Annotated in this window: 90 protein-coding genes, 1 tRNA gene and 1 riboswitch (1 of these 92 only partly in view); of the genes, 50 read left to right on the top strand and 41 right to left on the bottom strand. The window is 72.7% G+C overall.

All coding sequences use genetic code 11. The features are described 5' to 3' along the window. Positions 1–163: 163 nt before the first annotated feature. The 4 genes from AB0O53_RS20895 to AB0O53_RS20880 form a co-directional block, all read right to left on the bottom strand. Positions 164–1,060 (bottom strand): amino acid ABC transporter permease, encoded by an 897-nt coding sequence (locus AB0O53_RS20895; protein WP_351000870.1) that lies wholly within the window; start codon positions 1,058–1,060, stop codon positions 164–166. Next, positions 1,057–1,731, bottom strand: coding sequence for an amino acid ABC transporter permease (locus tag AB0O53_RS20890; protein ID WP_351000867.1), 675 nt, complete (start codon positions 1,729–1,731; stop codon positions 1,057–1,059). The genes AB0O53_RS20895 and AB0O53_RS20890 overlap by 4 nt, the downstream gene beginning before the upstream one ends. An 83-nt stretch (positions 1,732–1,814) precedes the next feature. After that, positions 1,815–2,666 carry a glutamate ABC transporter substrate-binding protein gene (locus AB0O53_RS20885; protein ID WP_351000865.1) on the bottom strand — a complete coding sequence of 284 codons (852 nt, stop codon included), beginning with the start codon at positions 2,664–2,666 and terminating at the stop codon, positions 1,815–1,817. Between the two features lie 118 nt (positions 2,667–2,784). Beyond that, entirely contained in the window at positions 2,785–3,570 is a 786-nt protein-coding gene (locus AB0O53_RS20880; RefSeq protein WP_351000862.1) for an amino acid ABC transporter ATP-binding protein, read from the bottom strand. 300 nt (positions 3,571–3,870) lie between these two features. Here AB0O53_RS20880 and AB0O53_RS20875 point away from each other — a divergent pair, with 300 nt between their 5' ends. Both AB0O53_RS20875 and AB0O53_RS20870 read left to right on the top strand, forming a co-directional pair. Then, positions 3,871–4,575, top strand: a complete 705-nt coding sequence (locus AB0O53_RS20875) for a response regulator transcription factor (RefSeq protein WP_351000859.1) — start codon at positions 3,871–3,873, stop codon at positions 4,573–4,575. A gap of 12 nt (positions 4,576–4,587) precedes the next feature. Next, positions 4,588–6,000: a sensor histidine kinase gene (locus AB0O53_RS20870; protein WP_351000856.1), complete on the top strand. Its 1,413-nt coding sequence runs from the start codon at positions 4,588–4,590 to the stop codon at positions 5,998–6,000. Positions 6,001–6,038: 38 nt separating this feature from the next. Here the strand turns inward: AB0O53_RS20870 and AB0O53_RS20865 are convergent, their stop codons facing one another. Then, the gene (locus tag AB0O53_RS20865) at positions 6,039–8,192 is read right to left on the bottom strand and encodes an endo-beta-N-acetylglucosaminidase (protein WP_365197353.1); all 2,154 of its coding nucleotides are present in this window, start codon (positions 8,190–8,192) and stop codon (positions 6,039–6,041) included. Between the two features lie 100 nt (positions 8,193–8,292). Further along, complete coding sequence (locus tag AB0O53_RS20860; protein ID WP_351000854.1) at positions 8,293–9,546, bottom strand: glycoside hydrolase 5 family protein; 1,254 nt, start codon at positions 9,544–9,546, stop codon at positions 8,293–8,295. Positions 9,547–9,938: 392 nt separating this feature from the next. Between AB0O53_RS20860 and AB0O53_RS20855 the strand changes: the two genes are divergently transcribed. Then, positions 9,939–11,015 (top strand): LacI family DNA-binding transcriptional regulator, encoded by a 1,077-nt coding sequence (locus AB0O53_RS20855; protein WP_351000851.1) that lies wholly within the window; start codon positions 9,939–9,941, stop codon positions 11,013–11,015. Positions 11,016–11,102: 87 nt separating this feature from the next. After that, positions 11,103–12,092, top strand: a complete 990-nt coding sequence (locus AB0O53_RS20850) for an ROK family protein (protein ID WP_365197350.1) — start codon at positions 11,103–11,105, stop codon at positions 12,090–12,092. Between the two features lie 3 nt (positions 12,093–12,095). Here AB0O53_RS20850 and AB0O53_RS20845 read toward each other — a convergent pair whose 3' ends face one another. Then, a complete protein-coding gene (locus AB0O53_RS20845) occupies positions 12,096–13,091 on the bottom strand; it encodes a TAXI family TRAP transporter solute-binding subunit (protein WP_351000848.1) in 996 nt (331 codons plus the stop codon). 175 nt (positions 13,092–13,266) lie between these two features. Here AB0O53_RS20845 and miaB point away from each other — a divergent pair, with 175 nt between their 5' ends. Together miaB and AB0O53_RS20835 are read left to right on the top strand one after the other, a co-directional pair. After that, positions 13,267–14,790 carry a tRNA (N6-isopentenyl adenosine(37)-C2)-methylthiotransferase MiaB gene (gene miaB, locus AB0O53_RS20840; protein WP_351000846.1) on the top strand — a complete coding sequence of 508 codons (1,524 nt, stop codon included), beginning with the start codon at positions 13,267–13,269 and terminating at the stop codon, positions 14,788–14,790. Positions 14,791–14,855: 65 nt separating this feature from the next. Then, positions 14,856–15,578 (top strand): class III extradiol ring-cleavage dioxygenase family protein, encoded by a 723-nt coding sequence (locus AB0O53_RS20835; protein ID WP_351000843.1) that lies wholly within the window; start codon positions 14,856–14,858, stop codon positions 15,576–15,578. 102 nt (positions 15,579–15,680) lie between these two features. Here AB0O53_RS20835 and AB0O53_RS20830 read toward each other — a convergent pair whose 3' ends face one another. After that, positions 15,681–15,926: an antitoxin gene (locus AB0O53_RS20830; protein ID WP_351000840.1), complete on the bottom strand. Its 246-nt coding sequence runs from the start codon at positions 15,924–15,926 to the stop codon at positions 15,681–15,683. 23 nt (positions 15,927–15,949) lie between these two features. Further along, a complete protein-coding gene (locus AB0O53_RS20825; protein WP_403141336.1) occupies positions 15,950–16,120 on the bottom strand; it encodes a gliding motility protein in 171 nt (56 codons plus the stop codon). Between the two features lie 228 nt (positions 16,121–16,348). Between AB0O53_RS20825 and miaA the strand changes: the two genes are divergently transcribed. From miaA to hflX, 6 genes are all read left to right on the top strand, one after another. Continuing rightward, positions 16,349–17,287: a tRNA (adenosine(37)-N6)-dimethylallyltransferase MiaA gene (miaA, locus tag AB0O53_RS20820; protein WP_351000834.1), complete on the top strand. Its 939-nt coding sequence runs from the start codon at positions 16,349–16,351 to the stop codon at positions 17,285–17,287. Between the two features lie 132 nt (positions 17,288–17,419). Continuing rightward, positions 17,420–17,932, top strand: a complete 513-nt coding sequence (locus tag AB0O53_RS20815) for a hypothetical protein (protein ID WP_351000946.1) — start codon at positions 17,420–17,422, stop codon at positions 17,930–17,932. A gap of 137 nt (positions 17,933–18,069) precedes the next feature. Beyond that, positions 18,070–18,945 (top strand): diaminopimelate epimerase, encoded by an 876-nt coding sequence (dapF, locus tag AB0O53_RS20810; RefSeq protein ID WP_351000832.1) that lies wholly within the window; start codon positions 18,070–18,072, stop codon positions 18,943–18,945. Between the two features lie 140 nt (positions 18,946–19,085). Continuing rightward, the gene (locus tag AB0O53_RS20805; RefSeq protein WP_351000830.1) at positions 19,086–21,167 is read left to right on the top strand and encodes a RelA/SpoT family protein; all 2,082 of its coding nucleotides are present in this window, start codon (positions 19,086–19,088) and stop codon (positions 21,165–21,167) included. A gap of 87 nt (positions 21,168–21,254) precedes the next feature. Continuing rightward, positions 21,255–22,793 carry a M1 family metallopeptidase gene (locus AB0O53_RS20800; protein ID WP_365197324.1) on the top strand — a complete coding sequence of 513 codons (1,539 nt, stop codon included), beginning with the start codon at positions 21,255–21,257 and terminating at the stop codon, positions 22,791–22,793. A 133-nt stretch (positions 22,794–22,926) separates the two neighbouring features. Further along, a complete protein-coding gene (gene hflX, locus AB0O53_RS20795; protein WP_359125164.1) occupies positions 22,927–24,432 on the top strand; it encodes a GTPase HflX in 1,506 nt (501 codons plus the stop codon). Positions 24,433–24,535: 103 nt separating this feature from the next. Here the strand turns inward: hflX and AB0O53_RS20790 are convergent, their stop codons facing one another. Further along, on the bottom strand, positions 24,536–25,705 hold the full coding sequence (locus AB0O53_RS20790; RefSeq protein ID WP_351000821.1) for a trypsin-like serine peptidase: 1,170 nt from the start codon (positions 25,703–25,705) through the stop codon (positions 24,536–24,538). Between the two features lie 299 nt (positions 25,706–26,004). Here AB0O53_RS20790 and AB0O53_RS20785 point away from each other — a divergent pair, with 299 nt between their 5' ends. The 5 genes from AB0O53_RS20785 to AB0O53_RS20765 all read left to right on the top strand — a co-directional run bounded on the left by AB0O53_RS20785 (position 26,005) and on the right by AB0O53_RS20765 (position 34,444). Further along, positions 26,005–27,321: a diaminobutyrate--2-oxoglutarate transaminase family protein gene (locus AB0O53_RS20785; RefSeq protein ID WP_365197348.1), complete on the top strand. Its 1,317-nt coding sequence runs from the start codon at positions 26,005–26,007 to the stop codon at positions 27,319–27,321. 20 nt (positions 27,322–27,341) lie between these two features. Then, positions 27,342–29,702: an IucA/IucC family protein gene (locus tag AB0O53_RS20780; RefSeq protein ID WP_365197320.1), complete on the top strand. Its 2,361-nt coding sequence runs from the start codon at positions 27,342–27,344 to the stop codon at positions 29,700–29,702. Between the two features lie 33 nt (positions 29,703–29,735). Beyond that, positions 29,736–30,449: a GNAT family N-acetyltransferase gene (locus AB0O53_RS20775; protein ID WP_351000815.1), complete on the top strand. Its 714-nt coding sequence runs from the start codon at positions 29,736–29,738 to the stop codon at positions 30,447–30,449. Between the two features lie 98 nt (positions 30,450–30,547). Then, positions 30,548–32,419 (top strand): IucA/IucC family protein, encoded by a 1,872-nt coding sequence (locus AB0O53_RS20770; RefSeq protein WP_365197317.1) that lies wholly within the window; start codon positions 30,548–30,550, stop codon positions 32,417–32,419. Between the two features lie 54 nt (positions 32,420–32,473). Then, positions 32,474–34,444, top strand: a complete 1,971-nt coding sequence (locus AB0O53_RS20765) for an ATP-dependent DNA helicase (protein ID WP_351000813.1) — start codon at positions 32,474–32,476, stop codon at positions 34,442–34,444. A 97-nt stretch (positions 34,445–34,541) separates the two neighbouring features. Here AB0O53_RS20765 and lexA read toward each other — a convergent pair whose 3' ends face one another. Beyond that, positions 34,542–35,336: a transcriptional repressor LexA gene (lexA, locus tag AB0O53_RS20760; protein ID WP_030838117.1), complete on the bottom strand. Its 795-nt coding sequence runs from the start codon at positions 35,334–35,336 to the stop codon at positions 34,542–34,544. Between the two features lie 469 nt (positions 35,337–35,805). Here lexA and nrdR point away from each other — a divergent pair, with 469 nt between their 5' ends. Together nrdR and AB0O53_RS20750 are read left to right on the top strand one after the other, a co-directional pair. After that, positions 35,806–36,318 (top strand): transcriptional regulator NrdR, encoded by a 513-nt coding sequence (gene nrdR / locus AB0O53_RS20755; RefSeq protein WP_351000809.1) that lies wholly within the window; start codon positions 35,806–35,808, stop codon positions 36,316–36,318. A 145-nt stretch (positions 36,319–36,463) separates the two neighbouring features. Beyond that, complete coding sequence (locus tag AB0O53_RS20750) at positions 36,464–39,355, top strand: vitamin B12-dependent ribonucleotide reductase (protein WP_351000806.1); 2,892 nt, start codon at positions 36,464–36,466, stop codon at positions 39,353–39,355. 162 nt (positions 39,356–39,517) lie between these two features. Here the strand turns inward: AB0O53_RS20750 and AB0O53_RS20745 are convergent, their stop codons facing one another. Continuing rightward, positions 39,518–39,913: a winged helix-turn-helix transcriptional regulator gene (locus AB0O53_RS20745; protein ID WP_351000803.1), complete on the bottom strand. Its 396-nt coding sequence runs from the start codon at positions 39,911–39,913 to the stop codon at positions 39,518–39,520. Positions 39,914–39,981: 68 nt separating this feature from the next. Here AB0O53_RS20745 and AB0O53_RS20740 point away from each other — a divergent pair, with 68 nt between their 5' ends. Beyond that, on the top strand, positions 39,982–40,680 hold the full coding sequence (locus tag AB0O53_RS20740; protein WP_365197312.1) for a nitroreductase family protein: 699 nt from the start codon (positions 39,982–39,984) through the stop codon (positions 40,678–40,680). 58 nt (positions 40,681–40,738) lie between these two features. Here the strand turns inward: AB0O53_RS20740 and AB0O53_RS20735 are convergent, their stop codons facing one another. Then, complete coding sequence (locus AB0O53_RS20735; RefSeq protein WP_365197309.1) at positions 40,739–41,698, bottom strand: DUF1152 domain-containing protein; 960 nt, start codon at positions 41,696–41,698, stop codon at positions 40,739–40,741. A 95-nt stretch (positions 41,699–41,793) separates the two neighbouring features. Here AB0O53_RS20735 and AB0O53_RS20730 point away from each other — a divergent pair, with 95 nt between their 5' ends. From AB0O53_RS20730 to AB0O53_RS20710, 5 genes are all read left to right on the top strand, one after another. Beyond that, positions 41,794–42,633, top strand: a complete 840-nt coding sequence (locus AB0O53_RS20730; protein ID WP_365197306.1) for an arylamine N-acetyltransferase family protein — start codon at positions 41,794–41,796, stop codon at positions 42,631–42,633. 32 nt (positions 42,634–42,665) lie between these two features. Beyond that, entirely contained in the window at positions 42,666–43,271 is a 606-nt protein-coding gene (locus tag AB0O53_RS20725) for a YdbC family protein (RefSeq protein WP_351000791.1), read from the top strand. Between the two features lie 72 nt (positions 43,272–43,343). Next, on the top strand, positions 43,344–44,003 hold the full coding sequence (locus AB0O53_RS20720; protein ID WP_365197303.1) for a histidine phosphatase family protein: 660 nt from the start codon (positions 43,344–43,346) through the stop codon (positions 44,001–44,003). 11 nt (positions 44,004–44,014) lie between these two features. Beyond that, positions 44,015–44,929, top strand: coding sequence for an ADP-ribosylglycohydrolase family protein (locus AB0O53_RS20715; protein ID WP_365197301.1), 915 nt, complete (start codon positions 44,015–44,017; stop codon positions 44,927–44,929). Between the two features lie 252 nt (positions 44,930–45,181). Next, entirely contained in the window at positions 45,182–46,894 is a 1,713-nt protein-coding gene (locus tag AB0O53_RS20710; protein WP_351000782.1) for a DUF4153 domain-containing protein, read from the top strand. Positions 46,895–47,026: 132 nt separating this feature from the next. On the opposite strand, the gene AB0O53_RS20705 is transcribed toward AB0O53_RS20710, so the two are convergent. Continuing rightward, on the bottom strand, positions 47,027–48,580 hold the full coding sequence (locus tag AB0O53_RS20705; protein WP_365197297.1) for an MFS transporter: 1,554 nt from the start codon (positions 48,578–48,580) through the stop codon (positions 47,027–47,029). A gap of 143 nt (positions 48,581–48,723) precedes the next feature. On the opposite strand from AB0O53_RS20705, the gene AB0O53_RS20700 reads away from it, so the two are divergent. The 3 genes from AB0O53_RS20700 to AB0O53_RS20690 all read left to right on the top strand — a co-directional run bounded on the left by AB0O53_RS20700 (position 48,724) and on the right by AB0O53_RS20690 (position 50,844). Then, positions 48,724–49,326 (top strand): TetR/AcrR family transcriptional regulator, encoded by a 603-nt coding sequence (locus AB0O53_RS20700; protein WP_365197294.1) that lies wholly within the window; start codon positions 48,724–48,726, stop codon positions 49,324–49,326. Between the two features lie 115 nt (positions 49,327–49,441). Continuing rightward, a complete protein-coding gene (rnhB, locus tag AB0O53_RS20695) occupies positions 49,442–50,152 on the top strand; it encodes a ribonuclease HII (protein WP_351000773.1) in 711 nt (236 codons plus the stop codon). 59 nt (positions 50,153–50,211) lie between these two features. Further along, positions 50,212–50,844 carry a hypothetical protein gene (locus tag AB0O53_RS20690; RefSeq protein ID WP_365197291.1) on the top strand — a complete coding sequence of 211 codons (633 nt, stop codon included), beginning with the start codon at positions 50,212–50,214 and terminating at the stop codon, positions 50,842–50,844. A 235-nt stretch (positions 50,845–51,079) separates the two neighbouring features. On the opposite strand, the gene AB0O53_RS20685 is transcribed toward AB0O53_RS20690, so the two are convergent. Together AB0O53_RS20685 and AB0O53_RS20680 are read right to left on the bottom strand one after the other, a co-directional pair. After that, positions 51,080–51,709: a hypothetical protein gene (locus AB0O53_RS20685; protein ID WP_365197288.1), complete on the bottom strand. Its 630-nt coding sequence runs from the start codon at positions 51,707–51,709 to the stop codon at positions 51,080–51,082. A gap of 215 nt (positions 51,710–51,924) precedes the next feature. Further along, on the bottom strand, positions 51,925–54,084 hold the full coding sequence (locus tag AB0O53_RS20680) for a RecQ family ATP-dependent DNA helicase (RefSeq protein ID WP_365197285.1): 2,160 nt from the start codon (positions 54,082–54,084) through the stop codon (positions 51,925–51,927). Between the two features lie 122 nt (positions 54,085–54,206). Between AB0O53_RS20680 and AB0O53_RS20675 the strand changes: the two genes are divergently transcribed. The 7 genes from AB0O53_RS20675 to AB0O53_RS20645 all read left to right on the top strand — a co-directional run bounded on the left by AB0O53_RS20675 (position 54,207) and on the right by AB0O53_RS20645 (position 64,642). Next, a complete protein-coding gene (locus AB0O53_RS20675) occupies positions 54,207–55,472 on the top strand; it encodes a DUF4192 domain-containing protein (RefSeq protein ID WP_351000761.1) in 1,266 nt (421 codons plus the stop codon). 209 nt (positions 55,473–55,681) lie between these two features. Then, on the top strand, positions 55,682–57,670 hold the full coding sequence (locus tag AB0O53_RS20670) for an amylo-alpha-1,6-glucosidase (RefSeq protein ID WP_351000758.1): 1,989 nt from the start codon (positions 55,682–55,684) through the stop codon (positions 57,668–57,670). A 168-nt stretch (positions 57,671–57,838) separates the two neighbouring features. Further along, positions 57,839–58,585 (top strand): NUDIX hydrolase, encoded by a 747-nt coding sequence (locus tag AB0O53_RS20665; protein ID WP_351000755.1) that lies wholly within the window; start codon positions 57,839–57,841, stop codon positions 58,583–58,585. A 197-nt stretch (positions 58,586–58,782) separates the two neighbouring features. After that, a complete protein-coding gene (locus AB0O53_RS20660; RefSeq protein WP_351000753.1) occupies positions 58,783–60,570 on the top strand; it encodes an ATP-binding cassette domain-containing protein in 1,788 nt (595 codons plus the stop codon). Positions 60,571–60,707: 137 nt separating this feature from the next. After that, complete coding sequence (locus AB0O53_RS20655; protein WP_351000751.1) at positions 60,708–61,649, top strand: FadR/GntR family transcriptional regulator; 942 nt, start codon at positions 60,708–60,710, stop codon at positions 61,647–61,649. Positions 61,650–62,034: 385 nt separating this feature from the next. Beyond that, the gene (locus tag AB0O53_RS20650) at positions 62,035–63,618 is read left to right on the top strand and encodes an RNA polymerase sigma factor (protein WP_365197281.1); all 1,584 of its coding nucleotides are present in this window, start codon (positions 62,035–62,037) and stop codon (positions 63,616–63,618) included. 97 nt (positions 63,619–63,715) lie between these two features. Next, on the top strand, positions 63,716–64,642 hold the full coding sequence (locus tag AB0O53_RS20645; RefSeq protein ID WP_351000746.1) for a serine protease: 927 nt from the start codon (positions 63,716–63,718) through the stop codon (positions 64,640–64,642). Between the two features lie 181 nt (positions 64,643–64,823). Here the strand turns inward: AB0O53_RS20645 and AB0O53_RS20640 are convergent, their stop codons facing one another. Then, complete coding sequence (locus AB0O53_RS20640; RefSeq protein ID WP_030028922.1) at positions 64,824–65,057, bottom strand: DUF7455 domain-containing protein; 234 nt, start codon at positions 65,055–65,057, stop codon at positions 64,824–64,826. A gap of 447 nt (positions 65,058–65,504) precedes the next feature. Between AB0O53_RS20640 and AB0O53_RS20635 the strand changes: the two genes are divergently transcribed. The 3 genes from AB0O53_RS20635 to AB0O53_RS20625 all read left to right on the top strand — a co-directional run bounded on the left by AB0O53_RS20635 (position 65,505) and on the right by AB0O53_RS20625 (position 69,843). Further along, a complete protein-coding gene (locus AB0O53_RS20635) occupies positions 65,505–67,625 on the top strand; it encodes a DNA gyrase/topoisomerase IV subunit B (RefSeq protein ID WP_031146487.1) in 2,121 nt (706 codons plus the stop codon). Between the two features lie 143 nt (positions 67,626–67,768). Then, a complete protein-coding gene (locus tag AB0O53_RS20630; protein WP_351002029.1) occupies positions 67,769–68,254 on the top strand; it encodes a DUF485 domain-containing protein in 486 nt (161 codons plus the stop codon). Beyond that, the gene (locus tag AB0O53_RS20625; RefSeq protein ID WP_351002031.1) at positions 68,251–69,843 is read left to right on the top strand and encodes a monocarboxylic acid transporter; all 1,593 of its coding nucleotides are present in this window, start codon (positions 68,251–68,253) and stop codon (positions 69,841–69,843) included. The genes AB0O53_RS20630 and AB0O53_RS20625 overlap by 4 nt, the downstream gene beginning before the upstream one ends. A gap of 64 nt (positions 69,844–69,907) precedes the next feature. On the opposite strand, the gene AB0O53_RS20620 is transcribed toward AB0O53_RS20625, so the two are convergent. From AB0O53_RS20620 to AB0O53_RS20605, 4 genes are all read right to left on the bottom strand, one after another. Continuing rightward, positions 69,908–70,627, bottom strand: coding sequence for a DUF7342 family protein (locus AB0O53_RS20620; protein ID WP_351002033.1), 720 nt, complete (start codon positions 70,625–70,627; stop codon positions 69,908–69,910). Further along, on the bottom strand, positions 70,624–72,225 hold the full coding sequence (locus tag AB0O53_RS20615; RefSeq protein WP_351002035.1) for a sensor histidine kinase: 1,602 nt from the start codon (positions 72,223–72,225) through the stop codon (positions 70,624–70,626). Before AB0O53_RS20615 ends, AB0O53_RS20620 begins: the two co-directional genes overlap by 4 nt. A gap of 112 nt (positions 72,226–72,337) precedes the next feature. After that, complete coding sequence (locus tag AB0O53_RS20610; RefSeq protein WP_365197274.1) at positions 72,338–72,904, bottom strand: DUF3291 domain-containing protein; 567 nt, start codon at positions 72,902–72,904, stop codon at positions 72,338–72,340. A gap of 228 nt (positions 72,905–73,132) precedes the next feature. Beyond that, positions 73,133–74,383 carry a citrate synthase gene (locus tag AB0O53_RS20605; protein ID WP_365197271.1) on the bottom strand — a complete coding sequence of 417 codons (1,251 nt, stop codon included), beginning with the start codon at positions 74,381–74,383 and terminating at the stop codon, positions 73,133–73,135. A gap of 65 nt (positions 74,384–74,448) precedes the next feature. Here AB0O53_RS20605 and AB0O53_RS20600 point away from each other — a divergent pair, with 65 nt between their 5' ends. Together AB0O53_RS20600 and AB0O53_RS20595 are read left to right on the top strand one after the other, a co-directional pair. Next, complete coding sequence (locus AB0O53_RS20600; protein WP_351002041.1) at positions 74,449–75,624, top strand: citrate synthase/methylcitrate synthase; 1,176 nt, start codon at positions 74,449–74,451, stop codon at positions 75,622–75,624. A 91-nt stretch (positions 75,625–75,715) separates the two neighbouring features. Then, complete coding sequence (locus AB0O53_RS20595) at positions 75,716–76,855, top strand: CobW family GTP-binding protein (protein ID WP_365197267.1); 1,140 nt, start codon at positions 75,716–75,718, stop codon at positions 76,853–76,855. 28 nt (positions 76,856–76,883) lie between these two features. Here AB0O53_RS20595 and AB0O53_RS20590 read toward each other — a convergent pair whose 3' ends face one another. The 4 genes from AB0O53_RS20590 to AB0O53_RS20575 form a co-directional block, all read right to left on the bottom strand. Then, positions 76,884–77,804 (bottom strand): CAP domain-containing protein, encoded by a 921-nt coding sequence (locus AB0O53_RS20590; protein WP_365197265.1) that lies wholly within the window; start codon positions 77,802–77,804, stop codon positions 76,884–76,886. Positions 77,805–77,908: 104 nt separating this feature from the next. Next, positions 77,909–78,403, bottom strand: coding sequence for a hypothetical protein (locus AB0O53_RS20585; protein WP_351002047.1), 495 nt, complete (start codon positions 78,401–78,403; stop codon positions 77,909–77,911). Between the two features lie 236 nt (positions 78,404–78,639). Beyond that, positions 78,640–80,736 carry a restriction endonuclease gene (locus AB0O53_RS20580; RefSeq protein WP_365197262.1) on the bottom strand — a complete coding sequence of 699 codons (2,097 nt, stop codon included), beginning with the start codon at positions 80,734–80,736 and terminating at the stop codon, positions 78,640–78,642. Positions 80,737–80,842: 106 nt separating this feature from the next. Then, entirely contained in the window at positions 80,843–83,299 is a 2,457-nt protein-coding gene (locus tag AB0O53_RS20575) for a DNA gyrase/topoisomerase IV subunit A (protein WP_351002051.1), read from the bottom strand. Positions 83,300–83,540: 241 nt separating this feature from the next. Here AB0O53_RS20575 and AB0O53_RS20570 point away from each other — a divergent pair, with 241 nt between their 5' ends. The 4 genes from AB0O53_RS20570 (at position 83,541) to AB0O53_RS20555 (ending at position 88,370) form a co-directional block, all read left to right on the top strand. After that, positions 83,541–84,908 (top strand): M16 family metallopeptidase, encoded by a 1,368-nt coding sequence (locus AB0O53_RS20570; protein WP_365197260.1) that lies wholly within the window; start codon positions 83,541–83,543, stop codon positions 84,906–84,908. Positions 84,909–84,928: 20 nt separating this feature from the next. Then, positions 84,929–86,296, top strand: coding sequence for a M16 family metallopeptidase (locus tag AB0O53_RS20565; RefSeq protein ID WP_351002065.1), 1,368 nt, complete (start codon positions 84,929–84,931; stop codon positions 86,294–86,296). Between the two features lie 215 nt (positions 86,297–86,511). Continuing rightward, a riboswitch (cyclic di-AMP (ydaO/yuaA leader) is annotated at positions 86,512–86,670 on the top strand. Positions 86,671–86,683: 13 nt separating this feature from the next. Then, a complete protein-coding gene (locus AB0O53_RS20560) occupies positions 86,684–87,484 on the top strand; it encodes a M23 family metallopeptidase (RefSeq protein ID WP_351002055.1) in 801 nt (266 codons plus the stop codon). A 208-nt stretch (positions 87,485–87,692) separates the two neighbouring features. Beyond that, the gene (locus tag AB0O53_RS20555; protein WP_351002057.1) at positions 87,693–88,370 is read left to right on the top strand and encodes a GntR family transcriptional regulator; all 678 of its coding nucleotides are present in this window, start codon (positions 87,693–87,695) and stop codon (positions 88,368–88,370) included. Positions 88,371–88,632: 262 nt separating this feature from the next. Here the strand turns inward: AB0O53_RS20555 and AB0O53_RS20550 are convergent, their stop codons facing one another. Next, positions 88,633–88,914, bottom strand: coding sequence for an HPr family phosphocarrier protein (locus tag AB0O53_RS20550; RefSeq protein WP_030012489.1), 282 nt, complete (start codon positions 88,912–88,914; stop codon positions 88,633–88,635). Positions 88,915–89,093: 179 nt separating this feature from the next. On the opposite strand from AB0O53_RS20550, the gene AB0O53_RS20545 reads away from it, so the two are divergent. Genes AB0O53_RS20545 through AB0O53_RS20530 form a run of 4 tightly spaced genes read left to right on the top strand, consistent with a single transcriptional unit; the run spans position 89,094 to position 94,438 of the window. After that, positions 89,094–91,883, top strand: a complete 2,790-nt coding sequence (locus AB0O53_RS20545; protein WP_403141289.1) for a bifunctional acetate--CoA ligase family protein/GNAT family N-acetyltransferase — start codon at positions 89,094–89,096, stop codon at positions 91,881–91,883. Between the two features lie 50 nt (positions 91,884–91,933). Beyond that, positions 91,934–92,533 carry a DUF5998 family protein gene (locus AB0O53_RS20540; protein WP_069924106.1) on the top strand — a complete coding sequence of 200 codons (600 nt, stop codon included), beginning with the start codon at positions 91,934–91,936 and terminating at the stop codon, positions 92,531–92,533. Beyond that, on the top strand, positions 92,533–93,735 hold the full coding sequence (locus tag AB0O53_RS20535) for an alkaline phosphatase family protein (protein ID WP_351002062.1): 1,203 nt from the start codon (positions 92,533–92,535) through the stop codon (positions 93,733–93,735). Before AB0O53_RS20540 ends, AB0O53_RS20535 begins: the two co-directional genes overlap by 1 nt. Before the next feature lie 52 nt (positions 93,736–93,787). Next, positions 93,788–94,438, top strand: coding sequence for a thymidine kinase (locus AB0O53_RS20530; RefSeq protein WP_365197252.1), 651 nt, complete (start codon positions 93,788–93,790; stop codon positions 94,436–94,438). Positions 94,439–94,465: 27 nt separating this feature from the next. Here the strand turns inward: AB0O53_RS20530 and AB0O53_RS20525 are convergent, their stop codons facing one another. The 13 genes from AB0O53_RS20525 to AB0O53_RS20465 form a co-directional block, all read right to left on the bottom strand. After that, a complete protein-coding gene (locus tag AB0O53_RS20525; protein WP_365197249.1) occupies positions 94,466–95,113 on the bottom strand; it encodes a class I SAM-dependent methyltransferase in 648 nt (215 codons plus the stop codon). 70 nt (positions 95,114–95,183) lie between these two features. Beyond that, the gene (locus tag AB0O53_RS20520; RefSeq protein WP_351000549.1) at positions 95,184–96,467 is read right to left on the bottom strand and encodes a DUF2254 domain-containing protein; all 1,284 of its coding nucleotides are present in this window, start codon (positions 96,465–96,467) and stop codon (positions 95,184–95,186) included. Positions 96,468–96,611: 144 nt separating this feature from the next. Further along, complete coding sequence (locus AB0O53_RS20515) at positions 96,612–98,381, bottom strand: cation:proton antiporter (RefSeq protein WP_365197246.1); 1,770 nt, start codon at positions 98,379–98,381, stop codon at positions 96,612–96,614. Positions 98,382–98,423: 42 nt separating this feature from the next. Then, on the bottom strand, positions 98,424–99,479 hold the full coding sequence (locus AB0O53_RS20510) for a cytochrome d ubiquinol oxidase subunit II (protein ID WP_351000554.1): 1,056 nt from the start codon (positions 99,477–99,479) through the stop codon (positions 98,424–98,426). After that, a complete protein-coding gene (locus AB0O53_RS20505; protein WP_351000557.1) occupies positions 99,476–100,957 on the bottom strand; it encodes a cytochrome ubiquinol oxidase subunit I in 1,482 nt (493 codons plus the stop codon). Before AB0O53_RS20505 ends, AB0O53_RS20510 begins: the two co-directional genes overlap by 4 nt. 33 nt (positions 100,958–100,990) lie before the next feature. Continuing rightward, complete coding sequence (locus AB0O53_RS20500; protein ID WP_351000724.1) at positions 100,991–101,785, bottom strand: SDR family oxidoreductase; 795 nt, start codon at positions 101,783–101,785, stop codon at positions 100,991–100,993. Positions 101,786–102,004: 219 nt separating this feature from the next. Next, a complete protein-coding gene (locus AB0O53_RS20495; protein ID WP_351000560.1) occupies positions 102,005–103,585 on the bottom strand; it encodes a GMC oxidoreductase in 1,581 nt (526 codons plus the stop codon). A 152-nt stretch (positions 103,586–103,737) separates the two neighbouring features. Beyond that, positions 103,738–104,658, bottom strand: coding sequence for a cyclase family protein (locus tag AB0O53_RS20490; RefSeq protein ID WP_365197345.1), 921 nt, complete (start codon positions 104,656–104,658; stop codon positions 103,738–103,740). Positions 104,659–104,706: 48 nt separating this feature from the next. Further along, complete coding sequence (locus AB0O53_RS20485; RefSeq protein ID WP_351000562.1) at positions 104,707–106,206, bottom strand: gluconokinase, GntK/IdnK-type; 1,500 nt, start codon at positions 106,204–106,206, stop codon at positions 104,707–104,709. Between the two features lie 6 nt (positions 106,207–106,212). Next, complete coding sequence (locus tag AB0O53_RS20480; RefSeq protein WP_403141276.1) at positions 106,213–106,653, bottom strand: DUF7144 family membrane protein; 441 nt, start codon at positions 106,651–106,653, stop codon at positions 106,213–106,215. 14 nt (positions 106,654–106,667) lie between these two features. Then, a complete protein-coding gene (locus AB0O53_RS20475; RefSeq protein ID WP_365197241.1) occupies positions 106,668–108,035 on the bottom strand; it encodes a chloride channel protein in 1,368 nt (455 codons plus the stop codon). A gap of 39 nt (positions 108,036–108,074) precedes the next feature. Further along, positions 108,075–108,377 (bottom strand): SHOCT domain-containing protein, encoded by a 303-nt coding sequence (locus AB0O53_RS20470; RefSeq protein ID WP_351000568.1) that lies wholly within the window; start codon positions 108,375–108,377, stop codon positions 108,075–108,077. Positions 108,378–108,513: 136 nt separating this feature from the next. After that, positions 108,514–108,948 (bottom strand): DUF6325 family protein, encoded by a 435-nt coding sequence (locus AB0O53_RS20465; protein WP_365197233.1) that lies wholly within the window; start codon positions 108,946–108,948, stop codon positions 108,514–108,516. Between the two features lie 269 nt (positions 108,949–109,217). Here AB0O53_RS20465 and AB0O53_RS20460 point away from each other — a divergent pair. Further along, a tRNA-Cys gene (locus AB0O53_RS20460) sits at positions 109,218–109,292 on the top strand. A 52-nt stretch (positions 109,293–109,344) separates the two neighbouring features. Here AB0O53_RS20460 and AB0O53_RS20455 read toward each other — a convergent pair. Further along, entirely contained in the window at positions 109,345–110,133 is a 789-nt protein-coding gene (locus AB0O53_RS20455) for a VOC family protein (protein WP_351000574.1), read from the bottom strand. Positions 110,134–110,308: 175 nt separating this feature from the next. On the opposite strand from AB0O53_RS20455, the gene AB0O53_RS20450 reads away from it, so the two are divergent. Next, positions 110,309–111,154, top strand: coding sequence for a sulfurtransferase (locus AB0O53_RS20450; RefSeq protein WP_365197230.1), 846 nt, complete (start codon positions 110,309–110,311; stop codon positions 111,152–111,154). Between the two features lie 74 nt (positions 111,155–111,228). On the opposite strand, the gene sepH is transcribed toward AB0O53_RS20450, so the two are convergent. Beyond that, positions 111,229–111,404: the 3' portion of a septation protein SepH gene (gene sepH / locus AB0O53_RS20445; RefSeq protein ID WP_351000580.1), read on the bottom strand. 850 nt of this gene lie beyond the right edge of the window; only the last 176 of its 1,026 coding nucleotides appear in the window; its start codon lies beyond the right edge, outside the window — the gene reads right to left on this strand; its stop codon occupies positions 111,229–111,231.

Genomic DNA, 111,404 nt, shown 5'->3' with positions numbered 1-111,404 from the left:
ACCACGTGCATGATCGGAGTCGGGCATGGACGACTATCCACTTCTCAACCTCTTCTGGACGATGCTGTGGTTCTTCCTCTGGGTGATGTGTTCCGCCGCACCACGCTGGATACGCACTATGGCTGACCGTACGTCAGACCCCGGGGGGTGTCGTCCCGTCGGGTCAGGGGGCCTTGCCCACGCCGGCCGCGCCGCCCGCGTCGACCTCGGCCACGTCGCCCTCGACGACGGCGCCGGTGCCCTTCTTCGACCCCCGCAGCCGCTTCTCCAGCCAGGAGGCCAGGGTGGTCAGGGCGAAGTTCACCACGATGTAGATCAGGGCGATCACGAACATGGTCGCGATGGTGTTGCTGTAGTTCGCCGCGATCTGCCGGTTCATGGAGAGCAGTTCTGCGAAGCCGAGCAGGGCGCCGCCGAGCGCGGTGTCCTTGAGGATCACGACGAGCTGGCTGACCAGCGCCGGCAGCATGGCCGTGACGGCCTGCGGCAGCAGCACGTGGGTCATGGTCTGGCCCTTGCGCAGGCCGATCGCCTTCGCGGCCTCCGCCTGCCCCTTCGGGAGGGAGAGGACGCCCGCCCGGACGATCTCGGCGATGACGGCCGAGTTGTACAGGACCAGGCCCGTGACCACGGCCCAGAACGGGCGGGTGTCGGAGGGCACGTCCATCAGCTGGGGGGCGTACAGCGCGCTGCTGAACAGCATCAGCATCAGCACCGGGATGGCGCGGAAGAACTCCACCCACGCGCCGACCGCGGCCCGTACGCCGGCGTGGTCGGAGAGCCGGCCGATGCCCAGCAGGGCGCCGAACGGAAGGGCGATCACCATGGCGAGCGCGCCGGCCTTGAGGGTCTCCATCAGGCCGGGGATCAGGTAGGTGGTCCATACCTGGCTGTCGGTGACGAAGGGGGTCCACTTGTCGGCGTCGAGCTGGCCCTTCTCGGCCATGAGGGACAGCGCCCACCACAGGACGAGCCCGAACAGGACGACGAAGATCCCGCTGTAGATCCAGTTGCGCACCTTGGCCCGGGGGCCGGGGGTGTCGTACAGCACGGAGCTCATCGCTTCACCGCCACTCGCTTGGACACCCAGCCCAGCAGCAGGCCGGTGGGCAGGGTCAGAAGGACAAAACCGAGGGCGAAGACCGCGAAGACGGCGAAGACCGCCTGGGCCTCGTTCTCCAGCATCTCCTTCATCAGCAGCGCCGCCTCGGCCACGCCGATGGTCGCGGCCACCGTGGTGTTCTTGGTGAGCGCGATCAGTACGTTGGCGAGCGGTGCGACGACCGCCCGGAAGGCCTGGGGGAGCACGATCAGGGTGAGCACCTGGAAGAAGCTCAGGCCCAGTGCGCGGGCCGCCTCGGCCTGGCCGACGGGCACGGTGTTGATGCCGGAGCGCAGGGCCTCGCAGACGAAGGTGCCGGTGTAGGCGATCAGTCCGAGGACCGCGAGCCGGAAGCCCGTCTCCTTGAACGTCTCGCCGCCCAGGTTGATGCCGAGGGTCTGGCTGAGACCCAGCGAGCAGGCGATGACCACCAAGGTCAGCGGGGTGTTGCGCACGAGGTTGACGTACGCGGTACCGAAGCCCCGCAGCAGCGGGACGGGGCTGACCCGCATCCCCGCCAGGACGGTGCCCCAGATCAGGGATCCGACCGCCGAGTAGAGGGTGAGCTGAACCGTCACCCAGAAGGCTCCGAGCACGTCGTACTGCCCGGAATCAAGAAAATCGAACACGATGCCCTGCGCTCTCCCCAGGATGGCCGGTGAGGTGCGCCGCCGCCCGCGGCAGGCGGGCGGCGGCGCCACTCACCGATGAATCAGCTGCCTTCGGTGATCTGCGGGGCAGGCTCGCTCTTGAAGTTGGCCGGGCCGAGGTTCTTGTCCACGGCCTTCTGCCAGCTGCCGTCCTCGACCATCTTCTTGAGCGCGGCGTTGATCTTGGTCTGGAGCTCCTTGTCGCCCTTCTTCAGACCGATGCCGTAGTTCTCGTTGCTCAGGTTCAGGCCGACCAGCTTGAACTTGCCCTTGTTCTTCTCCTGCGCGGCGTAGCCGGCGAGGATCGAGTTGTCCGTGGTCAGCGCGTCCACGGCCTTGTTCTCCAGGCCGGTGAGGCACTCGGAGTAGCCGCCCTGCTCCAGCAGGTCGGCCTCGGGGGCCAGCTTGGTCTTGACGTTCTGCGCGGACGTGGAGCCGGTGACCGAGCAGAGCTTCTTCTTGTTGAGGTCCTCGGCCTTGGTGATCGAGGTGTCGTCGGCGCGGACCAGCAGGTCCTGGTGCGCGAGGAAGTACGGGCCGGCGAAGTCGACCTTCTCCTTGCGCTTGTCGTTGATCGAGTAGGTCGCGACGACGAACTTGACGTCACCGTTGGAGATCAGGTTCTCGCGCTCGGCGCTGACGGCCTGCTTGAACTCGATCTGGTCGGGCTGGTAGCCGAGCTCCTTGGCGACGTAGGTCGCGACATCGACGTCGAAGCCCGTGAACTTGCCGTCCGGGGTCTTCAGGCCCATGCCGGGCTGGTCGTACTTGATGCCGACGACGATCTTGTCCTTGGCGGCACCGGACGCACCGCCGTCGGAGGCGGCGTCCTGCTTGCTGCCACCGCACGCGGTCGCGGTCAGGGACAGGGCGACGGCGACTGCCGCGGCCGCAGCGGCCTTGGAGATCTTCATGGTGAACTTCCCTCGGATGAGACGTTGTTGAACGACGAGCGACGCTTACGGCGCACGCGCGGCCGACAGGAACCGTTCCGGCAGTGATCCGCATACGGATGACTACCAGACGTGAACCTCAGTGGTGCAGGATCTTCGACAGGAAGTCCTTCGCCCGATCACTGCGCGGGTTGCTGAAGAACTGCTCGGGGGTGGCCTCTTCGACGATCTTTCCGTCGGCCATGAAGACGACCCGGTTCGCCGCGGAGCGGGCGAAGCCCATCTCGTGCGTGACGACGACCATGGTCATCCCCTCGCGGGCGAGCTGCTGCATGACCTCCAGCACCTCGTTGATCATCTCCGGGTCGAGGGCCGAGGTGGGCTCGTCGAAGAGCATCACCTTCGGCTCCATCGCGAGCGCCCGGGCGATCGCCACGCGCTGCTGCTGGCCGCCGGAGAGCTGCGCCGGGTACTTGTCGGCCTGCGTGCCGACGCCCACCCGCTCCAGCAGGGACACCGCCTTCGCGCGGGCCGTGGCCGGGTCGATCCCGCGGACCTTGAGCTGGCCCAGCATGACGTTCTCCAGCACCGTCTTGTGCGCGAAGAGATTGAACGACTGGAACACCATGCCGACGTCGGCACGCAGACGGGCGAGCTCCTTGCCCTCGGAGGGCAGCTCCTTGCCGTCGAGCGTGATGGTGCCCGAGTCGATGGTCTCCAGACGGTTGATGGTCCGGCACAGCGTGGACTTGCCCGATCCCGAAGGACCGATCACCACGACCACCTCGCCGCGGGCAATGCTCAGATCGATGTCCTGAAGCACGTGCAGCGCGCCGAAGTGCTTGTTGACGTTGCTCAGCACGACCAGGTCGTCCGCGGTACCGGCCGCGTCCTGAACGTCCTTGGTCACTGATACTCCGCTCATCGGCTTCTAGCTCCGTCCTCCTCGGTTGGGAGGACAGTAGTGACGTCCCGCGCACAACGTCATCACATCTGAGGGAGAATTGAGCATAACGATCCGGCCTCTTGCGGATACGCTCCGTGCGCGGCGCCGCTGAAGTCGATCATGCGCGCGTACCGGGTGCATAACGGAAGGCGCGCCGCGGCGGAACCCTCTTGACGTGGGACTCCGCATGGGCGTGGATGCAGGGTGGCCTTTTCTGCGGCCATGCGCGTGGCACTGACCAGCCGCCGGAGTCGAGAGAGAAGAGGAGAGGGGGACGACATGAGACTGCTGCTCGTCGAGGACGACGACCACGTCGCCGCCGCCCTGTCCGCGATCCTCGCCCGGCACGGCTTCCAGGTCACCCATGCCCGCAACGGCGAAGAGGCCCTCCAGGCGCTGCTGCCCGCCGGCGCCCCGCCCTTCGGCGTGGTCCTGCTCGACCTCGGCCTGCCCGACCAGGACGGCTACGAGGTGTGCGGGAAGATCCGCAAGCGCACCGCCACGCCCGTCATCATGGTCACCGCGCGGGCCGACGTACGCTCCCGCATCCACGGCCTGAACATGGGAGCCGACGACTACGTCGTCAAGCCCTACGACACCGGCGAGCTCCTCGCCCGCATCCACGCCGTCGCACGGCGCACCGGGGCCTCCGAGGAGGCGGCCGCCACCGGGACCGGTGCTCCCACCGTCGTCCGCCTCGGCCCCGTCAGCATCGAGCTGCCCAACCGCCGCGTCAGCGTCGACGGCACCGACGTGCCCCTCACCCGCAAGGAGTTCGACCTGCTGGCCCTGCTCGCGCAGCGGCCCGGCGTCGTCTTCCGCCGCGAGCAGATCATCAGCGAGGTGTGGCGCACCAGCTGGGAGGGCACCGGGCGCACCCTCGAGGTCCACGTCGCCTCGCTGCGCTCCAAGCTGCGCATGCCGGCCCTGATCGAGACCGTCCGAGGGGTGGGCTACCGGCTCGTCGCCCCGACCGCCCCCTAGGAAACGCCTGCCGTGCGCGCCCGTCTGCTCCCCCTGCTCGTCATCCTGATGGCGGGCACGCTCCTCGCGCTCGGCTTCCCGCTCGCCGTGAGCCTGGCCGCCGGGCAGCAGCAGCGGGTCGTGGTCGACCGCATCGACGACAGCGCCCGCTTCGCCGCCCTCGCCCAGTTCGTCATCGACGCCCAGGGCGCCGGTTCCACCGACGCCGACGAGCGCCGCGAGCTGCTCCAGCTCGAACTCGCCCGCTACCAGGAGCTGTACGGCATCCGCGTCGGGGTCTTCTACCGCGACGGGAACGCCCTGGCCCGTTCCCCGGGCTGGTGGCAGCTCCCCCGCTCCGGTGAGGGCTACAAGGCCCTCCAGGAGGCGCTCGCCGGGCGGCGCAGCCACGACCCGCCGCAGGTGTGGCCCTGGCAGGCCGACGGCAAGCTGCTCGTCGTCTCCCCGGTGGTCCTCGACGGCGACGTGGTCGCGGTCATCGCCACCGAATCGCCGACCGACCTCATGCGCGGCCGCATCCTGCGGGGCTGGCTGCTCATCGCCGGCGGCCTCGCAGCCGCCATGCTCGTCGCCTTCGGCGCCGCCCTGCGGCTCACCAGCTGGGTGCTCAAGCCCGTGCAGACCCTGGACGCCGCCGCCCACGGCATCGCCACCGGGCGGATGAACTCCCGTGTCGCGGCCGCCAGCGGCCCGCCGGAACTCCAGCGCCTGGCCCACTCGTTCAACGAGATGGCCGACAACGTCGAAGAGGCACTGGAGCAGCAGCGGGCCTTCGTCGCCGACGCCTCGCACCAGCTGCGCAACCCCCTCGCGGCGCTGCTCCTGCGCATCGAGCTGCTCGCCCTCGAACTGCCCGAGGGCAACGAGGAGATCGCCTCCGTACGGACCGAGGGCAAGCGCCTGACCCAGGTCCTGGACGACCTCCTCGACCTCGCGCTGGCCGAGCACGCCTCCGCCGAGATCAGCCTCACCGACATCGGCGCGCTGGCGGCGGAACGGGTCGCCTCCTGGCGGTCGTACGCCGAGGAGAAGGGCGTCCGGCTCACCGAGACGGGCCGGACCGCCGTCACCGGCTGGGCCGACCCCATCGCCCTGTCCAGCGCGCTCGACGCCGTCATAGACAACGCCCTCAAGTTCACGCCCGCCGGTGAGGAGGTCGAGGTGTCCGTCTCGGCCGAGGGCCGCTCGGTCCGCGTGGTCGTCGCCGACCGCGGCCCCGGCCTCACCGAGGACGAGCTGCAGCGCGTCGGCGACCGGTTCTGGCGCAGCGGCCGCCACCAGAACATCAAGGGCTCCGGGCTCGGCCTGTCGATCTCCCGCGCCCTGCTCGCCGCGGGCGGCGGGACCCTCTCCTACGAGACGAATCCGCCGCACGGGCTGCGGGTGACCGTGACCGTCCCGCGCACCGGCCCCGAGACCGTCTGACCCCTGGTGTCCGGCCCCGATGCCCGGTCCCTGCCGGGCTACGGCTCCCAGGGCAGCACCGCGCGGGCCGGCGCGGACGCCGCGTACAGCTCGTCGACGGCCCGTACCTCGAAGACGGCCGCCCGTTCCCGGCCGGCGCGCGGGACCCCGGGCAGGTAGAGGGCGGTGCCGCAGGTGCCGCCGAGGAAGCGGCGGCCGCCGTCGGGGAGCACCCGGTGCACCTCGTGGTGGCGGGCCCGCCCGCCCGCACCGGCCGCCGCGGCCCGCCCGGACAGGCGCAGCCAGGCCCGGCCGTCCTGGCGGGCCGCGGCGTCCACGGCGGCCGCGGTGGGCGGGGCCGGGCGCCGGGTGCGGGCGCCGTCGTGCACCGACAGGGCGCCGAGCCGCCACACCACCGGGCTCCCCGCGGGCGCGGTGATCCGTACGGCCAGGGCGTACGCGGTCCTGCCCGCCAGCGGCGCGAGCGCGGCCCGTGCGGTGCGCCAGCCCGCCCCGGCGTCCGTGCTCCCGGCCCGCAGCCAGGTGTAGGGGACCGGTCCGCCCGGGGCGGACGGCTCCCGCGTGGCCACCCCCACCTCCACCGCGACCGGACCCGCCCCGCTCGCGTGCACCAGCTCCACGACGCTCGCCCGGGTCAGCGGCAGCCGCGTGGCGTGCAGGCCCACGGCGACCGGAGCCGTCAGGGTGCCCGAGACCAGCAGGCTGGAGCCGCCGCGCCAGGCGTCCGCGAAGTCCAGGGTGACCGACGGACGGCTTCCGGCCGTGTCCACCGCCCAGCGGCGGCCCGGCAGCCGGTCCTGCAGTCCGAGGTGGTTCCAGGGGGTGTCGGAGGCCACCCGGCCGTCCTCGTACCAGCGCAGTCCGTGGCCGGTGTTGAAGGAGCAGGCGAAGGGGAGCCCGGCGACGGTGGACCGGTCGGCGACGGCCGTCGCGGGAGCCCGCCAGGAGCCCTCGGGGGCCGGCCGGGCCGGGTCGAGGGACTCCCCGGTCCAGAACCGGTCGTCCGCGTGGTGGAAGGCGCCGGGGGAGCGGTCGGTCAGGTGGTTGCGCGTCCACTCGGGCCGGTAGAAGCCGTAGCTGACGACGTGGTCGCCCGTCCGGGGGAGGATGGCGTCCCAGCGGACGTCGGCGTTCCAGCCCCGCGACTCCGTGTCCACGGCCGCCCACAGCTCGTGGCGCGAGCGCCCCAGCCGGTCGGCGAGCGCGCCGGAGGCGGCCAGCGTGTCCGGGGTCCAGCGGAAGTCCACGAACAGCGTGTCCGCCACCTTGCCGGCCCGGTCCTCGTAGAACTCCTGGTTGAGGGCGTTCAGGGCACCCTGCCAGCCGACCCGGCCGGTGCTGTTCATGGCGTCGTACCAGGTGATCCGCAGACCGTGCGGCTCGCCCGCCGCCCGCAGGGCCCGTAGGAACTCCCTCATCCGGGTGGCGAGGGCGCTGTCGCCGCCGTCGGTCTCGGCGTTGACGAACCAGCCGTCGAAGCCGTACGCGCGCGCCACCCGTACGAGCTGCTCCGCGATCGGGAAGCGGCCGAGGGAGTCGCGCTGCACCAGGTCGCGGGTCCACTGCAGGTCGCCCCCGTAGGCCACGGGCGGCAGGAAGACGTTGCCCAGCACCCGGACCCCGTTGCGGTGGGCGGCGTCGACGACGGGCGCGTTCGGGGCCAGGACGATCCCCTCGCCGGCGGAGCCGCCCCAGAAGACCAGCTCGTCGATGTACGCCCAGTGCGTCAGCGCGTAGTAGTCGGCGGTCGGGGAGCCCTGCGAAGGGTTCTGGGCGGTCGGCGCGAAGGACACGAGGGAGGCGATCCGGGCCTGGCCGGCGCGGGCGGTCCCGTTGGCCGGGACAGGGGTGAACCGCTCGGCCAGCGGCACGGTCGCGGTGTTGTGGGCCAGGTCGGGGTCGTCCTCGGGGGTCCACCGGCTGAGCGAGCGCCACACGATCCCGGGGCCCGGGACGCCCGCCGGGAGGGAGTCCGGGAACCAGTAGGAGGCGTACGGAGCCAGGGCGTCCGGGGCCGCCCCGGTCCCGGGCGCGGCCGCCGCCGGCCCGGCGGCGGGGGCCGCGGCCCGCGCACGGCCGGCCACGCCCAGCAGCGCGGCGGCGCTGGCCCCGGCGGCCAGCACTCTGCGCCGGGTGGGTCGTAACGGGACGGGCGGCGTACGGGGGACAGCGCCGTGGTCGGTCTCGTACATGCGGGGCATGCGGGACATGTGGGGCATGCGGGGCTCCTCGCGAGATGGGTGGGCGGGCGGGCTCGGGTGTGCGGGTCCGGGCGTGGGGTGGGGGTTCGGGTCACAGCACGTCGCGCACGCGCAGCACCTCGGTGATGCCGCGCGCCGCCAGATGGGCCGGGTCGCCGGCACGCTCCGCCAGCACCACGGCGGGGCGCGCCCCCTGGGCCGTCAGCACGGTCCAGGCGTCGAAGAAGGCGCCGCCGGGGGCGCACACGGAGCGGCCGGGGGCGCGCTCCGCCCCGCCCACGTCCACGGCGAGCGCGGTGGAGCGGGCAGCGGGCCGGTGCACGCGTCCGCGCCACTCCTTGGCGATCCGGGCGAGGGCGGCGCCGGCCGGCTTGGTCCTGCCGTCGTTGGTGAGCAGGCCGAGGCCGTACTCCAGTTCCGGGAAGTCGGCGAGCTCCCGGGACACGTCGTGCGAGCACCACCAGGTCACGCCCCACACATCCGGGCAGTCCAGCGCGTTCACGACCGTGGCCTCGGTGAACCGCGCCGCCTCCGCCGGCCCGATCAGCGGCGCCGGGGCGCCCGCCTCCTGCAGCCACACCGGCCGGCGCGGGTCCGCGGCCCAGGCCTTGGAGAGTTCGATCAGGTACGCGGCGTGGTGCTCGGTCGCCGTCCCGTGCGCGCCGTGCCGCTGCGCGGTGCCGTCGAACACCCAGGAGTGGACGGCGGTCGCCCCGCCCAGCCCGGCCGCCTGGGCGGGCGTGAAGGGGTGGTCGTCGCGGTACCAGACGGCGTCGTACTCGGCGTGCAGGTGGAGACGGCCCGGCGCTCCCCGCTCGCAGGCGGCGAGCATCCGCTCCAGCCAGTCGGCGGCCTGCGCCGGGGTGATGCGGTCGGGGTCGGGGTGCGGGGCGCCGGAGAACTGGTTGATCTCGTTGCCGACGGTCATCCCGAGGAAGTTCGGCCGGTCGGCGAGGGCGGCGGCGAGCGTACGCAGGTACTCCTCCTGCCCGGCGACCACGTCGGGGTCGGTGAAGAGGTTGCGCCGGTGCCAGGTCCGGGTCCAGGCGGGCAGGAAGTCGAAGCTCGACAAGTGCCCCTGCAGGCCGTCCACGTTGACGTCGAGCCCGCGCTCGGCGGCCGCGTCCGCGAGCGCGACGAGCTGCTCGACGGCGCGCGGCCGGATCAGCGTGCGGTTCGGCTGGAAGACCGGCCACAGCGGGAACACCCGGACGTGGTCCAGTCCGAGCGCGGCGATCGCGTCGAGATCGGCCCTGACCGCGTCGAGGTCGAAGTCGAGCCAGTGGTGGAACCAGCCCTGGGCCGGCGTGTAGTTGGCACCGAAGCGGAGCGCGTGATCCTGCACGAGGCGTCCTGGGGTTCTGGAGTCTGCACGAATTCACCGGACGGCCCACAAAATGCCGGTGTGGATGCGGAAAGTCAACAGGGCCTCATCCACTTCCACTTATGCGCTTCAGTCCAGTCCGGGCAAGGGTTCTGCTCTGAACTGCCCTGGCAACTAATGCGGTTTAGCGCTGGCGGAGATCAGGGAACTGTGCGGAAATGGACAGCGGATTTCCGGTCATGGCGGCCGGCCGCGGCGGCGGTCGGTGCCTGCCGGGACCCCTGCCGGATGCGGTGACCGGGGCTGTCGGCCGGGGCCGGATCGCGTACGGTCCGGCCAGTGTCGTCCGCAGTCCGCAGCTCGCGGTCCGCAGCCCGCAACCCGTACCGCATGAAGGATGGATGAGGCAGGCCATGGCCCGCAGACCCACGATCAAGGACATCGCCCGGCGGGCCGGAGTGTCGGAGAGCGCCGTCTCCTTCGCGCTCAACGACCGGCCGGGCGTGTCGAAGGACACCCGGGCCCGGATCCGCCGCGTCGCCGAGGAACTCGGCTGGCAGGCCAACAGCGCGGCCCGGGCCCTGTCCGGCGAGCGCTCCGGAGCCGTCGGGCTCGTCCTGGCCCGCCCCGCGCACACCCTCGGCGTCGAGTCCTTCTTCCTCCAGCTCGTCTCCGGCATCCAGGAGGTCCTCGCCGCCGCCCGGACCGCCCTGCTGTTCCAGGTCGTCGAGGACGTGGACGCCGAATGCGCGGTCTACCGCCGATGGTGGGCCGAACGGCGCGTGGACGGCGTGCTCGTCGTCGACCCGCGTACGGGGGACCCGCGCCCCGCGCTCCTGGCGGAGCTGGGCCTGCCCGCGGTCACCATCGGCGAGCCCGGCTCCCCGGCCGAGCCCGTGAGGAGCCCCGCGCCCGTACCCGCCCCCGCGACGGTCTCCTCGGTCCGGGCCGACGACGCGGGCGCGATGGCACAGGTCCTGGACCACCTCCACGGGCTGGGCCACCGCCGGATCGTCCACATCGCGGGGCTCCCCGGCCTCGCCCACACGGTCCGCCGGATCGAGTCCCTGCGGACCGAGGCGGAGCGCCGCGGCCTCGGCCCTGACCACGTCCGCTCGGTGGTCACCGACTACTCCGACGCCGAGGGCGCGGCCGCGACCCGCCGGGTCCTCGCCGAGCCGCAGGCCCCGACCGCGCTCGTCTACGACAACGACGTGATGGCCGTCGCCGGCAGTGCGGTCGCCGCCGAGCTGGGCATCCCCGTGCCGGACCGGCTGTCGATCGTCGCCTGGGACGACTCCGCGCTGTGCCGCGTCACCCACCCCCGCCTCACCGCCCTCGTCCGCGACACGGCCGGCTTCGGACGGCTGGCCGCCGAAGAGCTCCTGTCCGTCCTCGCCGGCGGCCCGCCCGGGGTCCGCGAGAGCGAGCGGCCGAGGCTGGAGCCCCGCGACAGCACGGCGCCGCCCCCGGCGCATACTGATGCCTGACCCCTTCCTGGAGCCGCCACCGTGATCACTCCCGCCGCCGCCCCGTCACCCGCACCGCGCGCCGCCGCAGCGGCCGCCGGACCGACGGTGGCGATCGACATCGGTGGCACGAAGATCGCCGGTGCGCTGGTGCACCCCGACGGCACGATGACGGCCACCACCCGCCGCCCCACCCCGCGCGGAGTGGACGCCGAGGGCGTCATGGCCGCGGTGGCCGAGGTCGTCGCCGATCTGTCCGCGTCGCCGCTGTGGGCTTCCGCGGTCCGCTGCGGGATCGGCAGCGCCGGCCCGGTGGACACCTCCCGTGGCACGGTCAGTCCCGTCAACATCGGGGCGTGGCGGGACTTCCCCGTCCAGGAGCGGATCGCCGCGGAGCTCGCCGCGCGCGGGGCCGGGCTGCCGACCGTGCTGGCCGGTGACGGGGTGGCGATGACCGCGGCCGAGCACTGGCTGGGCGCGGCCCGCGGGTACGCGAACGCCCTGTGCATGGTGGTCTCCACGGGCGTCGGCGGCGGCCTGATCCTGAACGATCAGCTCCACCCCGGTCCTACCGGCAACGCGGGCCACATCGGCCACATCAGCGTGGCCTTCGACGGCGAGCCGTGCGTCTGCGGCGGCCGCGGCTGCGTCGAGTCGATCGCCTCCGGCACGGCGATCGCCCGCTGGGCCCGCGAGCAGGGCTGGACCCCGTCGGAGGGCTCCGGACCGGGCGGTTCCGACGGCGCGAACGGCGACGGCGGGCGGATCACCGCGCGGGACGCCTCGGCGGCGGGCGTGGCCGCGGCCGCCGCACAGGGCGACCCGATCGCCCTCGCCGCCTTCGACCGCGCCGGCCGCGCGCTGGCCGCCGCCATCGCGGCCAGCGCCACCCTCGTGGAAACGGACATCGCGGTCATCGGCGGCGGAGTCGCGGCCGCGGGGGATACCCTCTTCGGCCCGATCCGCACCCACCTCGCGCAGTACGCCACGCTCTCCTTCGTCCAGGGGCTCCAGGTGGTGCCGGCGACCCTGGGCACCCACGCGGGCCTGATCGGGGCGGCCGCGGCGGCGACGATGCTGCTGCCCCCGTCCGCGTGAACGTCAGGGCTTGACGGACCGGTAGTACCGGCCGGCTCCCTCGTGGAGCTCCAGGGGATCGGTGTAGATCGCCGTGCGCAGGTCCACCAGCTGCGCCGCGTGCACCGCCCGCCCGACCGTGTCGCGGCTGCCGATCACCGTCCGGGTCAGCCGCTCGGTCAGCTCGGGATCGGCCTTGGCCGTGGTCACCAGCAGGTTCGGCACGGCCAGCGTGGTCACCGAGCTGGTGTTGCGCGCCCGGCTGTAGGCGTCCTGCGGCATGACCGCCGTCCGGTAGTAGCGCGCCGGGCTGCCACTCCCCTGGAGCTGCTCCACGAGGTCGCCGAGCTGCACCAGCCGGATGTCGAAGCGCTCGGACAGCTCCTTCACCGCGTTCGTCGGCAGGCCGCCCGACCAGAAGAAGGCGTCGATCCGCCCCGCCTCCAGCTCGGTCGGCATGGTGTCGATGCCGATGGACACCGGTGTCAGGTCCAGGACGGGGTCGATGCCGGCCGCGGTGAGCAGCCGTTCCGTGACGAGCCGCACCCCGGAGCCGGGCTGGCCGATCGCCACCCGCTTGCCCCGCAGGTCCCGCGCCGACTGCACCGTGGACCCCGCGGGCACCACCAGCTGCACGTAGTCGTCGTAGAGCCGCGCGCATCCGCGCAGCAGGTCCGCGCCGGGCTTCCCGTCGAGCCGGTACTTGGCGACCGCGTCCGCCGTGGCCACGGTGAAATCGGCCTCCCCGGTGGCCAGCCGCTTCAGGTTCTCCTGCGAGCCCTCACTGGTGATCAGCGTGACGTCCACCCCGGGCATGTCCTGCCCGAGCGCCCGCTGCAGGAGCTGTCCGTACCGGTGGTAGACGCCGGTCCGCGCGCCCGTGCTGAAGGTCAGCTCGCCCTCCGGCTCGGACTCCCCGAACGGTTTCAGCCACCACGTGAGGACGCCGAGCACGGCGAGTACGGCCACCAGGACCCGCAGGGCGTGGCGCCTGCTGATCCGGGGCGGTACGAGAGGCATGGGCGCGATCCTGCCACCCGTCCGCCGTCCTGTCACGGCGCGGGACGTCCGCGGCCCCCGCCCACGACCGTCGCCGACGCCCCTGACCTGCGGCTCGTCCGCTTCGACCGGCTCCCGCCCGGGGACCGGGCGCACGGCGACCGGAGGGCTCCCGTCCACCGCCTACCCTTGTTGCATGACCAGCAGCGACCGGAGCCAGGCAGTGGACGAGAAGCGAAGCTACGAGGTGCGCACCTACGGGTGCCAGATGAACGTGCACGACTCGGAGCGGCTCTCCGGTCTGCTGGAGGACGCCGGCTACGTCCGCGCGCCCGAGGGCTCCGACGGCGACGCCGACGTCGTGGTCTTCAACACCTGCGCGGTCCGCGAGAACGCCGACAACAAGCTGTACGGCAACCTCGGCCGGCTCGCCCCCATGAAGACGAAGCGCCCCGGCATGCAGATCGCCGTCGGCGGCTGCCTCGCCCAGAAGGACCGCGACACGATCGTCAAGAAGGCCCCCTGGGTCGACGTCGTCTTCGGTACGCACAACATCGGCAAGCTCCCCGTGCTGCTGGAGCGCGCCCGCATCCAGGAAGAGGCGCAGGTCGAGATCGCCGAGTCGCTGGAGGCCTTCCCCTCCACGCTCCCGACCCGCCGCGAGTCCGCGTACGCCGCCTGGGTCTCCATCTCCGTCGGCTGCAACAACACCTGCACCTTCTGCATCGTCCCGGCGCTGCGCGGCAAGGAGGAGGACCGCCGGCCCGGCGACATCCTCGCCGAGGTCGAGGCCCTGGTCGCCGAGGGCGTCTCGGAGATCACCCTGCTCGGCCAGAACGTGAACGCCTACGGCTCCGACCTCGGCGACCGCGAGGCCTTCAGCAAGCTGCTGCGCGCCTGCGGCCAGATCGAGGGCCTGGAGCGGGTCCGCTTCACCTCCCCGCACCCGCGCGACTTCACGGACGACGTGATCGCGGCGATGGCCGAGACCCCGAACGTGATGCCGCAGCTGCACATGCCGATGCAGTCCGGCTCGGACCCGATCCTGAAGGCGATGCGCCGCTCGTACCGCCAGGAGCGCTTCCTCGGCATCATCGAGAAGGTCCGCGCCGCGATCCCGCACGCCGCGATCTCCACCGACATCATCGTGGGCTTCCCCGGCGAGACGGAGGAGGACTTCCAGCAGACGATGCACGCCGTGCGCGAGGCCCGCTTCGCGAACGCCTTCACCTTCCAGTACTCCAAGCGGCCCGGCACCCCCGCCGCCGACATGGACGGGCAGATCCCCAAGGAGGTCGTGCAGGACCGCTACATGCGCCTGGTCGCCCTCCAGGAGGAGATCTCCTGGGAGGAGAACAAGAAGCAGGTCGGCCGCACCCTGGAGGTCATGGTCGCGGAGGGCGAGGGCCGCAAGGACGGCGCCACGCACCGCCTGTCCGGCCGCGCCCCCGACAACCGCCTGGTCCACTTCACCAAGCCGGAGCAGGAGGTCCGCCCCGGCGACGTGGTCACCGTGGACATCACCTACGCCGCGCCGCACCACCTGCTGGCCGAGGGCCCGACCCTGACCGTGCGCCGCACCCGCGCCGGCGACGCCTGGGAGAAGCGCAACGCCGCCCCGGCGCAGCCGGCGGGCGTCATGCTGGGCATCCCGACGCTGGGCGTCCCCGCGCCCCTCCCGGCCGTCGCCTCCGGCTGCTCGGTGCCCGCCTCCTCCTGAGGCCGTACCGGCCTCCTCCCGGGGCTGCGGGGCTGCGGGGCGCCCGTCCGGCTAGGCTGCGGATCATGCTCGTAGCCGCCGCCGTCTGTCCCGCCCCGCCGCTGCTCGTGCCGGAGGTCGCCGCGGGCGCCGCCGCCGAACTCGGCGACGCCCGCACCGCCTGCTCCGACGCGCTCGCGGTGCTCGCCGCCTCCCGGCCCGATCTGCTGGTCGTGGTCGGAGCCGCCGTCGAGGGCGGTGGATACGACCAGGGCACCCCCGGCAGCTTCGCCGGCTTCGGCGTGGACCTGACCGTCACCCTGGGCCCCGACCAGGGCGAACCGCCGAGCGGCCACGCCACCGGGACCACCCTCCCGACGTCCCTCGCGGTGGCCGGCTGGCTGCTCGGGCAGGCCCGGTGGGCGGCCTCCCCGGTCGCGGGCGTGGCCGTCGCCGAGCACCTGCCCCCGAGCGGCTGCGGCCTCCTCGGCGCGGACCTGGGCCGGTCTGCCGACCGCGTGGCCATGCTGGTCCTCGGCGACGGCAGTGCCTGCCGCACCCTCAAGGCCCCCGGCTACCTGGACGAGCGCGCCGAGGGCTTCGACGCCGCCGCCGCACGCGCGCTGGGCGCCGCAGACGCGGCAGCGCTCGCCGCGATCGACGCCGGGCTCGCGGCGGAACTCCAGGCCGCCGGCCGGGCCCCCTGGCAGGTGCTGGCCGGCGCCGCCGAGGGCGCGGACCTCGCCGGACGGCTGCTGTACGAGGACGCCCCGTACGGCGTCGGGTACTTCGTCGCCACCTGGTCGTAGAGGCCGTACCGGTCGTGGCGGCCGTAGCGGTCGTGGCGCCGGAACGCCGAAAGGGGCGCGGAGCCGGCATCAGCCGGTTCCGCGCCCCTTTTCGTGACCGTGTCAGGAGGCGGCCGGCGGCGTCGGCCCGCCGGGGGCGTCCTTGTGCGCGATCTTCCCCAGGGCGTCCTTCGCCTTGCCCGTCCCGCTCGTGATCTGGCCGCTGTACTTGCCCTTGGTCTTGGAGTCCACGGCCTTGGCGACCTTGTCCAGACCCTCGCTGATCCTGCCCTCGTGCTGGTGCGCGAGATCGCCGACCTTGTCCTTCGCCGGAGCGAGCTTGGCCTTCAGATTGTCCAGCAGGCCCATGGGTCACCTTCCGTTGGCGTGTCCTACGTACGGGCGCCCTCGCCGGCCTCGCTGTCCGCGGCCACCTCCGCCGACTGCTGCTTCGGAATCTCCACGGCTTCCACCACCGGCTCGCTCTCCGCAACAGCAGGCTCGGCCTGCTCGGCCGCACCGGACTCCGCCGCCGGAGCCGCGGCCGCGACCTCCTCGGTCACGGCCTCGTCCTTACGACGAAAAAACCGATCAAAAACGCCCATGTCTACTCCCGTAACGTTACTCGTGCGAGTGAAGTTCCGCGGTGACCGAACCGGCCTGAGCCGGGCCCGCGCCGGGCGTGCGCACGGCGCACTCCCGGCCGGAACCTCGCCAGGGCAACGACCCCGTTCCCACCCCGTCACGTAGCTCGATCGGGTACATGCCCGGGCGTTTGCGAGACTGGGGCAGTGAGGAAAGCAGCCCCCGCCCCGCGGGTCATCGCCGTCGTCGGTCCCACCGCGGCAGGAAAGTCCGACCTGGGCGTAGCCCTGGCCCGCCGGTTCGACGGCGAAGTCGTCAACGCCGACTCCATGCAGCTGTACCGGGGGATGGACATCGGCACCGCCAAGCTGACGACCGAGGAGCGCGGCGGTGTCCCGCACCACCTCCTCGACATCTGGGACGTCACCGACACCGCCAACGTCGCCGAGTACCAGCGCCTGGCCCGTCTGGAGATCGACAGACTGCTCGCCGAGGGCCGCACCCCCGTCCTCGTCGGCGGATCCGGCCTGTACGTGCGCGGCGCCCTGGACGTCATGGAGTTCCCCGGCACCGACCCCGAGGTCCGCGCCCGGCTGGAGGAAGAGGTCACGCTGCGCGGCCCCGGGGCCCTGCACGCCCGTCTCGCTGCCGCCGACCCGGAGGCCGCCCGGGCCATCCTGCCCAGCAACGGCCGGCGCATCGTCCGCGCGCTGGAGGTCATCGAGATCACCGGCAAGCCGTTCACCGCGAACCTGCCCGGCCACGAGTCCGTCTACGACACCGTCCAGATCGGCGTCGACGTGGCCCGGCCCGAGCTCGACGAGCGGATCGCGCTGCGCGTCGACCGGATGTGGGAGGACGGGCTGGTGGACGAGGTCCGCGCGCTGGAGGCCCGCGGGCTGCGCGACGGGATCACCGCGTCCAGGGCGCTGGGCTACCAGCAGGTGCTGGCCGCGCTCGCCGGGGCGTGCACCGAGGACGAGGCCAGGGCGGAGACCGTCCGGGCGACCAAGCGGTTCGCCCGCCGTCAGGACTCCTGGTTCCGCCGTGATCCGCGCGTCCACTGGCTCAGCGGGGCCGCCGCCGACCGGGCGGAACTCCCCGGACTCGCCGCGTCGTTGGTCGAACGAGCGGTTACAGCCTGATCACGTGATGGCATCGGGACGCCCCGGGCGCCCGTAGCGGGGTCGAGGGCGTGCCATCATCAAACTCCAGCGGGTGCGATCACCTGCGATGCATGGCGGCGTACTGAGTCCGAGTGGGGAGGGCGCGTGGCGATGGAGGCCGGCCCTCGCGACACCGGGCGGGACGACACCCGGCGGGAAGCGGACCCGATGCTTCTCGGCGGGACGGACGGGACCGCAGGCCTCGGCCTGCCCGCCGAACCCGCACGGCTGACCCCCGACGGCCCGGACGCCCCGGACACCGCCGAGGCCGAGGCGGCCGCCGGACCCGCGTTCGAGGTCGAGCTGCGACCGCAGCGCCGCCTGCGCGTCTGGCAGATCGCCCCCATCGTGATGCTCGCCGCCGCCGGTTCGCTGATGTTCGCCTTTCCCCTGGCCTTCGAGTTCGGCGACGGCGGAGCCGTGGTCGCCATGCTCGGCTTCCTCATCAGCTGCTGCGCCGGAGGCTGGGGGATGATGGCCGCCCGACGGGTCGGCTACACCTGGCCCGGCCTCCCGGCCAGGGGGAGCGGCCGCCGCCCCGACTGGCGCATGGCCGCGCTGTACGCCGTGGTCGCACTGGTCGTCGTAGGCCTCGCCGTGTACCGGGTCGCCCGGCTCCGCTGACCGCCTCCGGGCCCGCCACCGGACCCGCCACCGGGGCCCGTGACCGCCCCCGGGGGCCCCGGCTCCCGTACCCGCCGCCGGGTGATCGCCGCCGGGCCGCGCGGCGCCTCTGAGCAGGGGCTCGGTACCATGGCGGGGTGACGCAGACCACCCTCTCCTTCCTCAAGGGCCACGGCACCGAGAACGACTTCGTGATCGTCCCGGACCCGGACAACGCCATCGAGCTGCCCGCGTCCGCCGTCGCGAAGCTCTGCGACCGGCGCGCCGGCATCGGCGGCGACGGGGTCCTCCACGTCGTCCGGTCCGCCGCGCACCCCGAGGCGGCGCACCTGGCCGACGAGGCGGAGTGGTTCATGGACTACCGCAACAGCGACGGCTCCGTCGCCGAGATGTGCGGCAACGGCGTGCGCGTCTTCGCCCGCTACCTGCAGTACGCCGGCCACGTCGAGCCGGGGGACCTCGCCGTCGCCACGCGCGGCGGAGTCAAGCGCGTGCACCTCGACAAGGCGGGCGACGTCACCGTCTCCATGGGCCGCGCCGCGTTCCCCGAGGGCGAGGTCACCGTCAGCGTCGGACCGCGCAGCTGGCCCGCCCGCAACGTGAACATGGGCAACCCGCACGCGGTCGCGTTCGTCGAGAGCCTCGACGACGCGGGGAACCTTCTCACCGCCCCGCCGTTCAGCCCGGCCTCCGCCTACCCGACGGGTGTCAACGTCGAGTTCGTCGTCGACCGCGGCCCCCGGCACGTCGCCATGCGCGTCCACGAGCGCGGCTCCGGCGAGACCCGGTCCTGCGGCACCGGCGCCTGCGCCGTCGCCGTGGCCGCCATCCGCCGCGACGGCGCGGACCCCGCCACCACCGGCGAACCGGCCACGTACACCGTCGACCTCCCCGGCGGGACGCTCGTCATCACCGAACACCCCGACGGTCGGATCGACATGACCGGACCGGCCGTCATCGTGGCCGCCGGTGAGTTCGACGAGGCCTGGCTCACCGAAACGGCTTTCTCCTGAAGCTTCCCTCTAATGGGTGATCCGTTTCACGCTGCGCGAGAGGTGGACTGCGCCACGTGGTGGGGTCGGTAACATCAGGCACCGGCCCTGAGGGCTCACCCCATGCCCACCACCGCCGGTCGAAGCCGCCGGAGGTGCCCATGAGTGCAGAGGCCACGAACCCCGAAGCACACCCCGAAGCGCGCCCTGAGCTCCGCAGACGGGGCCGGAGCAGGCTCGATCTGCGCCGGCTCGGGCGTGCCGCGCTGCTCGGGCCGACGTCCCGGGACCGGCTCCCGGACGCGATCGGCCATGTCGCGGAAGCCCACCGCGCCCACCATCCGGACGCCGATATGTCCATTCTGCGGCGCGCCTATCTGCTCGCGGAGAGCTCCCACCGCGGCCAGATGCGAAAAAGTGGTGAGCCGTACATCACACATCCGCTCGCCGTTACCCTGATCCTCGCCGAACTGGGCGCCGAAACCACGACCTTGACGGCCTCCCTGCTCCACGACACCGTCGAGGACACCGACGTGACCCTCGATCAGGTCCGTGCCGAGTTCGGCGACGAGGTCTGCTTCATCGTCGACGGCGTCACCAAGGTCGAGAAGATCGACTACGGCGCCGCCGCCGAACCGGAGACCTTCCGCAAGATGCTCGTCGCCACCGGCAACGACGTCCGCGTGATGTCCATCAAACTCGCCGACCGGCTGCACAACATGCGCACCCTGGGCGTGATGCGGCCCGAGAAACAGGCCCGCATCGCCAAGGTCACGCGCGACGTCCTGATCCCGCTGGCCGAACGGCTCGGCGTGCAGGCGCTCAAGACCGAGCTGGAAGACCTCGTCTTCGCGATCCTGCACCCCGAGGAGTACGAGAGCACCCGCGCCCTCATCGCGGCCCACGCCGGCGAACGCGACCCGCTGCCCGGCATCGCCGACTCCGTACGGACGGTCCTGCGCGAGGCCGGCATCGCCGCCGAAGTGCAGGTCCGGCCGCGGCACTTCGTATCCGTGCACCGCATCTCCCGCACCCGCGGCGAGCTGCGCGGCTCCGACTTCGGCCGCATCCTCATCCTCGTCGGCGAGAACGCCGACTGCTACGGCGTCCTGGGCGAGCTGCACACCTGCTTCACCCCGGTCGTCTCGGAATTCAAGGACTTCATCGCCACCCCGAAGTTCAACCTCTACCAGTCCCTGCACACCGCCGTGGCCACGCCCGAGGGCTACGTGGCCGAGGTCATCGTGCGCACCCGGCAGATGCACCGCGTCGCCGAGGCCGGCGTGGTCGCGCTCGGCAACCCGTACGCCACCGCGACACCGGACGCCGCCGCCGACCCGGACGAGGAGCGGGTGGACCCCACCCGGCCCGGCTGGCTGTCCAGGCTGCTCGACTGGCAGCAGTCCGCCCCCGACCCCGACACGTTCTGGACCGTGCTCCGGGCCGAGCTGGCGCAGGACCGGGAGATCACCGTGTTCCGGGCCGACGGCGGCACCCTCGGCCTCCCGGCCGGTGCCAGCTGCATCGACGCCGCCTACGCACAGCACGGCGAAGCGGCCCACGGCTGTATCGGCGCCCGCGTGAACGGGCGCCTCACCTCCCTCTCCTCGTCGCTCTCCGACGGCGACACCGTCCAGCTCCTGCTCGCGCAGGACGCCTCCTCCGGGCCCTCCGCCGAGTGGCTGGACCATGCCCGCACGCCCGCCGCCCGCATCGCCATCAGCAGCTGGCTCGATTCCCATCCGGACCGCGCCATGGCCACCACCTCGGCCGCGCGGGCACCGCTGTCGGTCGTCGGAGTCCGGGGCGGCGGGGCCAACGCCGTGGCCGACCTGCCGGACGCCACCGTCCGGCTGGCCGGCTGCTGCACCCCGGTCCCGCCGGACGCCGTCGCCGGCTTCCTGGTCCGCGGCGGCGCCGTCACCGTGCACCGCGTCCAGTGCGCGGCCGTCGCACAGATGCGCGCCGTGGGCCGGACCTCCGTCGCCGTGCACTGGCGGGCCACCGCGGACTGCCGGGTCACCCTGCTCGCTGAATCGTTCGGCCGCCCCCACCTGCTGGCCGACCTGACCGAGGCCATCGCCCGCGAGGGCGTCGAGGTGGTCTCCGCGACCGTCGAACCACCGGTCGAGGGACGGGTCCGGCACACCTACACCCTCCAGCTGCCCGACGCGGCCGGGCTGCCCGCGCTGATGCGCGCCATGCGGGACGTGCCGGGCGTCTACGACGTCAGCCGCGCGTAGGCCCGTACGGCGCCGGAAGGTCCCGTTCGGGTGGACCCGTCGCGCGCCGTACGCGGTGCCGCGGCGGGCGCTGGTAAGCGGTGGTGGATGCAGCTTTCCTCCCCCCGCCTGCGCGCCGCCCTGCTCGCCGCGGCCTCGCTCACCCTCGTCGCCGCAGTACTGCCCCCGCCGAAGCCCCTGGGCATCGGCGACCGGCTCTTCCCCGAGCTCGGCAACCCCGGCTACGACGTGCTCGCGTACGACCTGTCCTTCACCTACAAGGACAACCGGACCCCGCTCGACGCGGTCACCGTCATCGACGCCCGGGCACTGGAGCCGCTGGAGCGCGTCAACCTGGACTTCACCCACGGCAAGGTGGCGTCCGCCGAGGTCAACGGGGAGCCCGCGCGGTTCGAGAGCGTGGGGGAGGACCTCGTACTGACCCCGGCGCGCGCGGTCGCGGAAGGCGGCGCGCTGCGCATCACGGTCCGGCACACCAGCGACCCGCGCGGCCGCGGGGACGGCGGCTGGGTGCCCACCGAGGACGGCCTGGCCATGGCCAACCAGGCGGACGCCGCCCACCGCGTGTTCCCCTGCAACGACCACCCCGCCGACAAGGCCCTCTTCACCTTCCGGATCACCGCCCCCGCCGGGCTCACGGCCGTCGCCAACGGGCTCCGGGCGGCCCCTGCCCGGCGCACGGGCCCCTCCACGACGTGGACGTACCGGACCCGGCACCCGATGGCCACCGAGCTGGCCCAGGTCTCCGTGGGCCGCTCCGCCGTCGTCCACGGGACCGGCCCGCACGGACTGCCGCTGCGCGACGTGGTGCCCGCCGCCGACCGGGAGCGGCTCGACCCCTGGCTGAAGAAGACCGCCGGGCACATCGCGTGGATGGAGGAGCGGGTCGGCCGCTACCCCTTCGAGAACTACGGGGTGCTGATCGCGCGGGCCACGACCGGCTTCGAGCTGGAGACGCAGACCCTCTCGCTCTTCGAGAGCAGCCTGTTCTCCGGCGAGGGCTACCCCGAGTGGTACGTCGAGGCGGTGATGGTCCACGAGCTCGCCCACCAGTGGTTCGGCGACAGCGTCAGCCCCCGCACCTGGTCCGACCTGTGGCTCAACGAGGGACACGCCACCTGGTACGAGGCCCTGTACGCCGACGGGCTCGGCAAGTACTCCCTGGAGCGGCGCATGCGCGAGGCGTACCAGCGCTCCGACCAGTGGCGGGCGGCGGGAGGCCCCCCGGCGGCTCCGAAGGCGGCCGCGCCCGGCGAGAAGATCGGGCTGTTCCGGCCGGTGGTCTACGACGGCGCCGCGCTGATCCTCTACGCGCTGCGGCAGGAGATCGGCGCCCCGGCCTTCGAGCGGATCGAACGGCGCTGGGTCACGCAGTACCGGGACGGCATCGCGGGCACGGCGGACTTCGTACGCCTGGCCTCGCAGGAGGCGGGCCGCGACCTGGGGGCCTTCCTGGAGCCGTGGCTGTACGGGGCGAAGACCCCGCCGATGCCGGGACACCCGGAGTGGAGCGCTCCGGCGGCGGCGGCGGACCGGGCAGCGCCGGGCAAGGCGGCTCCGGGCGGGGCCGCCCCGGGCGGGGCGGCGGCTCCGGGCCGGGCCGGGTCCGACGGGAAAGGGGTGTGACCGCCGAGGAACGGGCATGTCACCATCGACGGGTCCGTTCGGGGAATCCCCGGGCGGTGTGACACGTTGGACGTGACAGCCCCCGTGTCCCCGCCAGGCGTGACACCGCTATTCGAATCGACGTAAGGATCCAATGACCTCCTCTTCTTCCCCTTCCCAGGACGCGCGGGACGCATCTGACGTGCGTGACTCGCAGAGCTTCACCGAGAGCCTTCGGGCCGATGCCCTGATGGAAGAGGACGTCGCCTGGAGCCACGAGATCGACGGAGACCGGGACGGCGACCAGTTCGACCGCTCCGAGCGCGCGGCCCTGCGCCGCGTGGCCGGTCTCTCCACCGAGCTCGAAGACGTCACCGAGGTCGAGTACCGACAGCTCCGCCTGGAGCGCGTCGTGCTCGTCGGTGTCTGGACCTCCGGCACGGTGCAGGACGCGGAGAACTCCCTCGCGGAGCTCGCCGCCCTCGCCGAGACGGCGGGTGCTCTCGTACTGGACGGCGTGATCCAGCGCCGCGACAAGCCCGACCCGGCCACCTTCATCGGTTCCGGCAAGGCCCGCGAGCTGCGTGACATCGTCATGGAGAGCGGCGCCGACACCGTCGTCTGCGACGGTGAGCTCAGCCCCGGTCAGCTCATCGCCCTCGAGGACGTCGTCAAGGTCAAGGTGGTCGACCGGACCGCACTGATCCTCGACATCTTCGCCCAGCACGCCAAGTCCCGAGAGGGCAAGGCGCAGGTCGCGCTCGCGCAGATGCAGTACATGCTGCCGCGACTGCGAGGCTGGGGTCAGTCGCTGTCCCGCCAGATGGGTGGCGGCGGCGGTGGCGGCATGGCCACCCGAGGCCCCGGTGAGACCAAGATCGAGACCGACCGGCGACGGATCCGCGAGAAGATGGCGAAGATGCGCCGGGAGATCGCGGAGATGAAGACCGGCCGTGACATCAAGCGGCAGGAACGGCGCCGCAACAAGGTGCCCTCGGTCGCCATCGCCGGCTACACCAACGCGGGCAAGTCCTCGCTGCTCAACCGCCTCACGGGCGCGGGCGTGCTGGTGGAGAACGCACTGTTCGCCACCCTCGACCCGACCGTGCGCCGGGCCGAGACGCCGAGCGGCCGGGTCTACACCCTGGCCGACACCGTCGGCTTTGTCCGGCACCTGCCCCACCACCTCGTCGAGGCCTTCCGCTCCACGATGGAGGAGGTCGGCGACTCCGACCTGATCCTGCACATCGTCGACGGTTCGCACCCGGCGCCGGAGGAGCAGCTGGCGGCCGTGCGCGAGGTGATCCGCGAGGTCGGCGCGGTGAACGTGCCCGAGATCGTGGTGATCAACAAGGCCGACGCCGCCGACCCGCTCGTCCTGCAGCGGCTGCTGCGGATCGAGCGGCACTCCATCGCCGTCTCGGCGCGGACGGGCATGGGCATCGAGGAACTCCTCGCGCTCATCGACTCCGAGCTGCCGCGGCCCGAGGTCGAGGTGGAGGCCCTGGTGCCGTACACCCGCGGATCGCTGGTGGCCAAGGCGCACGCCGAGGGCGAGGTGATCTCCGAGGAGCACACCGCGGAGGGCACCCTGCTCAAGGCGCGCGTCCACCAGGAGCTGGCGGCGGACCTGGCGCCGTACGCGCTGGCGAAGCAGTAGCAGTAGCCGTCACGGGTCGGCCGCCTGCGGGCGACGGCACGACGGCTGAGGCCCCCCTGCGGTGTGCAGGGGGGCCTCATCCGTTCCCGCCGTGGGGCGCGGGCTACTTGAACTTGCCGCTGACGGCGTCGAAGATGCCCTTCGCCTCCGGGCCCAGCCGGGGTCCGGCCAGCCAGCCCGCCTTGGCCGGGCCGATCGAGGTGTTCGACACCAGCGCCGGCTTGCCGTTCGCGCCGATCGCGACCCAGCCGCCGCCGGAGGCACCGCCGGTCATGGTGCAGCCGATGCGGTACATCACCGGCTCGTTCGCCTTCAGGGTCAGCCGTCCCGGCCTGTCCGTGCACTGGAAGGCCTTCTGGCCGTCGAACGGCGCCGCCGCCGGGTAACCCGTGGCCGTGAGGCCCGCGACCTTCGGCACGGCGGGCGCGGCGAACTCCACCGGGAGCGCCGAACCGACCGTCTCCTCAAGGGACTTGCCGCTGCCCTTCTCGGGCGTCACGTGCAGCACGGCGAAGTCGTACGGAGCGCCCGCGCCGCCGGTCGGACCGCCGGTCGCGATCCACTGGTCGGAGGTCTGCGCCCAGTCGCTCCACCACACGCCGAACGGGGCCACCTGATTGCGGGGCGCGCCCTTGAGCTGCGCCGACGGCTTGCCCGCGTTGTTGTAGGAGGGGACGAAGGCGATGTTGCGGTACCAGCCGCCCGCCTTGCCCGCGTGCACGCAGTGGCCCGCGGTCCAGACCAGGTTCGACTTGCCGGGGTGCGCGGGGTCCTTGACCACGGTCGCCGAGCAGACCATCGAGCCCTCGGGGCCGTCGAAGAAGACCTTGCCGGACTCCGGAACGCTCTCGTGGTAGGGCGCGGCGGCCGGCTTCGCCGCCACCGGCGCCGGCGTCGGGTCGGTGACGCCCTGGTCCTTGCCCGCGTCCGGGTCGACCGCCGGACGCTGCGGCTGCTCGGCGTCGCGCATGCGGTCCGGGTCCCAGAGGTCCTCGATGATCGGGTTGATGTAGTCGCCCGCCTCGCGGAGCCAGTCCTCCTGCTTCCAGTTCTTCCACTCACCCCCCTTCCACTTCTCCACGTCGATGCCGCGTTCCTTGAGCTTCTGCTTGAGCTGGTCCGGGATCTTTATCCCGTCCGTGTTCGGCAGGCTCGCCGCCACGGTGGGCTTGGCGTCGCCGCCGGCCTCCCCGTCGCCGGAGCCGCAGGCGGCGGCGGTCAGCACGAGGGCGGCCGCGCACAGCGTCGCGGTGACCGGTCGGTTCGGTCGCATGTCGTTCGTCCCCCTGGAGGTTCGAGGCGTGGAGTGGAGCCCCCCACTATGCCGCTGACGCCTTGGACGACCTAGGCCGGGTCAGTGGTTCCTGATGCTCACTTCTTGACAAGGATCTTGCGCCCACCCGTGATCCGCCGCCGTCACCGTCGTTGGTACGTACGGGGGATGGGGGAGCGTTGGTGTTCGAAGGGCAATCCGTCAGTGAAGTCAGTGCGGGAGGAGCGACACTCGTGGCCTACACCGAGCCGGTCGGGGCGGCGGCCGCCACACGGACCCCACCGGGGGCGAAGCGCGAAGTGCCGCCGCAGGGCAGCCGCGTAGCAGGTCACGAGGGCATTCTGCGCAGGCAGGCGCAGCGGGAGTCCGCCGCCCGGACCTACGCCCGCTCCCTGCCCATCGTCCCGGTACGGGCCCGCGGCCTGACCATCGAGGGCGCAGACGGCCGCCGTTACCTCGACTGCCTCTCCGGCGCCGGCACCCTCGCGCTCGGACACAACCATCCGGTGGTGCTGGAAGCCGTCCGCAGCGTCCTGGACTCGGGTGCGCCCCTGCACGTGCTGGATCTCGCGACACCCGTCAAGGACGCCTTCACCACGGAGCTGTTCGCCAACCTGCCGCCCGCGCTCGCCGCCGACGCACGCATCCAGTTCTGCGGTCCCGCCGGCACGGACGCCGTGGAAGCCGCCCTCAAGCTGGTCCGCACCGCGACGGGGCGCTCCGGACTGCTCGCCTTCACCGGGGCCTACCACGGCATGAGCGCCGGCGCCCTGGACGCCTCGGGGGGTGCATCCGAGGTCCGGGTGACCCGGCTCCCCTACCCGCAGGACTTCCGCTGCCCGTTCGGCGTCGGGGGCGCCGAGGGAGCCGAACTCGCCGCCCGCTGGACGGAGAACCTCCTCGACGACCCCAAGGGCGGTGTCCCCCGGCCGGCCGGCCTGATCGTCGAACCGGTCCAGGGCGAGGGCGGGGTCAACCCCGCCCCGGACGGCTGGCTGCGCCGCATGCGCGAGATCACCGCGTCCAGGGGGATCCCCCTCATCGCCGACGAGGTCCAGACGGGAGTCGGCCGGACCGGAGCCTTCTGGGGCGTCGACCACGCCGGGGTGGTGCCCGACGTGATGGTCCTGTCCAAGGCGATCGGCGGCAGCCTGCCCCTCGCGGTGATCGTCTACCGGTCGGGTCTGGACGCGTGGACCCCCGGGGCCCACGCCGGCACCTTCCGCGGCAACCAGCTCGCCATGGCCGCCGGCACCGCCACGCTCGCCTTCGTCCGCGAGAACCGGCTCGCGGAACGCGCCGCCGTCCTCGGCGACCGGATGCTGGCGGCCCTCCGCGGCCTCGCCGCCGCCCATCCCTGCATCGGGGACGTCCGGGGCCGCGGTCTCATGATCGGCCTCGAACTCGTCGACCCCGACACCGGGGCCGCCGCACCGGCCCTCGCCGCGGCCGTCCGCCAGGAGTGCCTGGAACGCGGTCTGATCGTCGAACTCGGCGGCCGCCACGGCGCCGTGGTCCGCCTGCTCCCACCGCTGACCCTGACGGACGAGCAGGCCGCAGCGGTCCTCGACCGCCTGGCCGACGCCATCCCGGCCGCCGCCCGCCGGACCCGCTGACCGCACCCCGAGGACCCGCGATGCCCGACCCGCACCAGTCCACCCCGACCACCCCCGTCACCCCGACAGCTCCGCTGCGTCCCCACCTCCTTCCTGACCGCTCGGCTTCCGCCCCCTCCCTGCCCGAAGCCGCCCCGGAAGGGCCGGACCACCCGGAGCCGCTGCCCGACCCGGCCCGCTCGGCGGCCCCGCGCCCCGAGACCGAAGCAGCCGCCCCGCTGCTGCCGCGGCCGGTGCCCGAGCCGGCACCCGAGGCGACCGCCGAACCGGTAGCGGGCCATGCCCCGCCGCAGCCGCCCTTCACACCCGCGCCGGCCGCCGGGGCGCCGGCATCTCCGGTCGGCGCCCCGCCCCGCGGCGCGGAGCCCCCCCAGGCCGCCGACCCCGCGTCCCGGGAGGCCGCACCGGCCCCCTCGGCCGAACCGGCTCCCGATCCCCGCCCGGTCACCGGCGCACACACCGACGCGAGCACGGCCGATCACCCCCAGGCACCGGAGGCCGCGCCCGGCGGGCTGCCCCGTCAGCCGGCCGCAGCCGACGCCGGATCGAACGCCACCGTGCCCCGTCAGAAGGACGGCACGCCCAGAGCCCGCACCGGCCGGCCGGGCTTCATCCGACCGGAGCCGACCGCCGGACCCGACCCCCTGGACCACCCCGACCCGGCCCTCGCCGCCGAGGCCGCGGCAGTCGAGAACCTGCTCCGGTGCTGGGTCCGCGAATCCGGGCTCCACCGCCCCGACGGCCCCGCCGGAAGCCCCCTGCGCATCCCCCTCCCCGCATCCGGCACCGCCGTACTGGTCGCTGTCCGCCACTGGTCCCACACCGGCTGGCACCGCTTCGGCCCGGCCCGCCTCGAAGGCACCGCCGCCACCGCCCCCTGCCTGGACGCCGTCACCCTCGCCGCGCTCATCGCCCGCGAGGGCGCGAGCGACAGCCACGACAGCCGCGGCAGCGCCGACCTCGTCGGCCGGGTCGCCGACTCGGTGCGCCGTACCACCGAGTTCATCGCCGACCGGCGCGAGCGCCCCACCGCCCCGGCCCCCGCCTGCGCGGACCGTTTCCTCACCGCCGAACAGTCCCTGCTCCTCGGCCACCCCCTCCAGCCCGATCCCAAGAGCCGCGAAGGACTCTCCGAGACCGAGGCCCGCCGCTACTCACCCGAACTCCACGGCTCCTTCCCCCTGCACTGGTTCGCGGTCGCCCCCTCCGCGCTCGCCACCGAATCCGCCTGGACCGAGCGCGGCCGCCCCGTCACCGCACCCCAGCTCCTCGGCCGCATCGCCCCCGGACTGCCACTGCCCGACGGCACCACCCCCCTTCCCCTGCACCCCTGGCAGGCCCGCGAACTCCTCCACCGCCCCGCCGTCGCCGCCCTCCGCGACGCCGGACTCCTGCACGACCTGGGCCCGCACGGCGAGGCCTGGCACCCGACCTCCTCCGTCCGCACCGTCCACCGGCCGGGCGCCCCCGCGATGCTCAAGCTCTCCCTGGGCCTGCGCATCACCAACTCCCGCCGTGAGAACCTCCGCAAGGAACTCCACCGGGGAGTCGAGGTCCACCGGCTGCTCCGTACCGGCCTCACCGAGCAGTGGCAGGCGGCCCACCCCGGCTTCGACATCGTCCGCGACCCGGCCTGGGTGGCCGTGGACGCCCCGGACGGCACCCCCGTTCCGGGCCTCGACGCCCTGCTCCGTCACAACCCCTTCCGCTCGGGCGACGACGCCGTCTGCATCGCCGCGCTCACCTCTCCCCGTCCGTGGCCGGGCCGGACCACCATGACCTCCCGTCTCGCCCGGATCGTCTCCGGCCTCGCCTCCGCCACCGGACACACCACCTCGGCCGTCGCCGCCGAGTGGTTCCTGCGCTACCTCGACCACGTGGTCCTGCCGGTCCTCGCCTTCGACGCCCTCGCCGGCATCGCGCTCGAAGCGCACCAGCAGAACACCCTGGTCCTCCTCGACCCGGCCGGGTGGCCGACCGGCGGCCGCTACCGCGACAACCAGGGCTACTACTTCCGCGAGTCCCGCCGCGCCGAACTGGAGCGACGACTCCCCGGAATCGGCAGCCGCAGCGACACCTTCGTCTCCGACTCCGTCACCGACGAACGCTTCGCCTACTACCTCGGCATCAACAACGTGCTCGGCCTGATCGGCGCCTTCGGGTCCCAGCGGCTCGCCGACGAACGCGTCCTCCTCGCCGCCTTCCGGCGCTTCCTCGCCAAGGCGACGGGCCTCGGCCCGCTCCCCACCCGGCTGCTCGACTCGCCCACCCTGCGCTGCAAGGCGAACCTGCTCACCCGGCTGGGCGGCCTCGACGAACTCGTCGGCCCCGTCGACACCCAGTCCGTCTACGTCACCATCATCAACCCCCTTCACGATTGACGCGTCGGCGCACGACGCGGAGGAGAGCCCCCGATGAGCCTCATGGACACCGCCGTCGATACCGCCGGTCCCGGCCTCGACGCCCCTGAAGCCGTCGACGCCCTCGTCGTCGGCCGGCACACCGCCGCACCCCGCCTCAACGCCGGCCTGCTGCCCCTGCTCGCCGAGGCCGACCTGCTCGATTCACCCGCCACCTGGGGCAGCGTCACCACCCGGGCCGGAGTCTTCCGTCTCGAACCCGTACGGCCGGGCCGAGACCTGGAACTCCTCACCGGCTGGATGAACGACCCCGAGGTGGCCGCCTACTGGGAACTCGCCGGCCCCGCCGCCGTCACCGCGGCCCACCTGCGGTCCCAGCTCGACGACGGTGGCGACGGCTGGAGCATCCCCTGCCTCGGCCTCCTCGACGGCACGCCGATGAGCTACTGGGAGATCTACCGGGCCGACCTCGACCCGCTCTCCCGCCACTACCCGGCACGCCCCCACGACATGGGTATCCACCTGCTCATCGGAGACGGTACGAACCGCGGCCGCGGGCTGGGCACGGCCCTGCTCCGCGCCGTCGCCGACCTGGTCCTCGGCAACAGTCCCCGCTGCACACGCGTCGTCGCGGAACCGGACATCCGCAACACCCCCTCCGTATCGGCCTTCCTCAGCTCAGGCTTCCGCTGCCACGCGGAAATCGACCTTCCCGAGAAGCGCGCCGCCCTGATGGTCCGGGAACGGGCGCTGCGCAATCTCCTCTGATCGCCGCTCCCGCACGCCCCGACCGCCGTCGTCGCTCGCACCTCTCCCTTCGAAAACTCTGCGTCGCGCAGCAAAGTTCCCGATCTTCGAGGAGTCTCGTGCCGAACCTGCCCGCAGCCACCGATCCGGCGGAGCCGGACCTGCCGCCGTCGCCGCAGCACCCCCGCACACCACCGGAATTAACCCTCCCGGCCTGGGAGTCCGCCGCGCGACGGCTCCTCGCCAAGATGCTCGCCGAATTCGCGTACGAGGAGATCATCCGCCCCGTCCCCGTCCCCGGCCGCGCCCCGGCCGACGATGACGACGACGCCTGGACCCTGACCCTCGACGACGGCAGCGTCCTCGGCTTCCGGGCCCGTCGCCGCTCCTACGACAGCTGGCACGTCGCACCGGACACCATCACGCTCACCCCGCCCCCGCCCGCCCCGGTCGCCCCGGCCTCCTTCGGGGACCCGTACGCCTTCCTCGTCCGCGCCCGCACCCTCCTCGGACTCGACGGAGCCACCCTCGGCCACCTCGTCCGCGAGCTCAGCGCCACCCTGGCCGCCGACGCGCGGATCGACCACACCGCCCTCACCGCCGACGTCCTCGCCGAGCTCGACTACGCCGCCCTCGAAGGCCACCAGACCGGCCACCCCTGGCTCGTCCTCAACAAGGGCCGCATCGGACTGTCCGCCTCAGACACCGCCGCGTGGGCCCCCGAGGCCCGCACCCGGCAGCGGCTGCCCTGGCTCGCCGCCCACACCTCGCTCGCCGCCTACCGGGGCACCGCCGGCCTGGAGGACCCCGCCCGGCTCTACTCCGCCGAGCTCGATCCGGTCACTCGCGCGGCCTTCGACCGGACCCTCCGCGACCGCGGCCTCGACCCGCTGCGCTACCTCTACTTCCCCGTGCACCCGTGGCAGTGGGACGAGGTCGTCCTCCCCCTCTTCGCCCCGGCGCTCGCCTCCGGCGACCTCGTCCCGCTCCCCGCCGACCCCGACGTCCGCCTGCCCCAGCAGTCGATCCGCACCTTCCTCAACCTCAGCCGCCCCGACCGGCACAGCGTCAAGCTCCCGCTCTCCGTCTTCAACACGATGGTCTGGCGCGGCCTGCCCTCCGACCTCGCCCTGGCGGCCCCCGCCGTCACCGCCTGGATCCATTCCCTCCGCGACGCCGATCCCTTCCTGCGCGAGGAGTGCCGGGTGATCCTGCTCGGCGAGGTCGCCTCCGTCACGGTCCGCCACCCCGTCTACGACCGGCTCCCCGAGGTCCCCTACCAGTACAAGGAGCTCCTCGGCGCGATCTGGCGCGAGCCCCTCACCGGGCTCCTCGCGCCGGGGGAGCGCGCCCGCACGCTGGCCTCCCTGCTCCACACCGACCCCCGAAGCCGGTCCTTCACCGCCGAGCTCGTCGCCCGCTCCGGCCTGACGCCCGACGTCTGGCTCCAGCGGCTCTTCGCCGCCGTCCTGCCCCCGCTGCTCCACTTCCTCTACCGCTACGGCACGGTCTTCTCCCCGCACGGCGAGAACGCCGTCGTGATCTTCGACGAGCACGACGTCCCGGTCCGGCTCGCGATCAAGGACTTCGTGGACGACGTCAACATCAGTGACGAGCCGCTGCCCGAGCTGGCCTCCGTGCCCGCCGAGGTCCGGGCCGTCCTGCTCACCGAGCCCTCCGGCTTCCTGCCGCAGTTCATCCATTCCGGGCTGTTCATCGGGGTCTTCCGCTATCTGTCCGCCCTGTGCGCGGACCGCCTCGGCGTCCCGGAGGGCGATTTCTGGTCGCTCGTACGGGCCGAGATCCTGCGCCACCAGGCCCGCTTCCCCGAGCTCAAGGACCGCTTCGAGCTCTTCGACCTGCTCGCCGAGCGCATCGCGAGGCTGTGCCTGAACCGGAACCGGTTGTACGAGGACGGCTACCGCGACCGCCCCGACCGCCCGCACGCCGTGCAGTACGGCACCGTGCCCAACCCCCTCCACCGGCCATGAATCCCCGTCGGTGTGCCCCCGCTGTCAGCGGGGCCCCGTAGGGTTGGCAGTGCTATGACGAAGCCCTCCCTCCCCGACCTGCTGCACGCCGCCGTCTCCGCCGTCGGCGGCACGGAGCGCCCCGGCCAGGTGGCCATGGCCGAAGCGGTCGCCGAAGCGATCGACGACAACTCCCACCGGCTCATCCAGGCGGGTACCGGCACCGGTAAGTCCCTCGGCTACCTGGTGCCGGCCCTCGCCCACGGCGAGCGCGTGGTCGTGGCCACCGCGACCCTCGCCCTCCAGCGGCAGCTCGTCGAGCGTGACCTGCCCCGGACGGTGGACGCGCTGCATCCGCAGCTGCGCCGCCGGCCGCAGTTCGCCATGCTCAAGGGCCGGTCGAACTACCTGTGCCTGCACCGCCTGCACGAAGGCGCTCCGCAGGACGAGGAGGACGGCCTCTTCGACCAGTTCGAGGCTGCCGCGCCGACCAGCAAGCTCGGCCAGGACCTGCTGCGCCTGCGGGACTGGGCCGACGAGACGGAGACCGGCGACCGCGACGACCTGACACCGGGCGTCTCGGACAAGGCCTGGTCGCAGATCTCCGTCTCCTCCCGCGAGTGCCTGGGTGCGACGAAGTGCGCGTACGGAGCCGAGTGCTTCGCCGAGGCCGCGCGCGAGCAGGCCAAGCTGGCGGACGTGGTCGTCACCAACCACGCGCTGCTCGCGATCGACGCCATCGAGGGTGCGCCGGTGCTGCCGCAGCACGAGGTGCTGATCGTCGACGAGGCCCACGAGCTGGTTTCCAGGGTCACCGGGGTCGCCACCGGCGAACTCACTCCCGGCCAGGTCAACCGAGCCGTGAAGCGCTCCGCCAAGCTGGTCGACGAGAAGGTCGCGGACGCGCTGCAGACCGCATCCGAGACCTTCGAACGCGTCATGGAGCTCGCGCTCCCGGGCCGCCTGGAGCAGATTCCCGAGGACCTCGGCTACGCCCTGATGTCCCTGCGGGACGCCGCGCGCAATGTGATCTCGGCGATCGGTGCCACCCGCGACAAGTCCGTCCACGACGAGGACGCGGTCCGCAAGCAGGCCCTGGCGGCGGTAGAGAACATCCACGCGGTGGCGGAGCGGATCACGATCGGCTCCGAGTACGACGTCGTCTGGTACGAGCGGCACGACCGCTTCGGAGCCACCCTCCGCGTCGCCCCGCTGTCGGTGTCCGGCCTGTTGCGCGAGAAGCTCTTCGAGGACCGTTCGGTGGTCCTGACCTCGGCCACCCTGAAGATCGGCGGCGACTTCAACGGTGTCGCCGCCTCCCTGGGACTGTCCCCGGAGGGCGTCGAGGGCGACGACGTGCCGCTGTGGAAGGGCCTGGACGTCGGCTCGCCCTTCGACTACCCGAAGCAGGGCATCCTCTACGTCGCCAAGCACCTGGCCACGCCGGGCCGTGAAGGCACCCGCGGCGACATGATGGACGAGCTCGCCGAACTGATCGAGGCGGCGGGCGGTCGCACCCTCGGACTGTTCTCCTCCATGCGCGGAGCCAAGGCGGCCGCCGAGGAACTGCGCGGCCGGCTCGACAACCCGATCCTGCTCCAGGGCGAGGAGACGCTCGGCGAGCTGATCAAGAACTTCGCCGCCGATCCGAAGACCTGCCTGTTCGGGACGTTGTCGCTGTGGCAGGGCGTGGACGTGCCCGGACCCAGCTGCCAGCTGGTCGTCATGGACCGGATCCCCTTCCCGCGCCCCGACGACCCGCTGATGAGCGCCCGACAGAAATCGGTGGAGGAGCACGGGGGCAACGGCTTCATGGCCGTCGCCGCCACACACGCCGCCCTGCTGATGGCCCAGGGCGCGGGCCGGCTCGTCCGGGCCTCGGGGGACCGGGGTGTCGTCGCGGTCCTGGACCCCCGCCTGGCGACCGCCCGGTACGGGAGCTTCCTGCGGGCCACGCTGCCGGACTTCTGGTACACCACGGACCGCAACCAGGTCCGCCGCTCGCTCGCCGCGATCGACGCGACGGCCCGGGCCGACGACAAGTAGCGACCAGCCGAGAAGACGAGACGAGAAGAGAAGGAAGACAAAACAACCCCCGGGACCGGCGCAGTGGGTCCCGGGGGCTGGCTAGGGAGCGGCGGGGTCAGACCCGGCGCAGGACCGCGACGACCTTGCCGAGGATGGTCGCCTCGTCACCGGGGATCGGCTGGTAGGCGGCGTTGTGCGGGAGGAGCCAGACGTGGCCGTCCTCGCGCTTGAAGCGCTTGACGGTGGCCTCGCCGTCCAGCATCGCGGCGACGATGTCGCCGTTTTCCGCGACCGGCTGGCGGCGGACCGTGACCCAGTCGCCGTCGCAGATGGCGGCCTCGATCATCGAGTCGCCGACGACCTTGAGGACGAAGAGCTCACCGTCGCCGACGAGCTGGCGGGGGAGCGGGAACACGTCCTCGACCGACTCCTCGGCGAGGATCGGGCCGCCGGCCGCGATCCGGCCGACCAGGGGAACGTAGGAGGCGGCGGGCTTGCCGGTGGTGTCCGTGGGCTGCGAGCTGGGCTGGTCCGAGCCGCGCACCTCGTAGGCCCGGGGCCGGTGCGGGTCGCGCCGCAGGAAGCCCTTGCGCTCCAGGGCCATCAGCTGGTGCGCCACCGAGGACGTGCTGGACAGACCGACCGCCTGGCCGATCTCCCGCATCGACGGCGGGTAACCCCGGCGCTGCACGGAGTCGCGAATGACCTCGATGACCCTCCGCTGCCGGTCCGTGAGCCCGGAGCTGTCGGCGCGGATGCCTGGAGGTCGACCTGGCAGCGAGCGTGCGGGGCGCACTGCGGCGTCCGCGTCCGGGTTCAGGTTTGCGTCGTTCATGGCATGCACCGGCTCGAGTCGGTTCTGGGAGCGGTTCTGGGCAGTGATGGCGGCACTGTCTGCGGTGGTGGTCACGTCGGCCCCTCTCGAAATGTTCTCCCTAGCTGGACAACGGTAGTTGCTTTCGAAAGGTTGCGCCAAACACACGTTCGAGTGAAAAATCGCAGATCGCCCTGCGTGGGTAAATCGCGGGGTGTATGGGCGATCGGTTCGGCGAACGCGGGTTCGGCTCGGCCTCCGCTGCTTACGGTACCCTTCCCGGTCGGACGGCCGCCGTTCGGCCCTGCGCCCAGTGTGGCACCGAGGGGCCCCGTATCCGGCTATCGGACGCCGCGACACGCAGAGGCGTCCAAATCCGCCGCAACCCAAGATCTAGTGGTTGGATGAGCGCGGCTACCCAGAAGTTGTGGTCCCTGGGTCTTCTGAGGCTCCCGGGATCGCATATGCTGGTGGCTGCTCCGCGAGCCCCCGACAGAGTCCGTCTCGGTCGTTGAGGGGCTCCGTGGGGTGATTCAGTCGTGCCGAGAAGGAGGGTGAGGGAACCATGCACTGCCCCTTCTGCAGGCACCCCGACAGCCGCGTCGTCGACAGCCGCACCACGGACGACGGCACGTCGATCCGTCGGCGCCGTCAGTGCCCCGACTGCTCCCGTCGTTTCACGACGGTGGAGACGGCCTCGCTGATGGTGATCAAGCGCAGCGGGGTGACCGAACCCTTCAGTCGCACCAAGGTCATCTCCGGCGTGCGCAAGGCGTGCCAGGGGCGGCCGGTCACCGAGGACGCCCTCGCCAAGCTCGGCCAGCGGGTCGAGGAGGCGGTGCGCGCCACCGGCAGCGCCGAGCTGACCACCCACGACGTGGGTCTGGCCATACTCGGCCCGTTGCAGGAGCTCGACCTGGTCGCGTACCTGCGGTTCGCATCCGTCTACAAAGCGTTCGACACCCTCGAAGACTTCGAGACCGCAATCGCGGAACTCCGCGAGCCGCGGCCTCACCCCGAAGAGTGCGAGCACGGCGGGACCGCCCAGGTCCCCGTGCCCGCCTCCGCCGCCGACTGACCGGGCTGCCCGCGGCACGGTGCTCGCGCACCGGGTCGTGGCCGGTCGGCCGCGCGAAGAGACGTAGATACAGAGACACAGCACTGTGCCGCGGAATATCGCTGGCACTTTAGGGCGTTTTTGCCCGCATATGGGAGGCAGCGGCATGACAGAGACGGCGAGCAGCTCGGCACGTGGTTCCCGCGCCAAGGGGACCAAGGCTGCCAAGGGCGGCCTGCGTATCGAGCGCATCCACACCACCCCCGGCGTGCACCCTTACGACGAGGTGAACTGGGAACGCCGTGACGTCGTCATGACCAACTGGCGCGACGGCTCGGTCAACTTCGAGCAGCGCGGCGTCGAATTCCCCGACTTCTGGTCGGTGAACGCGGTCAACATCGTCACCAGCAAGTACTTCCGCGGCGCGGTCGGCACCCCGCAGCGCGAGACCGGTCTGAAGCAGCTGATCGACCGGATCGTGAAGACGTACACGAAGGCCGGCGAGGACTTCGACTACTTCTCGTCGCCCGCCGACGTGGAGATCTTCGAGCACGAGCTGACCTACGCCCTCCTGCACCAGATCTTCAGCTTCAACTCCCCGGTGTGGTTCAACGTCGGCACGCCCCAGCCGCAGCAGGTCTCCGCCTGCTTCATCCTTGCCGTCGACGACTCCATGGAGTCGATCCTCGACTGGTACAAGGAAGAGGGCATGATCTTCAAGGGCGGCTCCGGCGCCGGCCTGAACCTCTCCCGCATCCGCTCCTCCAAGGAGCTCCTCTCCTCCGGCGGCAACGCCTCCGGCCCGGTCTCCTTCATGCGCGGCGCCGACGCGTCCGCCGGAACGATCAAGTCGGGCGGCGCCACCCGCCGCGCGGCCAAGATGGTCGTCCTGGACGTGGACCACCCGGACGTCGAGGCCTTCATCGAGACCAAGGTCAAGGAGGAGGAGAAGATCCGCGCCCTGCGTGACGCGGGCTTCGACATGGACCTGGGCGGCGACGACATCACGTCCGTCCAGTACCAGAACGCCAACAACTCCGTCCGCGTGAACGACGAGTTCATGACGGCCGTCGAGAACGGCACCGAGTTCGGCCTGCGGGCGCGCATGACCGGCGAGGTCATCGAGAAGGTCGACGCCAAGGCGCTCTTCCGCAAGCTCGCCGAGGCCGCGTGGGCCTGCGCCGACCCGGGCATCCAGTACGACGGTGTGATCAACAACTGGCACACCTGCCCCGAGTCCGGCCGCATCACCGCGTCCAACCCCTGCAGCGAGTACATGCACCTGGACAACACGTCCTGCAACCTCGCCTCGCTCAACCTGATGAAGTTCCTCAACGACGACGGCAAGGGCAACCAGTCCTTCGACGCCGAGCGCTTCGCCAAGGTCGTCGAGCTGGTCATCACCGCGATGGACATCTCCATCTGCTTCGCGGACTTCCCGACGCAGAAGATCGGCGAGAACACCCGCGCCTTCCGCCAGCTGGGCATCGGCTACGCCAACCTCGGCGCCCTGCTGATGGCCACCGGCCACGCCTACGACTCGGACGGCGGCCGCACCCTCGCCGCCTCGATCACTTCGCTGATGACCGGCACCGCGTACAAGCGCTCCGCCGAGCTGGCCGCCATCGTCGGCCCGTACGACGGCTACGCCCGCAACGCCGAGGCGCACAAGCGCGTCATGAAGCAGCACGCCGACGCCAACGCCGTCGCGCCGCGCACCGAGGACCTGGACAACTCGATCTGGGCCGCGGCCACCGAGGCATGGCAGGACGTCCTGCGCCTCGGCGAGAAGAACGGCTTCCGCAACTCGCAGGCCTCCGTCCTCGCGCCGACCGGCACCATCGGTCTCGCGATGTCCTGTGACACCACCGGTGTCGAGCCGGACCTGGCCCTGGTCAAGTTCAAGAAGCTCGTCGGCGGCGGCTCGATGCAGATCGTCAACGGCACCGTTCCGCAGGCCCTGCGCCGCCTGGGCTACCAGGAGGAGCAGATCGAGGCGATCGTCGCCCACATCGCCGAGCACGGCGTGGTCGTCGACGCCCCGGGTCTGAAGACCGAGCACTACGAGGTCTTCGACTGCGCCATGGGCGAGCGCTCCATCTCCGCGATGGGCCACGTCCGCATGATGGCCGCGATCCAGCCCTGGATCTCCGGCGCGATCTCGAAGACGGTCAACATGCCGGAGTCGGCGACCGTCGAGGAGATCGAGGAGATCTACTTCGAGGCGTGGAAGCTCGGCGTCAAGGCGCTCGCGATCTACCGCGACAACTGCAAGGTCGGCCAGCCCCTCTCCGCCAAGAAGAAGGAAGAGGAGAAGGAGGAGGTCACCGCCAAGACGGAGGAGACCATCCGCGCCGCCGTCGAGAAGGTCATCGAGTACCGTCCCGTCCGCAAGCGCCTGCCGAAGGGCCGTCCGGGCATCACCACCTCCTTCACGGTGGGCGGCGCCGAGGGCTACATGACCGCGAACTCCTACCCGGACGACGGTCTGGGCGAGGTCTTCCTGAAGATGTCCAAGCAGGGCTCGACCCTCGCGGGCATGATGGACGCCTTCTCGATCGCCGTGTCGGTCGGCCTCCAGTACGGCGTGCCGCTGGAGACCTACGTCTCGAAGTTCACGAACATGCGCTTCGAGCCGGCCGGCATGACGGACGACCCGGACGTGCGGATGGCGCAGTCGATCGTCGACTACATCTTCCGTCGCCTGGCGCTGGACTTCCTGCCCTTCGAGACCCGCTCGGCCCTCGGCATCCACACCGCCGACGAGCGTCAGCGCCACCTGGAGACCGGCTCCTACGAGCCGCTCGAGGAGGAGATCGACACCGAGTCGCTGGCCCAGTCGGCCCCGCTCACCGCGGTGCCGTCGGCTCCGAAGCCCGCGCCGGTCGCCGTTCCGGCCCCGGAGCGCAAGGCCGCCCACAGCAGCGCCGAACTGGTCGAGATGCAGCTCGGCGTCTCCGCCGACGCCCCGCTCTGCTTCTCCTGCGGTACGAAGATGCAGCGCGCCGGCTCCTGCTACATCTGCGAGGGCTGCGGCTCCACCAGCGGCTGCAGCTGATACCGGGCGGAGCCGCGCCGGATGTGACATCCGGCGCGGCTGAACCCGGAGCGTGATCTCCGACAGGGAGGGGCGCCGGCCACGGGCCGGCGCCCCTTTGCCGTTGGAGCGGCCGGATCTGCGACCCGGCTGCCCTTCGACCCGGCTGCCCTTCTCCTCGGGTCAGGGGGTTTTCCCGGCCTCCTGCGCGGCCCGGGCGCGGGCCCGTTCGATCTCGTTGATATGGGTTTCCGTCCACTGGCGGAGCGCGGTGATCGGCTCCGCGAGGCTGCGGCCCAGCTCCGTCAGGTCGTAGTCGACGCGGGGCGGGACGGTGGGGTGGACGGTGCGGGCGACGAACCCGTCGGCTTCGAGGCAGCGCAGGGTCTGAGTCAGCATCTTCTGCGACACGCCCTCGATGCGCCGGCTCAATTCGGTGTACCGCAGGGTGCCTTCGAGGAGGGCGTCCACGACCAGGACGGTCCACTTGCCCGAGATGTGATCGAGGACCTGGCGTGTCGGGCACTTCGCGGAATAGGCATCGGCCGGCAGCCCTGACGATTCCACCGTGGTCTTCATGCGGGGAGAGTAACGCACAAAAAAGTGCCCTCTTCCTGATGGAGAGTGGCTCTCCAATAGTGAGTGACATGACGAGTCCCACGATGTCCGTCGCGGAAGCGATCCGTACCCGCCGCACCGTCCGCCACTACCTGCCCGACCCCGTTCCGCAGGCCATGCTCGACGCGCTGCTCGATCTGGCCGTCGAGGCCCCCACCAGCTGGAACCTCCAGGACCGCTCGGTCGTCGCGGTTCTCGGGGACGAGGGTCGAGCGGGGCTGGCACGGGCCACGGGGGGTCAGCCCCAGCCGCAAGAGGCTCCGGTCGTACTGGTCTTCGTGGCCGAGCCCGAGGCCTGGCGCGACGACCACCGCGATGTCCACGAGCAGGCCCGGTCCAGCGGTGCGTGGAACGACGAGTTCATCGAGATGTTCTCCGTCGCGTCGCAGGCGTTCCAGGAGGACCTCGACCAGCGGGGCCTGCTCCGGGAGTACGCGGTCAAGGACGCCGTGATCGCGGCTTCCTTCGTGATGCTCGCCGCCACGGAGATGGGCCTGGCGACTTCTCCGATGAACGGCTGGGACGAGGAGGAGGTGAAGGAGGTGATCGGGATCGGTGGCCGTGACGACCTCGCCATCGCCCTGCTGGTGTCGGTCGGTTACCCGGCGGAGGGACGGCGTCATCCGGGCCGGCGCGCCCGCCAGCACAACGTCTTCCGCGAATCGTACGGGGGCGGCGAGGCGGGCGGGCCGGGCCGCCGCGGTGTCCCGCGGGAGCCGCGTCCGTAGCCGCCCGTGGTGCGCGAAGGGGACCGGACCTGGGCCGGTCCCCTTCGCGCATCGGTCGTCAGTGGGGGATGCGGCGGGCGGGGCGGGTGACGAGGTCCTCGCGGAACTCCGCGATCCGGGAGTGGACCTGGCGCAGCAGGTGGGTGTGCTCGATGCGGTCCAGGTAGAGGCAGCGCGCGGCCAGTCCCGGCAGGTCGAAGGCGAAGCACAGGGACATCAGAGGGTTCACGAACAGTTCGCTGCCCTGGGTGCGGGTGGTGAACCGGACATCGCCGAAGGACCCCCGCACGGCCGCGGCGATCGAGCCGTTGACGATGCTCGGCCGCTCCGGAGTGTTGTCCTGGGCGTGGGCCACCGCGTCGAGGAAGAGCGCCCCCTCGCGGGTGGCGCGCGGTATGGAGAACGCGCCGAGGTAGGCGCCCTCGCGCTCCAGCGCGGCGATGTTCTCCAGCACCAGTGCGTGACTGACGCCGTGGTAGGCGTCCACGCCGAAGCCGACCGAGACGACGAGGCGCTCCCGTACGTCGTCCAGCGCGGCCAGCGCCGCGACGCTGGTCATGTCCTCCTCCGGGGTGCCGAGGCCCGCTTCGTCACCTCGCATCAGGATGTCGGTGCCGCCGTCGACCAGGACGATCGCGTCGATGCGGTGGAGGTCGACCAGGGCGCGGTAGGCCGCCCGCAGCGGTTGCACCCCGGTCTGGGGGAAGGCGTACACGGTGGACGGATAGCCGTGCGTCTCCAGCCACTGGGCCAGCGTCCGCTCGGGGAAGTAGGCCTGGTGGGGTGCGGTCCGCGGGGTGACGGCGGCGACGTCGGGGGCCGTCCAGTCCTCCAGGGGCAGGCCCGCGAGATGGCTGAAGGAGAGGTTCGCGAGGTGGACCTCCTTGCCCTGGTGGAGGAGGGAGAGGGCGACGGGCAGGCCGGCGTAGATGTCGAAACCGCCGCCCGCGCCTGCCACGAGGATGCGTTCGGCATCGGCGAGGCGGGCGAAGAGCGGGTTGGTGTGCAGGGCGGTCATGGCGATCATTGTGCGGGGCGCGGACGTGTCCCGGCCCGGGATTTACGGGCCGTGCGATGCCGGAAGGCAGCGGGGGAACAGGGGAGACGGGGCCGATGTGGAGCGGTGACGAGCTGGACCTGGAGGCCTACCTGGACCGGATCGGTCTCGGCGGGGATTGTGTGGCGGTGGGGGAACTCCGGCCGGACCCCCCCACGTTGTACGCAGTGCACCGGGCCCACACCGCCGCCATCGCCTTCGAGAGCCTGGACGTCCTGCTCGGCCGCCCCGTCGCGCTGGACGTCACGTCGATCGAGGACAAGCTCGTGCACGGCCGCCGGGGCGGCTACTGCTACGAGCAGAACTCGCTGCTGGCCGCCGCCCTGGAGCGGATCGGCTTCGAGGTCACCGGGCGCGGTGCCCGCAACCGCACCCGCGGGGACTCCCTGCTGGCGGTGACCCATGCCGTTCTCGTCGTCACGGTCGACGGTGAGGAGTGGCTGTGCGACGCCGGCTTCGGCCACCAGGGACCCCTTGAGCCGGTTCCGCTGGCGCGCCCCGGTACCCCGGTGGAGCAGGGGAAGTGGACGTACCGCGTCCGCGAGGAGGCGGGCGGCGTCCTGGCGCTGTGCCTGCTGCGCGGCGAGAGCTGGCGGGACCTGTACGCCTTCTCGCCGCAGCACTACCACCCGGTCGACTACGTCGTGCTCAACCACTACAGCTCCGGTCACCCCCGCTCCTCCTTCGTCGGGCGGGTCATCGTCCAGCGCCCGGGCGACGATGTCCGCCGGGCGCTTGTGGGGCGGGAGCTCACCACGCTGCACCCCGACGGGACGGCCGAGCAGCGACGCGTGGGACCGGAGGAACTCCTCACGGTGCTCGACCAGGAGTTCGGTGTTCGGCTGCCCGATCGGGACGCCGGGGAACTGGTGGGGATGTACCTCGCTGGGGACTGACCGGGGCGGTTCCTGGACCGTACGATGGCGCCGTGCTGGTCAAGTGGATTCGCTGCACGGTGACGGACCGACGCGGGTTCGAGCGGGGGCAGCGAAAATGGGCGGGGCTGCCGGGCGAGCCGGGTTTCCGGGGGCAGGGCGGCGGTTGGAGCAGAGGCCGGCAGGGGGTGGCGCATGTCTTCGCGTTCTGGGAGAGCCGGTCCTTCTACGACTCCTTCATGGCGCGCTCGCACGACAGACTGGCCGCCGCGCAGCACGGCACCTACACCGACCTTCGGGTCACACTCTTCGACCACCGCTTCGACGTGAAGACCGGCTTCGAGCCGCGCTTCACCGATGCCGACGTGGTCCGGGTGGCGCACACCCGTGTCCGCGAGGGCCGGGTCGACCACTTCGCCCTGATGCAGGAGAAGGTGTGGAACCCGGCCATGGCGGGCTCGCCCGGCATGGTCCGGGGCCTCTTCGGCGAGGCCCCGGGCCGGGAGTTCCTGGTGCTCTCCATGTGGCATGCCGCCGCCGAGCACGGGAAGTACCGGCAGGAACGGGTCGAGCGGCTGTCCCTGCGCGCCCAGCTCCAGGCCGACGTCGAGGCCCTCACCGGTGACGTCGTCGACCTCGAACCGTCCTGGACGGTATGACCGTATGACGAGCGTTCGGCCGACCGGCGTGCCCGGTCGGTCGGCCCGGCGGTGGCCGAATAGGGTCATGGGATGGTTCGACCACGGCGCATCGTCCTTGTCCGACACGGGGAATCGGAGGGGAACGCCGACGACACGGTGTACGAGAGGGAACCCGACCACGCCCTCCGGCTGACCCGGAACGGCCGCGAGCAGGCCGCGGCATCCGGCGTCCGGCTGCGGGAGATCTTCGGCAACGAGACGATCAGCGCGTACGTCTCCCCCTACCGGCGGACCCTCCAGACCTTCCGGGAGCTGGGGCTCGACCCCACGCGGGTCCGGATGCGCGAGGAGCCGCGGCTGCGCGAGCAGGACTGGGGCAACTGGCAGGACCGGGAGGACGTGCGGCTCCAGAAGGCGTACCGGGACGCCTACGGGCACTTCTTCTACCGCTTCGCGCAGGGGGAGTCGGGCGCGGACGTCTACGACCGCGTCGGATCCTTCCTGGAGAGCCTCTACCGCAGTTTCGAGGCCCCGGACCATCCCCAGAACGTGCTGCTGGTGACGCACGGGCTGACGATGCGGCTGTTCTGCATGCGCTGGTTCCACTGGTCGGTGGCCGAATTCGAGTCCCTGTCCAATCCCGGGAACGGCGATTTCCGGATGCTCCTGCTCGGCCCCGACGGCCGGTACCGGATGGACCGCCCGTTTGAGCGCTGGACCACACCTGAGCCCTACGACCTGGACGGCTAGAGTGACCCGCGATGACGCCTGACTCGACTCCCGAACGGCGCTACGCACGCGCCATGGCCAGCCTCCGCGGGCTGGCACTGGGTGATGCCCTCGGCTCCCAGTACTTCGTCCCCGTGAACTACCCGCTGCTCAAGCGGCGCGAACTGCCGTCCGGTACCGAGACGTGGCAGTGGACCGACGACACCGAGATGGCCTGCTCGGTGGTGGCCGTGCTGGCCGCGCACGGGCGGATCGACCAGGACGCGCTCGCGAGCTCCTTCGCCCACCACCACGACTTCGACCGGGGCTACGGGCCCGCGGTGAACCGCATGCTGCGTCTGGTGCGGGAGGGCGAGGACTGGCGCACGCTGGCCGCCGAACTGTTCAACGGGCAGGGCTCGTGGGGCAATGGCGCCGCCATGCGGATCGCACCGTTGGGCGCCTGGTACGCCGACGACCCGGAGCAGGCCACCCACCAGGCGGAGGTCTCCGCCTACACGACCCACCAGCACCGCGAAGCCGTGTGCGGGGCGATGGCCGTCGCCGCGGCGGCCGCGCTGGCCGCCGGTACGGACGCCCCGCCGAAGGCGGCCGATCTGCTGGACGGGGTGATCGCCCTCGTGCCGCGCAGTGCGGTCGGCGCCGGGCTGCGGCGGGCCCGCGACATGCTGGACTACGGCGACGCGACCACCGTCGCCGCCGTGCTGGGCTGCGGACGGCGCACGAGCGCCCACGACACCGTGCCGTTCGCCCTGTGGTCGGCGGCGCGGGCACTGGACGACTACGAGCGGGCGTTCTGGACCACCGCGCAGGTGGGCGGCGACGTGGACACGACCTGCGCGATCGTCGGCGGGGTCCTGGGCGCGCGCGGCGACGCGGTGCTGCCGGCCGAGTGGCTGGCGCAGACCGAAGCCCTGCCGGCCTGGCTGCCCGAGACGGCGGCGTAGCCCTTTCACGGCGCAGCCCCCGCCGCGATGTAGCCCTCTCCAAGGCGCAGCCCCGCCGCGGCGCAGCCCCTCCACCACGGGGATGCGCCCGCGGCGGGCCTCATGTGTACGGGTGGGAGCCCGCGTTCCGATTGTCACGGTCCTGCCACAGCGCGCTTTTGATCCTGTTCAAAACCTCCTGCCGTCGGCCTAATCTGTCCTCATCGCCGCTCCAACCTGAACGCCGGGGCGGCCGACAGGGGAGGGGACCCGATGTCAGAGAACACCGGCGGGGCGCACGAAGCCCGGCCCGAGGCCGCGGCCGACGCAGAGCCCACGACAGGGGATTCGCCCACGCACCCGGCCCCGGCCGGGAACCCGCCCGCCGACGCGGCAGGGCCCCGGCCGGGCGCACACACCGGGCGGCCCGCCTGGCAGCCGCAGCACCACCCCCAGCAACCGCGCCCCTGGGGGCCGCCGGCTCCGAGGCCGCCCGCGAAGCCCTCCTGGGCCACGCTGGTGCGTCCCGCCGAGGCCGCCCCCGTCCGGACCGCGACCCTGGCCGCCGTCCTCGCGTCCGGTCTCGCCGGCGCGCTCCTCCTGGCCGACGGCATGGGCCCCGGCCTGCTCCTCGCGGTGGTGCCCGCCGTCGTCGCCGCGTACGTCGCCGCCCGCGCGGCCGGCCGTACGGCCAGGCCCTGGACGCTGGCCTGGGTGATCGGCTGCATCGCACTCCTCGCGATACCCGCCCTGCGCGACTCCGCCTGGCCGTCCACGCTCGCGATCCTGGCCGCGCTGCTGCTGGGCGCGCTCGCCCTCCACGGCAGCCGCACCTGGCCGGGGGTCTTCCTCAGCCCGCTCGGATTCGTCGACTCCACCGTCTCCGGCACCGCCTGGGTCCTGAAGGGACTGCGCTCGCGCGGAGGGGTAGGCAAGGACCGCTGGCTGCCCGTGGCCAAGGCCGCCGGAGTGGCCGTCGCCCTCCTGGTGCTCTTCGGCGCGCTGTTCGCCTCCGCGGACGCCGCCTTCGCCGATCTGCTGGGCGGCTTGATACCCGACGTGTCGGTCGAGGACGGGCCCATCCGGTTCATGCTCTTCGTCCTCGGCGTGGTGATCGCGATCGCCGCTGCCCGCACCGCCGCCGCCCCGCTGCGCTGGGACCGGATCCGGACGGCCCCGGGCAAGCCGCGCTCCCGGGTCGAATGGGCCCTGCCGCTCATCGTGCTCAACCTGCTCTTCGCCGGGTTCAACGCCGTCCAGCTGGCCGTCCTGTTCGGCGGCTACGACAAGGTCCTGGAGAGCACCGGCCTCAGCTACGCCGAGTACGCCCGCCAGGGGTTCTGGCAGCTGCTCTGGGCCACGCTGCTCACCCTCGCGGTGATCGCGCTCGCCCTGCGCTGGGCCCCGCGCTCCGGGGCGGGCGACCGGCGCTTCGTCCGGATCGTCCTCGGTGTGCTGTGCGCGCTGACGCTCGTGGTGGTCGCGGCCGCGCTGCGCCGCATGGACCTCTACGTGGACGCGTACGGCCTGACCAGGCTGCGGGTCTCGGTGGCCGCGATGGAGCTGTGGCTCGGGCTGGTCATCGTACTGATCATGGCGGCCGGGGTGTTCGGCGCGCGGTGGCTGCCCCGGGCGGTCGCGGGCAGCGCCGCCGCGGCGGTCCTGGCCTTCGGGCTGCTGTCCCCGGACGGCATGGTCGCCGAGCGGAACGTGGCCCGCTTCGAGAAGGACCAGAAGATCGACCTCGCCTACTTCCAGTCCTTGTCGGCGGACGCCGTACCCGCCCTGGACCGGCTGCCCGAGCCCCAGCGGTCCTGCGCCCTGCGCGGCATCAACGACGACATGTCCGGGGCCGGAGACATCCCCTGGTACGCGATGAGCATGGGCGAGTACCGGGCCCGCCAGATCCTGCGCGAGCGCCCGGTGACGGCGTCGTACGAGGTCTGCTCGCGGCTGGGCGCCTTCGGCAGCCGGGTCGAGTACTAGCCGGACGCCGGGACGTCGGGACACCAGGGCCATGGCCGCCAGGGGCAACGGGCATACCGGGGGCATCGGCAGACCGGGCCGGACGCGGGGCACCACCTCCCCGCGTCCGGCCCGCTCCGTGCGGGCGACCGTTCAGGCGGCCGGACCGGCCTTCGCGGCGGCGCCGGCCAGGGCTTCCAGGTCGCTCTTGCGTACCCGGATCACCAGCAGGGCGGTGGCCAGGGCGAGGCCGGCCATCGCCACGGCGGCCATGAACGAGGTGGAGATGCCCTGGGCGAGGACGAGGTCCCCCCAGGGGTCGGGCAGCCGTCCGGTCTGCTGGAAGGCGGCCGCGGCCTGTGGATCCGCCTGGGAGAGGAACGCCGGTACCTGCTTGGTGGCCTCCTCGCGGCTGGCCGTGCCGAAGACGGTGACGAGGATGGACAGGCCGAGCGAGCCGCCGACCTGCTGGCTGGCGTTCAGCAGCCCGGAGGCGGCCCCGGCCTCCTTCGCTTCCACCCCGGAGACGGCGGTCAGGGTCAGCGTCACGAAGTTGAGGCCCATGCCGAAGCCGAACAGGAGCATCGGCCCGAGCACGCCGGAGAGGTAGGAGCTGTCGGTCCGCAGGAGGGTCAGCCAGGCCAGCCCGGTGCCGGTGAGCGCGGACCCGATGACCATGAAGGGCTTGGGGCCGAAGCGCGGCAGGAAGCGCTGCGAGAGGCCGGCGGCGGTGACGATGGCGACCGTGACGGGCAGGAAGCCGAGCCCCGACTGGATCGGGGAGAAGCCCAGCACGTTCTGCACGAACTGGACGATGAAGAAGAACATGCCGAACATCGCCGCGGCGAGGCCGAGCATGATGACGTAGGTGCCGGTGCGGTTGCGGTCGGCGAACATGCGCAGCGGGATGATCGGTTCGCGGGCCTGCGACTCGATGACGACGAAGAGGGCCAGCAGGACCAGGGCGGCGGCGAACGAGCCGAGGGTCAGCGGGTCGCGCCAGCCCTCCTCCGATGCGCGGATGAATCCGTAGACGAGCGAGGCCATGCCGCCGGTGGAGGTGAGGGCGCCGGCGATGTCGAAACGGCCCGGGTGGCGCTCGGACTCGCTGATGTAGAGCGGGGCGAGCACCGCGATCAGCAGGCCGATCGGCACGTTCACGAAGAGCACCCAGCGCCAGTCGAGCCACTCGGTCAGCATGCCGCCCGCCAGCAGGCCGATCGCGCCGCCGCCCGCGGAGACGGCCGCGAACACCCCGAACGCCCGGTTCCGCTCCGGGCCTTCGGCGAAGGTGGTCGTGATCAGGGCGAGCGAGGTGGGGGAGGCGATCGCGCCGCCGACCCCCTGGAGGGCCCGGGCGGCCAGCAGCTGCCACGGTTCCTGGGCGAAGCCGCCGATGAGCGAGGCCACCGTGAAGAGCAGGATTCCGGCCAGGAACACCCGGCGCCGGCCGAGGATGTCGCCGGCCCTGCCGCCGAGCAGCAGCAGTCCGCCGAACGTGAGGGTATAGGCGCTGAGCACCCAGGAGAGGTCGGTGGTGCTGAAGTCGAGCGCGGTCTGGATGTGCGGGAGCGCGATGTTCACGATGGTCGCGTCGAGGACGACCATGAGCTGGCAGGCGGCGATGACGGCGAGCGCCACGCCGGGGCGTCCCTCCCGGCGCGCCGCCCCCGGTATCCGGGGCGCGGCGAGTTGAGAGCTTGTCACTGAGGATCCCCCCAAAGTGAAATAGTGAACGCAGTCGTTCACTATGGGGTCCACGGTAGGAGCCGGGATTAGTGCACGCAAGCGTTCACTAAGGCTGAAAATCTATGCAGCGGCGGCGTCTCGGGCCGGTCGGAGGTGGGGAGATGGTGGGTTCGCGCTGGTCATCGGCGTCGCCGGGGCGCAGGCGGGGTCCCGAACTCGAACGGGCGATTCTCGACGCGGCGTTGAAGCAGCTGAGTACCGTCGGGTGGAACGCGCTGACCATGGAGGGTGTCGCGGCCGGTGCGCAGACCGGCAAGGCCGCGCTCTACCGGCGCTGGCCCTCGAAGGCCGACCTCGTGGCCGACGCGCTGCGGACCGGCCTGCCGGAGATCGGTGAGATTCCCGACTCCGGCTCCATCCGCGACGACCTCTACCTGCTGTGCGCGCGCACGAGGGACGTCATGCACTCGCGGGCCGGGCAGGCCCTCTGGTCGGTGCTTCACGAATGCGATCACCTGACTGCGGAGCGCTTCCACGGGGTCATCTGGTCCGGGCTGCAGGAGCCCGCCCAGCGCCTGATCAGGGAGCTTGTGCTGCGTGGAATCGAGCGGGGTGACGTGCGACCGGATGCTAGTGGTCCGTTTGTCGTGGATGTCATTCCGGCGATGCTGATGTACCGCGCCAAGGTGTGCGGAAGCGAATGGGAGGATGCCGACCTTGCCGGGTTGATCGACGAGGTGATGGTGCCGCTGCTCAGGGTGTGAGACGGGGAGGGGCGGCCGGGGGAGGGCCCGGGCGGGGTCCGCGGCCGATCGGATGCCGGTCGGACCGGGGCGGGGGTGTGCAGTGGGCCCGGGGCGGCGTAACCTTGCTGGCGCCATGCCGTACGAAGCACCCACCCACACCGTCGAGCGCTCCCTCCGTGCAACCACCGGCGCCAAGGTCATCGCCGGGGTCGACGAAGTCGGACGAGGGGCCTGGGCCGGTCCCGTCACCGTGTGTGCGGCGATCACGGGCCTGCGCCGGCCGCCCGCCGGGCTCACCGACTCCAAACTGCTCACCCCCAAACGACGCGACGCTCTGCTCGACGTCCTGGAGGACTGGGTCACCGCGTACGCGCTCGGGCATTCCACGCCCGAGGAGATCGACGAACTGGGTATGACGGCCGCCCTGCGGCTCGCCGCGGAGCGCGCGCTGCAGGCCCTGCCGGTGCGGCCCGACGCGGTGATACTCGACGGCAAGCACGACTATCTCGGCCCGCCCTGGCGGGTTCGTACGGTGATCAAGGGCGACCAGTCCTGCATCGCCGTCGCCGCGGCTTCGGTGATCGCCAAGGTCCGACGCGACCGCATGATGGCCGAACTCGGCGAACAGGGCGGCGGAATCGAGGACTTCGCTTTCGCCGCCAACGCCGGATACCCCTCGCCCGTGCACCGGGCGGCCCTGGAGGAGCGGGGGCCCACCCCCTACCACCGGCTCTCGTGGTCGTACCTCGACGCGCTGCCCCGATGGCGCCACCTGAAGAAGGTGCGCCGCAGCGAGGAGTCGGTGGAGCTGGAAAACGGAGGCCAACTCGGCTTCGATTTCTGATCGCACCCATGTGCCACCGGCCGGTACGTTTCGTACCGGTGTTTGATAGACATCAACTCATGCCTCTCACCCCCGCCATCGAGGAGCCTCAGATTCACGAGAGTGCCCAGGGTCCCCGCGTCACGCCGGCCGCGAGCCGCACCGCGCAGACCCCCCGCCCCGTACCTGGTCCGCGTCCTGCCGCAGTCCCGCGGCCCGGCCGCCCCGGTCCCGCCCGGCCCGCACCCCCCGCGCAGCGCGCGGCGCAGACCGGCACCGGACCCGTTCCCGCAGCCCCCACCGCACCGTCCGTCTCCTCGGCGGTGCCGCAGATCCAGCTGATCCCCGCGTCCGCCGAGGGTGCGCTGGACGCGGCCGAAGAGGCCGTGGACCTGCTGCTCGACACCGGGCGCGCGCCCGGCGACATCCTGGTGCTCACCACCGGCGACCCGCACCCGTGGGCCGCTCACGAGCTGTCCTTCGGCGAGGCCGCGTACTGGGCCCTGCACGACGCCGGGGACGACGTCTTCTACGCAGACGCGGCGCAGGTCGAACGTGCCGCCGGCCGTCCCGTCGTGGTCTTCGCCGTCAACGGCGGTTCCGTCGACACCGTCGCGGGCTCCCTGCCGGTCGCGGTCACCCGGGCGGGTGCACTGCTGATCGTGTGCGGTGACGCGAAGCAGATCAACTCCGTGCTGGGTGCGGGCGTCTGACGCCCTGTACCCCGGCACGGGCGAGGGGCGGGGCGGGCGCTGAGCCGGCCCCGCTGAAGCCCGGGCCGAGACCTGGGCCGAGGTTCGAGCCGTGGCCCGAGCCGACGCCCGCGCGGATGCCCGAGGCCTGATCCGCCGTACGCCCGGTTCCGGGTGTACGGCTGTGAGGCCTGCCCGCGGGCAGGCCGCGCGCCGTGGACGAGGGCCGGACGGGTCCGGGCGCCGGGTACGGGCTTCAGCGCGCGGCGGTCCGGCGCAGGGCCCCGACGGAGCCGCCACCGGTGTGCAGGGCGAGCGGAGCGAACTCGGCCACGGTGTCGCCGAGCCGCTGCGGCCGCGAGTCCGAGCTGGGCCGTCGGCCACCACGCCCTTCGCCCAGCACCTGCCAGCCGTCGCGGGTCAGCGTGATGTACGCGCCGCAGCGCAGCCCGTGCAACGTGCAGGCGTCCCGCAGCCCCCACATCCACGCCCCGTCCTCCGGGGTCCACCTCTCGTCGCCCTCGCGGCAGTAGAGCAGGACGGCAGTCCGCACCGGGGTCCTTCGCCGCAGGTCGTGCGGGAGGACCCGGCGCAGCCGGGACAGCAGGGCGTTGCGGTACTCCCAGCCGTCGGCCGACGCCGAGCGCTGCACGAAGGAAGCACTCGCCACGAGCTCCTCCTCCGGGCCGAGGACGGCGATCACCGCGGTCGTGGGCACCGGGCTGTGCCGGGAGTGCAGCCCGCTGACGACCTCGCGCGGATTGCGCAGCAGGGGAATGCCCGCCGACATCCACTCGGAGGGTTCCAGCAGCCTGCCGTGCCGGCTCGCACCGCCGGTGGCCGTTACCAGGGACGAGGTCGAAGGCGGCGTGAATCCGAAGGTCACGTTCCTCCCTTCGGGTACACGCCCGCGGACGGGCACGGCTGGAGTCGGGGCGCGCCGCAGCGCGGCCCAGGAGGGTGCCGGGGAGCCGAGCGGGAGCACTCCAATTCTCGCGTGGCTTCGGAGCATGCGGCAACGAGCAATTGACGCCGCCGACCGGAATTCGCCGGTATGCCGTTCATATCCTTGCCCCGCCACGCCGAGAATGACGCATGCGGTCACCCCTGGAGCGCCAGCACCAGCGGGAACACCTCCTTTGAGCCTGCGCGTCGCAGGAGTCGGGCGGCCACAGCGAGTGTCCAGCCGCTCTCGGCACGGTCGTCCACGAGGAGCACCGGGCCGGGATTCTCCGCCAGTGCCGCCGCCAGCTCCTGCGGCACGGCCAGGGCTTCGTGGAGACCGCGGACCCGCTGCGCGCTGTTGGACGAGGCCAGCCCGAACTCGGGGACCCGGTCGGTGTAGGAGATCGTGCCGAGCAGGGGCATCCGCCCGACCTCGGCGATCCGCGCGGCCAGCGAACCGACCAGGCGGGGGCGGCTGCGCGAGGGCAGCGCGACCACGCCCACCGGACGTTCCGGCGCGTCGGAGGCGCCGGAGGCCCAACCGCCGGGGCCCCGGGCCCAGTCGGCGAGGACCGCGACCGCGGCCTGCGTGACGTCGTCCGGAACCGGCTGGTCGGGAGCCTGCGGAGCGAGCATCGGGCGCAGCCGGTTGCCCCAGCCGATGTCGGACAGCCGTCCGAGGGCCCGGCCGGTCGAGGCCTGCTCCCCGGCGGGGATCCGCCCCTTGAGGTCGACACCGACCGCGGCGAGTCCCGTCGGCCACATCTTGCGCGGCTCCAACTCCACGCCGGGGCGGCCCAGCTCGCCGCGCGCGGTGTCCAGCGCGGTGGTGGAGACCTCGGCCGCGAACCGGGCCCCGGCGCAGTTGTCGCAGCGGCCGCAGGGCGCGGCCTCCTCGTCGTCGAGCTGCCGGCGCAGGAACTCCATCCGGCACCCCGTGGTCGCCGCGTAGTCGCGCATGGCCTGCTGCTCGGCGGCCCGCTGGCGGGCCACCCAGGCATAGCGCTCGGCGTCGTAGGCCCATGGCTCGCCCGTCGAGGTCCAGCCGCCCTTGACGCGGTGCACGGCGCCGTCCACGTCGAGGACCTTGAGCATGGTCTCCAGCCGGGTGCGACGCAGGTCGACCAGCGGCTCCAGGGCGGGCAGCGACATCGGGCGCCCCGCGTGGGCCAGGACGTCGAGGGTGCGGCGCACCTGCTCCTCCGGCGGGAAGGCGACCGACGCGAAGTACTGCCAGATCGCCTCGTCCTCCCGGCCGGGCAGCAGCAGCACCTCCGCGTGCTCCACGCCGCGGCCCGCACGACCGACCTGCTGGTAGTAGGCGATGGGCGAGGACGGCGACCCCAGGTGCACCACGAACCCCAGGTCGGGCTTGTCGAATCCCATCCCCAGGGCGGAGGTGGCCACCAGGGCCTTGACCCGGTTCGCCTGCAGGTCGTCCTCGGCCTGCTGGCGGTCCGCGTTCTCCGTCTTGCCGGTGTACGAGGACACCGTGTGCCCGCGGTGGCGCAGGTACGTGGTGACCTCCTCGGCCGCGGCCACCGTCAGCGTGTAGATGATCCCGGAGCCGGGCAGCTCGCCGAGGTGGTCCGCGAGCCAGGCCAGCCGGTGCGCCGCGTCGGGCAGGGTCAGGACCGCCAGGCTGAGGCTCTCGCGGTCCAGCGGGCCGCGGAGCACCAGCGCGTCCGTGCCGGCTCCGGTGCCCAGCTGCTCGGCGACGTCGGCGGTCACGCGGGCGTTGGCCGTGGCGGTGGTGGCGAGGACCGGGACGCCCGGCGGGAGGTCGGCCAGCATGGTGCGCAGCCGGCGGTAGTCGGGGCGGAAGTCGTGCCCCCAGTCGGAGATGCAGTGCGCCTCGTCCACCACGAGCAGGCCGGTGGCCGCCGAGAGCTTGGGCAGCACCTGGTCGCGGAAGTCCGGGTTGTTGAGCCGCTCCGGGCTCACCAGCAGGACGTCGACCTCGCCCGCGGCGACCTCGGCCTGGATCCCCTCCCACTCCTCGGGGTTGGCGGAGTTGATGGTGCGGGCGCGGATGCCCGCCCGTGCCGCGGCCTCGACCTGATTGCGCATCAGCGCGAGGAGGGGGGAGACGATCACGGTCGGGCCGGCGCCCGCCGCACGCAGCAGCGAGGTCGCGACGAAGTACACGGCGGACTTGCCCCAGCCCGTGCGCTGGACCACGAGCGCCCGCCGCTTGTGCGCGACGAGGGCCTCGATCGCGAGCCACTGGTCCTCGCGCAGCCGGGCGGTGCCCGTGGGATCCCCCACGAGGCGGGCGAGTACGGAGTCGGCCGAGGACCTCAGGTCTGCGTTCATGCCCCCATGCAACCCGATGCCTCCGACATCGCGCCAATGCTGCCCGACCCGTGTGGAAGTTGAAGCATCAACACTTATCCACAGGGCTTTCGGGATCGGATCATGCGCGGGACCTTCGTGGCATGACGAACAACAGCGAATCCCGTCGCCCGTCCGACCGGTCCTTCATCAGCCCGGCCGGAACCAGCGGCGAACCCCAGATCACCCTGCGCAGCCCGGCCGAACTGGCCGACGCGCTGCCCTACATGCTCGGTTTCCACCCCTCCGACTCCCTCGTCATGGTCGCGGTGCACGGCGAGGGCGGGCGCTTCGGCGGCCGGCTCCGCGTCGGCATCCCCACCGCTCCCGCCGAATGGGAGGACACCGCCCGACAGGTCGCGGACTGCCTCATCCGGGGCAGCGAACGACGCGGCGTCAAGCCCGACGGCATCGTCGTCTACCTCTGCCAGGAGCCGCGCGGGCAGGAGGACGGCCGGGGCGTGATGACCCGGCTGCGGCCGTTCGCCCAGCGGATCCGGCTGGCCTGCGGCGCGCTGGACGTGCCGGTGCTGGAGGCCCTGTGCCTGTCGGACGGCCGCTTCTGGTCCTACGTCTGCCCCGACGAGCGGTGCTGCCCGGCCGAGGGCAGCCCGCTCGCCCCGGTCGGCACCTCGGTGATGGCCGCGGCCGCGACCTTCGCCGGGCTCCAGGTCCGGGGCTCCCTCGAAGAGATCGAAGGCAGGCTGGCGCCGCTGCGCGGGGCCGTGGCGCAGGAGGCGGAGCGGGCCCTGGACCGGGCGGCCGCCGCCCTGATGCCGAGGATCCTCCACGGCGCCACCCGGGAGGAGGTCGGCACCGAGACCATCACGCTGGCGCAGTCCCTCATGCGGCGCATGACCCTGGCGCCGCCCGTCGAGAGCGGCGCCCAGGGCGACGACTGGGACGACGCGCTGCTCGGCCACGACGAGGCCGCCTCACTCATCCTCGGGCTCCAGGACCGCGAAGTCCGCGACATCGCGGCCGAGTGGATGGAGGGCGAGGAAGCGGCCCCCGCCCTTCGCCTGTGGCGGGCGCTGGCCCGCCGCTGCGTCGGCGCCTATGTCGAGCACGCCGCTGCCCCTCTCACCCTGGCCGGCTGGGTCTCCTGGTCCACCGGAGACGAGCCGACCGCCCGGATCGCCCTCGGCCTGGCCCTGCGGGCCGACGCCGAATACCGCTTCGCCCAGCTGCTCCACCACGCCTGCAACGAGGGCATCGACCCCGAGGGGCTGCGGCAGTGCCTCAGGCAGGAGCGGCGCCGCAGGGAACCCAGGAACAGCAGGTCCTCCGCCCCCACCCGCCCGCCCGGCCGACGGGGCCGTACGGCGCCGCGCCGCGGATCCCGGCGCACCGCGGGGAGCGGGCAGTGAGCGCGCGCCGGCCGCCGTGCCGCCGCCCCGTGCTGCCGCCGCCAGGCGCCCCGACCGCCGTCCGGCGCGGCGGGTTCACTCCCCGCCGCGACCGGCCGGAGCCGCGGCCCGTGACCCGGGCGGGGGCGGGGGCGTTCAGCTGGGGGGAGGTGCCGCCCCGGCCGCGCCGCCGCCCAGCTGAACCCACCGGAGCGCAGACAAGGCGACACATGTCTCACCCCGCACCTCCCCGTCCGACCGCCGTGCCCGCCGCCCGCCGGCCCGAGCTGCCACCCGTGCACGGCGCCGTCATCTGCGTCGCCGCGCCCAGCCTGGTCATCTCGCCGGAACACGGCCAGCTGACCGGGCAGGGGATCGACGGGATCTACCGCTCCGGCCGCAGGCTGCTCTCCCGGTGCGTACTGCGCGTCGGCGGCCGCGACCCCGTCGCCGTCCAGGGGCGCAGCCTCGGGGCCGACCGGGCCGCCTTCACCGCCACCGTGCGCACCGGCGCCGAACCGGGACCCGACCCGGACATCGGAGTGGAACGCGTCCGCCACGCCGACGGCACCGAGCGGATCACCCTGCGCAGCTTCACGGGCCGGCCGGTACGACTCCCCGTGGAGGTACTGCTCGGCACCGACCTGGCGGAACTGGCCGAAGTGGCCGCAGGCCGGGCCGGGCCGGAGCTGCCCGCCGGGGTGCACGCGGCCGGCCTGCGCTGGAGCACCGGCGCGGCACAGGCCGTCACCGCGGCGGAGCCGGCGCCCGACGACGCCGTGGCCTCGGCAGGCCTGCTGCGCTGGCAGCTCGACCTGGGGCCCGGGGAATCGCGCACCATCGAGCTGCGGACCACGCACGACCGGGTGGTCCGGGCCTCCGCAGGCCAGGTGGCGAACCCGCTGGCCGACGCCCGGGCCGAAGGGGACGACCCGAGGGCCGAGGCGTGGTTCCGCACCAGCGTCGAGGATCTGGGCGCGCTGCTCTCACGAGACCCCGGAGAGCCGGCCGACGCCTTCGCGGCGGCCGGGGTGCCCTGGCGGCTGGGCCTGGCACCGGCGGAGTCGCTCTGGGCCGCCCGCATGGCGCTGCCGCTGGGGACCGGGCTCGCCGCCGCCACGCTGCGCATCCTCGCCCGGACGCAGACCGAGGGTCCCGGGGCCGAGGCCGGGAAGATCCCGGGGCCCCTGCGCGGGGCGGGTCCGCAGCTCCCACCCGCGTGCACCGGCACCGAGGCCACCCTCGCCTTCCCCGCGGTGCTCGCCGAAGCCCGCCTCTGGGGCATGCCGGAGGAGGACGTCGCCCGACTGCTACCGGCCGCCGAACGGTGCCTCGACTGGCTGCGCGGCGCCCTTGGGAAGGACGGCTTCCTGGCCGATCCCGAGCCCGGTCCGCGGCGCTGCGAGACCCAGGCCCACGCGCACCGGGCTGCCGTGCTCGGCGCGGACCTCCTCGCCGGATGCGGACGACCCGGAGCCGAGGAATGGCAGGAGCGGGCGGCCGCGCTGCGGGAGCGGTTCCGGGAGGGGTTCTGGATCGACGGCCCGGACGGCGGCCGGCCGGCTGCCGCCCTCCATCCCGACGGGCGGCCGCTGCCACGCCTGACCGGAGCCGGTGCCCATCTGCTCGACACCGGGCTGCTCGGCGGCGGCCGGCTCGCGCCCGGGCTTCTCGACCGGATCCGCACCGAGCAGCTGGCCCGGCTGTTCGGAGCCCCCGCCATGGACTGCGGATGGGGACTGCGGAGCATGGCCCTCAAGGAACCCGGACACAACCCGTTCGGCCACCGCTCGGGCGCGGTGCGGGCGTACGAGAGCGCGGTGGCCGTGTCCGGCCTGGCCGCGGCGGGATTCCAGAAGGAGGCGTCCGGCCTGCTCAGAGGCCTCCTGGACGCTGCTGAGGCCTTCGGGTACCGGCTGCCGGAGATGTTCGCCGCGGAACAGCGGACCGCGGGCAGCGTCCCCATCCCGCACCCGGCGGCCTGCCGCCCCGCCGCCGTGGCCGCGGCCGCCGGGGTCCACGTGCTGACGGCCCTCGCCGGAATCCGCCCCGACGCCCCCGCGGGGACCGTCGCGCTCGTCCCCCTGCCCGGCGCTCCCCTCGGAGCGATCCGGCTCGCGGGCCTGCGGGTGGCGGGCGAACCCTTTGCCGTCCGGGTCAGCCGGCTCGGCCTCGGCATGGTGGAGGAGGCCGCGGATGCGCTCCAACTGGGAGGCTGAACCGGCCGAAGGTCCGCGCCCGGTGCGCACTCTGCCGGGCCGGCTCGGGCTCGCGCGCCGCGGACATCGCCGGCCGCGCCCGCCCGGCGCACCCGTCGGCCTGCGGGCCGTTGGCTTCAAGGTCACCAAAGCGCTGTTTATCGTCAGGCAGACGACTATGATCGCGGCATGTCGCCCTACGACCCGTCGGCCTATCCGCCCTTCGCAGTCACCGTCGACCTGGTCGTGCTCACCGTGCGGCGCCACGCGCTCTGCGCGCTGGTCGTCCGGCGGGGTGAGCAGCCGTTCCAGGGCCGCTGGGCGCTGCCCGGCGGATTCGTCCGCGGGGACGAGGATCTCGCGGCCGCCGCCGCCAGAGAGCTCGCCGAGGAAACCGGCCTGTGCGCGCACGACCCCGCCATGCCGGGCGCGGGCAACGGGGCGCACCTCGAACAGCTGGCCACCTACGGCGACCCGAAGCGCGATCCGCGGATGCGGGTCGTCAGCGTGGCGCATCTGGTGCTGGCTCCGGACCTCCCCGCGCCGCGGGCGGGCGGCGACGCCAACAGCGCGCGCTGGGCCCCCGTCGACGAGGTGCTGGCCGTCGGCGACGAGAGCTCGGCCGGGCTCGCCTTCGACCACGCGCAGATCCTTGCCGACGGTGTGGAGCGGGCCCGCTCGAAGATCGAGTACTCCTCGCTGGCCACCGCCTTCTGCCCGCCGGAGTTCACCGTCGGAGAGCTGCGCCGGGTGTACGAGGCCGTCTGGGGAGTGGCTCTGGACCCGCGCAACTTCCACCGCAAGGTCACCGGCACCCCCGGGTTCCTGGTGCCGGCCGGCGGGACGACGACCCGTCAGGGCGGCCGGCCCGCCCAGCTGTTCCGCGCGGGCGGGGCGACCCTCCTCAATCCGCCGATGCTGCGCCCGGAGGTCTGACGCCGCGGGACACCCGCCGCCCTCGCCGCCCGTGCCGCATGCGCCGGCGGGCGATCCGAACTCCCGGACAGGGGTGAACCTCGCGGAACGATGGGCATTCCATCGGACCGGTTGCGCCGAAAATCGGACATATCGCGCTACCTTGCTTGCGGTACCCACGCTGCCGCAAAGCGGTCTCACACCCCGCGAGGGAAGCGATGCTCCAGGCCATCGGACTCACCAGCAAGCCACGTTCCGGCGCCGCGCCGCTCGTGGACGACCTCACCCTCGAGGCCCGCCCGGGGCATGTGACCGCCCTGCTCGGCGAGCCGGGATCGGGCAAGACGACCGCCCTGCGGCTCATGCTCGAACTCGAACCGGGCCGCGGCGTCACCTATTTCCGCGGCCGCCCGCTGCACCGGATCCCGCATCCCGGCCGTGAGGTCGGGGTGGTGCTCGGGGACGTCCCCGGCAACCCGGCGCGGACCGTCCGCAACCAGCTGCGGATGCTCTGCGCAGCCGCCGGGGTGCCGGCCTCCCGGGCCGACACCATGCTCGAGGTCGTCGGCATCGCGGGCCTGCGGGACCAGCGCCTCGGCTCGCTGTCGCTCGGCATGGAGCGCAGGGTCGCGCTGGCCTCGGCGCTGCTCGGCGATCCCTGCACCCTCCTCCTCGACGAGCCCGCCGCAGGACTCTCCCCCCGCGAACGCGGCTGGCTGTACGGGCTGCTGCGCGGCCACGCCTCCCTCGGCGGAGCCGTGCTCTTCACCACCGCCGATGCCAAGGAGGCGGCCCGCAGCGCCGACCGGGTCGTCAGCATCGAGGCCGGCCGCCTCGTCGCCGACCAGGAGGCCACGGAGTTCGCGCGGACCCGGCTGCGCCCCAGGGTCGCCGTGCGCACCCCGCACGCCGCCCGGCTGGCCGACGTACTGGGACGGGAAGCCCGCGCTGCCCAGCGGGCGGTGGAGATCGTCGAGGAGAGCGGCAGCCGGCTGTCGGTGTACGGCAGCAACTGCGCCGAGGTCGGCGAGGCGGCGTTCCGCCACGGCGTACTGGTCCACCAGCTCGCCGACGAGACCGGCGATGCCGGCGCGTCGACGGCGCCGGTCCCGCACGCCCGCGCCGCGGCAGCGGGCACGGCGGCCGCCGGCGCGGCGGCGGAACCCGCCGAGGTCCCGGGCGGGCCCGGCCGGCGCACCCGCTCCCAGCCGCCGCCCTCGGCCGTGCGGCGCGTGGGCGGGCCGCTGCGGCCCCTGCGCTACGAGCTGCTCCGCGTCTTCGGCACCGCCACCCCGGTCCTGACCACCGCTCTCGTCGTCGTGGTCTCCGTCCTCACCGCTCTGGTGCTCGCCCGGGCCGGTCAGAGCCCGCAGAGCCGGCTGCTTGCCGCCTGGCCCGAGCTGCTGCCGCTGCCACCCGCCGCGCTGGGCGCGGGACTGCTCGGCGCCCTGGCCTTCGGCGAGGAGTACCGCTACCCCGCCCTCGCCGCCGACCGGGGCACCGTGCCCCGCCGACTGGGGCTGCTCACCGCGAAACTCGGCGTCTGCGCCGCCCTCGCCCTGATGCTGGGCGCCCTGGTGGTGACCGCCGACGCCGCCGCGCTGGCGCTCGTCTTCGACAGCGGCCCCCTGCGCGTCCCGTCGGAGTGGCTCTCCCCGGCGGCGAGTTGGGCCGGCCTGCTGATCGGCTGCGCCTGGGCCGGCGTACTGGCCTCCGGCGTCTTCCGGTCCGCCACCGCGGGACTGGCGGCGGTGCTCGCCGTACCCGTGGGAGTGGTTCCGCTGGTGCGCAAGGCGCTGGAGGGATCCTCCGCGTACCCGGTGACCGGACTGGGGCCCCGGCTGCGCGGCCTGTCCTGGGTGCAGTGGCCGCCCGAGTTGGACCGCCTGCTGGTGGGGGTCCTGCGGGTGATCACCCAACCCGTCGCCACCGCTCTGGTGCTGTCGCTGATGGTCCTGTTGTGCGCCTATGGGTTCACCGGACTGCGCAGCAGGGTCCGTTGGTGATCGTTCCGGTGCGGGAGCGGTCACGGACGGGACCGTTGCCGTCCATGTCGCGTCAAGCGGACCGCAACTCCACGCAATAGGCCCGGTTCTTTACGATAAGTCGTCAATTGCGTAGGTGGCACCGATCACCCTTTCGTGTGCTTTTCACCAAAGACCTCAAGGGTCATGGAGGCACGACCGACAAAGGATTCGTGAGTACCCTTGCGCACACCATGATGACCGCCGCCCGCCATGCCGACTCCGGCCTCGCCGGCGCGGGCGAACTCGACCGCTACCCCTACCCGGAGGCCCCCGGGTCCGACCGCGTCGGAGCACCCCACTGGGACGGCGCCGACGTCGAGTTGAGCCGCGTGGGCCGCCGCGCGGCCGGCAGCCGCGGCCGCGGCCTGCACGGCCAACTCGTCCAGCAGCTCGGCCAGATGATCGTCTCCGGCGACCTCGGCGCGGACCGCCCCCTGGTCCCCGAGGAGATCGGCCAGCGCTTCGAGGTCTCCCGTACGGTCGTCCGCGAATCGCTGCGGGTTCTCGAGGCCAAGGGCCTCGTCAGCGCCCGCCCCAACGTCGGCACCCGGGTCCGCCCCGTCGCCGACTGGAACCTGCTCGACCCCGACATCATCGAGTGGCGCGCCTTCGGGCCGCAGCGCGACGACCAGCGCCGCGAGCTCGGCGAACTGCGCTGGACGATCGAGCCGCTCGCCGCCCGCCTGGCCGCCGGCCACGGCCGCCCGGACATCCAGCAGCGCCTGGCCGACATGGTCGAGATCATGGGCCACGCCCTCGGGCAGGGCGACTCGATCACCTTCGCGCGCGCCGACAACGAGTTCCATGCGCTCCTCATCCAGGTCGCCGGCAACCGCATGCTGGAGCACCTCTCCGGCATCGTCTCCGCCGCTCTCCAGGTCTCCGGCAGCCCGATGACCTCCTGCGACCGCCCGAGCGAGACCTGCGTCGCGCACCACGCACGGATGGTCGAGGCCCTCGCCGCGGGCGACGCGGTGGGCGCCGAGAGCGCGATGCGCCAGCTCCTGACGGTTCATCCGGAGGTCGAGCGCGTGGTTCCCGCCCCGCGCGAGCACTGACGGGCGGGTGCGCGGGGGTGTACGAGACGTCGCCGGGCCCGGCCGGGCCCGGCGACACCGGCGTGCGGGGCCCGTCCCTCTTCCGGACCCCCTCCGGAGCCGTCGCGGCCCTTTCGGAACCGAGGGGTGCGACCGTATGACCGGCAGCCGCGCATACGGGGTGTGACTCGGGCCACGAAGATTGGGCGTAACGCTCCGCGAGGTCGCGCGATGACTTAAGAGGTGATGGCCGACGGAGGGAAGACAGCAGCCCTTGGGGGTGCTGTGCAGCTCCCCGGCCCCTGCCCGCGCCGCCGGCCCATCCCCGGTCGGTGGTCGTCGGCTCCGGTCCAGCACCACCAGGCCCGGGGTCGGAAGCCGTTCCCATCGTTCCGAGAGGTTGTTCGTGTCGGCCAGCACATCCCGTACGCTCCCGCCGGAGATCGCCGATTCCGAGTCTGTGATGGCGCTCATCGAGCGGGGCAAGGCCGAGGGGCAGATCGCCGGCGATGACGTGCGTCGGGCCTTCGAGGCTGACCAGATTCCTGCGACCCAGTGGAAGAATGTTCTGCGCAGCCTCAACCAGATCCTCGAGGAAGAGGGTGTGACGCTGATGGTCAGTGCCGCGGAGTCGCCCAAGCGCACCACCCGCAAGAGCGTCGCAGCGAAGAGCCCGGCCAAGCGGACGGCCACCGAACCCGTCAGGAAGACGGCGGCCAGGACGACGGCGGCGCAGCCCGCGGCCCCCGCGGTCCCGGCGGCCGAGGCGGTGGACCCGCTGACACCGGACGCCCTCGTCGAGGAGACGGCGGCGGAGCCCGTCGCCAAGAAGGCGGCGGCGAAGAAGACGGCCGCGAAGAAGGCCGCGCCCGCCAAGAAGACGGCCGCGAGGAAGACCGCGGCCAAGAAGACCGCGGCGAAGAAGGACGCGGACGAGGGCGGCGAGGACGAGAACCCGGACGAGGGTCCCGACGCGGTCAAGGCCGAGGGCGACGAAGAGGACGAGGGCGGGGAGAACAAGGGCTTCGTCATCTCGGACGACGAGGACGACGCCCCGGCCCAGCAGGTCGTGGTGGCCGGCGCCACCGCCGACCCGGTCAAGGACTACCTCAAGCAGATCGGCAAGGTCCCCCTCCTCAACGCCGAGCAGGAGGTCGAGCTCGCCAAGCGCATCGAGGCGGGCCTCTTCGCCGAGGACAAGCTGGCGAACTCCGACAAGCTGGCGCCCAAGCTCAAGCGCGAGCTGGAGATCATCGCCGAGGACGGCCGCCGCGCGAAGAACCACTTGCTGGAGGCCAACCTCCGTCTCGTGGTCTCCCTGGCCAAGCGCTACACCGGCCGCGGCATGCTCTTCCTGGACCTGATCCAGGAGGGCAACCTGGGCCTGATCCGCGCGGTGGAGAAGTTCGACTACACCAAGGGCTACAAGTTCTCCACGTACGCGACCTGGTGGATCCGGCAGGCGATCACGCGTGCCATGGCCGACCAGGCCCGCACCATCCGCATCCCCGTCCACATGGTCGAGGTCATCAACAAGCTCGCCCGCGTACAGCGCCAGATGCTCCAGGACCTGGGCCGCGAGCCCACCCCGGAGGAGCTGGCCAAGGAACTCGACATGACCCCCGAGAAGGTCATCGAGGTCCAGAAGTACGGCCGCGAGCCGATCTCCCTGCACACGCCCCTCGGCGAGGACGGCGACAGCGAGTTCGGTGACCTCATCGAGGACTCCGAGGCCGTCGTCCCCGCCGACGCCGTCAGCTTCACACTCCTGCAGGAGCAGCTGCACTCGGTGCTCGACACCCTGAGCGAGCGCGAGGCGGGCGTGGTCTCCATGCGCTTCGGTCTCACCGACGGGCAGCCGAAGACCCTCGACGAGATCGGCAAGGTCTACGGGGTCACGCGTGAGCGGATCCGCCAGATCGAGTCGAAGACGATGTCGAAGCTGCGCCACCCGTCCCGCTCCCAGGTGCTGCGCGACTACCTGGACTGACCGGCGGGGCGTCGCCGACGGTGGCCGCGCGGGTGCGCTCGGCCACCGGGCATCCCACTCTGGGTGGAGTCATGCACACTCGGAGTCAGGAGGCCTCATGCGTCGTCCCTTTGCCCGTGTCCTGGCGGGCGCGCTGACCCTGGCGGCGGGAGCGGCCGCGGCGCCGCTCGCCCAGATGCCTCAGGCGGCCGCGGACAGCGTGGTGATCGGCGGGAAGCCGGTGAAGGTGGCCGACAGTCCGTGGGTCGTGGCCCTGGCCAGCCGTGACCGGTTCGGAGGTACGCGGGACGGTCAGTTCTGCGGGGGCGTCCTCGTCGCCCCGACCAGGGTGGTCACCGCGGCGCACTGCCTGGGCCGGCAGGTGCTCGGCGGCCCCGTCGAGTCCGTGTCCGACTTCCGGGTCATCGCGGGCCGTACGGAGCTCCGGGCGGCCGACGGCCGGGAGATCGCGGTGCGCGGGGCGCGGGTGAACCCCGACTACGACCCCCAGAGCAACGCCGGGGACCTCGCCGTGCTGGAACTGGCGGAGGCGGTGCCGGCCGACCACGTGCTTCCCATGGCGGAGGCCGGCCACCCCGCGTACGGGGCGGGCACCGAGGCGGACGTCTACGGCTGGGGGGACACGAGCGGCTTCGGTGACTACGCGTACGCGCTGCGGGCCGCCCGCGTGACGGTGCTCGCGGACGAGGTCTGCGGGCGCGCGTACCCCGGAGACGCCGACGGACAGTTCCGGGCCGAATCCATGGTGTGCGCGGGGGACGGCCGGGGCGGCAAGGACGCCTGCCAGGGCGACAGCGGCGGGCCGCTGGTGGCCCAGGGACGGCTCATCGGGCTCGTCTCGTGGGGCCGGGGCTGCGGGCGCGCCGACAGCCCGGGGGTGTACACGCGCATCGCCCCGCTGACCGGCTTCGTGACGGCCCCGGAGAGGGCCGCGCAGCCGGGTGGGGGCCAGGATGCCGCGTGGGGGGCCGGGAGGGGCTCCGGGGCCCGAGCAGGGTCCGTGCAGGGGCATCGTGCGGGTTAGGGGCGGTCGGGCCGTGTCCCCGCCGTGCGGCCCGGCACACCCGCGGGCCCGGACCGCTGCCCTTCCCGAGGGCGGGCGGCGGCGGACGTGAGGACGGGCGGCACCCCTGGGTCTCAGGGGTGCCGCCCGTCGACCGGCCTGGCCGGTCCTGGCTCGTCGGATGCGAGGTTAGGCCTGTGTGTCAGCGGTCCTCGGGTTCGGCATGGGCAGCCGGAGCGGACGTGAGCCGCTCGGTCTCATCCTGTATTTCCGCGGCGATCTTCTTGAGTTCCGGCTCGAACTTGCGACCGTGGTGGGCGCAGAAGAGCAGTTCACCGCCGCTCAGCAGGACGACGCGCAGATATGCCTGGGCGCCGCAACGGTCGCATCGGTCAGCGGCCGTCAGCGGGGTCGCGGGTGTCAGAACAGTAGTCACGTCGCCTCTTCTCTAGCTCGACGAGCTGTCGTACCAGGGTCAACATCCAACCAGGCCGAAAACGTTCCCGCTCGCGGCTTTTCCTCGAAACTTCCTTCCGAAGCTGGCCGGCTGTTGCCGGTTGGCGGCGAAGGAGCCGTATTGCGTTGCTTTACGGTTTCGCGTTGTCACTCGTGCGCTTGTTGCAGTTCCATCCTCCCCGGCGAGAGTGCCAGGTTGTTCATGAGGACGTGCCCGAACCCTAAATGGTTCATGCGCGGAAGGGAACGTGATGTTTCCTTCACCCGCCCGGGGGATCGAACATCCGTACGGATCTGGACTAGGGTGAGGAAAGCGCGAGGGTGGCGTTGCATCGGCTCTACCTGGCCTCGGTACCCTTCGACGGGCACCCGAGCCACCCCTGCGCCCGACAGGGCCAGAAAAGAAATTCAGCGAGGAGCGAACTGCGTGACCGCCGACACGTCCGTGCCTTCCAGCGCGCTGCTGTCCGGAGCAGACCGGGACGGTTCCAACTACACCGCGCGGCACCTGCTCGTCCTCGAAGGGCTGGAGGCCGTCCGCAAGCGTCCCGGCATGTATATCGGCTCGACCGACAGCCGGGGCCTCATGCACTGCCTGTGGGAGATCATCGACAATTCCGTCGACGAGGCCCTGGGCGGCTACTGCGACCACATCGAAGTGATCCTCCACGAGGACTCCTCCGTCGAGGTCAGGGACAACGGCCGCGGCATCCCCGTGGACGTCGAGCCCAAGACCGGCCTGTCCGGTGTCGAGGTCGTCATGACCAAGCTGCACGCGGGCGGCAAGTTCGGCGGCGGCTCGTACGCGGCCTCCGGCGGCCTGCACGGTGTCGGCGCCTCGGTGGTCAACGCCCTCTCCGCCCGCCTGGACGTCGAGGTCGACCGCGGCAGCTCCACCCACGCCATCAGCTTCCGCCGCGGCGTCCCCGGCATGTTCACCGAGCAGGGCCCCGACAGCCCCTTCGACCCGGCGAACGGCCTGCGCAAGGTCAAGCGCATCGCGAAGGGCAAGACCGGCACCCGGATCCGCTACTGGTCCGACCGCCAGATCTTCCTCAAGGACGCCCGTCTCGGCCTGGAGACGCTGTACCAGCGCGCCCGCCAGACCGCCTTCCTGGTCCCCGGCCTGACCCTGGTCGTGCGCGACGAGCGGGGCATCGACGGGGCCGGCAAGACCGAGGAGACCTTCCGCTTCGACGGCGGCATCAGCGAGTTCTGCGAGTACCTCGCCCAGGACAAGGCCGCCTGCGACGTGCTGCGGCTGACCGGATCGGGCACCTTCAAGGAGACCGTCCCGGTCCTCGACGACCGCGGCCACATGACCCCCACCGAGGTCACCCGCGAGCTCGGCGTGGACATCGCCCTGCGCTGGGGCACGGGCTACGAGACCAACGTCAAGTCCTTCGTGAACATCATCGCCACCCCCAAGGGCGGCACCCACGTCACCGGCTTCGAACGCTCCGTGACCAAGACCGTCAACGAGGTGCTGCGCTCGGCCAAGCTGCTGCGCGTCGCCGAGGACGACGTGGTCAAGGACGACGCGATGGAGGGCATGACGGCCGTCGTCACGGTCCGCCTGGCCGAACCCCAGTTCGAAGGTCAGACCAAGGAGGTGCTCGGCACCTCGGCCGCCACGCGGATCGTCGCCGCCGTGGTCGCCAAGGAGCTCAAGGCCTTCCTGACCTCCACGAAGCGCGACGACAAGCAGCAGGCACGCGCCGTGATGGAGAAGATCGTCGCGGCCGCCCGGACCCGGATCGCGGCCCGCCAGCACAAGGAGGCGCAGCGCCGCAAGACCGCGCTGGAGACCTCCTCCCTGCCCGCCAAGCTGGCCGACTGCCGCAGCGACGACGTGGACCGCAGCGAGCTCTTCATCGTCGAGGGCGACTCCGCCCTCGGCACCGCGAAGCTCGCCCGGAACTCCGAATTCCAGGCGCTCCTGCCCATCCGCGGCAAGATCCTCAACGTCCAGAAGTCCTCGGTCTCGGACATGCTCAAGAACGCCGAGTGCGGGGCGATCATCCAGGTCATAGGGGCCGGCTCGGGCCGTACCTTCGACATCGACGCCGCCCGCTACGGCAAGATCGTGCTGCTCGTCGACGCCGATGTGGACGGCGCGCACATCCGCTGCCTGCTGCTCACGCTCTTCCAGCGCTACATGCGGCCGATGGTCGAGGCCGGCCGGGTCTTCGCGGCCGTCCCGCCGCTGCACCGGATCGAGCTGGTCCAGCCGAAGAAGGGCCAGGACAAGTACGTCTACACGTACTCGGACAACGAGCTGCGCCAGACCCTTCTGGAGTACCAGCGCAAGAACATCCGCTACAAGGACTCGATCCAGCGCTACAAGGGCCTCGGCGAGATGGACGCGGACCAGCTGGCGGAGACCACCATGGACCCCCGCTTCCGTACCCTGCGCCGGATCAACATCGGCGACCTGGACTCCGCCGAGCAGGTCTTCGATCTGCTTATGGGCAATGAGGTGGCCCCGCGCAAGGAGTTCATCACGAGCTCCGCGGCGACGCTGGACCGCTCGCGCATCGACGCCTGACACGGGCGGGCGCCGGGCACACCGGTGCCCTTCGCTCCATCACCTGTTGGAGTGAAGAGCACCGGTACACCAGTCCGGAAACCGTCCATTCCGCACATCCTTGTGGGCACGCGGCCAATGCGGCAGCGGACAAGGAGAGTTCGGTGGACAAGCACGAAGGGCGCGATGCCGGAACGATCCGGCTGGACGACCCCTGGTACGACGCGCTGGCCGTCGGCTGGGGCGAGGGCGCGGAACCGTCCCCGCCCCGGCCGGCCCCTGCCGTCCGGCCGGCGCCCGGCGCATCCGACATCTACCGGGAAGTGCAGCGCAGCGCGGCCTTCCAGGAGGTCCGCAGCCGCTATCGCCGGTTCGTCGTCCCCGCGACCGCCGGGTTCTTCCTCTGGTACGTCGCCTACGTGGTCGCCGCCACGGCCGCGCCCGCTCTGATGGCCCGGCCGGTCCTGGGCGCGGTCAACGTGGCCATGCTGGCGGGGCTCGGCCAGTTCCTCAGCACCTTCCTGCTCACCTGGGCCTACGCCCGCCATGCGCGGCTGCGCCGGGACCGGGCCGCACTCGACCTGCGCTGGACCGTCTTCGAGCAGGAGCGTGGCCAGGACCGGAACCGGGCGAGGAGGGCGGGCCGGTGACCACCGAGCACCAGACCCTGGCGCTGATGCTGTTCAGCCTCTTCATCGCGGTGACCCTGGGCATCACCACCTGGGTCAGCCGCAACCGGCACGGCTCGGCCGAGGAGTTCTACGCCGGAGGGCGACTCTTCTCCCCGATGGAGAACGGTTTCGCCATCGCGGGCGACTACATGTCCGCCGCCTCCTTCCTCGGCATCTCCGGGCTGATCGCCCTCTTCGGCTACGACGGCCTGCTCTACTCGGTGGGATTCCTCGTCGCCTGGCTGGTGGTGCTGTTCCTCGTCGCCGAACTGGTGCGCAACTGCGGGCGCTTCACCCTCGCCGACGTGGTCGCCGCCCGGATGAGCGAGCGCCCGGTGCGGATCGCCGCCGGTACGTCCTCGGTCGTCGTCTCCGTGCTCTACCTCGTCGCGCAGATGGTCGGCGCGGGCAGCCTGGTCGGGCTGCTGCTCGGGAACTCGAGCGCCGCGGCCCGCACCCTCACCGTGGTCGGGGTGGGCGCCCTGATGGTGGTCTACGTGTCCTTCGGCGGAATGCGGGCCACCACCTGGATCCAGATCGTCAAGGCCGTGCTGCTGATGGGCGGGGCGGTCACGCTGACCGTGCTCGTGCTGCTGCGCTTCCACGGAGACTTCGACCGGCTGCTCACCAGCGCCGCCGAACGCAGCGGGCACGGAATGGCGTTCCTGGGTCCCGGACTGAAGTACGGCGGGGACTGGACCGCCCGCTTCGACTTCATCAGCCTCGGCCTCGCGCTGGTCCTCGGAACCGCCGGACTGCCGCACATCCTGTCGCGCTTCTACACCGTGCCCACCGCCCGGGCGGCCCGCCGCTCCGTGGTGTGGGCGATCGGGCTGATCGGCAGCTTCTACCTGATGACCATCGTCCTCGGCTTCGGAGCGGCGGCCCTGGTCGGACCGGACGAGGTACGGGCCTCCAACGCCTCGGGGAACACGGCCGTGCCGCTGCTCGCGGCCTTCCTCGGGGGAGGCGCCGAAACCACCGGTGGCGCGGTGCTGTTCGCCTTCGTCGCGGCCATCGCCTTCGCCACCATCCTGGCCGTGGTGGCCGGCATCACGCTGGCCTCGTCCGCGTCCGTGGCCCACGACCTGTACGCCTCGCTCAAGCGCAGGCACGCCAGGCAGCGCAGCGAGGTCTCGGTGGCCCGGGCCGCCGCCGTGGGCATCGGGGCGGTGGCCATCGCCCTCGGGCTGCTCGCGCAGGACCTCAATGTGGCGTTCCTGGTGGGGCTGGCCTTCGCGGTGGCCGCCTCGGCCAACCTCCCGGTGCTCATGTACTCGCTCTTCTGGCGTGGGTTCACCACGCGCGGAGCCGTGTGGTCGGTGTACGGAGGCCTGGTGCCGGCGGTCCTGCTGGTGCTGGTCTCGCCCGTGGTGTCGGGCAGCCCCGAATCGCTGTTCCCCGGGGTCGACTTCCAGTTCTTCCCGCTGCAGAACCCCGGGATCGTCTCGATCCCGCTGGGCTTCCTGGCCGGCTGGCTGGGCACGGTCACCTCCGGCGAGCAACCGGACGAGGCGAGGCACGCGGAGACGGAGGTCCGCTCGCTGACCGGTGCGGGAGCGGTCTGAGCGGACGAGCCGGACCGGAGGGCCCCGGATCGGAGGCGCCGGGCCGGGAGGCTGGCCTGAGGGGTCAGGCCTGGGCGTCGGACCGGCCCGGCCCCTCCGGCGGGAGCCAGGTGTAGCGGTGCTCCGGGCGGCCGGTCTCGCCGTAGCGCAGGGCCAGGGAGACACGGCCGGAGCGTTCGAGGAGCTTCAGATAGCGCTGGGCGGTCTGGCGGCTGATGCCCGCGCGGTCGGCGATCTGCTGGGTGGACAGGGGGCCTTCGGCGGAGCGCAGCACCTGGCGGACCAGCTCCGCCGTGGTGGGCGAATGGCCCTTGGGGAGCTCGTTCACGGAAGCCGCCCCGGCGAGGGCGCCGAAGATCCGGTCCACCTCTGCCTGTTCGGCCTCGCCGCCCGTGTCCAGGGCGCGGCGCAGCGAACCGTACGCCTCCAGGCGGGCGCGGAGCCCGGCGAAGGTGAACGGTTTGACCAGGTACTGGAGGGCTCCGAGGCGCATGGCGGCCTGCACGGTGGCGAGATCGCGGGCGGCGGTGACCATGATCACATCGGTTCCGTCGCCGCGCTGGCGCAGGCGGCGGACCAGGTCCAGGCCGTTCTCGTCGGGGAGGTAGTGGTCCAGGAGGACCAGGTCCACCGGGTGGGCGGAGAGGAAGTCCAGGGCCTCGGCGGCCGAATGGGCCTGCGCGATCACCCGGAAACCGGGAACCTTCGCCACGTACGCCGCGTTGATCCGGGCAACACGCATGTCGTCGTCGACGACCAATACGTGGATCGGGGTCTCGTTCATCGCAGGGCCTCCGGAAGTACGACGGAGAATTCCGCCCCTCCGTCCGCTGCTTCACCGGCCCGGGCGCTGCCGCCCTGCCGCTCCGCGAGGCGGCGTACGAGGGCGAGGCCCAGCCCGCGCTCGCGGTGGGCCCGGGGCTGCTTGGTCGACCAGCCCTCCGTGAAGATCTCCTCGCGGCGCGCGGCGGGGACCCCGGGGCCGCTGTCGCGCACCCGCAGTACGGCGGTACGGCCCTCCGCGCGCAGCTCCACCTCGACCAGGGGCGCCGCTGCGCCGGCGGCGGCGTCCAGGGCGTTGTCCACCAGGTTGCCGACGATCGTGACGAGCCCGCCCGGGTCGACCAGGCGGTCGGGAAGGAGGGTGGCGGCCGCCAGCCGCAGGGGGATGCCGCGCTCGGCGGCGACGGTGGCCTTGCCCACGAGGAGGGCGGCCAGCAGTGGGTCGTGGACCTTCTCGGTGACCTGTTCGGCGGTCGTGCGGTGGACTCCGACGACTTCGGTCACGAATTCCACCGCTTCCTCGTGCAGGCCCAGCTCCAGCAGGCCGAGGAGGGTGTGGAGGCGGTTGGCGTGTTCGTGGTCCTGGGCGCGCAGGGCGTCGATCAGGCCGCGGGTGGAGTCCAGTTCGCGGCTCAGGTGCTCCAGCTCGGTGCGGTCGCGCAGGGTGGCCACGGCCCCGCCGTCCGCGGTGGGCATGCGGTTGGCGACCAGGACCCGCGGGCCCTGGACGGTGAGCAGGTCGCGGCCCGTCACGCGGCCGGAGAGTACGTCTGCGGTGCGGCCGGGGCCGAGGACGTCGTCGAGCGGTTGCCCGGCGAAGGTGCCGGTGGAGTCCGGGGTGAGGCCCAGCAGGCGGGCGGCCTCGTCGTTGACCAGCCGGACCCGGCCGTCGGGGGCGAGGGCGATCACGCCTTCGCGGATGGAGTGCAGCATGGCTTCGCGTTCGGCGAGCAGGCCGGCGATGTCGGAGAAGGCCAGGTCGCGGGTCTGGCGTTGGATCCTGCGGGAGAGGAGGTAGGCGGCGAGGGCGCCCGCGGCCAGGGCGCCGCCGGCGTAGGCGAGCAGGCCCGGGATGGCCCCGAGCAGACGGTCGCGGACGCTGTCGTAGGCGATGCCGACCGAGACCGCGCCGACGATCTCGCCGTCGGCGGCGATGAGCGGGACCTTGCCGCGTGCGGAGCGCCCCAGGGTGCCGTCGTCGATCTCCATGACCTCGCGGCCGGCCAGGGCGTCGCTCGGGTCGGTGGAGACCGGCAGCCCGATCCGGTCGGGGCTCGGGTGCGAGCGGCGGATGCCGTCCAGGTCGAGGACGACGACGTACTCGGCGCCCGTCGCCCGGCGGATCCGTTCGGCCGAGGCCTGCACCGGGCTGTCCGCCGACGCCCCGGAGTCCAGGAGGCCCGCGGCGATCGCGGGGTCCGCTGCGGCGCTCTGCGCGATGGCCAGGGCACGGCGCATGGCCTGGTCGTCGAGCTGGGCGCCGAGCGGCGCGAGGAACAGGCCCGTGGCCAGGACGACGACCCCGGCAGCGATGGCCAGCTGGGTCAGCAGGATCTGCGAGACCGCCCGTCTGGGCAGCCCGAGGCGCCGAGCGCTCATGAGGGGGAACCGCATGGACAGCAACGGTAGGTCGGCCCCGGCACAAGCGGAACATGTGCGCCCCGCTTGTCGGGTACCCCACTCCCCTCGCGGCCGGGCCGTGTTCCAGCGGTCACTGCGGGTGAAGCGGGTGTCGTGGAGCTTCAGCCGTTCCGTCCGGGGCGGCCGTTCCGTCCGGGGCGAACGGGCGGTGGAAGGTGAAGGCGTGCGGCGCGGAGCCGTGGGCGTGGAGGTGCTCCAGCCTGGAGACCCCGTCCTGCCAGGTGGGTATCGCGCCGTCGGAGACCCACCAGCACACGTGGGACGGCTGCCCCGTCCTCTTCTCGAACCAGTCGTGGCGCCGGGCCAGCGCCTCGCGGTGCAGGCCGGTGTAGACGGCGTCGAAGGCGGCGCGCAGGCCGGTCCAGAGGGAGAGGGTCGTGGCCAGGGCGGTGGTCTGCGCCGTGCGGCCCTTGTCGTACCAGGTCGGCACGGCGAAGTCTCCCCACGCACCCCAGTCCGCCCCGAAGAGCAGACCCCGGTCGCCGTCGGCCGTTTCGGCGCGCGCGAGATATCCGGGGTGACGGCTGATCCGCCGGTAGACGGCCTCACCGCGCTCGTAGAACTCGCTCGTGAGCGGTGCGGGATCGGAGAGAGGGGATTTCAGGGTGCCGAAGGTGTACAGAGCGAGATGGGGCATGCGTCTCTCCCTGGTCGGGGGTGCCTGTTGTGGGCGCGGTCCGGTGGCCTGCTCATCCCGTCGCGGGCGGCGCGGCCTGGAGGAACTCCCGGGCGGCCGTCGCGACCGCCGGGGACCAGGTGAAGGTAGCGGCCTGTGCGGGCCCTGTCGAAGTTGCTTTTTCCCTGCTCAAGTGGCCTCCCGCGCCCGGCATTTCGCGCCCCGGCCGTCAAGCCGGCCGCCCCGGGGCTATGCGACCGGCCCCTGGGGGATCGGCTGGGGCGGGCGCGGGCCGTGGTACTGGCCGCTCGGCCGCATGCGCAGCGGGCGCTCCTGGTACTCCTCCAGCGCGTGGGCGATCCAGCCCGCCGTTCGGGCCACCGCGAAGACTGTCTCGCCGGCCTCGGGGGCCATGCCGCAGGACACCGTCAGGACCGCCAGCGCCAGGTCGACGTTGGCGTGGAGCCCGCCCTGGCGGCTCGTCACCGCGACCACCTCGCGGGCCGCCGCCAGTGCGGGGGCGGCCTCGTCCAGCCCCTCCAGGCGTGCGAACAGCGCGCCCGCCCGGGGGTCCTCGCCGCGGTAGAGGCGGTGGCCCAGGCCCGGGACCCGGCGTCCCGCCCGCAGGTACTCGGCGACCACCGGCGCGGCACCGCCCTGGTCCAGCACCTCCACCAGCATCCGGTGCGCGAGCCGTCCGGCCGCGCCGTGCAGCGGTCCTTCGAGTGCGCCGAGCCCGGCCGACACCGCTGCGTACGGATGCGCACGCGCCGACGCGGCCACCCGTACGGCGAGCGTGGAGGCGGCCAGGTCGTGGTCGACCAGCAGAGCGAGGGCCAGGTCCAGGACGGCGAGGGCGTCCGGGTCCGGCTCCCGGGACGTCAGCCGGGACCACAGCTGGCGGGCGATCCGGCCGTCGCCGGCCCGTCCGCCGCCCGCCGCCGGCAGGGCGCCGACCAGTGTCGGGATCAGGCAGCGCGCGGAGCCCAGCACGGCCTCCTCCGACAGGTCGAAGCGCAGCGGGTCCGCCACCGCGGCGGCGGCGACCGCCACGCGCAGCCGGTCGACCGGGCCGCTGTGGGCCGGCAGGGCGTCCACCGCCCGGCGGGCCGCCTCCAGTACCTCCGCAGGAGCGGTGAACCGGGCCCCGAGGGTGAGGTTCCCCGTCCAGAGCCACTCGGCGACCTCCTCGTAGGGGTACCGCGAGGCGAGGTCCACGGCGTCGACGCCACGGAAGTAGTACCGGTCGGGTTCGATCAGGGTGAGCGCCGTGCGGACGGCGAGTTCACCGGCGGGCGCCGCCGCAGCCTCGCGCCGGCTGCGCCGGGCCAGCGCCTCGACCTCGGCCGCGTCGAAGCTGCTGCCCCGCCCTGCCGGATCGCGGCGGCTGGCGAGCTGGCCCCGGCTGACGTAGGCGTACACCGTCGCAGGCTTCACGCCGAGCACCCGCGCCGCCTCCTGCGTGCTGAGCCTGCGTCCGCCGTCCGTCTGGTCACTCATGCCGAACACCCTACAGATGCATTGCTATGTTGATTCAATCAATATTGACAGCGATCAAATCCATCATGGATGGTCGATGCATGAACACCACCGACAGCACCATCGAAGGACCGCGGGGCCTCGCGGGGGTCGTGGTCACCGAAACCGAGCTCGGGGACGTCCGGGGCCGGGAGGGCTTCTACCACTACCGCCAGTACTCGGCCGTGGAGCTCGCGGCCGTCCGCAGCTTCGAGGACGTGTGGCACCTGATGTTCCGCGGCGCCCTCCCGGCGGACCCCGCCGAGCGGGCCGCCTTCACCGCCGAGACCGCCGCGCTGCGCCGGCTGCCCGAGGAGGTGCGGGCGGTCCTGCCGGACCTGGCCCGCGCGACCCGGCTCTCCGGCCCGCTCGCCGGGCTGCGCACCGCGCTCTCGCTGCTCGGCGCCTCCGCGGGCTTCCGGCCGGTGTACGACCTCACCCCCGAGCGGCGGGCCGCGGACGCGCTGGCGGCCTGCGCCGCGGTGCCGACCCTGCTCACCGCCCTGCACCGGCTGGGCCAGGGCCTGGAGCCGGTCGAGCCGCGCACGGACCTTCCTTACGCCGCCAACTACCTCTACATGCTGACCGGCGAGGAGCCCGACCCCGCCCGGGCCCGTGCGGTCGAGCGGTACCTGATATCCACCGTGGACCACGGCTTCAACGCCTCGACGTTCACCGCTCGGGTGATCGCCTCCACCGGCGCCGACGTCGCCGCCTGTCTGACCGGGGCCATCGGCGCGCTCTCCGGACCGCTGCACGGCGGCGCCCCCAGCCGCGCCCTGGACACCCTCGACGCGATCGGCACCGTGGACCGGATCGGGCCGTGGATCCGCGAGCGCGTCCTCGCCGGCGACCGGATCATGGGCTTCGGGCACCCCGTCTACCGCACCGAGGACCCCCGCTCGCGCATGCTGCGCGAGATCGCCCTCGGCTTCGGCGGCCCCCTCGTGGACTTCGCCGTGCAGGTCGAGCGCCAGGTGGAGGAGATCCTCGCCGAACTCAAGCCGGGCCGCGAACTGCACACCAACGTGGAGTTCTACGCGGGCGTGGTCATGGAGCTCTGCGGGCTGCCGCGCGAGATGTTCACCCCGACGTTCTGCGCGGCCCGGGTCGTCGGCTGGAGCGCGAACATCCTGGAGCAGGCCACCGACTCGAAGATCATCCGACCGGCCGCCCGGTACAAGGGCCCCACCCCTCCGCAGCCGGTGCCGCTGATGGCCTGACCCGGGCCTGACACGGTCTGACCCCGGGCGGGACGCCGGGCACGGCCCCGGACGTGACCCCGGCCCGCCCGGCCTGGCTACGATCGGACGGGTGAACAGCAGGCAGCCCATCCCCGTCGTCGTCCTCGCCGGATTCCTCGGATCCGGGAAGACCACCGTGCTGAACCACCTCCTCGCCGGCCGCGGCGGCACCCGCGTCGGGGTCGTCGTCAACGACTTCGGCTCCATCGAGGTCGACGCGATGTCGGTGGCCGGCCAGGTCGGGGACTCGATGGTCTCCCTCGGCGGAGGCTGCCTGTGCTGCGCCGTCGACGGCAGCGAGCTGGACGCGTACCTGGAGAAGCTCTCCGCGCCCGTCCACAGGATCGACGTGATCGTCATCGAGGCGAGCGGCCTGGCCGAGCCCGAGGAGATGATCCGCATGCTGGTGGCCAACGAGAACCCGGCCGTCCGGTACGGCGGCATGGTGGAGGTCGTGGACGCGGCGGAGTTCGACGCGACCCGGGCCCGGCACCCGGAGACCGACCGCCACCTCGCCGTCGCGGACCTGGTGGTGCTCAACAAGACCGACCGGGTCGACCCGGTCGAACGCGCCAGGATCGAGACCGAACTCGCCGCGCTCTGCGCGCCGGGCACCCCGGTCGTGGGCGCCGACCACGGCCGCATCGACGCGGAGCTGCTCTTCGACCGCCGGCCCTGGACCGAGACCCGGGGACAGCTGTCCTTCGAGGACCTGCTCGCGGAGGCGGGGGGGCGCGACCACTGCACCCACGCGCACGCCGCCTACGAGAGCACGGAGTTCACCTCGGAGCAGGCCCTCTCCCCGCGCCGGTTCATGGACTTCCTCGACCGGCGCCCGGCCGGCCTCTACCGGATCAAGGGCTTCGTGTGGTTCGGGGTCCCCGGACACGGCGAGCGCTACGAGATCCAGGCCGTCGGCCGCTTCCTCCGCTTCGCCCCGCAGCCCTGGGGGCGGGGCGAAGCCCGTCTGACGCAACTGGTCCTGATCGGCTCGGGCACCGACGGCGAGGCCCTGGTGGGGGAGTTGGAGGCCTGCCGCGAGGCGGCGCCGCAGGACGCGAACCCCGAGAGCATGTGGGGCGTGCTGCGCTACGTCGACCGGCCCGCGGAGGACTGGGGCGACGCCCCGGAGCCGGACCCCTCCGAGCCGGACGCGCCCGAGCCGGATGCTTCCGAGACGGATGCTTCCGAGACGTCCCCCGCGTATTGACCAAGGAGTGCCGGGCGCGGCCCGTCGCCTACTTGCCGTCCGAGAAGTTGTGCACGCCCCACCAGCCGGAGGCGTCGTGGTAGAGCCCCACGCCCACCTCGGTGAACTCCGCGCTGACCTGCGCCTTGTAGTGGCCGGGGCTGTGGCGCCACATCGACTGGAACTTCTCGGCGGCTTCCTGGGCGGTCATCGAGGCATCGCTCCACCACACGATGTTCTCGCCCGTCCAGGTGCGCGAGCCGGTGTTCAGGTAGGCGCGCTCCTCGTTGGAGGAGTGGCCGAACCCGTTCTTCTTCATGTGTTCGGCCCACTTGCGGGCGAAGTCGCTGAGGTCCTGCCTGAGTACGAGCGGAGGCCTGCCGACGGTGGCCCGTTCGTTGTTCAGCAGCTGAAGTGACAGCGACTGGGCCGTTCGGACGTCCTGCGTCGAGATGCGGGCGCCGGGCACCTTCGGGTCCGGTCCCACCGGACCGCTGCCCGACGGGCCACGGGTCGGCTGCGCGGCCCGGTCGGTCTTCGCGGACTGCGTGGCGGCGGGTTCGGGCGACGCCGCGGTACGCGAGGGGGAGGCGGCGGTGGCGTTCGCGCTCGGTGCCGCCCCGGCCGCGGGGGTTCCCTCCGTCGCACCGGCCCCGGTGGCGGGGGAGGCCGGGCCGTCCAGAGGGCCCGGGCCGACGGCGTCGGAGGACGAGGCCGAAGACGAGGACGAGGACGAGGCCGAAGAAGGGGAAGAGGACGAGGCCGTCGCAGCGGTGCGGGCAGGAGACTCACCCGATATGAGCGTGTACGCGCTCCCGGCTCCGGTCAGCAGGACCACGGTGGCGACCGCCGCCGGCACGGGCATCTTCCTGCGGGGCCGGCGGCGGCCACCGGCCACCCGGCCCGCGTGGCGCGGCCCGGAAGGTCGCTCCGCCCGGTCCTGCCCGAACTCGTCGTCGCGCAACTGCATCGCATCTCCTCGGAGGTGTGACGGCCCACTCGGCCTGACACAAGAGGAGACCCGCGGGACGGGCGGCGATAACACTTTCTCCGCGCGATGCGATGGGGCCACGGCTATCCGGCGGCCGCCGGACCGTCGGAGTCGTCTGCGGCGAGGGCCTCGCCGGTGAGGCAGGCGTGACACCGGCAGCGGTCCGGATGCGGGCTGCCGGGCGCCGTCGCGGCGCGGTACTGGCGTGCGTACCGCTCCAGCACCGGGGCGGCGTCCACCGCGTAGCGCTCCTCGGTGAAGCCGCGTGCGTAGCGTTCCTCGCCCAGCCGTTCCAGGACGCGCGGAGTGTGGACGAGCTGCGGCCGGAAGTTGTGGAGGTGGCGTGTCGCGGTGTCGATGACGATCCACCGGCCGGAGTGCCGTTCGCGGCCCGCCACCGTGACCCGGTCACCCCCCGGACCGCAGTACACCCCGGACACGTACACCTTCGCCCCGCCCTTGAAGAACTTCGTCCCCGGGCGCAGCTCCTGGCCGCCGACCCCGCAGCGACGCCAGGCCACGACGTTCGCGGCCACCACCCAGACCGGCTCGGGCGCCCGGTCGTCGGACTCGTCCATCCGCTCCACCCCTAGGCCGTCTCTCTCGGATCTTGCCGGGCCCGCGCTGCCCGGCACCGCACCTCATCCCCCAGACTCCGTCCGGGGGGACCCCCAGGTTGTCGGGGCTCCTGAGTACGCCCAGTACGCGAGGAGCTCCTCCGCCTTGCGATCCTTCCCCTCGGCCCTGCGGGCCTGGGGAGACCCCATGGCACCGGACAACGCGGGCTCGGCCGACAAGATCCGAAAGAGACGGCCTAGGCGACGTCGACGCCGTACTCGCGCAGCAGGTCCTCCAGGCCGCCGCGGTAGCCCTTGCCGCCGATCACGAAGTCCCAGTCGCCGTTCGGCCTGCGCCGGAACGAGCCCAGCACCAGCGCGGTCTCGCCGGCCCGGCCGTCGGAGACCTCCAGCTGACCGGCCTCCGCACCCGCCGCGTCCAGGAGCCGGATCCGGGCATCGGTGAAGCCGGCCAGGTCGGCATGCGGATCGGCCTCCGGGTCCACGGCGGCCACGAGCACCAGCCGGTCCGCCTCGCGCGGCAGGGCCTCGAAGGACACCTCCAGCGCCGCCTTGTCCGGCGCGGCGTGCGCCCGGGCCCGTACCGAACCGTCCGGCGTGCGCGGGTTGTTGAAGAAGACGAAGTGGTCCTCGCTGAGCACCCGGTTGCCCGTGCAGACGAGGGCGCACACGTCCAGAGCGACCCGGCCCGCCCAGGTCATGCCGAGCACGTTGTGGTCGTCCGACGGGGCGGGTTCGCCGGCGCGCTGCGCCGGGACCGGGGCCGGGGTTGCCGGGCCGCCACCGAGGCGCCCGCGCAGCCCGTACTGGTGCAGGAGCTCCACCAGCTTCTCGCCGGGAACCAACTCCAGCGGCTTGCCGTTGGAGAAGGTGTACGACGTCGGCCCGAAGGACGAGGTGGTGACCAGCACCCCCTTGTTCGCGCCCTTGTCCTGGACCGTGCCGTACAGGTCCCGTACCGCCGTGGGCGGCACGGTGTTGCGGTAGCGCTTGACCTGGACGACGATCCGCCCGCCCGTGATCGGGGAAGGGTCGTTCGCCTCGATGTCGACGCCGCCGTCGCCGGACCGCTGGGTGGTCACCGCCTCCATGCCCATCGCCCGGAAGAGCTCCGCCACCAGGTTCTCGAAGGCGATGGGGTCCATCACGAAGAGGTCCGGCTCGTCCTCGTCGTCGTCCGCGTGCCCGCCGTGGCTGACGACTCCGCCGCCGACCTCGTCGGGCCTGCGTCCCGCGCGTACGGCAGTCAGCTGGTCGGGCCGCGCCGACAGCTGCCCGCGCAACCCCTCCACCAGGCAGTCCACCGCGCTGACCTGCTCCAGCCGAAGCCCCGCGAAGGCGGGGCGGGCCGCCGACACCGAAGCGAGCACGATCCGGGCCTCCTGCCCCGTCACCGGATCGTGGTCGTCCACGAAGCCGTTGACCACGACGGACTCGAGCGCGCCGAACTCGTCCGCGGCGTACAGCTCGCGCGCCACCAGCAGCAGGCACTGTGCCAGCAGGTCCCGGTACAGCGCGCGCCGCTGGGTGGCGGGACGAGCCGTCTCCTTGTCCTGGTCCGTACTCGGCATGTACCGGACCGACTTGGCTTCGGGCACCACCTGGAACCCCGGCAGCTGCCAGTCCAGCACCAACTCGCGCGCCCCCGGATCGTAGGCGGCGGCCAGCTGCCTGGGCAGTGCCTCGGGCCAGGCGGTGGAGGCGTAGAGGGCGGCGGAGAAGTACTCCACTGCGGCCTCGGCGTCACCCGCGCGCAGCGCCCTGGCCAGCTCGGCGAGACCGTTGTTGTGCTGCCGGATCCCGGCGAGTTGCTGCGCCGCCCACTGGTCGTACTGCTGCCGGTACGCCGCCAGCTGCTGCTGCCGCTGCACCTCCGCGGCATGCGCGGCCTGCCAGGCCTGGGTGTAGCGGGCGTGCGCCTCGCGCTCCGCCTGCGCCCGGCGGTTCGAGCCGAGGGTCCAGCCGCTGCTCTGCTGCTGGAACTGCTCCAGGCGCGGCATCGGCAGCGGATGGGCGAGACTGCCCGGGGCGAAGGGTTCCAGCTGTTCCGGCCTGACCAGCGCGGACGTGCGGAACGCCGGTGCCCGGCAGCCCGCGGCCAGCAGCCCCTGCAGTGCGGCGACCTCTGCCTCGATGCGCGCCGTACGTCGTCGCGCCTCGGCCTCGCGATGCTGGCGGTAGGCGGCCTGCTGCTCGCGCTGCCCCCGGGCCGCCTCGCGTTCGTACGCACGTTGGCGGCGTTCCGCCTCGCGGTGCTGGATCAGCTGCGTCTGCTGCATCCGGCGCTGGGCCTCGGCCCAGTCCCCGATCAATCCGCCCGACCGACGACTCATCAGCTCTGTGTTCTCCCGCCCCACCCGACAGTGCCAAGAGGGAAAACACTAGTCGCCATTCGGGTGGTACGTCCCCCGGACGTACCACCCGAATGGTCGGGAACCCCTACAGTGCGGGGCCCGCCAGCGTTGCCACGACTGCCGGCAGGGGCGCGCCCGAACCGTCCCGGCGCGGGTCCGTCGCCGGCAGCTCGGCCGGAGCGCCGTTCGCCGCCGCCGCGCGGGCGGGGGAGCCGCCGGCCCAGGCCAGTACCAGCAGGTCCTCGCCCTTCAGGAACCGCTGGCAGCGCACACCGCCGGTGGCCCGGCCCTTGCGCGGGTACTGGTCGAAGGGGGTCAGCTTCCCGGAGGTCACCGAGTCGTCCAGGGTGCCGTGCGAGCCCGCCACCGTGAAGACCACCGCGTCCCGCGCCGGATCCACGGCCGAGAAGTGGATCACCTTGGCGTTCTCGGAGAGCTTGATGCCCGCCATGCCGCCGGCCGGACGGCCCTGCGGGCGGACCTGGCCCGCCGGGTAGCGCAGCAGCTGGGCGTCGTCGGTGATGAAGACCAGGTCCTCCTCGCCGGTGCGCAGTTCGACCGCGCCGACGATCCGGTCGCCGTCCTTGAGGGTGATGACCTCCAGCTCGTCCTTGTTGGCCGGGTAGTCCGGCACGACGCGCTTGACCACGCCCTGCTCGGTGCCCAGCGCCAGGCCCTGCGAGGACTCGTCCAGCGAGGTCAGGCAGACCACCTTCTCGTCCGCCTCCAGCCCGGAGAGGAACTCCGAGACCGGTGCGCCGCCCGCGAGGTTCGGCGCGGCGTGCGTGTCCGGCAGCTGCGGCAGGTCGATCACCGAGAGCCGCAGCAGCCGGCCCGCGGAGGTGACCACACCGACGTCGGCCCGCGCGGTCGCCGCGACCTGCGAGACGATCAGGTCGTGCTTGGCCCGGGCGCCGCCCCCGTCCTGGGGCAGCGGCTCGCCGTTGGCCGTACGGGCCAGCAGGCCCGTCGAGGACAGCAGCACCCGGCACGGGTCGTCCGCGACCTCCAGCGGAACGGCCGCCACCGCGGTGCCCGCCGACTCCAGCAGGACCGTACGGCGCTCGGTGCCGAACTTCTTCGCGACGGCGGCCAGTTCCGCGGAGACCAGCTTGCGCAGCTCGTTGTCGGACTCCAGGATCCCGGTCAGCTCGTCGATCTCGCCCGTCAGGCGGTCGCGCTCGGACTCCAGCTCCAGGCGGTCGAACTTGGTCAGCCGGCGCAGCGGGGTGTCCAGGATGTACTGGGTCTGGGTCTCGCTGAGCGAGAACCGCTCCATGAGCCGGGCCTTGGCCTGGGCGGAGTTCTCGCTGTCGCGGATCAGCCGGATGACCTCGTCGATGTCGATGAGGGCGACCAGCAGGCCCTCGACGAGGTGCAGGCGGTCCCGGCGCTTGGTGCGGCGGAACTCGCTGCGCCGCCGGACGACCTCGAAGCGGTGGTCGAGGTAGACCTCCAGCAGCTCCTTGAGGCCGAGGGTGAGCGGCTGCCCGTCCACCAGCGCCACGTTGTTGATGCCGAAGGACTCCTCCATCGGCGTCAGCTTGTAGAGCTGCTCCAGTACGGCCTCCGGGTGGAAGCCGTTCTTGATCTCGATGACCAGGCGCAGGCCGTGGGCGCGGTCGGTGAGGTCCTTGACGTCGGCGATGCCCTGGAGCTTCTTCGAGCCGACCAGGTCCTTGATCTTCGCGATGACCTTCTCGGGGCCGACCGTGAAGGGCAGTTCGGTGACGACGAGGCCCTTGCGGCGCGCCGTCACGTTCTCCACGGCCACCGTGGCGCGGATCTTGAAGGTGCCGCGGCCGTTCTCGTAGGCGTCCTTGATGCCCGAGAGGCCCACGATCCGGCCGCCCGTGGGCAGGTCGGGACCCGGCACGAAGCGCATCAGCGCCTCCAGGTCCGCCTGCGGGTACCGGATCAGGTGGCGGGCCGCCGCGATGACCTCGCCGAGGTTGTGCGGGGGCATGTTCGTCGCCATGCCGACCGCGATCCCGGACGCCCCGTTGACCAGCAGGTTCGGGTAGGCGGCGGGGAGCGCGACCGGCTCCCGCTCCTGGCCGTCGTAGTTGGCGGTGAAGTCGACGGTGTCCTCGTCGATCGACTCCGTCATCAGCGACGTGGCGTCGGCCATCTTGCACTCGGTGTACCGCATCGCGGCCGGCGGGTCGTCGTTGCCCAGCGAGCCGAAGTTCCCGTGTCCGTCGACCAGCGGCAGCCGCATGGAGAAGGGCTGGGCCATGCGCACGAGGGCGTCGTAGATCGAGGCGTCGCCGTGGGGGTGGAGCTTGCCCATCACCTCGCCGACGACGCGGGCGCACTTCACGTACCCGCGGTCGGGACGCAGACCCATCTCGTTCATCTGGTACACGATCCGGCGGTGCACCGGCTTCATGCCGTCCCGGGCGTCGGGCAGGGCACGGGAGTAGATCACCGAGTACGCGTACTCGAGGAAGGAGCCCTGCATTTCGTCGACGACGTCGATGTCGAGGATCTTCTCCTCGAAATCCTCCGGCGGCGGGGTCTTCGTGCTGCGGCGGGCCATCGCTGCGCGGCTCCTTAACCAAGAATGGGATGTGCTGGGTGTCTGGCTGGTCTGGCGGGGTCTGGCTGGGTCCTGCCGGTGTCCGGCGGGGGTGCGACGCGCACCATTGTGTCCCGAGGGACCGACAACGCCGACTCCGACCCAGGTCTGGCCCGGGAACTTATCCGGTGGTCGGCGCGCTTGCATACAGTGGCAGGTCTGACGGAAATCTCTGCATCGCGATCGAAGGGACCACATGCCCATGGGTCACACGGCCACAGCCCAGGCCGGCTCCGGCGGCCTGACAGCGACCGAGCACCGGCTGGCCAACGGCCTGCGCGTGGTGCTCTCCGAGGACCACCTGACCCCGGTCGCCGCGGTCTGTCTCTGGTACGACGTCGGCTCGCGCCACGAAGTCAAGGGGCGCACCGGTCTGGCTCACCTCTTCGAGCACCTGATGTTCCAGGGTTCGGCGAGCGTACCGGGCAACGGCCACTTCGAGCTGGTCCAGGGCGCCGGCGGCTCCCTCAACGGCACCACCAGCTTCGAGCGCACCAACTACTTCGAGACGATGCCGACCCACCAGCTGGAGCTCGCGCTCTGGCTGGAGGCGGACCGGATGGGGTCGCTGCTGGCCGCCCTGGACGACGAGTCGATGGAGAACCAGCGCGACGTCGTCAAGAACGAGCGCCGCCAGCGCTACGACAACGTGCCGTACGGCACCGCCTTCGAGCGGCTGACCGCCCTGGCGTACCCCGAGGGCCACCCGTACCACCACACCCCGATCGGTTCCATGGCCGATCTGGACGCCGCGTCCCTGGAGGACGCGCGCACCTTCTTCCGTACCTACTACGCGCCCAACAACGCGGTGCTGTCGGTCGTCGGGGACATCGACCCGGAGAAGACCCTCGCCTGGATCGAGAAGTACTTCGGCACCATCCCCTCCCACGACGGCAAGCAGCCGCCCCGTGACGGCTCGCTGCCCGACATCATCGGGGAGCAGCTGCGCGAGGAGATCACCGAGGAGGTCCCGGCGCGTGCGCTGATGGCCGCCTACCGGCTGCCGCACGACGGCACCCGCGAGTGCGACGCCGCGGACGTGGCCCTGACGATCCTGGGCGGCGGCGAGTCCTCGCTGCTGCACAACCGACTGGTGCGCCGCGACCAGACGGCCGTCGCCGCGGGCTTCGGCATGCTGCGCCTGGCCGGGGCGCCCTCGCTGGGCTGGCTGGACGTCAAGACCTCCAGCGGGGTCGAGATCCCCGCCATCGAGGCGGCCGTCGACGAGGAGCTCGCGCGGTTCGCCGCCGAGGGGCCGACGGCCGAGGAGATGGAGCGGGCGCAGGCGCAGCTGGAGCGCGAGTGGCTGGACCGGCTGAGCACGGTGGCCGGCCGCGCCGACGAACTGTGCCGGTACGCGGTGCTGTTCGGCGACCCGCAGCTGGCCCTCACCGCCGTCGGGCGCGTCCTCGACATCACCGCCGAGGAGGTGCAGGCCGTGGCCGCGGCCCGACTGCGTCCGGACAACCGCGCGGTGCTCGTCTACGAGCCGCTCGCGGCGCACGGGGCCGAGGGCGAAGAGGGCGAAGAGAACGCCGACAGCGACGAGAACGAGGGGGCGGAGCAGTGAGCGACACCGCAGCCGTCACGATGACCTTCCACCCGCGCCCGCAGGCCGGCGAGCCGCAGCCGTGGGCCTTCCCGGCCCCCGAGCGCGGGACGCTGTCCAACGGGCTGACCCTGCTGCGCTGCCACCGCCCGGGCCAGCAGGTCGTCGCGGTCGAGATCAACCTCACCGCGCCCCTCGACGCCGAGCCCGAGGGCCTGGACGGCGTGGCGACCATCATGGCGCGCGCCCTGTCGGAGGGCACCGACAAGCACACCGCCGAGGAGTTCGCGGCCGAGCTGGAGCGCTGCGGAGCCACCCTCGACGCGCACGCCGACCACCCCGGCCTGCGGGTCTCCCTGGAGGTCCCGGCCTCCCGGCTGGCCAAGGCGCTGGGCCTGCTCGCCGAGGCGCTGCGCGCCCCCGCGTTCGCCGACGCCGAGGTCGACCGGCTGGTGCGCAACCGGCTCGACGAGATCCCGCACGAGCTGGCCAACCCGCAGCGCCGCGCCGCCAAGCAGCTCTCCAAGGAGCTCTTCCCGGCGTCCCTGCGGATGTCCCGCCCGCGCCAGGGCACCGAGGAGACGGTCGCGCGGATCGACTCCGCCGCCGTACGCGCCTTCTACGAGGCCCACGTACGCCCCGCCACCGCCACCGCGGTGGTCGTCGGCGACCTGACCGGCATCGACCTGGACGCCGTGCTGGCGGACACGCTGGGCGCCTGGACGGGTGACACCGCCGAGGCCCGTCCCGTGCCGCCGGTGACCGCCGACGACACCGGCCGCGTGGTGATCGTCGACCGGCCGGGCGCCGTCCAGACCCAGCTGCTGATCGGCCGGATCGGGGCGGACCGCCACGACCGGGTGTGGGCGGCCCAGGTGCTCGGCACGTACTGCCTGGGCGGCACCCTCACCTCCCGCCTGGACAAGGTGCTGCGCGAGGAGAAGGGGTACACCTACGGGGTGCGCGCCTTCGGCCAGGTGCTGCGCTCCACGGCGGACGGCAAGGGCGCCTCGATGCTCGCCATCAGCGGCTCGGTGGACACCCCCAACACCGGACCGGCGCTGGAGGACCTCTGGAAGGTGCTGCGCACCCTCGCGGAGGGCGGACTGACCGACGCCGAACGCGACGTGGCCGTGCAGAACCTCGTGGGCGTGGCCCCGCTGAAGTTCGAGACGGCCGCCTCGGTCGCCGGCACCCTGGCCGACCAGGTCGAGCAGGAGCTGCCGGACGACTACCAGGCACAGCTGTACGCGCAGTTGGCCGAAACGGGCACGGTGGAGGCGACCACGGCGGTCGTGCAGGCCTTCCCGGCGGACCGGCTGGTCACGATCCTCGTGGGCGACGCCGCGCAGATCGAGGAGCCCGTGCGGGCCCTCGGGATCGGTGACGTCACGGTCGTCACCAACTGACGTCGCGGGCGCCCGGATGACGGGCAATTGAGGCACGGCGCAAGGGGCTCCGGCGGTTTTCCGCCGGAGCCCCTTTTTGTCCGTTTAGTGGTGAGGTTGCTTGTATGTGGTGTGGCGTACGCAACAAAAAGGCGCGTCTGTTTGGCGATTGACTGATGATCCGCCTAGCGTCAGGCGTGCTGTCCGTCAGTTGTGCCCGCCGCACCCGCGGCACCGGACAGCGATCGCCGAGTCCCCGTCAGGCGCGAGCCTGGGGAGCCGGGGACCCACATCAGTCCCTGGGGTGAATCGGACCCCCTCGCAAGAGGAGGCCCGTAGGAGACCTTCCTGCTCCGAACCCGTCAGCTAACCCGGTAGGCGAGAAGGAAGGAAAGGATCAAACCCTTCATGGCGTTTGGCAGTCGTCCCGCTGGTTCCGGCAAGCACCGTGGTTCCAGCCGCCTGAGCAAGAAGACCGCCGGCTACGCCGGTATCGCCGCGATCGCCACCACGGGTGTGGTCGGCTCCCTCGCCGCCCCGGCCTTCGCCGCGGACAACCACAGCAGCTCCGCCCCGGAGAACGGGCTGGGTGCCGTCGTCGTCGCCGAGGACCTCGCGGGCGACATCACGGACCAGGCGGAGGCCCAGCAGCGCGCCGCCGAGCACGCCGCCGCCAAGGCCCAGGCCGAGGCCGACGCCAAGCAGAAGGCCGCCGAGGCCAAGCGCCTCGCCGAGGCCAAGGCGAAGGCCGAGCGCGAGGCCGCCGAGCGCGCCGCCCGTGAGGAGGAGCGCAAGCGCCTCAACACCTTCGTCTCCCCGCTGGACGACTCCTACGTCAGCACGCAGTACAAGGCGGGCGGCGGCATGTGGTCCTCCGGCAGCCACACCGGCATCGACTTCCACGCCGCCTCCGGCACCTCGGTCCACGCGGTGGGCTTCGGCACCGTCGTCGAGGCCGGCTGGGGCGGTGCGTACGGCAACAACGTCGTCATCAAGCACAACGACGGCACCTTCACGCAGTACGGCCACATGTCGTCGCTGAACGTCTCGGTCGGCCAGCAGGTCACCCCGGGCCAGCAGATCGGCCTGTCGGGCTCCACCGGCAACTCCAGCGGCCCGCACCTGCACTTCGAGGCCCGCACCGGCTCGCAGTACGGCTCGGACATCGACCCGATCGCGTACCTGCGCTCGCACGGCGTCAGCCTCTGACCCTCCGCGCCGCCCACCGGGCGCAGCGCGCGACGCACCGCTTCACGAAGACCCCGTCTCCCGAGCCGGGGTCTTCGTGTTTTTGCACTCCGGCGCAATGTTTCGGATTTCGGTCGGCTCTCGAAATTATGCTGTGCTGCAATAGAGTCGATGCGTGCGTGTGGATGCGCACGGGAGCCGGTGGTCGGAAATAGGCGGAGGTTCGGTCTTGCGTATTCCTGCGCACGCGGTATGCACGGCAATTCGCGACGACATCGTCTCCGGGGTGTTCGAACCGGGCGGTCGGCTGACGGAGGAGGTGCTGGCCCGCCGGTACGGGGTCTCGCGCGTCCCGGTCCGCGAGGCCCTGCGGACCCTGGAGTCCGAGGGCTTCGTGACCACGCGGCGGCACGCCGGGGCCTGCGTGGCCGAGCCGACCGCGCAGGAGGCGGCGGATCTGCTGGAGCTGCGGATGCTGCTGGAGCCGCTGGCGGCGGCCAGGGCCGCCCGGCGCCGCACCGACGCGCACCTGAAGGTGCTGCGGGGGCTGGTCAGGCTGGGGCAGGAGCGGGCCAGGCGCGGTCAGGGCGAGGACCTGCGGTCCCTGGGGGGCTGGTTCCACGAGACGCTCGCGCAGGCTTCCGGCAGCCCCGGGCTGATCGCGCTGCTGACCCAGATGCGCCACAAGGTGGCGTGGATGTTCGTGGTGGAGGCCCCGGTCCGGCCCGCGGAGTCCTGGGCGGAACACGGGGCGATCGTGGACGCGGTGGCCCGCGGCGACGCCGAACGGGCGCGGGCGCTGGCCGCGGTCCACGCCGACCGCGCGGCGGCCGCGCACCGGCTGCGGCAGCGGCCTGTGGTGAGCACTTCGCAACCTGCCGTAAACATGTCGAGCGGCCGGCATTAACAGGAGCCGTATACAAAGGATGCCGTCGCGTGAATTCGCTGCGCCTGATAAATCACTGCGCCCGGTAATTCGCCGTGCCGAATTCTTGCGGGCGGGTGGGCGGGGAAGCGCCGCCCGGCTGAATGCTGCGCCGCGGAATTCTGCCCGGCCCGTCGGCGCGGGCCTCTTTTCCGTCGCGCCGCATTTCCTGGTTCCGGAACGCCGAAGCCGCGGCCCCTCGTGGGGGACGCGGCCTCGCCGTTCGCGGGGTGAACCCGAAGGGTCAGACGGTCTCGGGGAGTTCCTCGAGGCCTTCGGCGACCAGCTTCGCGAGGCGGTCCAGTGCGGCGTCCGCACCCTCGGCCTCGGAGGCGAGGACGATCTCCTCGCCACCCTGGGCGCCCAGGCCCAGTACCGCCAGCATGGAGGCGGCGTTGACGGGGTCGCCGCCGGACTTCGCGATGGTCACCGGGACGCCGGAAGCGGTCGTCGCACGGACGAAGATCGAGGCGGGACGAGCGTGCAGGCCCTCGGCCCACCCGACGTTGACGCGGCGCTCTGCCATGGTGATGCCCTTCAGGTTCTCAACGTTGTCTAGACCAGTCTCTCACGGCACCCCGAATGCTCCGACCGACCTTCGGTCCGGCTGTCGCCGCTCCTCGACCTTCCCCAGCTTGCACCGGTTCGTCCCGGCTTGCCTGCTGCGCCGCGCGAGCGCTGTCCGGCCCGGTCCGGCCGTAAGGTATGCGCATGACCATAGAGTCGGACCCGTCCTACCCGGCCCACTGGGAAGCCGACGTCGTCCTCCGCGACGGCGGCACCGCCCGGATCAGGCCCATCACCACCGAGGACGCCGGCCGGCTCGTCAGCTTCTACGAGCAGGTCTCGGACGAGTCGAAGTACTACCGCTTCTTCGCGCCCTACCCCCGCCTCTCCGACCGCGACGTGCACCGCTTCACGCACCACGACTACGTGGACCGGGTGGGCCTCGCCGCGACCATCGGCGAGGAGTTCATCGGCACCGTCCGCTACGACCGCATCGGCCCCGACGGCCGGCCCGCCTCCGCCCCCGCCGACGAGGCCGAGGTCGCCTTCCTCGTCCAGGACGCCCACCAGGGCCGCGGAGTCGCCTCCGCGCTCCTCGAACACATCGGCGCGGTCGCCCGCGAGCGCGGCATCCGCCGGTTCGCCGCCGAGGTGCTCCCCGCCAACACCAAGATGATCAAGGTGTTCACGGACGTCGGCTACCAGCAGAAGCGCAGCTTCGAGGACGGCTCCGTCCACCTCACCCTCGACCTCGAACCCACCGCCGAGTCCCTCGCCGTGCAGCGGGCCCGGGAGCAGCGCGCCGAGGCCCGCTCCGTGCAGCGCCTGCTGGCCCCCGGCTCGGTGGCCGTCGTCGGAGTCAGCCGCTCCGGCGCCGGCGTGGGCGCGGCCGCACTGCGCAACCTGCGCGACAGCGGCTTCCGCGGCCACCTCTACGCCGTCAACGAGGCCGTCACGCGCGACCTCCTCGACGGCGTGCGGGCCTACCGCTCCGTCGAGGCCGTCGGAGCCCCCGTCGACCTCGCCGTGATCGCGGTCCCGGCCGACCGGGTGCCCGACGCGGTGGCCGCCTGCGGCGAGCACGGCGTGCAGGGGCTCGTCGTCCTCTCCGCCGGATACGGGGACAGCGGCCCGGCCGGACTCGCCCGCCAGCGCGAGCTGCTGCGGCAGGTCCGCTCGTACGGGATGCGCCTCATCGGACCCAACGCCTACGGGGTGATCAACACCGCCCCGGAGGTGGGGCTCAACGCCTCGCTGACCCCCGCGCCGATGCCGATGCGCGGCCGGACCGGCCTGTTCACGCAGTCCGGCGCGATCGGCATCGCCCTGCTCTCGGCGCTGCTCCGGCGCGGCGAAGGCCTGTCCTCCTTCGTCTCCGCCGGGAACCGGGCCGACGTCTCGGGCAACGACATCCTCCAGTACTGGTACGAGGACGAGGCCACCGACGTCGCCCTGCTGTACCTCGAAACCCTCGGCAATCCGCGCAAGTTCACCCGCCTCGCCCGCCGGACCGCCGCCGTCAAGCCCGTGGTCGTCGCCAAGGGCGGCCGCCACACCCCCGCCGGGCACGTCGTCCCCGGCACCCGGCTGTCGGACGACACCGTCTCCGCCCTCCTGCGCCAGGCCGGCGTCATCCGGGTCGACACCGTCACCGAGCTGGTGGACGTCGGCCTGCTGCTGGCCTCGCAGCCGCTGCCCGCCGGACCGAGGATCGCGATCCTCGGCAACTCCGAGTCCCTCGGTGTCCTCACCTACGACGCCTGCCTGACCCAGGGCCTGCGGCCGCTGCCGCCCCTGGACCTGACGACCGCGGCGTCCCCGGCGGACTTCCGCACCGCGCTGGCGGCCGCCCTCGCCTCCGACGACTGCGACGCGGTGGTCGTGACCGCCATCCCGTGGGTCAGCGAGCACGCCCTCGCCGACGACCTGGCCGACGCGCTGCGCGAGGCCGTCGCCGAGGCCCCCGGCAAGCCGGTGGCGGTCGTGCACGTGGAACTGGCCGAGCTGGTGCAGGCCCTGTCAGCGACCCGCGGCCCCGCCGCCGGGGCGCCCGACCGGACCACCGCGGACAGCCCCTTCACCCCGGCCGCCCTCGCGGCCGACGCCACCGCCGACCCGGACCGGATCCCCAGCTACCCCGCCGCCGAGCGCGCCGTGAAGGCCGTCGCGGAGGCCGTGCGCTACGGCCAGTGGCGGCGGGCCCTCGCCGACTCCGGGCACGTCCCCGAGTACGAGGACATCGACGAGGCCGGCGCCGCGACCCAGCTCGCCGGGCTGCTCGCGGACGTCGACGCCGGGGCCGTGCTGACCCTGAACGACTGGGACGCCCGCGAGCTGCTGGCGCGCTACGGGATCCGGGTCCTGCCCACCCTCCCCGCGCCCAGCGCCGACGCCGCCGTCCGGGCGGCCGCCGTCCTGGGCTACCCGGTCGCCCTCAAGACCACCGCCCCGCACCTGCGCCACCGCGCGGACCTGGGCGGCGTACGGCTCGACCTCACGAACGAGGCCGAGCTGAGACGCTCGTACGAGGAGCTCACCGAAGCGCTGGGCAAGCCGGGCGAGCTCCAGCCCGTGGTCCAGGCCATGGTGCCGAGGGGCGTCGACACCGTCGTGCGGTCCGTTATCGACCCGGCCGCCGGCGCCGTCCTCTCCTTCGGGCTCGCCGGGGTCGCCTCCGAACTGCTCGGCGACACCGCCCACCGGCTGGTCCCGGCCACCGACCGGGACGCCGCCGGACTGGTCCGGTCCATCCGGGCCGCGCCCCTCCTCTTCGGCTGGCGCGGCAGCGACCCGGTCGACACCCCCGCCCTGGAGGAGGTGCTCCTGCGGCTGTCCCGGCTGGTGGACGACCATCCCGAGGTGATCGGAGTCTCCCTGGAACCGGTCGTCGTCGCCGTCGAGGGGATCTCCGTGCTCAGCGCCACGGTCCGCGTCGCCCATCCGCCCGCCCGCGGTGATCTCGGGCCGCGGACCCTCCCCAGTTACTGAGCGGGTACGGCGCGGTAGGAGGGCACCCGGAGGGCCTTACCATTGACCCCATGGCGAAATCCGGTACGACGACCCAGGGGCTGCGCACGGCGATCGAGCGCAGCGGCTACTACCCGGCCCTCGTGGCCGAGGCCGTGGAGGCCGCGGTGGGCGGCGAGCCGATCTCGTCGTACCTGGTCCACCAGGAGACGACCTTCGACTCCAACGAGGTGCGCCGCCACGTCACCGTGCTGGTCCTGACCGGCAACCGCTTCATCGTCAGCCACACCGACGAGCAGGCCGCCGACGCCGGGTCCCCGTCCCCGTACGCGACGACGTCCACCGAGTCGGTCAAGCTCTCCAGCATCTCCTCGGTGGTGCTCAGCCGCGTCGTCGCCAACCCGGAGTCCTACACCCCCGGCACCCTGCCCCGCGAGGTCGTCCTGACCATCGGCTGGGGCGCGGTCTCGCGGATCGACCTGGAGCCGGCCGCCTGCGGCGACCCCAACTGCGACTCCGACCACGGCTACACCGGCAACTCCACCGCCGACGACCTCAGCCTGCGGGTCAGCGAGGCCGGCGACGGCCCGGAGGCGGTGCGCCAGACCCTGGTCTTCGCGCAGGCGCTGAGCGAGGCCACCGCGGCCACGTCCTCCCCCTCCGCCCGCTGATGGTGTACTCCGCACCGCAGGACTGGACCGAGCCGGAGCTGCTGGACCTGGGCGGCGCCCCCGTCCCGGAGTACGGCGCCGGGTCGCTCGCCGACCTGCTGCCGACGCTCGTGGCGGGGCAGGGCGTACCGGGCTACACGGCGTCCATCGCCGAGCTGACCCCGGCCGACCGCAACTGCGTCTTCCTCGTCGACGGCATGGGATGGGAGCAGATCAAGGCCCACCCGGCCGAGGCCCCCTACCTGGCCTCGCTCCTCGGCAGCTCGCGCGGCGGCACCGGCCGGCCGATCACCGCGGGCTTCCCGGCGACCACCGCCACCTCGCTCGCCTCCGTGGGCACCGGGCTGCCGCCGGCCCGCCACGGGCTGCCCGGCTACACCGTGCGCAACCCCGCCACCGGCGAGCTGATGAACCAGCTCCGCTGGCACCCGTGGGCGCCGCCGAAGCCGTGGCAGCCGTACCCGACGGTCTTCCAGGAGGCCGACAAGGCCGGCGTGGCGACCGCGCAGGTGTCCTCGCCCGCCTTCCAGAGCACCCCGCTCACCAAGGTCGCCCTCAGCGGCGGCACCTTCCTGGGCCGGATGACCGGCGAGGAGCGGATGGACGTGGCCGCCGAGCGCCTCGCGGCCGGTGACCGCTCGCTCGTCTACACCTACTACAGCGAACTCGACGGGGCCGGCCACCGCCACGGCGTGGACTCGGACGCCTGGCGCGGCCAGCTGATGTACGTGGACCGGCTCGTCCAGCGGCTCGCCGAGCAGCTCCCGCCGCGCACCGCGCTGTACGTGACCGCCGACCACGGCATGGTCGACGTCCCCTTCGACGAGGACGCGCGGATCGACTTCGACGAGGACTGGGAGCTGGGCGCCGGCGTCGCCCTGCTGGGCGGCGAGGGCCGGGCCCGGCACGTGTACGCGGTGCCGGGTGCCGAGGCCGACGTGCTGACCGTGTGGCGCGAGGTGCTCGGCGACCGCTTCTGGGTGGCGAGCCGCGAAGAGGCCCTGGAACTGGGCTGGTTCGGCCCGCCGGGGGAGTGCGACGAGCGGGTGCTCGGCCGGATCGGCGACGTCGTCGCGGCGGCCCAGGCCGATGTCGCGATCACCGCGTCGCGCAACGAGCCGAACGAGTCGGCGCTCGCCGGAATGCACGGCTCCATGACCGCGGCGGAACAGCTCGTCCCGCTGCTCGAAATCCGCACCTGACCCCTCCGGCCGCCCCCGTACCCGCCCACGACCCGAAAGGCCCCTACTTCCCATGCCCGAGCTGGTGTTCTTCTCCGGAACGATGGACTGCGGAAAGAGCACTCTGGCGCTCCAGATCACGCACAACCGCTCGGCCCGCGGTCTGCAGGGCGTGATCTTCACCCGCCAGGACCGCGCCGGCGAGGGCAAGCTGTCCTCCCGCCTGGGCCTGGTCACGGAGGCGGTCGAGGTCGCCGATGCCATGGACCTCTACGGCTACCTCGTGGGCGAGCTCTCGCAGGGCGGCCGGGCCGACTACGTCATCGTCGACGAGGCCCAGTTCCTCGCCCCGGAGCAGATCGACCAACTGGCCCGGATCGTCGACGAGCTCGACATGGACGTCTTCGCCTTCGGCATCACCACGGACTTCCGCACGAAGCTCTTCCCGGGCTCGCAGCGCCTGATCGAGCTCGCCGACCGGATAGAGCAGCTCCAGGTCGAGGCCCTGTGCTGGTGCGGCGCCCGCGCCACGCACAACGCCCGCACGGTCGGCGGCGTGATGGTCGTCGAGGGCGAGCAGGTCGTCGTCGGCGACGTGAACCGCCCGTCGGAGGCGATCGGCTACGAGGTCCTCTGCCGGCGCCACCACCGCAAGCACATGACCTCCGCCGCGGCCCACGCGGCCGCCCTCTCCCCGGACGTCCTCCCGGTCAACCGCCCCTGACGCGGCCGCGGACGGGACCGGAGGCGGTCACCGTGCGTCCGCTCCGCGGCCGTTGCGGAACACCAGGAGGTACCTCCAGAACAGCAGCCGCCGGATCTCACTGTGCGGGAGCCGGGCCGACGCGTACTCCTTGATCTGCGCCAGGGACACACGGGGCGCGGCCACGGTTGCGTCCGGGAGCCGGCGGGGGGTACTCCTGCGGTGGGCGGGCAGCTGCTCACGGGCGAACACCGCAAGGCGGTAGGCGGCGTTCACGGGGACCGCCAGAGCACTCACGGCATGGTCCGCCGCGGTGGTTTCCCGGTAGCAGCCGAGGATCACCAGGACGCCGTCGGCGGTCAGCGACTCACGCAGCCTCTCCACCGTTTCGAGGGGCACGTGGTGGAGGCTGGCCAGGCAGGAGATGTAGTCGTACGTGTTCGGCGGCAGCGTCAGGCGGGTGATGTCGGCCTGCTCGAAGCTGATGTCCGCGGGGAGTTCGAGCGCGCCGGCCTGTTCCCGCGCGGCGGCGATGACGTCGCCGTCCGCGTCGATGGCGTCCACCGTGAATCCCCGAAGGGCGAGCTTCTGGGCGAACGTCCCGTTGCCGCAGCCGACATCCAGGGCCCTTCGGCCGGTTCGGGGAAGTTCGCGCAGCAAGAGGTCGTGGTAGTGGTCATTGTGATCGAACGGCACGGCGCCAGCATGGCACGGTTGCCTCCGCCGAGCGCCGTCGACAGCGGACGGGGCAGGTGGGCGCCGCCGGTCACCCCGGGCGGTGGCGGGCGCCGATGCCCTGGGGGTCCGGGGTGCTCGCCAGGGTGCGGCGGGCGGGGTCGGCGTACTCGCGCTCGACCGACTCCCGCAGCAGGGCCAGCTCGGTGCGGACGGCCGGCAGGCTGCCCGGCGGCAGGGCGGTGAGCAGGCCCTCCAGCACGGAGCGCAGCCGCCGGCAGATCTGGACGGACGACGTGCCGTACTCGCGGATCTCGGTCACGGCCAGCTGGAGGTAGTCCTCCCAGTCCCGGCCCTGGACCACCAGCCGCGGCGTGCCGTGGCGGTCGGCCAGTACGTAGCGCTCGCGCAGGCCGGCCCGGCCGACCGTGTGGAGGAACGCCTCGATCTGGTTGAGGATCTGGACCGCGGTGGTGGGGTCGTTCACGGCGGGGGAGAGGGCCCGTACGGCGATGTCGACGAGGACCCGCAGCGCGAAGGCGGGGTCCTGCTCGATGGTCCGCTCCGAGCCGAAGGCGATCAGCCCGGTCACCTGCCGCGGTTCGGGGGGCGGCGTCCCGCCGTGGACCTCGACGACGACCGCGCCCGGCGGCACGTAGTCGCCGACCAGGCGGGTGACCACGAGGACGCAGTCGTGGCGCTCCGCCAGCGCCGTCAGCCGCCCCGGGTGGAAGGCCTGGATCACGCCGCCGCGTTCGGACCGTACGCGGGTGACCGGGCCGCCGTCCGCCGGCGTCCCGGGCTCACGCGCGCGCGGGGCGGCGCCCAGGACCGCGGCCTCCCCGCGGACCAGGACCGTCTCGCCCATCCGTCCGACCAGGCCGGCGATGGCCACGGGCCGGAGGTTGTGGGTGAACCGGTTGAGGTAGACCAGCAGCAGCAACAGGCTGACGGACACGGCCGACCCGGCCATGGTGACGCCGAGATCGGGCACGGAGTCCGACTCGATGCTGCGCAGCAGGGCGAAGGAGAAGGAGAAGGTCCCGGTGAAGGTGGCCAGCACCACCTTCTGCAGCCGGTCCCGGTACCACAGGCGCATGTAGCGCGGGGACAGCGTGCCCGTCGCCTGCTGGACGACGAGCACGCCGATCGTGACGACGAAGCCGAGCAGGGCGATCATCGCGCCGACGATGGCGGTGAGGACGCCGCTGGCGGTCGAGGCGGAGTACCGCCAGCCGGCCGGGAGCCACTCGGTGGCGTCCACGGAGACGGCCCACTCCGCCAGCAGAACGCCGAGGACGAGACCGATCAGCGGCACGATCCAGAGGCTGGCCTTGGTGTACTGCAGCAGCCGGAACCGGGAGGCCCAGGACATCAGGGGCCGTAGCGGGATGCCGGTGGCCCGACGGGCACCTTCGTACGACTGTGCGGCAACGGCACGGGTGACCTCCGACCTCCGGTTCGCGGCGCGGGACGGCTCCAGCCCACGGTACGGCCGCCCCTCCGCCTCCGCACGCCGTCACGGCACCGGACCCAGCAGTACGAGGAGGTCGCCCTCGGCGGCCGCGACGGCCCCGGCCCCGCCCCCCGTCCCGGTGACCGGATCGAGCCGGCCGTCGGCCCGCACCACGAACAGCGTCTCGCAGTCCGCCGGTACCGGCCGCGAGGCCGGCTGCACGAGGTACCGGGCGCCCTGCCGGTACCGCTCGGCCAGGACGTGGCGGACCAGCCCGGCGCCGAAGAGGACGTCGCCGCCCGTGTAGGGGGCGATGACGCCGCGGCCCTCGTGCGGGGGCCCGACCCGGTAGACGGGGCCCTCCACGTTGCCCTCCACCATGACCGAGGCCAGGGCGTTGAAGTCGTCGTCGTCCGTGCACAGGAAGACGGTGGTGATCCCCTCCAGCCGGGCGCGCGGGGTGGTGGCCGCGGCCAGGAGTTCTCCCCGGGCGAGTTCGAGGCCGGCGTCCCTGATCCGCTCCCGCTCGTCCTCGTCGCCGGCCCACATGAGGACCTGCAGCCCGGCCGACCGCAGGGCCTTGCCCATGTCGACGACCCAGCGGTCGCCGCCGACCAGCAGGGGTCGCGAGCGGGAGGGGCGGACCACGCCGAGCCTGCGGGCCACGGGGACGGCGGTCAGGGCGTAGAGCAGGACAGTGCCCACGATCACCAGGAAGGTGACCGGGAGGATCTTGGAGGCGCCGGCCAGGCCCTGGTCGGACAGGCCGGCGGAGAAGGCGGAGGCCGTGGAGGCCGCGACGATCCCGCGCGGTGCCATCCAGCCGATGAACCCCCGCTCCCCGGGCCCCAGTCCCGCCCTCCCGGTGGAGACGAGGGCGACGAACGGCCGGACGGCCAGGACCAGGAAGGCGATGAGGACGAGGGAGGGGAGCAGTACGGGCTTCAGGGAGGCCGGGGTCACGGTCGAGGAGATCGACACGAACAGCAACCCGATGATCACCTGGACCAGCGTCTCGAAGAAGGGCCGGCGGGCGGGCATGTCGAAGCCGGGCAGGTTGGCGATCGCCAGACCGGTGACGGTCGCGGCGATCAGCCCGGTGTCGTCGCGGACGACGTCGCACCCCGCCGACACGATGATCACCACGGCCAGCTGCGCGATCGTGCCGAGGGTCTCGCCGAGCCGCAGGACGCGCAGGGTCAGCCACAGCAGCGCGACGCCCGCAGCGCCGCCGACCAGGCCGACGCCCATGCTGATGGCGAACTGGCCGAGCTGGTAGCCGTGGCCCTTGGGGGAAGCGGAGGAGGAGACGGCGTGGAAGACGAGCGCGCCGAGGATGCCGCCGATCGGGTCGATCAGCGTCCCCTCCCAGACGAGGATGCGCCGCAGCTTGTCGGTGGGCCGTACGTATTCCAGCAGCGGCCCCACGACGGTGGGGCCCGAGACCACGAGGATCACGCCCACCATGGCGGCGCTGGCCAGTGACATGCCGAACAGCGCGGGGGCGACGGCCGCGACGGCCAGGAAGGTGACGAGGACACCGGCCACCAGCAGCCTGCCGACGATCCCCCGGGTGCGGCCCGAGAGCTGGCGCAGGTCGAGCCCGAGCCCGGCGTCGTACAGGATCACCGCCACCGACAGGGAGACCAGGGCGGAGAACTCGGGTCCGACCAGGTTGTTCGGGTGGATGACGTCGGTCAGCGACCCCGCGACGAAGCCGGCCGGCAGCAGCAGGAGCAGCGCGGGGACGCGCAGCTTCCCGGCGAGGATCTGGCAGAAGCCGGCCAGCGCCACCGTCAGGGCGATGCCGAGGAGGATCTGGTCCTCGGTCACCGCGGGGTTCTCCTCCGGCCGCCCGGACCCGGCGGGCGGCCGTCAGCTCCCATCGGCGCCCTTCCCCGGTTCGGTGCCGCCGCCCTGCAGGTCGGCGTCGGTGAGAGACTCCAGTTCGCCGTGCGTGTCCAGCCAGTACAGCAGGACGACGGCCGGGGCGACGATCACCAGGGCGACCAGCGTGACGAACGCCAGCCACGTCAGGGTGGAGGGGGCGCCCGCGGCCTCGGCGACGGTCAGCGAGGTGGGGATGAGGTAGGGCCGCTGGGCCATGCCCCAGGCCAGGACGGCCGCCGCGACGACTCCCACTGCCGCGACGCGCACCCGGGTTCCCGGCGGCCGCAGCAGCAGCCATGCCGTGGCGAAGGTGGCCGCCGCCGCCAGCAGGACGAAGACCAGCCCCATGCCGTGGGTGAGGCCGTGCCACACGTGGGGGGCGTCCGTGCGCGTGACGAACAGCGCGACCACGGCCAGTACGGCGACCGCGGCGAGCGCGCCCAGCGCCCGGCCCCGGAAGTGGTCGACCAGATCGGGCGCGTCGAAGCGGCGGGCGTCACCGGAGAGGAACACGGCACCGAGGAAGGCCGTGGTCGCGATGGCCAGCAGCCCGAACACGAGGGAGGTGGGGTTGGACCAGGCCCTGGCCGAGGCCTCCGTGCCGAGCGCGACCCGGCCGGAGGCGATGCCGCCGACGGCCGCGCCGAGGAAGAAGGGCGTCACCAGCGAGGACACGGCGAACAGGGTCCCGAACAGGCGCCGTCCGGCGAGCCGCCGGGAGGCCTTGCGGAAGGCGAAGCCCGCGCCGCGCAGGACCATGCCGACGGCGGCCAGGGCGAGCGGCACCCACATCGCGGAGAACACCGTCTGGAAGAAGACCGGGAACCCCGTCCACATGATGACGAAGATGAAGATCAGCCAGACGTTGTTGACCTCCCACACCGGTGCCATGGCGTGGTCGATGAGCCACCGGGGGCGCTTGCCCCGCTCGGCCCCGCCCGCGGTCAGGTCCCAGAAGCCGGCCCCGTAGTCGGTTCCGCCGGCGCAGGTGTAGGCGGTCACGGCGAGCAGCAGCACGAAGGCGATGATGTCGGCGGTCACGGGCGGCCGTCCCCGGACGAGGGCGTCGACGACGACGACGAGGACGAGGAGGACGGCACGGCCGAGCGCGGTCCGTACGGCGTGTCCGACTCCGGTGCCTCGACCGGAGTTCCCGCCCCCTGCTGCGCGTCGGCGATCCGCCATCGGGTGCGCATCTTGAGCAGGACCGCCAGGAACGCGCCGAAGACGAACACGTACACCACGATCACCAGCCCGAACATGATCCACAACGTGGTCGAGCGGGTCGCGGTGACCGCCTCCGCGACCCGCATGTTCTGGTAGACGATCCACGGCTGGCGCCCCACCTCGGTGGTGACCCAGCCGCACTCCACGGCCACCACCGAGGCCACGCCCGCGCAGGCGGCACTGCGCCAGAACCACTTGGACGCCGGCAGCCGGCGGTGGCGCAGCCAGACCACCGCGTACCAGAGGGCCAGCAGGATCAGCACCGAACCGATGACGACCATGAGGTCGAAGGCCCAGTGGGCGATGGTCGCCTGGGTGGCGTTCGGCCGGTCGCTCTCCGGGACGGCGGTCAGCCCCATCACCTTGGTGTCCGGGCTGAAGCCGGCCAGGATGGAGTCGAGCTGGGGGATCTTGATGCCGCCCGAGATCGTCCCGTCCGGATGCAGACGGCCGAACAGGTACTCGGGCATGTGCGTGTCGGTCTCCCAGACGATCTCCATGGCGGCGAACTTCACCGGCTGCTTCTGGAACACCTGCCGGGCGATGGAGTCGCCCAGGAAGAACTGGATCGGGGTGGCGATGGCGGCGACGGTGAACGGCACGGTGAAACCGAGCCGGTGGTAGTGGTCCCGGCGGCCGCGCAGCCAGCCCACCGCGTAGACCCCGGCCACCACGTACCCCGCGGTCAGCAGCATCGCCACGACGAAGTGCCAGTACTGCGGTCCGAACATCGGGGTGAAGATGGCCTTCCAGATGTTCACGTCGACCGGGTTGCCGGCGGAGTCGAGGGTGAAGCCGCGGGGGGTGTTCATCCACGAGTTGGCCGCCAGGATGCCGAAGGCCCCCATCAACGCGGCGGCCGGCAGCGGGAGCCCGAGCAGGAAGTGCGTACGGGGCTTCAGCCGGCGCCAGCCGTACAGGTAGACGGCGATGAGCACCGCCTCCAGGAAGAACGCCCACGCCTCGACACCGAAGCCGATGCCGAACACGTCGCCCCACTTGCCCATCAGCCCCGGCCAGAGCAGCCCGAACTCGAAGGACAGGACCGTGCCGGTGACGACTCCGACGGCGAACTGCACCGCCATCACCGCCGACCAGCGCCGTGCCAGCAGCAGGGCCGTGGGGTCGTTGTGGCGGATGCCCCGGTAGTGCATCAGCAGGGTGATGAACGGCAGGGCCACCCCCATCGGCACCAGGATGATGTGCGAGGCCAGGGTGAAGGCCATGAGCTGTCGGGCCGGAAGCAGCTGGGCCGGCGCGTCCGCCGCCAGCAGCTGGAACGTGGTGTGCATGCGTGCCTTCGCTGCTAGGGGCGAGGGAGGGGATCAGCCGCCGGTGGCGAACCCGGGGAAGAGGGTCATCCCGCCGTCGACGTAGAGGGTGGTCCCCACCACGTAGTCCATGAGGTCGGAGGCGAGCGCGACGACCGCGTGGGCGATGTCGTCCGGATCGCCGATCCGGTCGTACGGGATCAGCTTCAGCAGGTCCTCGCGGGCCTGCTCGGTCTCCCAGGCACCGCGGTTGATCGGCGTCTTGATGGCCCCCGGGGCGACCGCGTTCACCCGGATCTTCTGCGGCGCCAGCTCCTGGGCCAGGGTCTCCATCATCATCTGCACGCCGCCCTTGGAGGAGGCGTAGTTGACGTGCCCCGCCCACGGGATGATCTGGTGCACCGAGCTCATGCAGATGATCTTCCCGGCCGCGCGGGACACCTCGGGCACGACGCCGCGCCGCACGAACTCCTTCGTCGCCTCCCGGGCGCACAGGAACTGCCCCGTCAGGTTGACGTCCAGCACCTTCTGCCACTGGGCGAGGGTCATCTCGGTGAACGCGGCGTCCCGTTGCAGGCCCGCGTTGGCGACCATGATGTCGATCGTCCCGAACTCCTGCACCATCCGGTCCACCATGGCGACGACCTGGTCCTCCTGGGACACGTCCGCCTCGTACGCCGCCGCACGCACCCCGAACGAGGTGATCTCGCGGACGACCGCCTCGGCGGACTCACGGTCCGCCACGTAGTTGACGACCACGTCGGCGCCGGCCCGGCCGAGCCCGATCGCGGTCGCCTTCCCGATCCCGGAGTTGGCGCCGGTGACCAGTGCCTTCTGGCCCTTCAGCAGGTGAGCCGGAATCACACCCTGCGGTGCGCCCACGGTGGAATCCACGTTGTGCTGCCTCCTCGATGAGCGGGCCCGGCACGCCCCGGCCGCAGCGGGCCGGACCGACCGCCCACGTAATCACCGGCCGTGGCGGGGGGCCCGCCGGGCGGGTCCCGGTTGCGCCGTTCGGCCGAGGATCTTCCTCCGGTCGGCGCAGGTCCGGGCCGGCCCCGGGAGGGGTCAGTTCAGCCGGGCCAAGAGGTGGTCGCCGACCCGCAGGGCGTTGGCGATGGCGGTCAGGGACGGGTTGACCGCGCCGATGCTCGGGAAGAAGCTCGTGTCGACCACGTAGAGGTTGTCGAGGTCGTGGGCCTTGCAGTTGACGTCCAGGGCAGAGGAGGCCGGGTCCGTGCCGAAGCGGACGGTTCCCGCCTGGTGCGCGGTCGCCCCGATCGGCATGCCCTTGTGCAGGTAGATGCTGTGCGGCAGCAGGTGGTGCTCGTGCATGCCCAGGTGTCCGAGCATGCCCTGGAGCTTGTGCCGGAGCCGGCCGAGGCCCTCGATGTTGTTCTTCTCGTCGAGCGCGAGGTGGATGGCGCCGTCGCCGTCCAGGGTGACCCGGTTGCCCGGCATCGGGAGGTCCTCGCCGCACAGCCAGAAGTCGACGGCGTGGTGCGCCAGAACCTCGAAGGGCATGTCCGGCATGACCGCTCCGGCCCAGCGCGGTGCCTCCCCGTGGATCTGCTCGGCGTCCGACTTGCCCAGCATCTGGATGCCGCCCAGCGGGAAGTCGAAGTCGTCCGCGCCCAGGTACCAGTCGTGCAGCGCGAGGGTCTTCTGGAACTGCGTGGGGTTGGGCTCCTTCGACACCGCCATCAGGGCCAGGTTGTTGTGCCGCATGTAGTGCCGGCCGACCACGTCGGAGTTGTTGGCCAGCCCCCGGGGATGGGCGTCGCTCGCCGAGGCCAGCAGCAGGGCGGCCGAGTTGACCGCACCGCAGGAGACGACCACGACGTCCCCCGAGAAACGGGTCTCGGAGCCGTCGGGCAGCCTGACGACGACGGCCGTGACGGTGCGCCCGGCGGCGTCCGTCTCCAGCCGGACCACGTGGGCGTCGGTCATCAGCTCCACGCCCGGGTGTTCGAGGGCGGGCTCCACGCAGACCACCTGGGCGTCGGACTTGCCGCGCACCAGGCAGGGGAAGCCGTCCACCCGGTTGCAGCGGATGCACACGCTGGAGGGAACGGCCCTGCCGTCGGCGTCCTGGACGAGGTCGACCCCGATGGGCAGGTGGAAGGGGTGTAGCCCCTTCTTCTCCAGGTCGTCGCTCAACTGCTGGATGCGCGGCTCGTGTTCGACGGGCGGATGGGCGTACTGGGCGCTCGCCGGCCCCTCGCCGGGGTCCTCCCCGTGCCGCCCGTGCACCCGGTAGAGGTGCTCGGCCTGCGTGTAGTACGGCTCCAGGTCCTCGTACCGCAGCGGCCAGGCGGGGGAGATGCCGCCGTGGTGGCGGATCTCGCCGAAGTCCTCGGGCCGCAGCCGGAAGAGGGCGGCTCCGTAGAACTTGGTGTTCCCGCCGACGTAGTAGTTGACCTCGGGCGGGAACTCGTTGCCGTGCTTGTCGAACCAGAACTCCGGCGCCCGGTACTTGCCCTTGACGAACACGGCGGTGGACTCCCAGTTGTCCCGCTCCCGCGGAAGCCAGCCGCCGCGTTCGAGGAGGAGTACGCGCTTGCCGGAGGGCGCCAGCCGGTGGGCGAGGGTACCGCCCCCGGCGCCGGTGCCGATGATGATGACGTCGTAGTGGGGAGAGTCGCCCACGTCGACCACCGTCCTTGGGCTCGTGGCCCCGCCCGGCGGGCCGGGACCTGTCACTCCGCGGAGCGGAGGCCAAGCATTCCCACCCATTCGAAGCTAGCCGCCCTTCCCCCGGACGGCGACCCGGCCGGGCGGGGGAAGGGCGCGGACCGCCGTCACAGCACGGCGATCGGGTTCACGGGAGATCCGGTGGCGCCCGGCAGGCGCAGCGGCGCGACCACGCACAGGAAGCTCCAGCGGCCGGCCCGCGCGCAGACGGCCGCCAGCTCCTCGAACTGCAGGTAGTCCATGAGGTGCACGCCCATCGCGTGCACCGCCAGGACGTGCACGGGGAAGGCCACGTCCGCCACCGCGCTGGGGGCGGTGTCGTTGTTGCCGTCGCCGCCCAGCACCGAGACCTCCCGTTCGGCCAGGAACGACAGCGCCCGCGGGTGCAGGCCCGCCCTGGACCGGGCCGCCTCCCACGCCCCGAGCTCCCCGCGGCGCCGCCGGTGCCCCACCCGGACCAGCAGCAGGTCCCCGGGGCCGACGCGGACCCCCTGGGCGGCCTCGGCGGCCGTCAGGTCGTCCGCCGTCACGTGGTCCCCCGGCTCCAGCCAGGGCACGCCCCGCAGCCGCGGCACGTCCAGCAGCACACCCCGTCCGACGATGCCCTCCCCGACCAGGTCCACGGAGAGCGAGCGGACCTCCGGGGCCGTCGCGTCCCCGGCCGGGACCCCGTCGTAGAGCGCGCCGTCGTACAGCACGTGGTTCAGCGCGTCGAGGTGGCTGTCCGCGTCCCCGTGCACGTTCATGGCGAAGCGGTCGAGGGCGAAGTGCAGCCCGTCGGCCCCGGCCTCCCCGGGAGCGGGCCCGGTCATCCGGTGCTTCGCCGGCTCCGGGTTGTCCGGGCCCGGCCGCGTCTCGATCGGCGCGGCCAGCGAGACCGTGCGGCCGAGCCGGACCTCGGCCGCTGCCGCCGCGACACGGGCGGGCGTCAGGTGCCGCAGCGCCCCGCGCCGGCCGCCCTCCTGCGGGCCGGACCGGGCCGTCCGGCGCAGCCGCTCGTACAGCGTCCGGAAGTCCTCCGCGCTCATGGGCCGGGGGACGGGGGGTTCGGGGTGTCCGGTCATCGGATCGCCGCCTCAGCCGGAGGTTCCCCAGGGGCGCAGCCCCCAGCGCAGCGCGTGGCCGGCCCCCGGTTCCAGGACGGTGAGGCCGCTGCCCGTGCGGAAGGCGTCCGCCGGACAGGACATGGCCTCCACGGCGACACCGCGCCGGCGCCGCCCGGGCTCGGCCAGCGTGTCGCCGGTGTAGACCTGCACGTACCGGGTGCCCTCGCCGAGCCACAGGTCGGTGCCCCGGTGCCCCGACGGGTGCGCCAGCCGGACCACGGCCCGCCCGTCCGCGTCCCGTTCGAGTCCAGTGAAGGCGGTGTCCAGCGCCTGCGCGCCGATGGGCCGGGCGGAGCGGAAGTCGAACTCGGTGCCCTCGACCGGCACCTCGCCCGTCGGCAGTCCCTCGTCGTCGGTGGTCAGCCGGTGCCGGGCGGGCACGGTCAGCAGCGCCGTGTCCACCACAGGGGTGCCCACCGTCAGGTACGGGTGCTGCCCCACGCCGTACGGGGCCCTCGTGCCGCCCGCGTTGACGGCGCCGACCAGGACGGCCAGGCCGGCGTCGTCGAGCCGGTACTCGGCGAACACCTCCAGCAGGAAGGGGTAGCCGGGCTGCGGGTGGAGGGTGGTGCCCACCCGCACCGCGTCGCCGGAGTGGGCGAGCAGCCGCCACGGGGTCCAGCGCAGCAGCCCGTGGATCGCGTTGTGCCGCTCCGGCTCGCTGAGCGGGAGCTGCAGGTCGGCGCCGTCGAAGCGGTAGCGGCCGCCGCCCACCCGGTTGGGCCAGGGCACGAGGATCTGCCCGCGCCCCGAGGTGACGGGCTCGTCGGCGGCGAAGCCGTCCAGCAGGGGCACGCCGTCCGCCTCGTAGTGGCGCAGGGCGCCGCCGAGTTCGGCCACGACGGCGCTCTGCCCGCCGTGCCGCAGCTCCCACTGCTCACCCGTCGGGCCTGCGGACCGGGGCGTCTGCGCGGACATGGGGGCCTCCTCGGACGGTGGGGAAGGGGCGGTCAGGTCCAGCAGGGACAGTGCGGCCGCCACCACGGCCCGCGGCGGCTGGTCGACCTCCACGACCACGGGGTGCTCGTCGGGTCCCGGTTCCTGGAGGTCGGCGAACTGGCTGTCCAGCAGGGCCGCCGGGAAGAAGTGCCCGTGCCGGGCCCCCAGCCGGGCCCGCACGAGTTCCGGCGTTCCGTGCAGGTACAGCAGGCGGGCCCCGGGCCGCCCGCGCAGCAGCCGGTCCCGGTAGGAGCGCTTGAGCGCCGAGCAGGTGACGACCGCCGGGCGGTGCGCGCCGGCCTCCTGGTCCATCCAGGCGCCGATGGCCGCGAGCCACGGGGCCCGGTCGGCGTCGTCGAGGGGGTGCCCGGCCGCCATCTTGGCCCGGTTGGCCGGGGAGTGGAACTCGTCCGCGTCCCGGTGGGGCCAGCCGAGCCGGTCCGCGAGCAGCCGGGCCACCGTGGTCTTGCCCGAGCCGGACACGCCGACGACGAGGACCAGCGGGGTCGGCGGCGCGGTGTCCACCGGCACCGGGGCTCAGTCCCCCGTCAGACCGGGAGCCGTGCACAGCGCCCAGACGATCAGGCCGTCGATCGCCAGGAGCACCAGGGCCCAGAACGGCGTGTACGGGAGCCACATGAAGCTCGCGACCATGCTGAGGCCCGCCAGTGCCAGGCCGACGACCCGGGCCCACAGGGCGCCCCGGATCACGGCGAGTCCGGCGCAGAGGATCACGACGCCCAGGACGAGGTGGATCCAGCCCCAGCTCGTGAGGTCGAACGCGTAGGCGTAGTGCGGGGTGGGGATGAAGACGTCGTCCCTGGCGATCGCGGAGATGCCCGAGAAGATCATCATGAGTCCGCCGAACACCATCAGGAAGCCGGCGAAGTACAGCCAGCCGTTGCGGGCGCTGAAGCCGCTCCTGTGCGCGGCCGACGGGGCGCCCTCGGGTCGGGCTCCGCCCACGTGACTCGTCATGACAGGCTCCTTCCTCACTTCGCGCCGGCCGCGGGGGCCGCGACCGCCGTGCCCACCGGGGGCACTTCGGGCCCGGGCGGCAGCAGTTCGGTGACCACGAAGGCGACCACGGACGCGAGGATGATCACGGGGATCATCGCGCCGCTGCCGAGCAGCAGGACGACGAGCACCACGCTGCTGACCGGAAGCCGCAGCGCACAGGTGGCTGCGGCCGCCATGCCGGCCGCGAGACCGGGAATGACGCCCAGTCCCGGCAGCGGCGCGAACAGCACGCCCGCGGCCGCGCCCAGGAACAGGGCCGGGAAGATCGGCCCGCCGCGCAGGCTGCCCAGACAGAGCGCGTACGCCGCGCCCTTGCACAGCAGGACCGCGATCAGCGCCCCGATGCCCCAGGCCTGCGGATCGGAGGCCAGGCTGTTCATCACGGCCTGGCCGGACGAGGCCACGTCGACGGGTGAGTTGCCGGTGACGAGCGCGTACAGCGCGCCGAAGGCGCCGGCCGCCACGGCGCAGACGGTCGTGTGGGCCACCGGCCGCCGGGCCACGTACACGGAGGCGTAGCGGCCGCCGGCGAGCACGAAGTGCATGAAGACGCCCAGGACCACCGCCAGGAGCAGCGACCACAGCACGTCGGGCGCGTCGAGGCGGGGGAAGGGCCCGGTCAGGTCCAGTTTCAGGCTGCCCGACGCCAGGCCCGTCCAGCGGCCGAAGCCGGTGAACACGAGCTCGCCGACCCCGCTGGACAGCAGGGCCGGCAGCATGATCGCGAAGAGTTGCGGTCCGCCCACCCCGGCCACTTCCATCAGCAGTACGGCGCCGATCAGCGGATTGCCGAAGATCGCGGAGATGGCGGCGGCCGCTCCGGCCGCGCCCAGGATCACCGTGCTCTGCGGGGTCGCGGGCGCCTGGGCCAAGTCCCGGAACAGCAGCGCGAGCCCCCCGCCGAGGGCGATCAGCGGGGCCTCCGGGCCGAGGGTCGCGCCCAGCGGCAGGCTGAGCACCGCCGCCAGGACGACGCCCGGCAGCGCGGCGGAGGTGGCTCCTCCGGCGTGCAGTCCGGAGGCGGGGATGTGCCCGCCGGAGCCGGGCAGACGGGTCACCACCAGCCCGACCAGGACACCCGCCACCAGCAGCATCGGCAGCGGCCACCACCAGGGCGGGCCGCTCCAGCCGAGCGCTTCCGGCAGGTCGGACCACACCAGGTGCTCCAGCTCGTGGAGCCCGACCAGGAACCAGAACGCCGCGAGGGAGACGGGGATGCCGATGAGCGCGCACAGGACGAGGAGCTTCAGGTAGCCGGGCGTGCGCAGCATGTCCCGCAGCCGGTCGCCCTCCGGGGGCGGTTCGGCCGGGGCCGGTGCCGGGGTGCGCGGTGCCGTCATGGGGTCATCCCTTCCCGTCCCCCGTGACCGGTCGGCCTCTCAGCCCGCGAGGAGCCGTGCCTTCTGCTGGGCGAACTCCTCCTCGGTGAGCAGCCCCTGGGCCTTCAGCTCGCCCAGCTTCTGCAGCTGGTCGAGTTTGCTGCTCATGTCGTCGCCGGGGGGCGGGGGCGGCGGTGCGGCCTGCACGGGCTGCGGAGGGGGCGGGGGCGCCGCGGCCTGCTGCTGCTCGTATTCCTGCTGGGACCAGCGGCCCGCCTGCCGCCGCGACACGCGGTTGGACACCGCTGTGGCCGTTCCGGCCACGACGGCGGTACGGGCGATACCACGAAGAAGTCCGGGCATGGGGCGTCATCTCCCAGGGTGCCGAGGGGCGGACGGGCGCGGCGCGCGTCCGGTCCGCGGGCGGGGTGGTGGGGTGGGTGGGGTGCCGCGGGTCGGGATCGGGGCGCTGCCCGCGGCCCGCCGCCCGCGGCCGGGCTCACGCCTCCATGGCGTCGAGCGAGGCCAGCAGTGCCTGGACGGGAATCCGGCCGCCGGCCACCAGCTGCGCGCCACCGCGGCGCAGGGCGCGGGCGAACGGCGCCGCCCAGACGTTCTCGTAGACCAGGATCCCGGCGGAGCTGCCCGCCTCCAGGGCCGCACCGGCCTCGTCGATGTCGTCCTGGCCGAGCAGGCCCGAGGCCACGCCCTCGAAGACGGACAGGTCCATCTCGCCGCCGCCGGCGTCCTTCAGTTCCAGAGCGACGACCGAACCATCGGCATCCTTGCGGACGAAGACCAGGTCGAGGATGCGGATGATGCCGCGATCCACGAGACCGACGAGCAGGGGGAAGCCCTCACCGGTCATCTTGTTGCCCGGGAACTCGACGATCAGGTAGTCGACCGGCCCCATCGTTTCGATGTCGTCGCTCATCACCGCTCCTCACGTGCCGTCCGGTGGGGGGTGACCGGGCCGTGGGCCGCCGCCCGGCTTCGGCGGCGCGTTCCCCGGCACCCGGTGCGGGGGCGGCACTCCAGCTCATTGGAGCACCCCCACGACGCCTTCGCACCTTCGCACCCGCGCCCCGACGGCCCTGCCCGCGGCGCTTCGTGAACGGGGTATGGCAGTCGTGTGTCGGGCCGCGGCGTTCCCTTCACCCGGGGCGGGGGATGCGCCTACGGTCGTACCCGAAGCGCCACCACGACCGTGTGCCCGAGTGGCCCAGGGGCCGGACTGCAAATCCGGTGACGCGGGTTCGAATCCCGCCACGGTCTCCACGACGCAGGTCCGCCCGGGCGGCCCGCCGACCGAGTCCCCCCGCGGTGCGGCTCAGGGCCGCGGGCACACGAGGGCGAACACCGCGCCCTCCGGGTCCGCCACCGTGGCCTGCCGTCCGCGCAGGCCCTCCCGGGGCGGGTCCACGACGCGCCCGCCGAGCTCCTCGACCCGCCGCGCGGCCGCGTCGGTGTCCTCCACCTCGAAGTACGCCAGCCAGTGCGGACCCCGGTCGTGCGGCAGCGAACGGCCCACGCCGTGCACGGCGGCTACGGGCCGGCCCGCCAGGTTCAGGGTGAGGTGGTCGAAGTCGTCCGGGGCGGTGTCGTCGGTCTGCGCCTCGTGGCCGAACACGTGCTCGTAGAACTTGCCGACCGCCGAGGTGTCCTGGGTGATCAGCTCGTGCCAGACGGGGGTGCCCGGACCGCCGCGCGGCCGGGCGCCCGGCCGCCGGGCCTGCGTCTGCCACAGCCCGAAGACCGCGCCCAGCGGGTCCGAGCAGATCGCCACCCGTCCCGCGATGCCGGCGTCCAGCGGTCCCACCGCGACCGTGCCGCCGCACGCCCGGACCGACTCGGCGGTCGCGTCCGCGTCGTCGGTGGCCAGGTACGTCGTCCACGCCATCGGCAGGTGCCCGTCCGGCGGCATCTCGCCGATCCCGGCCACCTCCTGTCCGTCCAGCACGGCGCGGACGTACGGACCGAGCTGTTCGGGCCCGGGTACGTACTCCCAGCCGAACAGGTCGGCGTAGAAGTCCTCGGTGCTCCCGAGGCCGTGCACCATGAGACTCACCCAGCACGGGGTGCCGGGGGTGCGCCGGGTCGCTTCCGCTGCCTCGGTCATGTCAGCCGTCTCCTCCGTCGTGCCGTCACCGGTGCTGATGGTTCCACTCCGGCGGACGCGGCGCGCCCCGGCCGCGCCGCATTCCGGTGGTCCGGACCGGAGTTGACCGGAACCGGGTGCCCCGCTGATGACGGCCCTGTTACACGGGTGCCGGGCGGGGAGGAAGATGGCCGCCATGACTGCGAAAACTGCGATCCTTTCCGCCGCCGAACTGAGGAACGAGCTGGCGGGCACCAGGCCGCCGGTCCTGCTGGACGTCCGCTGGCAGCTCGGCGGCCCCGACCAGCGGCCGGCGTACGAGGCCGGGCACCTGCCGGGTGCCGCCTACGTCGACCTCGACCGCGAACTGGCAGGTCCGGCCGGGTCGGGCGGGCGCCACCCGCTGCCGGACCCGGAAGCCTTCGGCGCGGCGATGCGCAGGGCCGGGGTCCCGGCGGACGCGCCCGTGGTCGTGTACGACGGCGGTCAGGGCTGGGCGGCGGCCCGCGCGTGGTGGCTGCTGCGCTGGACGGGTCACCCGAACGTGCGAGTCCTGGACGGCGGTCTGGCCGCCTGGACGGCTGCGGGGGGCGAACTCACGGCCGAACGAGTGATTCCGGTTGAGGGCGATTTCAAGCCAACCCCCGGTGCGCTCGGGCTGCTCGACGCCGACGCGGCGGCGCTGCGGGCGCGCGAAGGCGTCCTCCTGGACGCCCGGGCGGGGGAGAGGTACCGCGGTGAGGTGGAGCCGATCGACCCGGTGGGCGGTCACATCCCCGGCGCGCTGTCGGCCCCGACCACCGAGAACGTGGGCCCCGACGGCCGGTTCCTGCCGGCGGAGGCACTGCGGGCCCGGTTCGAGGCGCTCGGCGCGTCGGAGGGCGCCCCGGTGGGCGTGTACTGCGGCTCCGGGGTCTCCGGAGCCCATGAGGTGCTCGCCCTGGAGGTGGCCGGTATCGAGTCCGACCTCTACGCGGGCAGTTGGTCGCACTGGTGCGCCGACCCCGCCCGCCCGGTGGCCACGGGTCCGGACCCCCAGTAGGCGCAGCGGCGGGACCGGCGCGCTCGCCGGTCCCGCCCTGACGCACGGCCCGCCGCTTCGGCCGTCGGCGGGAACTACTCCTGCTTCTTGCGCCGGGTGCCGAAGACGATCTCGTCCCAGCTCGGCACCGCCGCACGGCGCCCGGGGCGGACCCCGTCGGCCTCGGCCTGCCGGTCGGTGGTGCCCGTCAGCCGGTCGCGGTGGCCCGCCACCGTGCGGGGCATCAGGACATCGGCGTACGCGGCGCCCG

The sequence above is a fragment of the Streptomyces erythrochromogenes genome (assembly GCF_040684695.1).
GTDB classification, from domain to species: Bacteria; Actinomycetota; Actinomycetes; order Streptomycetales; family Streptomycetaceae; genus Streptomyces; species Streptomyces erythrochromogenes_C.
Note: the sequence above shows the minus strand (reverse complement) of the source record. Positions and strands in the feature narration are given on the sequence as shown.

Coding starts and splice junctions, on each gene's coding strand:
- AB0O53_RS20750 (WP_351000806.1), top strand. CDS start 36,464: ATGACAGAGACGGCGAGCAGCTCGGCACGTGGTTCCCGCGCCAAGGGG.
- AB0O53_RS20660 (WP_351000753.1), top strand. CDS start 58,783: ATGCTCCAGGCCATCGGACTCACCAGCAAGCCACGTTCCGGCGCCGCG.
- AB0O53_RS20480 (WP_403141276.1), bottom strand. CDS start 106,653: ATGACGAGTCACGTGGGCGGAGCCCGACCCGAGGGCGCCCCGTCGGCC.
- nrdR (WP_351000809.1), top strand. CDS start 35,806: ATGCACTGCCCCTTCTGCAGGCACCCCGACAGCCGCGTCGTCGACAGC.
- AB0O53_RS20645 (WP_351000746.1), top strand. CDS start 63,716: ATGCGTCGTCCCTTTGCCCGTGTCCTGGCGGGCGCGCTGACCCTGGCG.
- AB0O53_RS20575 (WP_351002051.1), bottom strand. CDS start 83,299: ATGGCCCGCCGCAGCACGAAGACCCCGCCGCCGGAGGATTTCGAGGAG.
- AB0O53_RS20745 (WP_351000803.1), bottom strand. CDS start 39,913: ATGAAGACCACGGTGGAATCGTCAGGGCTGCCGGCCGATGCCTATTCC.
- AB0O53_RS20455 (WP_351000574.1), bottom strand. CDS start 110,133: ATGACCGAGGCAGCGGAAGCGACCCGGCGCACCCCCGGCACCCCGTGC.
- AB0O53_RS20520 (WP_351000549.1), bottom strand. CDS start 96,467: ATGTCCTGGGCCTCCCGGTTCCGGCTGCTGCAGTACACCAAGGCCAGC.
- AB0O53_RS20470 (WP_351000568.1), bottom strand. CDS start 108,377: ATGCCCGGACTTCTTCGTGGTATCGCCCGTACCGCCGTCGTGGCCGGA.
- AB0O53_RS20815 (WP_351000946.1), top strand. CDS start 17,420: ATGGAGGCCGGCCCTCGCGACACCGGGCGGGACGACACCCGGCGGGAA.
- AB0O53_RS20465 (WP_365197233.1), bottom strand. CDS start 108,948: ATGAGCGACGACATCGAAACGATGGGGCCGGTCGACTACCTGATCGTC.
- AB0O53_RS20700 (WP_365197294.1), top strand. CDS start 48,724: ATGGTGGGTTCGCGCTGGTCATCGGCGTCGCCGGGGCGCAGGCGGGGT.
- AB0O53_RS20730 (WP_365197306.1), top strand. CDS start 41,794: ATGTGGAGCGGTGACGAGCTGGACCTGGAGGCCTACCTGGACCGGATC.
- AB0O53_RS20800 (WP_365197324.1), top strand. CDS start 21,255: ATGCAGCTTTCCTCCCCCCGCCTGCGCGCCGCCCTGCTCGCCGCGGCC.
- AB0O53_RS20690 (WP_365197291.1), top strand. CDS start 50,212: ATGCCTCTCACCCCCGCCATCGAGGAGCCTCAGATTCACGAGAGTGCC.
- rnhB (WP_351000773.1), top strand. CDS start 49,442: ATGCCGTACGAAGCACCCACCCACACCGTCGAGCGCTCCCTCCGTGCA.
- AB0O53_RS20665 (WP_351000755.1), top strand. CDS start 57,839: ATGTCGCCCTACGACCCGTCGGCCTATCCGCCCTTCGCAGTCACCGTC.
- AB0O53_RS20680 (WP_365197285.1), bottom strand. CDS start 54,084: ATGAACGCAGACCTGAGGTCCTCGGCCGACTCCGTACTCGCCCGCCTC.
- AB0O53_RS20765 (WP_351000813.1), top strand. CDS start 32,474: ATGACGAAGCCCTCCCTCCCCGACCTGCTGCACGCCGCCGTCTCCGCC.
- AB0O53_RS20790 (WP_351000821.1), bottom strand. CDS start 25,705: ATGCGACCGAACCGACCGGTCACCGCGACGCTGTGCGCGGCCGCCCTC.
- AB0O53_RS20530 (WP_365197252.1), top strand. CDS start 93,788: ATGCCCGAGCTGGTGTTCTTCTCCGGAACGATGGACTGCGGAAAGAGC.
- AB0O53_RS20715 (WP_365197301.1), top strand. CDS start 44,015: ATGACGCCTGACTCGACTCCCGAACGGCGCTACGCACGCGCCATGGCC.
- AB0O53_RS20550 (WP_030012489.1), bottom strand. CDS start 88,914: ATGGCAGAGCGCCGCGTCAACGTCGGGTGGGCCGAGGGCCTGCACGCT.
- AB0O53_RS20475 (WP_365197241.1), bottom strand. CDS start 108,035: ATGACGGCACCGCGCACCCCGGCACCGGCCCCGGCCGAACCGCCCCCG.
- AB0O53_RS20570 (WP_365197260.1), top strand. CDS start 83,541: ATGGGTCACACGGCCACAGCCCAGGCCGGCTCCGGCGGCCTGACAGCG.
- AB0O53_RS20735 (WP_365197309.1), bottom strand. CDS start 41,698: ATGACCGCCCTGCACACCAACCCGCTCTTCGCCCGCCTCGCCGATGCC.
- AB0O53_RS20600 (WP_351002041.1), top strand. CDS start 74,449: ATGGATGGTCGATGCATGAACACCACCGACAGCACCATCGAAGGACCG.
- AB0O53_RS20610 (WP_365197274.1), bottom strand. CDS start 72,904: ATGCCCCATCTCGCTCTGTACACCTTCGGCACCCTGAAATCCCCTCTC.
- AB0O53_RS20620 (WP_351002033.1), bottom strand. CDS start 70,627: ATGAACGAGACCCCGATCCACGTATTGGTCGTCGACGACGACATGCGT.
- AB0O53_RS20895 (WP_351000870.1), bottom strand. CDS start 1,060: ATGAGCTCCGTGCTGTACGACACCCCCGGCCCCCGGGCCAAGGTGCGC.
- AB0O53_RS20670 (WP_351000758.1), top strand. CDS start 55,682: ATGTCTCACCCCGCACCTCCCCGTCCGACCGCCGTGCCCGCCGCCCGC.
- miaB (WP_351000846.1), top strand. CDS start 13,267: ATGACCAGCAGCGACCGGAGCCAGGCAGTGGACGAGAAGCGAAGCTAC.
- AB0O53_RS20615 (WP_351002035.1), bottom strand. CDS start 72,225: ATGAGCGCTCGGCGCCTCGGGCTGCCCAGACGGGCGGTCTCGCAGATC.
- AB0O53_RS20835 (WP_351000843.1), top strand. CDS start 14,856: ATGCTCGTAGCCGCCGCCGTCTGTCCCGCCCCGCCGCTGCTCGTGCCG.
- AB0O53_RS20545 (WP_403141289.1), top strand. CDS start 89,094: ATGCGCATGACCATAGAGTCGGACCCGTCCTACCCGGCCCACTGGGAA.
- AB0O53_RS20855 (WP_351000851.1), top strand. CDS start 9,939: ATGGCCCGCAGACCCACGATCAAGGACATCGCCCGGCGGGCCGGAGTG.
- AB0O53_RS20580 (WP_365197262.1), bottom strand. CDS start 80,736: ATGAGTCGTCGGTCGGGCGGATTGATCGGGGACTGGGCCGAGGCCCAG.
- AB0O53_RS20885 (WP_351000865.1), bottom strand. CDS start 2,666: ATGAAGATCTCCAAGGCCGCTGCGGCCGCGGCAGTCGCCGTCGCCCTG.
- AB0O53_RS20560 (WP_351002055.1), top strand. CDS start 86,684: ATGGCGTTTGGCAGTCGTCCCGCTGGTTCCGGCAAGCACCGTGGTTCC.
- AB0O53_RS20505 (WP_351000557.1), bottom strand. CDS start 100,957: ATGCACACCACGTTCCAGCTGCTGGCGGCGGACGCGCCGGCCCAGCTG.
- AB0O53_RS20675 (WP_351000761.1), top strand. CDS start 54,207: ATGACGAACAACAGCGAATCCCGTCGCCCGTCCGACCGGTCCTTCATC.
- AB0O53_RS20880 (WP_351000862.1), bottom strand. CDS start 3,570: ATGAGCGGAGTATCAGTGACCAAGGACGTTCAGGACGCGGCCGGTACC.
- AB0O53_RS20775 (WP_351000815.1), top strand. CDS start 29,736: ATGAGCCTCATGGACACCGCCGTCGATACCGCCGGTCCCGGCCTCGAC.
- AB0O53_RS20540 (WP_069924106.1), top strand. CDS start 91,934: ATGGCGAAATCCGGTACGACGACCCAGGGGCTGCGCACGGCGATCGAG.
- AB0O53_RS20865 (WP_365197353.1), bottom strand. CDS start 8,192: ATGTACGAGACCGACCACGGCGCTGTCCCCCGTACGCCGCCCGTCCCG.
- AB0O53_RS20740 (WP_365197312.1), top strand. CDS start 39,982: ATGACGAGTCCCACGATGTCCGTCGCGGAAGCGATCCGTACCCGCCGC.
- AB0O53_RS20450 (WP_365197230.1), top strand. CDS start 110,309: ATGACTGCGAAAACTGCGATCCTTTCCGCCGCCGAACTGAGGAACGAG.
- hflX (WP_359125164.1), top strand. CDS start 22,927: ATGACCTCCTCTTCTTCCCCTTCCCAGGACGCGCGGGACGCATCTGAC.
- AB0O53_RS20565 (WP_351002065.1), top strand. CDS start 84,929: ATGACCTTCCACCCGCGCCCGCAGGCCGGCGAGCCGCAGCCGTGGGCC.
- AB0O53_RS20590 (WP_365197265.1), bottom strand. CDS start 77,804: ATGCAGTTGCGCGACGACGAGTTCGGGCAGGACCGGGCGGAGCGACCT.
- AB0O53_RS20535 (WP_351002062.1), top strand. CDS start 92,533: ATGGTGTACTCCGCACCGCAGGACTGGACCGAGCCGGAGCTGCTGGAC.
- AB0O53_RS20720 (WP_365197303.1), top strand. CDS start 43,344: ATGGTTCGACCACGGCGCATCGTCCTTGTCCGACACGGGGAATCGGAG.
- AB0O53_RS20605 (WP_365197271.1), bottom strand. CDS start 74,383: ATGAGTGACCAGACGGACGGCGGACGCAGGCTCAGCACGCAGGAGGCG.
- AB0O53_RS20875 (WP_351000859.1), top strand. CDS start 3,871: ATGAGACTGCTGCTCGTCGAGGACGACGACCACGTCGCCGCCGCCCTG.
- AB0O53_RS20710 (WP_351000782.1), top strand. CDS start 45,182: ATGTCAGAGAACACCGGCGGGGCGCACGAAGCCCGGCCCGAGGCCGCG.
- AB0O53_RS20780 (WP_365197320.1), top strand. CDS start 27,342: ATGCCCGACCCGCACCAGTCCACCCCGACCACCCCCGTCACCCCGACA.
- AB0O53_RS20490 (WP_365197345.1), bottom strand. CDS start 104,658: ATGAGCGCGGAGGACTTCCGGACGCTGTACGAGCGGCTGCGCCGGACG.
- AB0O53_RS20585 (WP_351002047.1), bottom strand. CDS start 78,403: ATGGACGAGTCCGACGACCGGGCGCCCGAGCCGGTCTGGGTGGTGGCC.
- AB0O53_RS20830 (WP_351000840.1), bottom strand. CDS start 15,926: ATGGGCCTGCTGGACAATCTGAAGGCCAAGCTCGCTCCGGCGAAGGAC.
- AB0O53_RS20845 (WP_351000848.1), bottom strand. CDS start 13,091: ATGCCTCTCGTACCGCCCCGGATCAGCAGGCGCCACGCCCTGCGGGTC.
- AB0O53_RS20805 (WP_351000830.1), top strand. CDS start 19,086: ATGAGTGCAGAGGCCACGAACCCCGAAGCACACCCCGAAGCGCGCCCT.